Source organism: Mesorhizobium sp. M0306, from assembly GCF_040321655.1.
Lineage (GTDB): Bacteria > Pseudomonadota > Alphaproteobacteria > Rhizobiales > Rhizobiaceae > Mesorhizobium.
On record NZ_JAMYRY010000001.1, the window covers coordinates 577,501 to 688,357 of the forward strand.

The following is a 110,857-nucleotide window of genomic DNA, read 5'->3' on the forward strand; positions in this document are numbered from 1 at the left end:
CCATAGAGACAGACGTGTGATTGGGGATTTCGGCCGGGGCCAGGCGCTTCGTTGACTTCACCCGCCGTGACAGGCAAATGTCATGGCCACAACAAGAACGACAAGCCGTTCCGCCCCGGGGAAGAAGCAGCCTTTCTGGATGCCAGACACGGAAGATGTCATAGCCGACCTCGGCAACGAGCCGCCGCTGATCGCGGACGGCCGCAGCGGCCCTCCCGATCGGCGCGAGGTTTCGGCGCGCTGGCTGTCGGGCACCTTCCTTACCGGCGTGACCTCGAGCGTGCTGATGGGCGTGGCGCTGTTTGCAGCGCTTGACGGCCGCCAGCAGTTGGCGACCCCGCCAGAGATCGCCGAGCTTATCAGCCTTGCCAGTGGCGACGATTCCGGTGAGGTCGCCAAGACGACCAGGCTGGTCGCGCTGCGCCAGATCGCCAAGGCCAAGGATCGCCGGCGCATGGAAGTGTCGATGGTGACCAAGGTCGGCGACCGCGACGTCATCCACACCATGCCTTTCGTGCAGATCAAGATGGCGCTTGCCGCCGGTCACACGACCAGCCGGGCCTATCCGCCTTTCGACCCGATGCAGGTGTTTGGCAATGGCGACGACAATGCCGCCCAGCCGGCAGCCGCCACCGCCAGCCAGATCTATGGCGCCAAGGTCGAAAGCGAGATGAGCCTGAAGACCGTCGATTTCCCGATCGAGACAGCTGCCTTCGACGAAAAGAGCGACCTTTCTGCCGACGAGGTGGAAAAGGTGGTGCGCGAGGCCGGCACCGATCTGAGCGACGGCGCTGTCCAGGTCGCTTCGCTGCACTATGTCGACCCACAGCGATTCGGTGACGGCTTCGCCGAAAGCATGGCTGGCTCCTATGACGTCAAGATCGTCCCGGAAAACGTCTCGGTGTCGCCGCGTGCCGCCATCGACGACCAGGCGCCAGCCTTCGCCGAGGAAATCATCCCCTTCACCAAGGATCTCGACATCGCCGAGGCCTTCGCTGATTCGGGCTATACCGGCGAGGATGCCACCGGAATGGCCGAGGCGATCGCCAAATTGCTGAATGCCACGGCCCTCAAGGCAGGAACAGTGCTGCGCGTTGGGCTCGAGGTCCATGGCGACGCCGCCAAGATCGTTCGCACCAGCGTTTACGACAGGACCCAGCACATCGTCACGATCGCGCTCGACGACCACGATCAGTACGTGCCGGCGCAGGAGCCGGAGCCAAATCCCGAATTGCTGACGGCGTTCGACGATTCGCCTGCGCCCATAGTGCGCGGCAATCTGCCGAACATCTATGACGGCATCTACCGCACCGCCTATTCCTACGGCATGTCCAAGGCGATGACGCAACGGCTGATCAAGTTGCTGGCATCCAGTGTCGACTTTCAGTCGCGCCTCAATCCCACGGACCGTATCGAGGTGCTGTTCTCGCAGCCCGATGGCGACGACCAGGCGTCCGACGAATCCGAGCTGCTTTACGTCTCCGCGACTTTCGGCGGCACGACGCGAAATTTCTATCGTTTCCAGATGCAGGACGGCAGCACCGACTATTTCGACGAAAACGGCAGCAGCGCCGAGCAGTTTCTGCTGCGCAATCCCTTGCCCAATGGCCGGTTTACGTCCGGGTTCGGTGCCAGGCGTCACCCCATTTTGGGGTATGTGAAAATGCACACCGGCACCGATTGGGCAGCTCCCGTGGGATCGCCGATCATTGCCGCGGGCAACGGCGTCGTCGAAAAGGCCGGCTGGGCCGGCGGCTATGGCAAACAGATCATCTTGCGTCACGCCAATGGCTACGAGACGTCCTACAATCACCAGAGCGCCTTTGCTAAAGGCATCGAGCCGGGTGTTCGCGTTCGCCAGGGTCAGGTTATCGGCTATCTCGGCTCAACCGGCCTCTCCACCGGTCCGCACCTTCATTACGAACTGATCGTCAACGGCACCAAGGTCGATTCGATGCGCGTCCGCCTGCCGGTCGGCAAGACGCTGAATGGCGACGACCTCGTCGCCTTCAAGCGCGAGCGCGAACGCATCGACGACCTGCTCAAGCAGGAAGACAGCAATCAGTTGAAGGTAGCGAGCGCCAAGATCGAAGGCTGAGCCGACGTTTTCGTCGTCAGCTCTGCTGATTCGCCGTGTCGCGTGCCCATGGCAGCCGCTCGCCGGAAACCGTCGTCCACGCGGTGATTGCCGAAAGCAGGCAAAGCAGCGCGGTCACCGCGGCAACGGCCGCGAATGCCGCGTCGCTGGCGGCAAGTCGTGCCGCATCGAGGCCGGGCGCCAGGCCGGCGGGCGGCGGTTCGCCGAAGCCCGGAATCCCGGAGCCGGCACCGGTGCCGAGCACGCCGGCATAAACCCAGGCCGCCAGCGATCCCATCGCCGCCACGGCGATCAGGCCGCCGATGCGCGAGACGGCGTTGTTGATGCCCGAGGCCGCACCCGTATCCTTGTCCTCGACCGCCGTCATGATGGCGGTCGACAGCGGCGATACCACCAGCGCCATGCCGAACCCCATCAGAGCCATCAGCGGGAATACCCCGATCCAGAAATTGTGGATGCCCCAATACGCCAGCAAGGCAAGTCCGGCAAAGGCAAGAGCCACAACCAGACTGCCGCTGGCGATCGGAAAGCGAGGCCCGATGCGGTCGGACCACTGGCCGACCGGTCCGGACAACAATGCGATCAATGCCGACAGCGGCAGGAAGATGAAACCGACCTCGGCCGCGCTCAGCCCCCATCCGGCGATCATGAGCATCGGCAGATAGAACAGATTGGCCGACAGCGCGAAATAAAGGAAGAAGGTCGCCACATTGGCGCCCGCGAACGCGCCGATCCGAAACAGCGACAGGTCGATCATCGGCTCGCGCCGCCGGCGCTCGAAAAGGATGAACACGACGAGCAAAACCGCACCGGCGGCAATACTCGGGCCGGACATCAGCCCCTCCCCCTCGCCGCTCATCGAGGTCAGGCCGTAAGCGAGAGCTCCGAACGCCAATATGGCGAGTGCAGCGCCGCCGAGATCGAGGCTGCGCTTTTCCGCCGGCGCGTCGGCAGGGACCTTGGCCAGCAGAAGATAGATCGAGATAAGGCCGAGCGGCAGGTTGATGGCGAAAATCGCCCGCCAGATGCCGTCGCCGAACGCCGACAGCACGAAGCCGCCCAGCACCGGGCCGAGCGCCGTCGTCAGTGCCGATGCCGCGGCCCAGATGCCGATCGCCCGCCCGCGTTCCTTTTTTGGATAGGCTTTGGCGATAATGGCCAGGCTGCCCGGCACCATGATGGCCGCTCCGACACCCTGGATAGCCCGAAACGCAATAAGCACCGCCGGGTTAGGCGCCAACGCGCAGGCGAGCGAGGCGGCGATGAACAGGACGATGCCGGCGACAAAGGAGTGGCGCAGGCCGAAGCGATCGCCGGCGGCGCCGCCGACGAGAATGAGGGCTGAAAGCGTCAATGCATAGGCATTGGAAATCCATTGTGCCTCGGCAAGGCTGGCGCCGAGGTCGAGGCGGATCGCCGGCGTCGCGATGGCCAGGACCGATCCGTCGATGAAGCCGAGCGCGGAAGCCAGGATCGCGGCGATCAGCACGAACCGCCGCTGCGCCTGCGGACAGAACGTATCGGCCGGAAGTGAGCCGGTCAGGGGAACGGCGCCGGTACCGACTTTGGTTGGCGTGTGCATGCCGCCTTACCTAGACCGCCCCCACGCCGGCGACAACCGGCCAGCAGGTTGTTCTCGTTGAAACCAGCCCGAACCTGGCCACACAGGCAGGGTCACGCCGATCCGGGTGCAAACGGCAGATGCCGTGCTAAGCTTCTCGCAGCGCTACAGACAAGGGGGAAATACCGCATGAAACGACCGCTCGAACCCTCGGCGGAAGGACGCGGGCGCGTCGTCGGCATCACCGACGGCGTGTTCGCCATCGCGCTCACCCTGATCGTTCTCGAGATCAGGGTGCCGTCGCATGAAACGGTACATTCCGAAAGCGAGTTGATCACCGCGATCACAGCACTGGCACCGCGCTTCCTGACCTATGCGCTCAGCTTCCTGACGCTGACCATCTTCTGGTTCGGCCAGCAGGCGCAGCCCGGGCTGATCGCAAAATCCGACAGACGGCTTGCCACGCTGAACCTCTGCTTCCTCGGCTTCATCGCCTTGCTGCCGTTCTCGACCGACCTTCTCGCCGACTTCCTTGAATTCAGGACCGCGGTGCTCGTCTACTGGCTCAATCTTTTGATGCTCGGCCTGACGCTGCTCGCCAGTTGGCGCTATGCGGACAAGAATGGATTTCTGGCCGAAGGTGTCGACGCGGAGACCACCCGAACGGTCTATCTGCGCATCGTCAAGGCACAGGTCCTGTGGGCGATCGGCGCCGCACTGTGCCTCGTCAGCCCGTTGCTCAGCGTCGGCTTTATCCTGGTGGTGCAGCTGATCTATGCGGCAGCGCTGCGCGCGCCACTGCTGCGCAAGGCCATCGGGAGAATGGAGCGACGCCTGTCCGCTTTAGGGTGTGTTGAGATTCAGGTCAGGCCGAGCCGAAAATGGTGGCTTCCGAGAACCGGAGCGGAGCGAACTTTTGGGTACGTGAGCACCGGAAGCGCAGGAAGCCGCCGTTTGCAGGCCGGCATCACCTGAATATCAGCATACCCTACTCGACGAACTCCACCGTCACGCCGGGCGTCACGATCTTGGCGAGCTCGCGCGCATCCCAATTCGTCAGTCGCACGCAGCCATGGCTTTCGGTCTTGCCGATCTTGGACGGATCCGGCGTACCGTGAATGCCGTAGGTCGGCTTGTCCAGCGCAATCCAGACCGAGCCGACCGGGCCGTTCGGCCCTGGCGGGATGGTCAGGATCCTGTCGTTTTCGCCCTGCTTGAAATTGATGTTCGGGTTGTAGGTGTAGTTCGGGTCCAATGCGACACGCGACACCGTATGCGTGCCGGACGGCGACGGTGTGTCCGACGAGCCGATAGTCGCCGGATAGGCTGCGACCAGCTTGCCCGCCGCATCATAGGCGCGGACCTGCTTGTTGGCCTTGTCGGCGATGATGCGCGCAACCGGCGTCGCCACCAGCCTGCCGAAATTGGCAACCTTGATGATGGTGCCCGGACGATTGAAATTGGCCTCCGGATTGAGCGATTTCAGATAGGTTTCATCCATATGGAAGCGCTCGGCCAGCGCTTCGGGTACCGACGTGTAGCCCATGCGATCGAGTTGGGCCTTTTGGCTGTAGTCCTCCGGTATCGAGGCGACATAGGGACCGGCCGCATCCTCGGGCGTGATCGTATAGGAGGCGAAGGCATCGCCGCCGGATTGCGCCAGGGCGGCCTGGATGCCGATCGCGTCGGTCGATTTCAGATTGCTGCCGGTGATCTCGTTATAGGCGGCGAGCGCCTTGTCGACATTCGAGCCGAAGCGTCCGTCGATGACACCGGGCGACGCACCGGCACGGTCGAGCAGCACCTGCAGCGCCGCCACGTCCTGGCGGGCGCCGAGCGAAAGCGACGGGTCGACCGCCGTCTTGCCGCCAGTGCTTGGCGGCGGGGCTGTGTCTGGCGGCAAGGCCGCCTGCTCGTTCGGCACTGTCGGCTCGACCGGCTCGATCGAGGCCTCGTTGAGCGGCTGGCGCTCGATGGTGCGTGGCCTCACCGGCAGCGCTGCCTCCGGATAATCGTTGCCGTAGCCGTCATCCCGTGGCGCTTCGGGGAAGGCTTCCACCGAATCGTCGCCATTAAAGTCGTAGTCGTCGGCCGGCGGCACGATGATCCTGCCCTCGTCTTCCAACTGCCTGCGGCGGTAGCGCGCCATGTCCTGCGGGTCGTCGAGATAATAGCGGTCGTCCTCGACCGGTCCGAGATTGCGCAAGCGCTCGCGGCGCAAGGCACGGCGGTCGAGCCTGGTCTGCGGCGGCTGGATAGCGATAACCTTGCCGGTCTCCGCATCGACGATTACGCGGTTTCCCCTGGCGTCGTAATAGATGTCGAGATTGCCGTTCTGGGCAATCAGAATGCCGCCCGGATCGGCAGCGCGAACAACCCCTGGCGCGGTGTCCGCCAGGGGTGAGGCCATCGCATTAGACGCCAGCAGCCCGGCAGCAAGCGCTGAAAGGGTGAAGATGGTGCGCAACATGGTGGCCAAGATTCTCCGGTCCGTAAATGCCGCCGTCGGCGTTGTCCTCGTAGGGCGCCGTGCGTCCTTTCGGACGCGCAAAGGTCGCTCCAACGCCTAAATCTCCGCATCGTGCTTTCCGAACATCGAATTCGATCTTCGGGCCGATGCGGCAGGCGAACCCCTTCGACGGCAAATCAGTTGTCAACCATAAGGTTCCAATATGAACCGGGCATGAAGATGGCGGATTTCTGGCCGATCATCCGACAGTGAGCCGCAATTCCTTGCGTGCCTGCTTCGTCAGCTTCAGCGCGACAAGACGGTGGCTTTCGCGCAAATAATCCTTCAGCGCCTCATCATCCATGCTTTCGCTTGTCCGGCGCTGGATCCATTTCATGCCGCGCGAGGCGAGATACGGCGCCGGCCGAAGGCCCGGCTGTTCCCTCAGCACATCATAGGCGATATCGGAGCATTTGAAGGTGACGAACGGCTCCTTGCCTTCACTCCAGCCGCCGATTGCAAACACCTTGCTGCCGACTTTCCAGACATGGGCGCCGCCCCACTGCACGACGTGGGTCGTCGAAGGCAGCGAGGCGCAGAAACTGTTGTAGTCGTCCAACGTCATCTGCGCCCCGCCAGTGGTGTTAGACCATGAACCGAAGGTCGGCCGATTTTTCGGAAAAGATCATGGTCAAAATTGAAGATAGGAGTTCCATCCCGATTCGATCGGGATGGAACAGGCACTTGGCTTGAAGTCAGGCGGCCGCCTCGGTTGCCACGACTGCCGGCTTCGAGCGGAAGTTCAAGCGGTCGGAGCCGGCGGTGACCTTGACGGTCGAGCCGTCGAGGATCTCGCCGAGCAGGATCTTTTCCGCCAGCGGATCCTGCAATTCCTTCTGCATCACACGCTTCAGCGGCCGCGCGCCATAGGCCGGGTCGTAACCCTTGGCCGCCAGCCAGTTGATCGCCTCCTGATCGAGCGAAAGCGATATCTTGCGGTCGACAAGCAGGTTTTCCAGCCGCTTGAGCTGGATTTGGACGATCTGGCCCATATCCTGGCGGCGCAGCCGGTGGAACAGAATCACCTCGTCGATGCGGTTGAGGAATTCCGGCCGGAACGAAGCCCTGACGACATTCATCACCTCGTCGCGCACGACGTCGACATCCTGGTCCTCGCCAAGATTGACCAGATATTCGGCGCCGAGATTGGAGGTCATGATGATCAGCGTATTGCGGAAGTCGACGGTGCGGCCCTGCCCGTCGGTCAGCCGGCCGTCGTCGAGCACCTGCAGCAGCACGTTGAAAACGTCCGGATGCGCCTTTTCGATCTCGTCGAACAGCACGACCTGATAGGGCCGGCGCCGTACCGCTTCGGTCAGCGCGCCGCCTTCCTCATAGCCGACATAGCCGGGAGGCGCGCCGATCAGCCGGGCGACCGAGTGCTTCTCCATGAACTCCGACATGTCGATACGCACCATGGCGCTCTCGTCGTCGAACAGGAAGCTGGCCAGCGCCTTGGTCAATTCGGTCTTGCCGACGCCCGTCGGCCCGAGGAACATGAACGAGCCGAGCGGCCGGTTCGGGTCCTGCAGGCCGGCGCGCGCACGGCGAACCGCTTTAGACACCGCCTGTACCGCCTCACCTTGGCCGACGACGCGCTTGCCGACCTCGTCTTCCATGCGCAACAGCTTGTCGCGCTCGCCTTCCAGCATCTTGTCGACCGGGATCCCTGTCCAGCGCGAGACGATATGGGCGACGTGGTCGGGGCCGACCACTTCCTCGACCATGCCGGCCTTGCCATCCCTGGCTTCGGCCTGCTTCAGCTGCTTTTCGAGTTCCGGGATTTTGCCATAGGCAAGTTCGCCGGCGCGCTGGAATTCACCCTTGCGCTGGGCAATGGCAAGTTCGTTGCGCGCCTCGTCGAGCTGCTTCTTGAGGTCGGCGGCAAGCCCGAGCTTCTGCTTCTCGGCCTGCCATTTCGAGGTCAGCTCGGTCGATTCTTCCTCGAGGTTCGAGAGTTCCTTCTCGAGCCGGGCGAGCCGGTCCTTCGAGGCATCGTCCTTCTCGACCTTCAGCGCCTCGCGCTCGATCTTGAGCTGCATGATGCGGCGGTCGATCTCGTCCAGCGCCTCGGGCTTCGAATCGACCTGCATGCGGAGCCGCGACGCGGCCTCGTCGACCAGGTCGATCGCCTTGTCCGGCAGGAAGCGGTCAGCGATGTAGCGGTTGGACAGGGTTGCGGCCGCGACCAGCGCCGAATCCGAGATGCGCACCTTGTGGTGCTGCTCGTATTTCTCTTTCAGGCCGCGCAGGATCGAGACGGTGTCTTCGACCGTCGGCTCATTGACGAAGACCGGCTGGAAGCGGCGGGCAAGGGCCGCATCCTTCTCGACATGCTTGCGGTATTCATCGAGCGTGGTGGCGCCGACGCAGTGCAGTTCACCGCGGGCCAGTGCCGGCTTCAGCAGGTTCGACGCATCCATGGCGCCATCCGCCTTGCCGGCGCCGACCAGGGTGTGCATCTCGTCGATGAACAGGATGATGCCGCCGGCGGCAGACGTGACTTCGGAAAGCACCGCCTTCAGCCGCTCCTCGAACTCGCCGCGGTATTTGGCGCCGGCGATCAGCGAGCCCATGTCGAGCGCCATCAGCTGCTTGTCCTTGAGCGATTCCGGCACATCGCCATTGACGATGCGCAGCGCCAGCCCTTCGGCGATCGCCGTCTTGCCGACGCCGGGCTCGCCGATCAGCACCGGATTGTTCTTGGTGCGCCGCGACAGCACCTGGATGGTGCGGCGGATTTCGTCGTCGCGGCCAATGACGGGATCGAGCTTGCCCGCACGGGCGTCCGCCGTCAGATCGCGCGCGTATTTCTTCAGCGCGTCGTAGCCCTGCTCGGCGCTCGCCGAATCGGCGGTGCGACCTTTACGCACGTCGTTGATGACCTGGTTCAACGCCTGCGGCGTGACACCGGCCTTGGCCAGGATGTCGGCGGTCTTGGCCGACTTTTCCATGGCCAGCGCCTGCAATAGCCGTTCGACGGTGACGAAGCTGTCACCGGCCTTCTTGGCCAGTTCCTCGGCGGTCGAAAACACCTTTGCCAGCGGCTGCGCCAGATAGAGCTGGCCATTACCGCCTTCGACCTTGGGCATTGCCTCCAGTGCCGTTTCGACGCCGAGCTTGACGTCACGGACATTGCCGCCGGCGCGCTCGATCAGCGACGCAGCCAGGCCCTCGTCGTCATCGACAAGGACCTTGAGGATATGCTCGGGGGTGAATTGCTGGTGATTGCGGGAAAGCGCCATGGTTTGCGCGGACTGGATAAAGCCGCGCACGCGCTCGGAATATTTTTCAAGATTCATGCCTGTCTCCTTCCGTCACCGGCCCGCTTCGCGGCACCGGATCAGATTGCGGTGACGGACCCGCCCGTTCGAGCCGGATCCTGTTCACGCAAGATATGGGACGCAAACCACGGACCCTCAAGACGCCTCGACACTGGCGGACGCATAATATCCCGAGCGCGCAAAACAAAAACGGCGGAGATTTCTCTCCGCCGTCTATGCATGTCGCGCAAAAGTGTGCAGCGGTTTTGCGATAACGACATGCATCAAAACAAGAACCTAAAGCGCGTCGCATGAGGCCGGTCGACGCGACGCGCTTTAGAAGGATGCGCTAAGATCGGCTGAACGTTTTTTCGATCAATTCTCGACGTCTGCGATCACAGCTTGACCGCCGGGGCCTTCAGCCGGCGCTGCATCGACATTGCCAGCGTCGGTGTTGCCAGTTTCGGCATTGCTTGTCTCGGCACTGTCAGGGCCGGCGTTGTCGTTGCCGCCATTTGCCTGTTCGACATCGAGGCGCGGGCGACGCGGACGCCTGGGGCGGCGGGCCGGGCTGTTTTCGGCAGCGGCTTCGTTGAGCTCGGCCTGGGCGGCGAGACCCGCCGGCGAAAGGTTGTCGAATTGCGGTGCGGGCTCACCCACAAAGACCGGCTCAGCGGCCGGCACGGGCTCCGCCTGCGCCGGAACCTCGTCGCGCCGTGGCTGTTCGACGCGCTGGCCACCCTGCTCGCCGCGCGAGGCATATTCGCCGCGCTGGCCGTTCTGGCCGTAACCGCCATTGGGGCGACGGTCGCGGTGGCGTCCGCTATTGTTGTCGCGGCCGTCACGGTTATCGCGGCCGCCGCGATTGTCGCGGCTGTTTTCCTGGTTCAGCGCCAGCTCGGCCGGCGTGCCATCGATGACCGGCTGCGGGCCGGCACCGTGATTGGCCGAAGCCGAAGCCTCGTTGGCATTGTTGTTGCCGGCATTGTCGAACTCGTCGCGATCCTCGTCGCCGTCATCGTCGAAATCGTCGCGATTCTGCTGCGCGTTCTGGATCGGCATCTGCGCCTGAGCGGCTGCGATGATGCGGTTATAGTGCTCTGCATGCTGGAGATAGTTTTCCGCCATCACCCGGTCGCCGGAGCTTTGCGCGTCACGGGCAAGGGTTGCGTACTTCTCGGCAATCTGCTGAGCCGATCCGCGGATCTTCACGTCCGGGCCGTTGCTCTCATAGTTGCGCGTCAGGGGATTCGGCCCCTTACGGTTGTTGTTGTTATTGTTGTTGCCGCCGCCGCCATTGTTGTTGCGACCGCGCATGCGCCTGTTTTGCTGTTGTGGCCTCATTAGACTCTCTTCACTTTGAAATTTTCGAAAAACTCTTCACGAACGGAGGCGCTCATGCGGCCAGCCGTTTCGTTCCTTCACCGGCGTTCGCCCGCATCAATTGCGTTGGCGCCACGTGCCATCCTGTTCCGGTTACTTCACTTGCCGGACGATTCCCGCACGAAGCTTGGGCGTCGTTTGCGCAAGAAGGCAGCTATTTCCAAGGAAAACCGAATCGCTAAGAGCACTGCCTGCTTCGTCTCATCCGGTTAAGGCGACCCTAGCCGCATTCCCCGGTATTGCCAAGCGCTTTTTTCGCACTGCATCACGGCTTCCACCGTTCGAACGCAAGAACTCTGTCGTTTCCGCCGAGATCACGAAACGCCCCGACCGAACGGAACCCGGCCGCGGAGAATATCTCCGTAACCTGTTGGTGCTGCGTATGGCCGATCTCGACCGCAATCCTGCCTTGGAGTTCCAAATACGCTGCCGCTCCTGCGGCGATCTTCCTGTAGGGGCTCAGACCGTCCACGCCGCCATCGAGGGCCTGGCGTGCATCGAAACCGCGGACCTCGTCCTGCAGATTTCCAATGTCGTCTGAGGGTATATAGGGAGGGTTTGCGACAATTACATGGTACCGGCCAGAAACTTTTTCAAACCAGTCGGATTTGAGCGGCGTGAACCGGCCGGCGAGCCCCAATTCCCCGGCATTACGCATGGCTGTGGCCAGCGCCTCCTGCGAAATGTCGACGCCGGTGGCGGTCGCGGCCGGAACGGCGCTGAGCAGCGCCAGCGCGATGGCACCGGTTCCGGTCCCTAGATCGAGGATGCGGCAGCCGCCCTCGCGTGCCGCCATTGCCTTGACGAAGGGCAGTATAGCCTCGACCAGCGTTTCGGTATCCGGCCGCGGCTCCAGCGTTTGCGGCGAAAGCGAAAGGCGCAAGCCGTAGAATTCGCGGTAGCCAAGGATCCGGTGTACCGGCTCGCCGGCGATGCGCCGCCGCAAGGCGGCTTCGATTGCCGCGGTCACGTCCGCATCGACCGCGCGCCCGGGATCGGCGATGGCCTGCGTGCGACTGGTGCCGGAAAAATGCTCGACGATCAGCCTCGCATCGAGCGCCGGATCCGCAACCCCGGCTGCGGCAAGCCGGTTTCGCGCCTCCCGCAGCAGCGGCGCAAGCGTGGCGGGCAGGCTGTCAGCCATCGATGCCGATATCGGCGAGCAGCTTCGACTGGTGATCGGCGATCAGCGCGTCGATGATCTCGTCGAGCTCGCCCATCATCACCCGGTCGAGCTTGTAGAGCGTCAGGTTGATGCGATGGTCGGTGACGCGCCCCTGCGGAAAATTATAGGTACGGATGCGCTCCGAGCGGTCGCCCGAGCCGACCTGCGACTTGCGCGATTCGGAGCGTTCCTCGTCCGCCTTGCTGCGCTCGAGATCATAGAGCCTGGCGCGCAGGATCTGCATGGCCTTCGCCCGGTTCTGGTGCTGCGACTTTTCCGCCTGCACCACCATGATGCCGGTCGGCAGATGTGTGATGCGCACGGCCGAATCGGTGGTGTTGACGTGCTGGCCGCCGGAACCCGAGGCGCGCATCGTGTCGATGCGAATGTCTTCTGCCCTGATCTCGATATCGACCTCTTCGGCTTCCGGTAGCACCGCGACCGTCGCCGCCGAGGTATGAATGCGTCCGCCCGCCTCGGTCGTCGGCACGCGCTGCACCCGGTGCACGCCGGATTCGAATTTCAAATGGGCAAAGACGCCCTTGCCCGAAACGGTGGCGATGATTTCCTTGTAGCCGCCGACCTCACCCTCGCTGGCCGACACCGTCTCGAAACGCCAGCCATGCGCCGCGGCATAGCGCTCGTACATGCGAAACAGGTCGCCGGCGAAAAGCGCCGCCTCGTCACCGCCGGTGCCGGCGCGGATTTCGAGGATGGCGTTCTTGTCGTCGGCGGCATCCCTTGGCAACAGCAGGATTTGGATGTCCTTCTGCAGCGCCTCGATGCGATCTTTGACCTCCGGCAGGTCGGCCTCGGCCAAGGCGCGCATCTCGGCGTCGGTGCCCTTGTCGGCGAGCATCGCCTCCAGATCGGCCTGTTCGCGCTCCGCGGCACGCAGTGCCCTGATCTTTGCCGCCATCTCCTGGATGTCGGCATATTCGGAGGCCATCCTGACATAGGCGTCCGGCGCCGGCCCGGCCGACATCTGCGCTTCGAGCATGTCGAGACGCTTGACGACTTGATCCATACGGTCGCGGGGCAGGTTGATCATGGCGAAGTCTATAGCGGTATAGAGCGGTCGTCGGCAAAGGCTTGCAGCAGCGCCCGCATCGGCAGGCCATGCGCCGGCGCCATCAGATTGTCGTCGAAGAACGCTTCCAGCTCGCTGAGCGGCAGTTCCGTCAGCATCGCCTTGACCGGGCCGATCGATGCCGGCGACATCGAGATCGAGTGGTAGCCAAGGCCGATCAGCGCCATCGCCGAAATCGGCTTGCCGGCAAGTTCGCCGCACAGAGTCACCGGCGTATGGTTGCGCGCCCCGGCGTCGGCAATCTGCTTCAGGACGCGCAGGAACGGCGTCGAGAGCGGGTCGAAGCGGTCGGACAATTGGGTGTTGCCGCGATCCACCGCCATGACGAACTGGAACAGGTCGTTCGAGCCGACCGAGACGAAATCGACCGCCTTCATCAGCTCGTCGAGCTGGAACAGCAGCGACGGTACCTCCAGCATCGCCCCGAGCTTCAGGCTGGTCGGCAAATGATGGGCAAAGCGCGACAGATGCCGCACCTCGCGATCGATGATCTCGCGCGCCTGCGCGATCTCGCCGAGTTCCGTCACCATTGGCAGCATCAGCTTCAGTTCGCGTCCACCGCACGCCTTGAGCAGCGCGCGGATCTGGGTGCGCAGCAATCCGGGCCGGTCGAGCGTCAGGCGGATGGCGCGCCAGCCGAGCGCCGGGTTCTCTTCCTGAATCGAGCCCTTGAAATAGGGCAGCACCTTGTCGCCGCCGATATCGATGGTGCGGAACGTCACCGGCTTGCCGCGCGCCGCCTCGAGCACGTCGCGATAGAGCCGCTCCTGGGCTTCGGCGCGCGGAAAGGTCGAAGCGACCATGAATTGCAGCTCGGTGCGGAACAGGCCGATGCCGGCCGCGCCCGCTTCGGCCAGTTGCGGCAGATCGACCGCCAGCCCGGCATTCATCAGAAGATCGACCTGGACACCGTCCTTGGTCACCGACGGCTTCTTGCGCAGCTCGCGGTAGACCTCCTGCCGCCGCGCCCTGAAGCGCACTTTCTCGGCATAGGCCGCCTCGAGGTCGGGCTGCGGGCGCAGATGGATCGCGCCTTCCTCGCCGTCGACGATGATGGCATCGCCGTTTTCCGCCATGGAAACGGCGCCCTTCATCTGGCCGGCGACCGGTATGCCCATGGCCCGCGCCACGATGACGACATGGCTTGTCGCGGCGCCGTCCTCCAGCACCAGCCCGCGCAGCTTGTCCCTGGGATAATCGAGCAGCTCGGCAGCACCCATGGAGCGGGCGACGATGATGGCGTCCTTGGGCAGCGAGGCCGCGACGTCCTCCGGCCCGCGCCCCATCAGCTGCCGCAGCAGCCGATTGGCGAGATCGTCGAAATCGCTCATCCGTTCGCGCAGGTATGGATCGGTCATGTGCAGCATGCGGGCACGCATGTCGCTCTGCACCTTTTCGACCGCCGCTTCGGCCGTCAGGCCGTTGCGGATCGCCTCCTCGAGCCGGCGTACCCAGCCACGGTCGTTGGCGAACATGCGATAGGCTTCGAGCACCTGGCGATGCTCGCCCTCGAAGGCGACGTCGCGGCGCTCCAGCATGTCGTCGATGGACAGCCTGAGCGAGCCGAGGGACGCGTCGAGCCGCCTGACCTCTTCCTCGCTGTCCTCGTTGAAAAGATTGGTGACGACGATGCGCGGCTCGTGCAGCACCACATGGCCGAGACCGACGCCTTCGTTGAAGGACAGGCCGGTAAAGCTTACCGGGCGGCGCAGATCGAGCTCGAGGCCGGGCCTTGTCAGCCGCTCCAGATCGCCGGTGGCGATCATCTCGGCGATCACCATCGCCGTTGTTTCCAGCGCCTCGACCTCGTCGTCGCGATAATGGCGCATGGTCTTGTTCTGCACGACCAGAACGCCGAGCGTCCGCCCTGCCCGCAGCACCGGCACGCCGAGGAAGGAATTGTATATTTCTTCCCCAGTCTCCGGCAGGTAGGCGAAGGCAGGATGCTCCTGCGCATTGGAGAGGTTGAGCGGCCGTGCCGAGGCCGCAATCGTGCCGACCAGGCCTTGGCCCAGCCTGAGCTGCGCCAGGTGGACGGCGTTCGGGTTCAGGCCTTCGGTGGCGTAGAGTTCGAGCACCGAATCGGCGCGCAGCACATAGAGCGAGCAGACCTCGGCAACCATGTTGGAGGCGATGTCGCGCACGATTCGGTCAAGCCGCTCCTGCGGCTCCAGCGGCTCTTGCATGAGCTCGCGGAGCCGTTTCAGCAAAACGCGCGGGCCACTGGCCGAATCACGCATCGCGGCTTCTTCTCCAATAGCGTTTCAACCGGTGCAGGTTGCCCTGCACAGCGGCACAAACGCAACAACTCAATTAGAGCGCCATCGTCCAATTGGACGCATAAAGGCCGCTCCAAGACTTTCGATCCGCTGCATCCTGCCTTCCGAAAATCGACTCCCGATTTCGGGCCGATGCAGTCTGCTACTGCTTATCCAGACCGTACACGGAATGCAAAGTGCGAACTGCAAGTTCCGTATAGGGACCGTCGATCAGGATCGAAATCTTGATTTCGGACGTTGTGATGGCGCGGATGTTGATCGCGCGGTCGGCCAGCGCCTTGAAGGCGGTGGCGGCGACGCCGGCATGGCTGCGCATGCCGATGCCGATGACCGAGACCTTCGACATGCCGGCTTCCGACTGCACCACATCGTAGCCGATCGTCGCCTTCAGCCGCTCGAGCACGGCAAGCGCCTTGTCGACGTCGCCGGATGGCACGGTGAAGGTCATGTCAGTGAACTTGCCGTCCTCGGAAATGTTCTGGACGATCATGTCGACATTGATGTTGGCCTCGGCCAGCGGCCCGAAAATGCCGGCGGCGACGCCCGGCCGGTCGCCGACGCGGCGCAGCGAAATCTGCGCTTCGTCCTTGGCATAGGCAATTCCGGTGACGACCTGCTGTTCCACGATCTCTTCCTCGTCGCAAATAAGCGTTCCCGGCGGATTGAGCAAATCCCCCATTCCGGGTGCATCGGGATCGTCGAAGGACGACCGCACAAAGGTACGCACCCTGTGCACCATGGCAAGCTCGACCGAGCGCACCTGCAGGACCTTGGCCCCGAGCGAGGCCATTTCTAGCATTTCCTCGAAGGAAATCTTGGCCAGCCGCCGCGCCTTCGGCTCGATGCGCGGATCCGTCGTGTAGACCCCGTCGACGTCGGTGTAGATGTCGCAGCGGTCGGCCTTGACCGCCGCCGCGATGGCGACTGCGCTGGTATCGGAACCGCCGCGGCCGAGCGTTGCGATCCGATTGTCCGGCCCGATGCCCTGGAAACCGGCGACCACCGCCACCTGGCCTTCGCCGAAGCGCTTGATCAGGAACGCACCGTCGATATCGAGAATGCGCGCCGCGCCATGCGCGTTGTCGGTCTTGATCGGGATCTGCCAACCTTGCCAGGAGCGGGCATGCACGCCGATATTCTGCAGCGCGATCGCCAGCAAGCCGGCGGTGACCTGCTCGCCGGACGCGACGACGGCGTCATATTCGCGCGCATCGTGCATCGGCGAGGCCTCGCGCGTCCATTGCACGAGCTCGTTGGTCTTGCCAGCCATCGCCGAGACCACGACGGCGACCTCATGGCCGGCGTCGACCTCGCGTTTGACGTGACGCGCCACATTGCGGATGCGGGCGATGTCGGCGACGGAGGTCCCGCCGAATTTCATCACAATGCGCGCCATGGAAGCGAAATGCCTTTGACTGGATGCCGGACCGAAGGCCGAAAAGAAATGCGCCAAGCTGTGGCCGGGCGCTCAATGCGCGGCCTCCTTAGCCAAATGACAGTCGTTTCGCAAGGCGTGCCGCCGCTGCCGGCCGGGCGACACACCAGCGCAGCATCACGCCTGCACTGCTTCTTGCCAAAATGGTGCGCGCTTCAGCCCAGCTGTGCCGTGGCTCTCCACAGGCGCGGATAGTCGAGGATGAAACCGAGCGGCGAGACCTCCAGCATCTCGCTGTAGCCGAACATCGGGGCGGCATAGGCGTAATGTGCCGCATCGACGCGCTGATAGGTCTGTTCGAGGCGAACGAGCCTGAGTTCGGGAAATGTCAGATAGGCTGCCGGTGCGGGCGTCGCCGTGCCGACATTGAGGACAAAACGGCGAAGCGCCAGCAGGTTCGTGGCGGGCGTGAAGCCGAGATCGACATCGATGAGACCGTCGACTTCCGCTTGATGCTCGCCGTTCAGCGTCCATTGGCGATCGGTAAGCCGGTCGATGCCATAATGCAGCTCTTGCGTGCCGAGAAAACCGTCGGCGCGCGCCGAGCGCGTATGCCAGCCGGTATCGCAGTCCACCTCGTAGGCGATGCTGCACGGCTTGCCGTCATGGACGAAAAGCGCGTGTCCCCTGAGGTTCCACCCGGAACCCGCTTCCGACAGCAGGCAAGCGTCGTGGCCTTCCTGGTCAAGCCGGTGCCAAAGAATGGAAGCTTCCGTCCGCATCGTTTTGCACTCCTTCGAACACGATGTCTCTGCTTCGTCCGCCAGAGCCTAGGTGTTTCCTTCCGGCACACCATCAACTGACACGTGCTGACACAAATGCAGTCGGCAAAAGGCGGCGCCGACAGGCATCGCGCGCATCGCGCCGCCGGCGGTGAATTTCGCGCCTTGACATTCGCAGCCTCGCGCCCGACTTCCTAGCGTCCGAGGAGACCACACCATGCCAGAGCCCCGACGATCGACGATCGATGCCGGAGAGGTGGAACGCTTTTCCGCCCTTGCCGCCGAATGGTGGAACCCGAACGGCAAGTTCCGCCCGTTGCACAAGTTCAACCCGATCCGGCTTGCCTATATCCGCGACCAGGTGGCGGCCCGCTTCGGCCGCGATCCGCGTGCGGCACGGCCGTTCGAAGGCCTGCGCTTCCTCGACATAGGCTGCGGCGGCGGGCTTTTGTGCGAGCCGATGGCGCGGCTTGGCGCCGACGTGGTAGGCGCCGATGCCTCCGCCACCAACATCGAAGTGGCCAAGCTGCATGCGGCGGAAGTCGGCGTGAGCGTTGATTACCGCGCCACCACCGCGGAGGACCTGGCCGACGCCGGCGAAAAATTCGACGTCATCCTCAACATGGAAGTGGTCGAGCATGTCGCCGATGTCGATCTGTTCCTGGCCAAATGCGGCGAGATGGTCAAGCCCGGCGGCATCATGTTCGTCGCCACCATCAACCGCACGCTGAAGGCCTTGGGCCTGGCCATCATCGGCGCCGAATATGTGCTGCGCTGGCTGCCCCGCGGTACCCACCAGTTCGGCAAGCTGGTGCGCCCCGAGGAACTGGAAAAGGCGCTTGCCGGCGCCGGCCTGACCGTCATCGACCGCACCGGGGTCACCTACAGCCCGCTCGCCGACCGCTGGCAGCGCTCGAAGGACATGGACGTCAACTACATGGTGCTGGCGGAGAAGGCATCCGTCTGAAACTTACGCCTTCTGGCCCCTATGTCTTCTGGCTTTGCGCCTTGGTGGTGATGAACACGCCGGCGGTGATGATGATGGCACCGGCCCAGGTCAGTAGTTGATAGCGCTCGCCGAGGAAGAGCGTCCCGGCAAACAGCCCGACCGCCGCCGCGACATAGCCGATCTGGCTGAGATAGACCGGGCCGCCGACGGCTTGCAGCCGGAAGAAGAAGGCGAACATCGCCGAGGCTGATGCCACCTGTGCCGCAGCGACCAGCGGCACGCCGCCGAGCGAGCCGAATGCATCGCCGCCCAGCAGGACCAGAATGCCGGCAAGCAGCATCAAGGCTGCTGCCAGATGGCTGCCGACGGCAAGCTCGATCGGGCCGGTGCCTTCGGGCCAGTCGACGGTGCGGTAGATGTTACCGGCGGCGAGGCTGACCGGGATGAGCAGGCCCATCGCCACCCAGAAAAATTCGGCCGGCTGGCCCGCTTCGCCGCGCGTCACCGCCACCATGACTGCGCCGACGAAACCGACGACTATGCCGACGATGCCCAGCATGGTCGGGCGCCTGACGCGGAGCAGCATCGAGAACACCAGCGTGACGACCGGCGACAGCGTGAACATGATGCCGCTGTAGCCGGCGCCCAGATGCGGAATGGCTGAAAACATCAGCAGATTGGGGATAGCGTAGGAGACGGCCGCGGTGACGAAAAAATAGCGCAGCCTGTGCGGCGTAAGCCGCATGCGCTTCCCGTTGAGCAGCAATGCGCACAAAAGCACGCCGCCGGCACCAAGCGAGATGACGAAGGCCCAGACCATGGCGGGCACGCCGGCCGCCGTCGCGATCTTGCCGAACGGCAGCGTCAGGCCGAGCAGTCCGCCGGTGACAACCAGAAGGCCAAGCGCCGAGTCCCAGAGAAATTTCATCGCCGTCCCATCGCCTGTTCGCGGCACTTGGCCAAATATCGCAAGCTGAGGTAAGATAAGGTAAAGATTCTTCACGTCAAGATACATAACGGTGAGAGACATGGATCGCGCAGCAAAAGCGATCGAGCAATGGAAAAAGGAACGGCCGGATCTCGATGTCTCGCCGATGGCCGTGCTCGGACGGTTGAACGAGGCCGCCTCGCTGATCTCACGAGAGCGGCTGGCGCCGCTGTTTGCAAGTTACGGGCTGCAATCCGGAGAATTCGATGTGCTGGCGACGCTGCGTCGTTCCGGGCCGCCATACGCGCTGACGCCGACGGCTCTGTACGAGGCGACGATGGTGACGTCGGGCGCGATGACCAACCGCCTCGATCGGCTCGAGAAATCCGGCCTGATCAAGCGCGGGCCGCATCCCGACGATCGCCGCGGCATTGTCGTGCAGCTGACCGGGAAGGGCCTCGCTCTGATCGACGAGGCGGTGGCCGCCCACGTCGCCAACGAGCACCAGATACTTTCTGGGTTAGCACGCCCGGAGCAGACCATGCTGGCACGCCTGCTCGAAAAACTGATCGCGAGCCTGAGCTAACCGAACCGGCCAAGCGGCGGGCCGAGGGGATGGAAAAGCTCAAATCTTGGCCGCAGAGCCTCGTTTGGGCCGGCGAACAGCCCTGATCTTGCCGCTGTTTCCGCCGCCACAGAAAAACTGGTCATCGCCATCGGATTCGAGCCCCGACACGCCTGTTCCCGGCGGCATATCGAGCTTCTCCAGGACCTTTCCCGTTTCAGGATCGATCCGCCGGACATCGCTCTCCTCACCCTCCCAGGTGCCATGCCACAGCTCGCCGTCGACCCAGCTGACCCCGGTGACGACGCGGTTGGAAACGATGGTGCGAAGGATTGCCCCTGTCTCGGGATCGACCTGATGAATCTTTCGGCCCCGATGCTGCCCGACCCAGAGCGTTCCTTCGGCCCAGGCGAGCCCGGAATCACCGCCGTTGCCAGGCGCCGGGATCGTCGCCAGCACCTGGCCATTCTTCGGATCGATCTTCTGGATGCGATCCTCGGCGATCTGATAGAGGTGCTGGCCGTCGAAGGCCGTTCCGGCGTGTGCCGCAACATCGATCGAGCGCACCACTTTGCCGCTCGCTGGGTCGAAGGCGTTCAATCTGTCGCCTGACGCAAACCAGACATGCTCACCGTCGAAGGTAACGCCGTCCACGTGGTCGACACCCGGAAAGGGTCCATATTCACGGAGGATTTCGGCAGAGGATCGTTTCATAATTCCATCCTAGTAGCCCGGCAGTGGGCCGGGGAGTAACAAGATTGTCGGGAAACCCGGCAGCGGCGGGGTCATCCAGCGACGCGCCCGCCCGCGGCCGAACGACTGCACCTTGCGGGCCTGGGCGAGCTGCTCGAGCGCCCGCTGCACGGTACGCGAACTGGCTCCAAGCGCAATCGCCAGGGCCGAACTCGACCAAGACTCGCCGTCGGCGAGGAAGGCGAGTACGGCGGCATGCTCTTCTTCGACGGGCGGCGCTAACACGACGACCTCACCTGCGCGGCGCGGCGCCAGCGCAAAGCCCCGCTTCGTCGCGCTCACATCGGCCAACGTCCGAAGCTCCGCGCGAAGCCGCCCGGCTTCGACCCGTAACCGTGCGCGATGTGATTCGTCCGCGTCCTTTCCGCGGAAAGCGCGCGCAATAAGCGTCGATCTTGCCACGTCCCCCGGCCAGGCTTCGGCCAGCGCACGGGCCAGCGCGAACAGCACCGGGCGGGTCGCCAGCGAGACGACGGTGTCTGCGACTCGAACGACATTGCGACACGCATCCACCACGAGCGCCCCCGACGCCAGGAGGGCTTCGACTTCGTCGAGCAGGAGGGGCCGTTCCTCGCCACGCACGACAAGGCGTGCGGCCGGCGTGTCCAGCACCAGCGATGCGCTCTCCACCTCCGCCATCAGCGCGGGGATGCCGGACGCTCGCGCCGCCCGCGCCGCCAGGCCAAGTGCAGCGCGCGCAGGGCCGGTCCGCAAGCGGCGGATGGCGATGCCGGCGACAGCCAGCTCGTGGGCGGCACGCGATGCCGGCGGCAGCGGCGAGGGATCGAAGCCGTCCAGCCTGCGCTCGGCTTCGTCGAGATGGCCGATCAGCAGCAAGCGCCGAACCTCGAGGTTGCGCGCATGCGCGGCGTTGACTCGGTCGCCATGCTTTTCAAGCGTCGCCCGCGCGGCGTCGAGTGCCTTGGCCGGCCAGGCGAGGTCGCGCGAGACGAGCGCGATCTCGGCCTCGGCGACTATACACCTCGCGCGGGCCACGGCCTCCCTAGGGCTGAATGCGTGCGCCGCCCTCTTGAGGAGAACCTTCGCCCTATTCAGGTCGCCAAGCTGCGCCATCGCGATACCGCGCAACGCCAGTGCCGGCGCATCGTCGCGCAGCGCAACCCGCTTCAAGGCACCGAGCGGATCGCCCGCCGCAAGCGCATGGGCCGCGGCTGTGATCAGCGAGTCCATCGGAATCCCGTCACACTTGTCACTCCCATGGCTTCGACATCCGGCGCTAAGTCCATCTCACCAACCAGTCGTATCGACAACGGCGACTGTAGCCAACCTGAGTTGCGGCGCGATTATGCACTGAGTTCGAACGCAACGATAAGCACTAGGAGAGACGCAATGAAGATCGAAGGTTCAACCATCCTGGTGACTGGAGCCAATCGGGGCATCGGTCGGGCACTGGTCGAGGAAGCCCTGAGCAGAGGCGTAAAGCGCGTCTATGCCGCAACCCGCCAAGCCATGGCCCACCCGGACCGGCGTGTGACGTCCCTGACCATGGATGTGACCAACGCTGCGCAGATCCGGGAGGCCGTCGAGAAGATCGATGCTCTCGATATCCTCATCAACAACGCCGGCGTATCGCCCTTCGATGACCTCAGCGACCGTCGTGTGCTCGAACAACAGCTCGCCGTAAACCTCTTCGGCTCGTATGACGTTACCCAGGCTCTGCTGCCGTTGCTGGCCCGGTCGCGGGGAGCCATCGTCAACATTCTGTCGCTGGCTTCGATTGCCGCCGTGCCGTTCAGTCCGGCTTACTCGGTCTCGAAGGCGGCCTCATTCTCCCTGTCACAGTCGTTGCGCACCCTCCTGGCCGGACGGGGTGTCAGCGTCCACAGGGTCCTTCCCGGCCCGGTGGACACGGACATGACCCGGGGGCTGGACATCGCGAAGGCCTCTCCGGAGTCTGTTGCGCGGGCGATCCTGGACGGCGTGGAGAACGGCGAGGAGGAAATCTTCCCCGATCCCATGTCGGAATCCCTGGCAGAGGGCTGGCGCAGCAGTGCGGTCAAGGCGCTTGAACGCCAGTTTGCAGCCTATGCGGAAGCAAGCCCGTCAAGTGAAGCAAGCCCGTCAAGCAGTGGGCATGAAGGAAAGAGCGAAACGATTACCCGCGAGCCCCATCCTTGCTGCTCGGCCTGAAACTGCGAACGCTTGTGAAAGGGGGCGGCAGCATCGCCGCCCTCGACGCAGCCGGTCGGCTCTCGCAGGCGACGGCGCCGACCTTCACGATCACCGCGCTGCCTGGCGAAGAGATGCCTCGCTATGGCTGGAGCAGGTTGACGGATCAGTTGCGGTCGTCGGGGAAGCTTGGAATAGGCAAGAACTCGACGCCGTCGTCGGCGAGGCTCTTGGCCTCCTCCAGCGTCGCCTTGCCATAGATGCCGCGCGGATCGCTCTCGCCAAAATGGATCTTGCGCGCTTCCTCGGCAAATTTGTCGCCGACATAGTCGGCGTTCTCGCGCACCTTCTCCGCCATGGCCTTGAGCTGGGCCAGCGCCTGCTTTTGCGCCTCGCCCATGGCCAGCGCGATCTTTTCCTGGTTGCGCCCGGTCGAGACGGCAGGCGCCATCAGCGCCTTCTCGACCTTGTGCGAGCCGCAGGCCGGGCAATCGACGAAACCGCGCTTCTTCTGTGTGTCGAAATCGTCGTTGCTGCGGAACCAGGCCTCGAATTCGTGCTCGTGCTCGCAGATCAGGGAAAAGCGGATCAAGAGGCGGCACCCCTGAGCGGCATTGCCTCCGCCGAACCGGCGTTTACGGCAAAATCGCGTGCGTTTTTGAGATTCGGTATCTTCTTGCGTGCGGCGACTGACTGCGCCGCGTCGATCTCGGTGACGATCACAGCCGGCTCGTCATGGGCAGCCTCGGCGACGATGCGGCCCCAGGGATCGACGATCAGCGAATGGCCATAGGTTTCGCGGCCGTCCTCGTGCACTCCGCCTTGCGCGGCGGCAACCACATAGGCGCCGTTCTCGATGGCGCGCGCCCTGAGCAGCACATGCCAATGCGCTTCGCCGGTCTGGCGGGTGAAGGCGGCGGGCACCGAAAGCAGATCGGCGCCGGCCAGCGCCTCGGCACGGAACAGCTGCGGAAAGCGCAGATCGTAGCAGACGGCAAAGCCGAGCTTCGCGCCATCGATTTCGGCGACGACGGCCTCGGTGCCTGGCTCATAGGCGGCGGATTCGCGCCAGCTCTCGCCATTGTCGAGATCGACGTCGAACATGTGAATCTTATCGTAGGTGGCAATCGTGGCGCCGTCCGGCCCGAACAGAAGGGCGCGGTTGGCAAGCTTGCCGTCGGCACGCAGAATGGCGGTCGAGCCGATATGCAGGAAGATACCGAGCTCCTTGGCCAGCCTCCGCGACGTCGAGACGACGATGTCCTTGTCTTCGGAGGTGAAGGAAGCGGCCCGCGCTTGGCTGTCGCGGATCAGCGCGCCGGTCATTTCCGGGGTCTGGACATAGGTCGCGCCAAGGGCTGCTGCCTCGCGCACCAGCCGTTCCAAATCGACCGCATTGCGCTCCGGGCTGGTTCCCGAACGCATCTGGATCGCCGCCGCCTTGAAAGCACCCCCCGACTTGATGGCACCCATGGTCATGTCCTTATCTGGTCGAGCCGTTGGCGAGCAATCTGTCCAGCCGTCCTTCCGCCTCCAATTCGTGGAGATCGTCGGAGCCGCCGACATGCGTGTCGCCGATGAATATCTGCGGAAAGGTGGAACGGCCATGGGCCCGGGAGATCATTTCCTGGCGCAGTTCCGGCGAGAAGGAGGCGTCGTGCTCGGTATAGGCGACACCCTTCCCGTCGAGCAGCCGCTTGGCCGCGGTGCAATAGCCGCACATCATCCGCGTGTAGATCGTCACATCGACCATCGGTCAGCAATCCTGCCTCGTTCCGCTGTCATCTAGGCTATATAGGCGCCGATTCGTCGGCCCGAAAGTCCCCCGGCAGCACACGCGCGAAGGTCAATACGTCGACTGAGCCGGCACCGCCCTTCTTCAATGCTCTGGCGACCGCGCGGACGGTCGCGCCGGTGGTGTAGACATCGTCGATCAACAGCACCCGACGGCCGGCGATTTCGATCTCCGCCTCGTCAGGCACTTTGAATGCGGCGCGAACATTTTCCTCGCGTTCCCGCCGCTCCAGCCCGACCTGCTGGCGCGTGAGTTTGACGCGCTTGATGGCTGATGGCGCGAAAGACCGCTCCCCGAGCTGCGCCACCGCCCGCGCCAGTTCCGCCGACTGGTTGAACTGCCGCCTGAAGAAACGCCGCCAGTGCAGCGGTACCGGCACGACCACGTCGGCCTCGGCGATGAGCTCGGCACCGGCGCGAAGCATCCAGCGCGCCATCCACGGCGCCAGATCGGTGCGGTCCTGGTATTTCAGCCCTTGCACCATCTGGCGGGCAACGCCGGAATAGGCGACCGCCGCCCGCGCGCGCTCGAACGGCGGCGGGTCGGCTATCGCCTCCGCCGACAGGAAACCCTCACCCATACTGTGGGTGAACGGCGTGCCCATCACCGGGCACCATGGCCGTTCCAGCAGCCTGAGTTTCGGCCAGCAGGCGCCGCACAACACCCCGGGCTGCGAGACATGGCGGCGGCAGCCGGCGCAGACCGGCGGGAACAAGAGGCGCGCCGGCCAGCCCAGTGCCTTTCGGGCAATGCTCTTGATCGCAATACGCTTGATCTCTGGCATCGGATCGGCCACGTGGTTGGTCCTCCGCATCACTATATCAGAGAGCGAAGCACAAGGACCTGCCCATTGCAGCCTGTAATCGACACCTCGCTCTGGCTGGCGCGCAAGCGCCGGGCACTGGCCCGTCCCATCGCCGGCGCGGATTTCCTCATGCGGCGAGCAGCCGAGGATCTTGCCGACCGGCTCGGCGCCGTCGAACGCAGGTTCGGCAAGGCGGCCTCCTTGTTTTGCCAGACGCCGGCAGCAGCAGAGGTGCTCGCCGAAAGCGGCAAGGTGACGGAAAACGTGCGCGTCGAGGCCGACGCCGCTTTCCTGGGCGGCCAGCCAGGAGTGGTGGCGCCGTTGGAAACCGTGCCATTCGAACCGGAGAGCCTCGACCTCGCAGTCTCGCTGCTGTCGCTGCAGGCGATGAACGACATTCCCGGCATGCTGGTGCAGATCCGCCGGGCTCTGAAGCCGGACGGGCTTTTCCTCGGCGCCTTCGCCGGCACAGGCACGCTTTCCGAGCTGCGCGAAAGCCTGCTTGCCGCCGAGACCGAGCTCTATGGCGGCGCCAGCCCGCGTGTGATCCCGTTCACCGACGTCCGCGACGCCGGCGCGCTGCTGCAGCGCGCCGGCCTGGCGTTGCCGGTTGCCGACGTCGAGACGATCACGGTGCGCTACGATTCCCTGTTTGGTCTGATCGCCGATCTGCGCGCCATGGGCGAGACCAGCGCGCTTGTCGACCGCACTAGGCGGCCGGGCACGCGAGCGCTGTTCGCGCGCGCCGCCGAAATCTATGCGGAGCGGTTTTCGGATGCCGATGGCCGCGTCAGGGCGAGTTTCTCGGTGGTCTGGATGTCAGGCTGGGCGCCCGATGCCTCTCAGCAAAAACCGCTGAAGCCGGGCTCCGCAAAAATATCGCTGAAGACGATCCTGGAAAATCCCGGCGGCCCCTGACCGGATCCTTGCGCAAAAAGCTAAGCGTATCCCACGCAAAAACTAAGCGGGTCACTGCGCAAAAGCGTTGGCAAGCTTGCTGCTGTTGTCGCTGAATAGCCACTGAATCGCACCGGCAGCCCGGCCGACGCCAGCGACAATGGCAAGCGACAGCACGGCAACGATCAAACCATATTCGATAGCCGTCGCACCCCTCTCGTCTTCTAAAAATCGTTGCAGCAAGACTTTCATGGGCGCCCATCCCTCTTGCCCGAACCTAGCGCCGACCCGTTAAGAAAGGTTAACGCGACAGGCTTAACGGGCAGTGAAACAGCTGCATTGTAGAGATCTGTTGAGGACGTCAGCAGTCGCCGCTGCTTCTGCCATCGGCCCGTATAACGCAGACCGAACTGGGCAGCGGCTGCAGCACGCTCTTGCGTACCGTATAGCTATCGCGCTGGCCGATCGAGCCGGTGCTCATCGTATCAAGGCCGTCGCGGGCAAACTGCGACCGGGTCCGGCTGTCGAGGTAGGGCGTCGCGATCAACGCCAGCGCCACCGCGGCCGAGCCGAACAAAAGGGTGATGCGCAGTATTCCCATGCCGGCATTGGCGGCGCCAGGAAGGCGGTCGGGCCAAGGCGAGTCCCAGTCCTTGTCGAAGCTCATGCAAATCGCTCCCCAGCGGTGGAATCGGCGTAACCGCCTTGCGTCAATTTTTCACGGCCAGATAAATCTTTCATTAACGCTGCCGATATCGCGTTGCGGAGCTGCCCGGTTTACGGAGGTCGGCCGTTACAGCAGATCGATGAGGAACTGGATCAGCGGGGCATCGGCCGGCGGCATTGGAAAATCGCGCATCTGGCGCGGCCGCACCCATTTCAGCACCTGGCCTTCCTTCGGCTGCGCAATGCCACGGAAGCGACGGCAGACGAACAGCGGCATCAGCAGGTGAAAATCATCGTAGGAATGGCTGGCAAAGGTGAGTGGCGCCAGGCAAGGGATGTCGGTCTCGATGCCGACCTCCTCGTACAATTCGCGGATCAGGCATTGTTCCGGCGTCTCGCCAGGCTCGACCTTGCCGCCCGGAAACTCCCACAGGCCGGCGAGCTGCTTGCCTTCGGGCCGCTGCGCCAAAAGCACGCGCCCGTCGGCATCGACCAGCGCGCAGGCCGCGACCAGGAGCAGGCGCTTGCCGGCCGTGTTTGAGCCGCTCATGCGCCTTGTGGCCGGCGATAGTGATAGCGATAGACTTCGTCGAATCCGAGCGAACGGTAAAGCGCCAGCGCCGGCGCGTTGTCCGCCTCGACCTGCAGCCAGGCTTCCCGAGCCCCGCGCAGCCGCGCCCATTTCAGCGCCGACCGGATGAGATGGCGGCCATGGCCCTGGTTGCGCACCGATCTGTCGGTGGCGATCTCGAACAGGCCTGCAAGGTCGCCGTCATGCACGCAGATCAACGTTGCCAGCGGCTCGCTGCCGGCCTCCAGCGCAAACAGCCCCGCCTCCGGCTGGATGGCGCCGATGATCTCCGACAGGCCGGGCCGCAGCGACACATGCGAACCGCTCACCTTGAGCGCCGCGCCGATGAAACGGCTGATGTCCTTCAGCGGAATCTGGTCCATGGCATCTTCGAGCGCGGCGTCCGCCAACGGCAGCCGCATGACCAGCGATTCAGCGAATGTGCTCCAGCCCTCGCTGTCGAGGTACTTTGAAAGATCAGGCCCTGACAGCGGCGAGATGCGAAAGGTCACCGGCCTGCCATAGGCGTCGAAGCGGCGGCTGGCGCGGCCGATGCGCTCGGCAATGTGCTGGATGTCGCCCGGATCGAGCGGATTGACCGAATTCAGCCGCTTGGCCGGGTGGCCGGCCGTCAGCCGCACCACCCAGGTACCATCATAATGGACGGCGGCCGCCGGCCAGGCACGAAAGCCGGCCGCCTCGTAGCGGCGCACGATCGCCAACACGCTTGCCGGATGTCTGGAAGCCAACGCCATCAGCTCCGATAGTCGCCATTGATGGCGACATATTCCTTGGTGAGGTCACAGGTCCACACCGTCGCCTTGCCCCGGCCGATGCCGATATCGGCGCGGATGCGGATCTCGTCGCGCTTCATATACGCCGAAGTCGCCGCTTCGGAATAGGCGGCGTCGCGCTCGCCCTGATACGCCAGGCGGTTGTCGCCGAACCAGATCGACAGAAGGTCGCGGTCGGCCGGTTCGCCGGCCTTGCCGACGGCCATGACGACGCGGCCCCAATTGGCGTCCTCGCCGGCGACTGCCGTCTTGACCAGCGGCGAATTGGCGATCGACAGCGCGATGCGCTTGGCCGAGCGGGCCGATTTGGCCCCGGTGACGGTGACCTCGACCTGCTTGCGGGCGCCCTCGCCGTCGCGTACCACCTGCAGCGCCAGCGATTTCAGCACCTTGCCGAGGGCACGGCGGAAGGCGCCGAGGCGCGCATCCTTGGGGTCGGAAATTGCCGGCGCGCCGCGCCTGGCGGCAGCACCCGTGGCGAACATCAGCAGCGTGTCGCTGGTCGAGGTGTCGCTGTCGACGGTAACCGCGTTGAAGGTCTTGGACGTGCCGCGCGACAAGAGATCCTGCAGCACGGGTGCTGCGATCGGCGCATCGGTGGCGATGAAGGAAAGCATCGTCGCCATGTCGGGCGCGATCATCCCGGCGCCCTTGGCGATACCGTTGATGGTGACGTCGGCATCGCCGAGCTTGACCGTCGCGGTCGCCAGTTTGGGATAGGTGTCGGTGGTCATGATCGCCTTGGCGGCTTCGGTCCACAATTCCGGCTTGCCGTCCTTGACCAGCCCGGCCAGCAGATGGCTGAACTTGCCGGTGTCGAGCGGTTCGCCGATGACGCCGGTCGAGGCCAGGAACACCTCGCCTGCTGTGCAGCCGGCTGCTTTCGCTGCCACCTCGCCCGTGAGTGCCGTCGAGGCCCGGCCCTTCTGGCCGGTAAAGGCATTGGCATTGCCGGAATTGACGACCAGCACACGTGCCTTGCCGGCCACGAGGTTCTGCCGGCAGAAATCGACGGGCGCCGACGGGCACTTTGATTTGGTGAAGACGCCGGCGACGGTGGTGCCGGCGTCGAACACCATGGCCAGCAAGTCGGTGCGGTTCTTGTATTTTATGCCGGCCTCGGCGGTGGCGATGCGCACGCCCTCGATCACCGGCATCTTGGGATATTTCTTCGGCGCGAGCGGCGAAACCTGTGTGGACATGGAAGACCCCGGGCGGGAAAAATCGCGAAAGGAACGCCGGTTTGCCCGATAGCGCGCGCCGGCGCAAGGCGTTTTCACAGCCGTTGTGGGTGCCGGAAGCCTGACACCTGCCCCGGCCGCAAGCAAGACTGTTGCAAATTTGTTGGCGTCGCTGCGGCCGATAGCGCTATGATCCTGCCCGATGGGCAGGCTTGTGGTCTTGGCACTGGCGTTTCTGGGCTTTCTGCTGCTGCGCGCGGATGCGCAGACGGCGCGGCGCGTAGCGCTTGTGGTAGGCAACGGCAGCTACGCCGAAGCCGGCACGCTGGCCAATCCCGTCAACGATGCGCTCGACATCGCCGACAAGCTGCGCGCCATCGGTTTCGATGGTGATCGAAGGCAACGATCTCGGCAAGCGCGAACTCGAACGCAAGATCGGCGAATTCTCCGATGCGCTGCAAGGTGCCGGTGCCGGGCTGTTCTACTATGCCGGCCACGGCCTGCAGGTCGACGGGCGCAACTTCATCGTGCCGGTCGACGCCCGGCTGGACATGCCGGTCAAGCTGCAGCTCGAGGCGGTGCCGATCGACGAGGTTCTCGACATCATGGAGCAGCAGACCAAGGTCAGCCTGGTCTTCCTCGATGCCTGCCGCAACAACCCGTTTGCCCGAAGTCTCAGCCGCAGCGCCACGACGCGCTCGGCGACGGCCCTCGCCGGCCTTGCCCAGTTCGAGTCGACACGCGGCTCGTTCATCGCCTTCTCGACGGCACCCGGCGCCGTCGCAATGGACGGGACGGGGCGCAACTCGCCCTTTGCCGCGGCACTTTTGCGGCATATGGCCGAGCCCGGACAGAGCATCAACGACATGATGATCGCGGTGCGCCGCGACGTCGTTTCCGCAACGCGCGAGGCGCAGCGTCCGTGGGACCAGGGATCGCTGCTCGAGCGTTTCGAATTCGTTCCGGGCGGAGACACTGCCCAGCAACCGAAACCGGCCGTCAGCCCGGCTCCCGCGTCGCAGGTGGCGGCGCTTGAGCGCTCCGTCGGCGACAAGGGTGCCATCGAAAAATTCCTGCGCGAAAACTATCTGGCGCCTGATGCCAGGAGAATGCGCGAAACGGTCAAGCGGCTTTACGGTTCGTCGGCCACCATCTACGGCACGCGTTACGACAGCGAGGCCATCGTCAAGGTCAAGACCGACTGGTTCGCGCAATGGGCGTCGTGGTCGTTCGGTCTTGAGCCCGGCAGCCTTGAGGTGACGCCGCATGGCAAGGACCGCGCCGACGTGGTTTTCGCCATGAGCTACGACTATGTGCCGAAAGGCAAATCGGCGCAGCGCCTGACCGGCAAGGCGCGCGTGACGCTGGAACTCGTGCTGGCCGGTGGCGCGTGGCGCGTTGCGTCGGAAACGTCGCAAGCGCTGGAATGAACATCACCGGACCGCTGGGTTGATGAACCCGCGAAACACCCGCTGCACGCCCGGAATCAGCCCCCAGATCATGATCGAGACCATCAGCGGCGCGATGACCAGCGTACGTTGCCAGATTTGCCATTCCTGCGTCAGCGGAAAAACCACGTACAGAATGGCAGTGATCAGCGGATAGACGCCGAGCAGCACCAGCAGGGCGAAGCGCAGGCGCGAAAAGCGGGTGGCGGCGGTCGAAGTCATTGTTGTTCTCTCTGTCGTTACGGAACGTTTCGTTCCATATAAAACGGATCGTTCCGTTTCGTCAAGAGGTCGTGTATTGTGGCTGCTGAAATCGCGGGTAAGGAAGCGGGTAAGGAAGAAGAGATGGGCGAAACCACCGATCCCGGGCGCAAGTCAGCCGGCGCACGGCGCAGCCCCGAAAGCGCCGATGCCATTCTCGATGCCGCCGAAGCGGTACTGGTCGAAGCCGGTTATTCCGGCTTCTCGATCGAGGCGGTGGCGCGGCGGGCGCGCGCTGGAAAACCGACGATCTATCGCTGGTGGCCAAGCAAGGCCGCCTTGCTGCTCGACGTCTACCAGCGGCAAAAGCGCGTCGACAATCCCGATACCGGGAACCTTGAGCAGGATCTCGTCGGCTTCCTGAAGAGCTTGTTCGCGCACTGGCGCGACACATCGTCGGGCAGCGTGTTCAGATCGCTGATTGCCGAGGCGCAGTCGGACGAAAAAGCCGCCGCCGCCCTCGCCGAATACGCAAGCGGGCGTCGCGTCCACACCGGCCAGATGGTCGAACGCGCCAAGGCAAGGGGAGAGGTGGCAGCCGATGTCGATGCCGCTGTCGTCGCCGACCTGATCGCCTCGTTTGCCTGGACGCACCTTCTGACAGACCGCCTGGACGAGGACGAAGCGATCTTACGCAGGGCAGTCGGCTATATCTTGAAAGGCATAGTCGCTGGCGACGCCGGCGACGCCACGGCGGTCCGGCGGCGGCGTCGACGCATCATCGCTCGCCCTACCAAATAGAAGCGACAGGGCGGCAGCGCGCCCTGTCGTAGCTCAATCTCGCCTACTTCGCGCTTTCCAGCGCGTCGACCGTCTTCTTCAGGTTCGCATCGGGGATGTCGACCTTGGCATTGGCGCGCAGCGATTTGACCAGCGCGAAATACTTGTCGCGGATAACCGCCTGACGGGCCTGGTCCTTGACCTGGTCGAACGCCGGCGGCTGCTTGGTGCGCTTGTCCTCGACCTTGATGACGTGCCAGCCGAACTGCGACTGCACCGGCTGCTCGGTGTATTTGCCGACCGCCAGCGCAAACACCGCCTTGTCGAATTCCGGCACCATCTGGCCAGGTCCGAACCAGCCGAGATCGCCGCCGCTGGTCTTGCCGCTCGGATCGCTGGTGTGCTCGTTGGCGAGTTTCTGGAAGTCGGCGCCGCCGTCGAGCTGCTTGATGATGGCGTCGGCCTCTTCCTTCGTCTTCACGAGGATGTGACGGGCGTGCACCTCGTTGGTGGGCGGCGTGTTGGCGATTTCCTGGTCGTAACGGGCGCGGACCTCGGCATCGGTGACCTTGTCGACGACGCCCTTCTCGACCATTTCGCCATGCAGCGCGCGCTGCTGCAGGAAGGCCATGCGGCGCTGGAAGTCGGGATCCTTGTCAAGGCCGGTGGTCACCGCCTGAGCCGCCATGACGCGGATTTCGATCGCCGCCGAAAGCGCCGCGGCGCGGCGCTGCTCGGGCGGAAGCTGCGCGAACTGCTGCGACAGCTCGCCCTCGGCAAGCCCAAGGTCTGCCTCGGTCAGCGTCTGGCCATTGATGGTGGCGACCACGGCGTTCGGATCGACCGGCTTGGCCGCCGGGGCGGGTGCTGCCGGCTGGGCAGGGGCGGCTTCCTGCGCCATCAGCGGCGACAGCGAGAGGGCCGACAGCCCGAATGCCAGACCAAGGCTGGCGAGCGACGCGCGGCGGAACAACAAGGACATTACGATTATCTCCAAAGCGGGGTAGCTAGAGCGGAATGGCTTCCAGACCAGCAGGATTGTGGCGGAATTTGGCGCGGTCGACAGGGCGAGCGCGGCGTTGACATCGAATGAGCCCCCTCTTATCTGTCCAACGACTTTGCGTCCAGAACCGTTTTCCGGGCGCTTTTTGCGCTTGTCCGCGTTCACGCGGATTTGATGGGGCCGGCCGGCGCCCGTCGCAATGACTTGGAATGCTATCGAAAGGGCCATTGGATGGTCAGTCTCGGCGGTCTCGCCCGTAAGGTTTTCGGCTCCTCCAACGATCGTCGGGTCAAATCGACCCGGCCGCGCGTCGAGGCGATCAATGCCATGGAAAACGAGATGCGGGCGCTCTCCGACGCCGAGCTTCAGGCCCGCACTGACAAATTCCGCCAGGACATCGCCAACGGCGCCAGCCTGGACGACCTCCTGGTGCCGGCCTTCGCCACTGTGCGCGAGGCCGCCCGCCGCGTGCTCGGCATGCGCCCGTTCGACGTGCAGCTGATCGGCGGCATGGTGCTGCACAATGGCGGCATTGCCGAGATGCGCACCGGCGAAGGCAAGACGCTGGTGGCGACGCTGCCGGTCTACCTCAACGCGCTCGCCGGCAATGGCGTCCATGTCGTCACCGTCAACGATTACCTGGCCACGCGCGACTCCGAATGGATGGGCCGCGTCTACAAATTCCTCGGCCTTAAGGTCGGCGTCATCGTCCATGGCCTGTCCGACGAGGAGCGCCGCGTCGCCTACGCCGCCGACGTCACCTACGCCACAAACAACGAGCTCGGCTTCGACTATCTGCGCGACAACATGAAATACGAGCGCGCCCAGATGGTGCAGCGTGGTCACAGCTACGCCATCGTCGACGAGGTCGATTCCATCCTGGTCGACGAAGCCCGCACGCCGCTGATCATTTCCGGTCCGCTCGAGGACCGTTCGGAAATGTACAACACCATCGACACCTTCATCATCCAGCTGCAGCCGCAGGACTACGAGATCGACGAGAAGCAGAAGACCTCGATCTTCACCGAGGAAGGCACCGAGAAGCTGGAGAACATGCTGCGCGATGCCGGCCTGCTCAAGGGCGAGTCGCTCTACGATGTCGAGAACGTCGCCATCGTCCACCACGTCAACAACGCGCTGAAGGCGCACCGGCTGTTCCAGCGAGACAAGGACTACATCGTCCGCAACGGCGAGATCGTCATCATCGACGAGTTCACCGGCCGCATGATGCCCGGCCGGCGCTATTCGGAGGGCCTGCACCAGGCGCTCGAAGCCAAGGAGCATGTGGCGATCCAGCCGGAGAACCAGACGCTCGCCTCGGTCACCTTCCAGAACTATTTCCGCCTCTACAAGAAGCTCGCCGGCATGACCGGCACGGCGCTGACCGAGGCCGAGGAATTCGCCAACATCTACAATCTCGACGTCACCGAGATCCCGACCAACCTGCCGGTCATCCGCATTGACGAGGACGACGAGGTCTACCGGACGGTCGAGGAGAAATACAAGGCGATCGTCAAGGAGATCAAGGAAGCCCGCGCCAAGGGCCAGCCGACGCTGGTCGGCACGACTTCCATCGAGAAGTCCGAGCAACTGGCCGAACGCCTGCGCAAGGAAGGTTTCAAGGATTTCGAGGTGCTGAACGCCCGCCACCACGAGCGCGAGGCGGCGATCGTCGCCCAGGCGGGCAAGCCCGGCGCCATCACCATCGCCACCAACATGGCCGGCCGCGGTACCGACATTCAGCTCGGCGGCAATGCCGACATGCGCATCGCCGAGGAGCTTGGCGACATGCCGGCCGGCCCCGAGCGGGAGGCCCGGGAAAAGGAAATCCGCGACGACATCGCCCGGCTGAAGGAAAAGGCGCTCGCCGCCGGCGGCCTCTACGTGCTGGCCACCGAGCGCCATGAATCGCGCCGCATCGACAATCAGTTGCGCGGCCGCTCGGGCCGCCAGGGCGACCCCGGCCGCTCGAAATTCTTCCTGTCGCTGCAGGACGATCTGATGCGCATCTTCGGTTCCGAGCGCATGGACGGCATGCTGCAGAAGCTCGGCCTCAAGGAAGACGAGGCGATCATCCATCCCTGGATCAACAAGGCGCTGGAAAAGGCGCAGAAGAAGGTCGAGGCGCGCAACTTCGATATCCGCAAGAACCTGTTGAAATATGACGACGTCTCCAACGACCAGCGCAAGGTGGTGTTCGAGCAGCGCATCGAGCTGATGGACGGCGAGGGCCTGTCCGAGACCATCACCGAGATGCGCGAAGGCGTCATCGAGGAGATCGTCGCCAAGAACATTCCCGAAAACGCCTATGCCGAGCAGTGGAACGTAGCCGGCCTCAAGGCCGAAATCGCCGAATTCCTCAATCTCGATCTGCCGGTCGAGGACTGGGTCAAGGAAGAAGGCATTGCCGAGGACGACATCCGCGAGCGCATCAGCCAGGCCGCCGAGGCCGCCGCCAAGGAGCGCGCCGAGCGTTTCGGCCCCGACGTGATGTCCTATGTCGAGCGCTCCGTGGTGCTGCAGACGCTCGACCATCTATGGCGCGAGCACATCGTCAATCTCGACCATCTGCGCTCGGTCGTCGGCTTCCGCGGCTATGCCCAGCGCGATCCGCTGCAGGAGTACAAGGGCGAAGCGTTCGAGCTGTTCCAGGCCATGCTGGGCAATCTGCGCCAGGCCGTCACCGCGCAATTGATGCGCGTCGAACTGGTCCGCCAGGCGGCCGACGCGCCGCCGCCCGAAGCCCCTGACATGTTCGGCAGCCACATCGACGGCAGCACCGGCGAAGACGATTTCGACGGCGGCGAGACGGCCGTGCTGGTCCGCCAGGAAAGCAACGCCATCGTCGCCCCCGAAGACCGCGACCCGAAGAACCCGGCGACCTGGGGCAAGGTCGGCCGCAACGAGGCCTGCCCGTGCGGGTCGGGCAAGAAGTACAAGCATTGTCATGGGGCGTTTGCGTAAGCACCCACCTCCCTTCTCCGTCATACGGGGAGAAGGTGCCCATAGGGCGGATAAGGGGCGGCAGAGGCGTTGGCGACTAGTCGATCTCCCCACTTGAGGGGGAGATGGCCGGCAGGCCACAGGGGGCGCTGTCCCGCCGATACCAAAATACGCATTTCGAATTTTCTGTATCTCGACCGTCGGTGGTGTTTCAGTTTGAAATCTAATAGCCGGGTGACGCACGCGCTGATGTCCGCGCTTCATGAAGATCGGAACCTGCTAAAGTGGGTAAAGACACTACTTCGATTCAATAACCCCGTTCGAGGTCGATCTTGTTGGACAGAGGCTCTCCTCTTGCGACTTGACCGCAGAGATCGGCGGCCTGATCGATTCCAGAATCCACCCAGAAGCTCGCGACATGAGGTGTGACGGTCACCTTGGGATGAGTCCACAACGGCGATGAAGCCTCCAGCGGTTCACGCTCAAACACGTCAAGACAAGCACCAGAAAGCTGACCTTCGTCGAGAGCGCGGATCAGGTCGGCTTCGTTGACATGCGCGCCCCTGCCGACATTCACAAGGTAGGCACCTCGCTTCATTTTTCCAAAGGCACTCGAGTTCAGTATCCCACGAGTGTCACCAGTCAGGGGAAGTGAACAGATAACGTAGTCGCGATTTGTGAGTGCGTCCGCAAGCTGGGCACGGCCAAAGTAGCTGTGTATACCAGGAAGCGTCTTTTGATGACGAGACCAGACTGCTGTGTCGTAGCCAAAGTCCGCAAACAGCTTTGCGGCCCAGCCACCGATCCGGCCCGCACCCAGCACAACAATTCTTGTCTCGGAGATCTTCCGCGGCGCGATCGGATTCCACAACTTGCGGGCTTGTAGACTCATGTAATCCGCAACATGCCGTTGCTGGCAGAGAACGCGAAGGACGATGTACTGCACCACTTCCGAAGCCTGCTCACGCGTTGCGAGCCTGATGAGCGGAACACTCTTGGGAAAGCTCTGAAGATCAATACCCTCGACACCGGCTCCCAAATAGACGACGGCGCTTAGCCCCGTCATGGCATCAAAAAAGCCAGGACTGGCGCCCTTGTCGATCAGCACAATATCTATGTCACTTTTGTTCCCGGCGTCTGGCCAAAGCCTGAATTCCAGCTGCGGCACACGGGTTTTCAGCTCAGCAGCCCATACTTGTGCATCAATGTAGTCAGGATACTCATTGACCATCAGAACGGTAATGGGCTCGCCTAACACTTCGCCCCTCCCAGATTCAGGTAATCAGGCATCCACCGGATTACCAGTCTGTTGAGACTGAGGTTTGCGAAACTGGCACCAGTAGCAAGACCAGACCCCGGCAAAAATGGCGTTGGTGATCCGCCAAAGCCGTGATGTCTGCCCGCTGCTGGCCGAGGATATCGATTTCGCTTTCTTCAAGGCATAGTTCTCCCCTGGTTTTGCTGGAACGCATGACAACCGGGCCGGTCACGCCGGTGATGGATGGGGCGATGGCCGGAGTTCCGCGATCAGCCGCAGGATGTCGGTGAAGAGTTGCCTCGGGATAGCGACCTCCGCATCTGGAAGGCGACATAACGCCCATGGCTGATAACCTCGGCACCGATCTTGATGAGCTTCTTTGTGAGCTGGTAAGTGGTGCCAGAACATCCTTCCTGCTGTCGGCACTGTGGACGTTGCCGGGACGCAGGGCACAGCGTTCGAGGTCACCTAGCTGGTTGAATTCCACGCATCCCTCTTCTGGGATAGAGATTCTTGCAAAAGCCTATTTCGGCAGATGCTGCGATCAGGTTTTCACTGGCGGCTATGTTTGGCGATCTCAGCCCGACGCTCTGGCCTCATAATCTCGGCCCGCTTCTTGCCGCCTTTCGCGCCCAGCGCTTTCGCGGCAGGTCTTTGCCGTCGTCAATCACGTCGTCGGCTTCCTCGCCAGTGGCAATGCGCATGACGCGAACGGCATTGCCGATAATGTCGGCGGGGCGCTTCTGGCCTTTAGGTCCGGTTGGGATTCCTAGTTCTCCGCATGGCTAAAGACGACAGCGCCGTTGTCCTTACGAACTTCAACGGACACGATTCCATCGTCACCCTTTCGGGTTTGGAACATGGAGGTTGCATGATCTTTCGCGGTCTTCTCCTCGTCGAAGATCACCTTGTCGACGATGCCATGCCTTCCATACCAGATGACAGTGTAGACCATTGTTGCTGCCATGCATTCCGCTAAGCATATAGGCGTTTTCGCATATGGGGCAAACTAGATAGGCGTTTCCGCGTATTTCAAACTGAGACACTACCGAGCAGGGTGAAGGGCTGCGCGAATGATGAATATGAAGCCGCGCACCCGCCCCTCATCCGCCTGCCGGCACCTTCTCCCCGTATAGAGACGGGGCGAAGGAGGCCCACCCAACCGTTTCTTAATGTGTTTTCGCTACACGCATAGCCAGAAAAGAGGCGGAAAACGGAGTGTGATCGGGGTGCGCTTTTCCGCGGCGACGACAGCCGGGCGGTTCTTGCCGCAGCGCCTTGCGCTGCGCATCAGGCCGCTGCTTGGCCTGATCGATGCCGTGCTGTTCACCGCCGGCGCGCGCGGCGAGGCCGGCCGCATGTCGCTGATCGCCTTTTCGGTCCGCATCGTCAGCGCCGTCATCGCCTTCGTCAGCCAGGTCCTGATGGCGCGCTGGATGGGCTCGTTCGAATACGGCATTTTCGTCCTCGTCTGGGTGACGATGGTCATCGTCGGCAATCTCGCCTGCCTCGGTTTCCACACCTCGATCATCCGCTTCATCCCCGAATATCGCGAGCGCGGCATGATGGCAGAATTGCGCGGCATCGTGCAGGCCAGCCGGCTGTTCGTGCTGATTGCCTCCACCGTGATCGCCGGCCTCGGCGCGCTCGGCGTCTGGCTGCTGTCGGCCTTCATCGAAAACTATTATGTCGTGCCGTTCATCCTCGGCATCATCTGCCTGCCGATGATCGCCATGTCCGACCTTCTGCAAGGGCTGGCGCGGGCCAATTCCTGGGCGCTGTTCGCGCTGTCGCCGACCTTTCTGGTGCGGCCGCTGCTGATCCTGGCGTTCATGGCGCTGATGCTGCTGGCGGGCTACGCGCCCGACGCCAAAACGGCGATCTTCGCCGCCATCGCCGCCACCTATGCCACCACGCTCGGCCAGCTCATCGGCGTCACCTCGCGGATGGACAAAAGGATCCCGGCCGGGCCGATGAAGCTGCATTTCGGCCAATGGTTCATCGTCTCGCTGCCGATCTTCCTGGTCGAGAGCTTCTTCTTCCTGCTCACCAATGCCGACGTGCTGATGGTCGGCGCCTATCTCGATCCCAACGACGTCGCTGTCTATTTCGCCACCGTCAAGACGCTGGCGCTGGTGCATTTCGTCTATTTCGCCGTCAAGGCCGGCGTTGCCCAGCGCTATGCCCAGTTCACCCATGGCGAGCCGCACAAGCTCGCCGCCTTCGCCCGCGAAACCGTGTCGTGGACGTTCTGGCCGTCGCTGGCGATGGCGCTGCTGGTGCTGGCGCTGGGCGAGCCGATGCTGACCCTGTTCGGCCCGGAATTTTCCGCCGGCTATCCGCTGCTGTTCCTGCTGGTGTTCGGCGTCGTCGCGCGGGCCGCCGTCGGCCCTTGCGAAAGCCTGCTCACCATGAGCGGCAACCAGAACATCTGCGCCGCCGTCTATGCCATGACGTTGGCCTTCAACATCGCGCTCAGCGTCGTGCTGATCCCGCTCTTCGGCCTGTGGGGCGCGGCGATGGCCACCGTCTTCGCCATGATCTTCGAGGCCGGCGCGCTGTCCTTCACGGTCTGGCGCAAGCTCGGCATCGCCATGGCCATTTTCGTGCCCGCCAAAGGAGCCGCCTGATGGCTGCCGTCCCCTTGCTCGAGGAAACCAGCGGCGGCCCGGCCGGCGCCATGGTGTCCGGCCTTGCCGGGCTTGCCCGCGAAGCCGACCCCGCCCATGTCGAGATCCTCGCCAACAACCGGCCCGAGCGCAAGCTTGCCATCTATCCGGCCTCCGCCGGCTTCGACCTGGTCGAGGAGCTCGACTATCTCTGCACCCGCACGATCGATCCCAACGTCTTCTTCAATCCGCGCTTCCTGGCGCCGGCCATGCCGAGGCTCGAGGACCGCGAGGTGCGGCTGGCGGTCATCCGCGACGGCGACCAGTATCGCAACCGGCTGCGCCTGCTGGTGCCGTTCTCGGTCGAGCGGCCGATGGTGCCGCTCGGGGTTCCCGTGATGCGCACCTGGTCGAGCCCGTTCGGCCCGATCGGCACGCCGCTGATCGACCGCGACGATCCGATCGGCGTGATCGAGGATTTCTTCTCGATGCTGTCGAGGCCGCATCTCAAACTGCCGAAGGTCTTCGTGCTGCCCGACATAAGGCTGGACGGCCCGGTTGCGAGCCTGCTCGCCAGCGTCGCCGAAACGCGCGGCCTGACGCTGGTCACCACCGGCAAGGCCGAGCGCCCGGTGCTCGAAAGCGAGCTCGACGGCGAGGAGTATCTGAAAGCTTCGCTGCGCGCACACCATTATCGCGAGTTCCGCCGCCTGAAGCGCCGCCTCGCCGACCTCGGCCGGCTGGAGCATGTCGTGGCGCGCGGGCCGGACGAGATCCGCCACGCCATCGAAAATTTCCTGACGCTGGAGGCTGCCGGCTGGAAAGGCCGCGAGCGCACCGCCATGGCGATCGACCGCTACCGCGCCGCCTTCGCCCGCGAAGCGGTGCACCGGCTGGCCGAGCAGGATCTCTGCCGCATCCATTCGCTGACGCTCGACGGCCGCACCATCGCCTGCCTGGTCGTCTTCGTCGAGGCCGGCGTCGCCTACACCTGGAAGACCGCCTATGACGAGACGCTCGCTGCCTATTCGCCGGGCACGCTGCTGATGATCGAGGTGACCAGGCAGCATCTCGACGACCCCAACATCATGATGACCGATTCCTGCGCGGTGCCCGACCATCCGGTGATGAGCCGGCTGTGGTCTGAACGCAAGCCGATGGGCACGCTGGTGATCGGGCTGACGCCGGACGCCGACCGCCCCGCCCGCCAGGCGGCGTCGCAGCTTCACCTTTACCGCGAAACCCGCAACATGGCGCGCCTGCTGCGCAACCGGATGAGGAGCCTGCTGCGGCGGCGCTAGTGCATCGGGTCCAAAGTGGGACCCGGCCGTCCGTCTCCGCACCATCGGCCCGCTTGGGCCTAGGTCGTCAGGGTTAATTCTCCCGATCGGCGGAAAGGATTAGCATCGACGCAGTCCCAACCGGGATGAGGCGATCAATTTCGGCCGCGCGTCCAGCATCACTGCCGCCTCGGTCCTGCACGGCCAGAACAAAAAAATCTGGGAGGAATGCATGACGAAAACAACTCACCTCAGGCGTCTCGGTATCCTCGCCTTGGCAGGTCTCGTTGGCGCGTGTCTGAACGCCGCCACTCCTCGGGCCGCCGAACCCGACAAGGCCGAGATCGATGCCCTGCGTAAATCGCTGTCCAGGTATGAAGACTACAAGGTTGCCATTCGCGAGCTTTATCTATCGACGGTTGGATGCGTCTTCTACAGCGGCGAAAAGGTAGAGGGAGCGATGGACTACCCGAAGGGCGCGATGGGCATCCATTTCGTCAACGTCACGACTGTCGGCCCGACTGCGGATCCGACGCGCCCCAATGTGCTGATCTATGAGCCGGTCGGTAACGAATTGCGCCTGGTCGGCGCGGAATGGCTCGTGCCCTTGACGCCCGACACCAAGGAGCCGCCGAAGCTTTTCGGACAGACATTCCAGGGGCCGATGGAGGGGCATTATCCGCTCATCCCGAAGGAGTTCCACCACTACGACCTTCACGCCTGGCTGTTCAAGGACAACCCGCTCGGAATGTTCAGCCCGACGAACCCGGACGTGAAATGCGACAATTATGCGTTCCCGATGCCGGAGCAGCCGACCAAGATGGTGCCGGGGCCGATGTGATAGCGACCTCCGTTACAGTCTGGGTTGTCGAAAGCGCTCGGGGCCTCAGTTATCCCAGGAGGCTCCTGGGATAACGACCAAACCGAGCTCTCTCGACGGATGGGAAATGGTGCCCCTAGCCGGGATCGAACCAGCACTCCTTGCGGAACTCGATTTTGAGTCGAGCGCGTCTACCAATTCCGCCATAGGGGCTCAGGCCGGGCGGCCTGGATGGGCGCGGACTATACGGTTGGAGGCCTGTTCGTCAACGGCCAATTCCCGAGATCCGGTCTCGCTCAAGCCTCAGCCTTTCGATTTCGTGAAGCAGCTGCCATTGTGCAGCGCGGAAAATCTTTCTAGACAGGCGGCGCATGTCATTGAAGCACCTTGTCCGACGAGGTTGATGCGGGGGCGCTTCCAAGTCTTGTTTGTACATGTCGTGATCCCAAGACCGCTACTGGTTTGGGCGTGCATTAGGAGTGCCGATGCTTCGCGGACTTTACGACTGGACCTTGTCGCTGGCGGCGAGCAAATCCGCCGAATGGTGGCTGGCCTTCATCGCCTTCGTCGAGAGCTCGGTGTTCCTGGTGCCGGCCGACGTCCTCTATCTGCCGATGGCGCTGTCGCGACCGGATCGCGCTTACCGTTATGCGCTGGTTGCCACCGTCGCCTCGGTGCTGGGAGGCATCGCCGGCTGGTTCATCGGCCATTATGCCTATGATGCGGTGGCGCGGCCGATCCTCGAATTTTATGGCAAATATGACGAGTTCGAGGCGATGCGGGTCTCGTCGGGTGTCGGCTTCATCATCCTGATGCTGGTCACCTCCGGCCTCGCCCATCTGCCGCCGATCAAGGTCGTGACGATCCTGTCCGGCGTCATCGGCGTTCCTTTGCTGCTTTTCATCGTGCTGGCAATTGTTGCCCGCGGAGCCCGCTTCCTGTTTCTCGCGTGGCTCTTGCGCCGCTATGGCGAGCCGATCCGCCACTTCATCGAAAAGCGCCTTGGCCAAATTGCGGGCGCCGCCGCCGCTGCCCTGATTTTGCTCTATATCGTCGTCAAATACGCCGTCTGAACGGCATCGAACCGAATGGACTGAGTCCGATGACAGCGACCGTGAATCCCGATACCGGACGCCAGCGGCTGCGCACCGCCCTGTTTCTCGCTGTCGCCATGGCCGCCACGGTCGGCTCGGCGCTGGCCTTCCAGTATCTCGGCGGCTACATCCCCTGCAAGCTCTGCCTCGAGCAGCGCACCCCTTACTACGTCGGCGTGCCCTTGATGCTGCTGGCGGTGCTTGCGTCGGCTCTTCAGGCGCCAGCCTGGATAAGCCGTGGCCTGCTGGCCATTGGCGGCCTGCTGATGCTCTACGGCGTCTATCTCGGCGTTTATCACTCCGGCGTCGAATGGGCGTGGTGGCCGGGCCCGACCGATTGCACCGCAGCCGCCGGGCCGGTGGACACCGGCGGCAAGGGCGTGCTCGACGCGCTCGACAAATTCGTCCCGCCCTCCTGCGACAAGGCGGCGCTCCGCATCCTCGGCCTGTCCTTGGCTGGCTGGAACGCCATCGCCAGCTTCGTCCTCGCCGCAGTCGCCTTCCGCGGAGCATTTGCCCGAGATTAGTCTAGCGCGGCGCGAGATCATCCAAGAATTCGGCAGGCTGAGTCGTATGAAGTGATTTTCGAGAACCGCAGCGGAGCGTACTAAAGTACGTGAGCACCGGAAGCGCAGAAAATCGCTTCAGACGGCCTGCCTCCCGAATTATCGGATGATCTCAAGGTTCGAGTTCGACATCCCAGTACAGATAATCCATCCAGCTTTCGTGCAGATGGTTGGGCGGGAACAGCCGGCCGTTATTATGCAAATCATGCACCGTCGGCTGGTAGGGCTTCTGCAGCGGCCACATCTTGGCGTGGGCCGGCATCATGCCGCCCTTCCTCAGATTGCAGGGCGAGCAGGCAGCGACGACATTCTCCCAGGTCGTGGCGCCGCCGCGATGGCGAGGAATGACATGGTCGAACGTCAGATCGTCCGGCGTGCCGCAATATTGGCACTGGAAACGGTCGCGCAGGAAGACGTTGAAACGGGTAAACGCCGGATGCCTCGACGGCTTCACATAAGCCTTCAGGCTGACGACGCTCGGCAGCTTCATCGAAAAGGTCGGTGACGAGACGGCGTGTTCGTATTCGGCGACGATGTTCACCCTCTCGAGGAACACCGCTTTGATGGCATCCTGCCAGGACCAGAGCGACAGGGGGTAATAGCTGAGCGGACGGTAATCCGCATTCAGCACCAGCGCTGGAAGCCCATCCGGAGATACGGCAACCGTCACGTCGTTGACCTCCTTCACCCTAGAACCGGTCGACGCGGATACTGTAAGCCCGACATGACAGGGATGTGAAGCGGATTGTCGATCATGCCGGGTCTCAAAAACGCATGATTTCAATGCTTTTTTGCGGATTCAGGCCGGAGGCGCGGCATCCCTGCCCTTCAATTCGCGATAATAAGCCCAGAAAAGCCGCGATGCGACACCGCGCCACGGGCTCCATGATTCGGCAAGCCGGATCAGCATTTTCTCCGGCGGACGCGGGTCGATGCCGAGCGCATGGCCGACCGCGCTCTGCAACGCAACGTCGCGCGCCGGAAAGATATCTGGGTGTCCGGCGGCAAACAAAAGGTAGACTTCAGCCGTCCACGGGCCGATGCCCGGCACCCTGGTCATGGCGGCGATAGCCTCGCTTGCATCGAGCCGGCAGAGGTGATCGAGGTCGAGCCCGTCGGCCACCGCCTGGGCGACGGCAATCAGGCCGCGCTGCTTGGGCCGCGACAGTCCAGCGTTGCGAAAGATCGCCTCATCGGCGGCAAGAATCGCCTGCGGCGTCAGCGGGTCGAGCAGTTTCGTCAGCCGGCCGAAGATGGCGTCAGCGCTCGCGCGGGACACTTGTTGTGAAACGACGATCGAAGCAAGGCTTCTGAACCCCGACTCCGACAACCTGAGCGGCACTTCGCCGGCCATGCCGCGCACCTTGTCCAGGCGCGGATCAAGCAGGCACAGCGCGTCCAGGCCTTCTACAATGTCGTCAAGGTTGGCGATGCGTTGCATGTCTGCTTGTTCCAAAATCAAAAGTGCCGCACGCTTCGTCACGCGTCCCTCTGGACGCGCGACGCTGCCGGCGCAAAGTAGCAATTGGCGAAAGCGCCGCACAACCCGATTGCCGCCGGACAATGACACTGCTGACATTCCGCTTCGCGCCGAGCCCGAACGGCGAACTGCATCTCGGCCATGCCTATTCGGGCCTGCTCAACCAGAAAATGGTAAAGGCCACGGGCGGACGCCTGCTGCTGCGCATCGAGGATATCGACACGACGCGCTGCACGCCGGAATTCGAGGCAGGCATTTTTCGCGACCTGAAATGGCTGGGGCTTGGCTGGGAGGAACCGGTGCGCCGCCAGTCCGAGCATTTTGCCGAATATCGGGCGATGCTCGAGCGGCTGATCAAGGAAGAGCTTGTCTATCCGGCCTTCATGAGCAGGAGTGAGATCCGCGCCTTTATCGCCGACAGCGAGAAGCGCGGCCGCGACTGGCCCCGCGACCCGGACGGCGTGCCGCTCTATCCCGCCGCCGACAAGGCGTTGACGGCGAGCGAACGCAAGCGGCGCATCGCCGAAAATGTGCCATTTGCCTGGCGGCTGGACGTCGATGCTGCAATAGCGCGCGCCGGCAAGGACCTGTCATGGGCCGAATACACGGACGAGACGCTCTCCGCGACGCGTCGTGTCGAAGCCCATCCGCAGGATTGGGGCGACGTGGTCGTGGCGCGCCGCGAAATCCCGACCAGCTATCATCTCGCCGTCACCATGGACGACGCGCTGCAGGGCGTCAGCCATGTCGTGCGCGGCCAGGACCTTTATTCCGCGACCAGCGTGCAGCGGCTGCTTCAGCAACTGCTTGGGCTGCCGCAGCCGGCCTATTTTCACCATCGCCTGATCCTCGGCCCAGACGGACGAAAGCTGTCGAAGAGTCTTGGTGATACCGGCCTTGCCGTCCAGCGTAAGGCGGGCGCATCGCCCGCCGATGTCAAGCGGCTGGTCGGTCTCTGGACTAGACCGGTGAGCTGACGGCCATCAACGGCGCTCCTTCAATTCAAATGACTCTATGGATCAACCGTTTGGTTTTGCTTGCCGGCCCGAACGGCATTAAGCAGTCGCCGCAGTCGATCCCTCACCCGAATTCATCGCGGCCTCCGGAAAATGCACAGCCTCAAGCGGTTCATCCCCGCCTCTTTCGTCGTCCTGTGGGCGACCGGCTTCATCGGCGCGCGCTATGCCATGCCGTGGGCGGAGCCCTTTACGTTCCTGGCCGCGCGCTTTGTCCTGGCCGCAATCCTGCTTGTCGCTTTGATGGCCGCACTTGGTTCGAGCCGCGCCACCCGCGATGAGGCGCTGCACGCGACCGGTGCCGGCATCCTGATGCATGGCATCTATCTCGGCGGCGTGTTCTGGGCCATCCACCGGGGCATGCCCGCCGGGCTTTCAGCCCTGATCGTCGGCCTGCAGCCGCTGATCACGGCGGTGCTCGCCGGCCGGCTTCTGGGCGAGGCCATCCTGCCGCGCCACTGGGCCGGTCTCGGCCTCGGGTTGATCGGCGTGGTGATCGTGCTTTGGCCGAAGCTCGGCGCGCTCGGCGGCGGCGTGACGGCCGAGACGCTGGTCGCCTCATTTGTCTCCGTACTCGGCATGAGCGCCGGCACCATCTGGCAGAAGCGCTTTGCTTCCGGCGGCGATCTGGTGGCTGCCACGTTCTGGCAATATGTCGGCGGCGCATCGGTGATGGCTCTGGCCTCGCTCGCCTTCGAGACCCGAACGGTCATCGTCAATGGCGAACTGATCTTTGCTATGGCCTGGCTCGTGCTGGTGCTATCGATCGGCGCCATCTTCCTGTTGATGGTGATGATCCGCGACGGCGAGATGTCGAAGGTCGCCTCGCTGTTTTACCTCGTGCCGGCCGTCACCGCGGTCATCGCCTGGGCATTGTTCGGTGAGCAATTGAGTCCGCTCCAGATCGGCGGCATGGCGATCGCGACGCTCGGCGTCGGGCTGGCGACGGCTCAGCCGCCGACGCGGGCACGCGCCTCTAAATAGCGGCTGATCGCGGCGTTGAGCTCGCCACCGAGGATGAAGATCGCTGAGACGATATAGAGGAACACGACGGCGATCATGATCGAGGCGAGGCCGGCATAGGTCGTCACATAGGACGAGAAATGATCGAGATAGGCGGCGAAGATGGTCGACCCGATGAGCCAGCCGACCAGCGTGAAGATGATGCCAGGCACGATCGAAACGAAGCGGCGCTTGCCGGCCGGCAACCAGAAATGCACGGCGAACAGGCCGCCGATGATGACGACCGAGGCGATGACGTAACGCCACAGCGTGATCGTGCCCATATAGGGTTTTATCCATTCGAAATGCGACTCGGCCAGCCGTGCCAGCAATGGCGCGAAGACCAGCAGCACGCTGATGGCCAAAAACCCGGCCGTCGCGATCAGCACGAAGATGATGCTCTGCACTCGCCGGTAGATGATGCCGCGCGTTTCCGAGACACGATAGGCCCGGTTGAGCGAAATGCGCAGCGCCTCGATGCCGTTCGAGGCGAAGTATCCTGCAAGCACGATACCGTAGGTCAACAGGTCACTGCGCCGGACAGTAAGCACGTTGAGCACCTCGCGCGCGATCGGTTTGGCGATCTGCTCGGGCCATGTGTCGAACACAAGGTGCACGGCGGTGTCGGCGAAAGCCTGCGCGCCGAAAAAACTCGCCAGCGTCGTGGCGAAGATCAGGAAAGGAAAAAGCGCCATCAGCGCGGTGATCGCCAGATGGCTGGCCATTGCCCAGCCGTCGTCGGTGTTGAAATGGCCGAGCGCGTCGTAGAGGACGCGTTTGAGGGCTACGATCTTCCGCAACAAGAACCGCGTTCCCTTCGATTGTCCCGACGCCGCGAATATGGGAAGGGTTTGCGGTAAATGACAACCCTAGGTCAAACCACCATTCCTCCCGGAGAAGAGTTGCGCACCATCATTGTCACAGGTGCCTCTTCCGGTATAGGCGCCTATTGCGCCCGAGCGCTGAGGGCGGAAGGCTGGCGGGTGTTCGCAACGGCCCGAAGGCCCGAGGATATCGCCGCGCTCGAGGCCGACGGCATTGAGGCCTTTTATCTGGACTACACCGAGCCCGGATCGATCGAGGCGCTGGTGGCGTCGGTGCTGGAACGGACCGGCGGCCGGCTCGATGCGCTCTTCAACAACGGCGCCTACGGACAGCCCGGCGCCGTCGAGGACCTGCCGGTCGAGGCTTTACGGCAGCAGTTCGAGGCCAATGTCTTTGGCTGGCATGATCTAACTCGCCGCGTCGTACCGGTGATGCGCCGCCAGGGCCATGGCCGTCTCGTTCATTGCTCGTCGATCCTCGGCCTCGCGCCGCTGCCTTTCCGCGGCGCCTACTCGGCATCGAAGCACGCCGTCGAAGGATTGATGCTAAGCCTGCATCAGGAACTCCTCGGCAGCGGCATCCATGTTTCGCTGATCGAGCCGGGAGCGGTGAAATCGAAGATCGCCACCAACAGCCTCCCCTGGTTCCTGGCAAATATCGATCACGAGAATTCCGTTCATCGCCTCGCCTATGCGGCGCAACTTAAACGGCTGCGGGCCGGCGGCAGCACATCGCGGCTGAAGCCCGGGCCGGAGGTGGTTTATGCCGCCTTGCACCATGCGCTTCTGTCGCGGCGCCCGCGCCCGCATTATGTGGTAACAGTGCCGGCCAGGATCGGCGCGATCCTTAAACGCATCCTGCCGTCATCGATACTCTACCGCCTGCTCGCCAAACGCGCCTGAACGCAATCCAACTGGAACACACCATGGCAACCGTCTTCAACATCCTCGCCGTTCTCGTCATGGTCGCCGTGGTGATCGTGCTGATCCGCGGCCTCATCAACATGATGCGCGGCGGCTCCAGCATGACCTCCAACAAGCTGATGCAGACGCGCGTGCTGTTGCAGTTCGTGGCCTTGGTGCTGATCATGCTGGCGGTGTATTTCACCCGTAAGTGACGCAGCAGCCACCAGCCGGGAGGTAACCCGTGGTCAAGCTCAACAAGATCTACACCCGCACTGGCGACGATGGCACGACCGGCCTCGGCTCTGGTGAGCGGCGGCTGAAATCCGACCTTCGCATCGACGCCTACGGCACCGTCGACGAGGCCAATGCCTGCATCGGCATGGCCCGCATTCATACAGCGGCAATGAATCCGGCGATCGATGCGATGCTCGGCCGCATCCAGAACGACCTTTTCGATCTCGGCGCCGATCTGGCAGTCCCCGATAATGGCAAGCCGCTCGACTACGAGCCGTTGCGCATCATCGCCTCGCAGACCGACCGCATCGAACAGGATATCGATCTCCTCAACAAGGACCTTGAGCCGCTCAAATCCTTCGTGCTCAACGGCGGCACGCCGGCAGCGGCTGCCCTTCACCTCGCCCGTACGGTGGCCCGACGCGCCGAGCGCATCATGGTGGCGCTGTCGCAAGCTCCAGACGAGCACGTCAACCGCGAGGCGATAAGATACATCAACCGTGTCTCGGACTTTCTGTTCGTCGCCGCACGCGCGGTCAATGACAATGGAAATGCCGACGTGCTATGGGTTCCCGGCAAGAACCGCTGAATCCGCCGGAAGCGGGAGAGGCCCGATGTTCATCCCGCTTTACGACACCAACCGGCTGCGGCACATCAAGCTGCAATATGTAACGATCAGCCTGATCGCGCTAAACGTGCTGGTCTACTTTGTCACGACGCTTGGCGGGGAGGATTTCGCCAACGCCGCGGTGCTGGGCCTCGGCTTCATCCCGTCGGTTGTGCATGACAGCGTCGAGCTCGCTCCGCAATTTGTCGTCATTCCGGAAAGCCTGAGCTATCTGACCTATTCCTTCCTGCACGCGGATACCTTCCATCTCGGCGGCAACATGCTGTTCCTGTGGGTGTTCGGTGACAATGTCGAGGATGCACTCGGCCATGTCCGCTACCTCGTCTTCTACCTGCTTTGCGCCATCGCCGGCGCTTTCTTCCAGGGTCTGGTGGCCTGGGATTCGCCGGTGCCGCTGATCGGCGCGTCGGGCGCCATCGCCGGTGTCGTCGCTGCCTACCTGATCCTTTATCCGCGGGTGAAGGTATGGGTGCTGGTCTTCGCACGCATCCCGTTGCGCATCCCGGCCTTCATCCCGCTCATCCTGTGGATCCTGTTCCAGATCTTCATGTTCGCGCAGGGAGGCGAGGATCAGGTTTCCTGGGCCTGCCATATTGGCGGCATCATCGCTGGAGCCGTGCTGGTGCTTGTCTTGCGCAGCCGCGGCGTGCCGCTGCTCGCCGCTGCGGATGAAGAGACTGTGGTGGTCGCCGGCCAGGTGCCCGTAGCCGTGGAGCCGGCGCCAAGCGAACCACAACCTGCGCAGCAGGCGCCGCGCTGGGGCCGGGGGACCGTTTCCGGTCCGGACTGAACCGATTTGAGTGCTTCGCCGAGGATCCGAGTGCGCCCCGGATATTGACGCGCGAGGTCGCCGCAACTACGGAAGCGCCACCCTACTGGCGTGGCGAAGACCAGAATTCCGTCCGGAATGTCGGCTTTCGACAACTCTGAAGAGGTGCACGCTGCTATAGCGCGCCCGACGAGCGTGAAGAGACTATCGTGAAAGAGGTGACAGGCAAATGAAGATCCTTGTGCCCGTGAAGCGGGTTGTGGATGCGAACGTCAAGGTCCGGGTGAAGGCGGACGGTTCGGCGGTGGAACTCGCCAACGTCAAGATGGCGATGAACCCGTTCGACGAGATCGCGGTGGAAGAGGCGATCCGGCTGAAGGAGGCTGGCAAGGCCGAAGAGATCATCGTCGTGTCGATCGGGCCGCAGCAGGCACAGGAGACCTTGCGCACCGCGCTCGCCATGGGCGCCGACCGCGCCATCCTGGTCAAGACCGACGAGCAGACCGAGCCGCTGGGCGTCGCCAAGGTGCTGAAGGGCGTCGTAGAGGCAGAACAGCCCGGCCTGGTCATTCTCGGCAAGCAGGCGATCGACGATGATTCCAACCAGACCGGCCAGATGCTGGCCGCACTTCTCGGCTGGGCGCAGGGCACCTTCGCCTCCAAGATCGTGCTCGACGGTGACAAGGCCACGGTGACGCGCGAGGTCGATGGCGGCCTGCAGACGCTGGAACTGAAGATGCCGGCAATCGTCACGGCCGATTTGCGGCTGAACCAGCCACGCTACGCGTCGCTGCCCAACATTATGAAGGCCAAGAAGAAGCCGCTCGACGAGAAGAGCCCTGCCGACTACGGCGCCGACGTCAAGCCGCGGCTGAAAGTGATCAAGACCGAGGAGCCGGGCGGCCGCAAAGCGGGCGTCAAGGTCAAGAGCGTCGCCGAACTGGTGGACAAGCTGAAAAACGAAGCCGGCGTGCTGTGAGGCCAGGAAGGGATAAAAAATGACAATTCTGCTGATTGCCGAACACGACAACGCGGCGCTTTCCGACCAGACTGCCAAGGCGCTTTCGGCGGCGCTGCAGATCGGTTCGGACGTGCATGTGCTGGTTGCCGGCAAAGGTGCCAAGCCGGCAGCGGACGCCGCCGCCAAGCTCAAGGGCGTGAGCAAGGTGTTGCTCGCCGAAGCCGACGAACTGACCGAGCGTCTCGCCGAACCGCTGGCGGCACTCGTCGTTTCGCTAGCCGAGCCATACGAGACGATCATCGCGCCGGCGACCTCGTCGGGCAAGAACGTCGCGCCCCGCGTGGCGGCGCTGCTCGATGTCGCCCAGATATCGGAAATCATCGAAGTCGTGTCGCCCGACACCTTCAAGCGGCCGATCTATGCCGGCAACGCCATACAGACGGTGCAGTCGAGTGACGCCAAGAAGGTCATCACAGTGCGCACCGCTTCCTTCCAGGCAGCACCCGAGGGCGGTTCCGCGCCGGTCGAGACGGTCCAGGCGGCGGCCAATCCCGGCCTGTCGAGCTTTGTCGAGAACAAGCTCTCCGAGACCGACCGTCCAGAGCTGACCTCGGCCAGGATCATCATCTCGGGCGGCCGTGCGCTGGGCTCCTCGGAGAAGTTCCAGGAGGTCATTCTGCCGATCGCCGACAAGCTCGGTGCGGCGGTTGGCGCATCTCGCGCCGCCGTCGATGCCGGCTATGCGCCGAACGACTGGCAGGTCGGCCAGACCGGCAAGGTGGTAGCGCCCGACCTTTATATTGCCGTCGGCATCTCCGGTGCCATCCAGCACCTTGCCGGCATGAAGGATTCGAAGGTGATCGTTGCCATCAACAAGGACGAGGAAGCGCCGATCTTCCAGGTCGCCGACTACGGCCTTGTCGGTGACCTCTTCGTCATTCTGCCGGAACTGCAAAAGGCGCTTTGACGCCTTCTGCCAAAGCGTATTAAATTCTGAGGGGTGGGGTAGACGAAGTCGCCCCGCCCTTTTAGTTTGCACTGCACAAAAAACGGGCCGCAAAGGCCTCGATGGGATCGGGTAATGAGTAAGATCGAGACGATCGGCATCATCGGCGCGGGCCAGATGGGTGGCGGCATCGCCCACGTGTCGGCGTTGGCGGGCTATAAGGTGCTGGTTTACGATATTTCGCCCGACCGCATCGAAAAGGGCATCGCTACCGTCAGCGGCAACATGGCCCGTCAGGTCGGCTCCGGCAAACTCGAGGAAAAGCTGCGCAATGAGGCGATGGCGCGCATTTCGGCGGCACCGGCCATGGCCGACCTTGCGGGCGCCGACCTGGTGATCGAAGCTGCGACAGAGGACGAGACGGTCAAGCGCAAGATCTATGCCCAGCTCTGCCCGCAGCTCAACCCCGAGGCTATCCTGGCGACGAACACGTCATCGATCTCAATCACGCGGCTGGCTTCGCAGACCGACCGCCCTGAACGCTTCATCGGCATACATTTCATGAATCCGGTTCCGGTGATGAAGCTGGTCGAACTGGTGCGCGGCATCGCCACCGAGGACCAGACTTTCGAGGCGGCAAAAACCTATGTGAAGCAGCTCGATAAGACGATCACCGTCTCGGAGGATTTCCCGGCGTTCATCGTCAACCGCATCCTGCTGCCGATGATCAACGAAGCGATCTACACGCTCTATGAAGGTGTCGGCTCGGTCGATGCCATTGATACCGCCATGAAGCTCGGCGCCAACCATCCGATGGGGCCGCTGCAGCTTGCCGATTTCATCGGGCTGGATACCTGCCTGTCGATCATGCAGGTGCTGCATGACGGCCTGTCGGATTCAAAATACCGCCCTTGCCCGCTGCTGGTCAAATATGTCGAGGCCGGTTGGCTCGGCCGCAAGACCGGGCGCGGCTTCTACGACTATCGCGGCGAGCATCCCGTTCCGACACGCTGATCGCTACCGCTACCAGCGCACGAAAAGCCGTCCGCCGAGCGCCCCCAACACGCCAAGGATGGCGATCGCGATCGTGTACCAGGTGCCGACGAAAAGCGGCGAATCGTCGAAGCAATGCGCCGCATAGAAGGTCGCCGACAGCCCGCCGGCAAGCAGGCCCGCCGCCGCACCGGCAAGCACCGGCCGTGTCGGCGCGCCATGACGCAGCACCGCGAGAAAGACGGCAAGCGGGCCGATGCCGATCAACGGAATGAAGGTCAGGCAGATGACCATGTTCGTCCCGACCAGGCGTGTGCCCCAGTCGGACGCAGGCACGACGAGGAGTTCGAGAATCACGGCCACAATCACCAGCAGCGGCGCGGCGATCATCCAGCTTGCCGCCCGGCCGGTCGATGCACCGGGCGTCGACAGCGCACGCACCAGGACAAAGGCGCTGGCGGCAAGAGCGATCGTGAAGACGAATTTGGACAGGAACCGCATCGTGTGCATGGCGATCGCAATGTCGGGGCGCGGGCCGATCGTCAGCCAGAAAACCGCGGCCGCGATCACGATGGCCGCGCCGGCGGCAAGCCACCAGGCGGCGCCCAGCGGCAGCGCCTTGCTGCGGGCATCGGCGTCGAGCGCCTTGACGAGATCTTCGGTCCTCATGTTATTCCCGCCCCGCCCTGAACCGTTTGGCAATGGCGGCAAGCCCGCGGTGCAGTGACACCCGCACAGCCGTCTCGCTGATGCCGAATTTGGCCGCGGTCTCACCGATTGACCGGCCTTCGACCGATACGGCCGAGACGACGGAACGCTGTGCCGGCGACAGGCTGTCGAGCGCCCGGTTGACGTCGCGCTCGCTCACCGTCTCCGATTCCGGCTCGGCAAAGGTCTCGGCGATTTCGTCGATCTCGACCTCGATCCGCCGGCCGCGCCGCCGGAACGCATCGATCAGCTTGAAGCGGGCTATTGCATAGACCCAAGGCAGCACCGGCGCATCACGGCGCCAGGTGTGTCGTTTCACATGAATGGCCAGCAAGGTTTCCTGCACGACATCCTCGGGATCCACCCCGCCCTGCACAATCTTGCGCCGGGCAAAGCCACGAACGAGCGCGGCGATCCGGTGCAGAAAGTCGGCATAGGCCCTTTCGTCTCCGGCGATCGCGGCCCGCAGCAGCCGTGAAAGCTCGGCTTCGTCCTTGCCGCTCACAAGAGTTCACTCCCGATATTCGCGTCTCGGCGCTGATTTGTTACGGGGCCGGCGAAATAATGTCCAAGGCAAATTAGCTGAGCATCACGAAAGTTTGCTCCTTTTGAGCGATTGAGCGGGCCAGCAATGTTGACTGCGCTAGTCATGTATTGATAGGTGCAGCGTGCCAAGCCAAAGACAATCGAAATCGAGGACGATGCCATGAAATATGCTCTTTCCGCCCTTGCCGGTGCGACAGCACTTGCAATCAGCCTGATCGCCGGCCCGGCAATAGCAGAGGACGAGGGCATCGTCGTCTACAACGCCCAGCACGAAAACCTGACCAAGGCCTGGGCCGAGGGATTCACCAAGGAAACCGGCATCAAGGTTACCGTCCGCAATGGCGGCGACAGCGATTTCTCCAATCAGATCGTTGCGGAAGGCACCGCTTCGCCCGCCGATGTATTCCTGACAGAGAATTCGCCGGCCATGGCATTAGTCGAGGCGGCCGGCCTGTTCGCACCGGTCGACGCCGAGACGCTGGCCCAGGTTCCGCAGGAGTACCAGCCGGCGAGCGGCAAATGGGTCGGCGTCGCCGCGCGCAGCACCGTCTTTGCCTACAACAAGACCAAGCTGACCGCCGACCAGCTGCCCAAATCGCTGCTCGATCTCGCCGATCCGAGCTGGAAGGGCCGTTGGGCCGCTTCGCCCTCCGGCGCCGATTTCCAGGCGATCGTCAGCGCGCTTTTGCAGCTCAAGGGTGAGGCAGCGACGGCCGAATGGCTGAAGGCGATGAAGGAGAATTTTACCGCCTATAAGGGCAACAGCACGGTGATGAAGGCGGTCAATGCCGGCGAGGTCGAAGGCGGCGTGATCTATCACTACTACTACTACGGCGATCAGGCCAAGACCGGCGAGAACAGCACGAATGTCGAGTTGCACTATTTCAAGCACCAGGACCCCGGCGCTTTCGTCTCGGTTTCCGGGGGTGGCGTGCTGGCCTCGAGCAAGCACCCGAAGGAAGCGCAGGCTTTCCTGAAATGGGTCACCGGCAAGGGCGGCCAGGACGTGCTGAAAACAGGCGATTCGTTCGAATACGCAGTCGGCAAGGGCGCCGAGTCCAATCCGAAGCTGGTGCCGCTGGCCGATCTGCAGGCGCCGAAAGTCGACGCGACGGCGCTGAACTCGAAAAAGGTGACCGACCTGATGACGGCGGCCGGCTTGCTTTAGCCGGCGTTCGTCCTAAAAGGGCAACCGACTGCGCTCCTGTGGGAATTCGCTTTCCGCGGGAGCGCTCTGCTTTCAAGATGGCATCTGTCCATGACCGCAAGCTGCTCGCCGCATTGGCCGACGATCGTTTCCGCCTCCGGGCGGAAACGGCACAACGTCTGATCTGATGCAGTCGGCGATCGATCTCGAACCTTCAGGCTTGCCGGCCGACACCACAGCCGTGCGGGCACGTCGTTGGTCGGTCTCATGGATTGCGTTGGCTGCCGTCTTTGTCTCGCTGTTTGCGCTGCTGCCGCTTGCCTTCATCGTCTGGGTGGCGATACAGACCGGCTGGGGAGCCGTGGCGGCGCTAGTGTTCAGGCCGCGCGTCGGCGAGCTTCTAGTCAACACCAGCCTGCTGGTGGTGCTGGCGGTACCGATCTCGATCGTGCTGTCGGTGGCGCTGGCCTGGCTGACCGAGCGCAGCGATCTGCCGGGTGCCCGCTTATGGGCCTGGCTGTCGGTGGCGCCGCTCGCCATTCCCGCCTTCGTCCACAGTTACGCCTGGATCACCATGGTGCCCAGACTGCACGGCCTGTGGGCCGGCGTGCTTGTGTCCGTCATCGCCTATTTCCCCTTCCTCTATCTGCCGGTGGCGGCAGCCTTGCGCCGACTCGATCCGGCTCTCGAGGATGCAGCGGCAGCGCTCGGGCTTGGCCCCTGGCGCGTGTTCAGGCGTGTCGTGCTGCCGCAGCTCCGGCTCGCCATTTGCGGCGGCTCCCTGCTGGTCGGCCTGCATCTCCTGGCCGAATACGGGCTCTATGTCTTCATCCGCTTCGACACCTTCACCACCGCGATCGTCGACCAGTTTCAGTCGACCTTCAACGGTCCCGCCGCCAACATGCTGGCCGGCGTGCTGGTGACCTGCTGCTTCGTGCTGCTCGGGCTGGAGGTGCTGGTGCGCGGCGAGGAGCGCTATGCCCGCGTCGGCTCGGGTGCTGCGCGCCACCAGCAGCGCACGAGCCTTGGGCGCGCCACCATTCCTTGCCTGCTGCTGCCCGCTGTTACCACGCTGCTGGCGCTCGGGGTGCCGTTCGTCACTATCGGTCGCTGGCTCATGGCCGGCGGCGCCGATGTCTGGCGGCTCGACGAGATCGGCCTGGCGCTTGGTCAGACACTGTTCCTGGCGATTGCCGGCGCGCTGCTCGCCACCGTCGCGGCAATACCGATGGCGTGGATTTCGATCCGCGCGCCGGGGCGGCTGCAACGCGTCCTGGAGGGCTGCAACTATATCGTCGGCGCGTTGCCCGGCGTTGTCATCGCCCTGGCGCTGGTCACCATCGCCGTGCGTATCGCCATGCCGCTCTACCAGACCCTGTTCACCATCCTGGTCGCCTATGCGCTGATGTTCCTGCCGCGCGCCCTGATTAGCCTCAGGGCGTCAATTGCACAGGCGCCGGTCGAGCTCGAACGCGCCGCCTCCAGCCTCGGCCGGTCGCCGCTCAAGGCGCTGTGGTCGACGACCATCCGCCTGTCGGCGCCGGGTGCCGCGGCCGGCATGGCATTGGTCGCGCTGGGCATCATGAACGAGTTGACCGCAACCCAGATGCTGGCGCCCAACGGCACCCGCACGCTGGCCATGGCGTTCTGGTCCTATAGCGGCGAGATCGACTATGCGTCGGCGGCGCCTTATGCCCTGATCATGGTGGCGATGTCGCTGCCTTTGACCTGGCTGCTCTACGTCCAGTCGAAGCGGATGGCCGGGCGATGAGCTTTCTCGAGCTGAGCGGCATCCACAAGCACTACGGGCCCGTCGCAGCACTTGCCGGCGTCGACCTCAGCGTGGCCAGCGGCAGCCGTACGGCAATCGTCGGGCCGTCCGGCTGCGGCAAGACCACCTTGCTGCGGCTGATCGCCGGCTTCGAGGCGCCGGACCAGGGCCGCATCGTGCTCGATGGCGAGGTGCTGGCCGATGGCGAAACGGCCGTGCCGGCGCATCGCCGCGGCATCGGGCTGGTGGCGCAGGACGGCGCTCTATTCCCGCATCTGAGCATCGCCGCCAATATCGGCTTCGGCATGGGACGTCACGAGGAAAAGCGCAGTGAGCGCATCGCCGAGCTCGCCTATGTCGTCGGGCTGGACAAAGGGATCCTGAAGCGCCGCCCGCACGAACTCTCCGGTGGCCAGCAGCAGCGCGTCGCGCTCGCCCGCGCCATGGCCATGAAGCCGCGGCTGATGCTGCTCGACGAGCCGTTCTCGGCGCTCGACACCGGCCTGCGCGCCTCGATGCGCAAGGCCGTGGCCGAGCTCCTTGAAACCGCCGGCATCACCACCATCCTGGTCACCCACGACCAGGCCGAGGCGCTGTCATTCGCCAGCCAGGTCGCGGTGATGCGCGACGGCAACTTCTCGCAGGTCGGCACGCCGCGCGAGCTCTATTTCAAGCCTAAGGACAGGATGGTCGCCGAGTTCCTTGGCGACGCCATCGTCCTGCCAGCAAGAATCGCCGATGGCTTCGCCATCTCGCCGCTCGGCCGCATCGCCGTCGACAGCTCGGAGCGGCGCGACGTTGCCCGCATCATGCTGCGGCCGGAGCAGGTGTTGCTGAAACGCACATCGCGTGAAGGCATGTCCGGCACGCCGGACATGCTGTTCGGCGAGGTGACGGAATCGGAGTTCGCCGGCTCGATGTGCACCATCGCGGTGCGTCTGTTGAACAGCCCCGATCCGCCCGACGCAGCCGCCATCGGCAACACGCCGTTGATCCTGCGCAAGCCGGGCATGGACGCGCCGGCGATCGGCGAGATCGTCCGGCTGACCGTGTCGGGCAAGGCGCATGTGTTTGCCTGAACGATTTTGCGCACGCATAGCACCACTCGGCACATGAAAGACCAGTCTCAATCGACTCGTTTGCCGGCCTGATCGAACCAATGCAGCTTTTCGGACCTGGCCACGACGCGCAATTGGTCGCCTGGCTTGGCGCTGGCGCGGCCTGAGACGCGCACCACAATGCGGCTGCCGGCTGCCACGCAATGGAGAAAGCTTTCGGCACCGACCGGTTCGACCGCTTCCACTGTCGCCGGCAGCGCGAGCGCGCCGGCCGGCGCCTCTGCCGCGAAGGTGATATCGGCGTCCTCCGGACGAAAGCCGAGTGTCACCGCCTTGCCCAGTCGAGGCGCCAAGCCAATCACCGTACCGTCCGCCAATACCGAGCTTGGGGAGGCCCCTGTGAGCGCCAGCAGATTCATCGGCGGTGCGCCTATGAACGAAGCGACGAAGGTCGAGGCCGGTTTCTCGTACACATCAAGCGGCGCGCCGGTCTGCTCGACCAGTCCAGCGTTCATGACGACGAGAATGTCGGCCAGCGTCATCGCCTCAAGCTGGTCGTGCGTGACATAAACCGAGGTGACGCCAAGCGAGCGCTGCAGATTCTTGATCTCGATGCGCATCTGCCCGCGCAATTTCGCATCGAGGTTGGACAGTGGTTCGTCGAACAGGAAGACCTTCGGGTTGCGCACGATGGCGCGACCCATGGCGACACGCTGGCGTTGACCGCCGGAAAGCTCGCGCGGGCGCCGGTCAAGCAGCGCCGAAAGCTCCAGTACCTTGGCAGTCGAGCGTACCCTGCTGTCGATCTCGTCCTTCGGCGTGCCGCGGTTGCGCAGTCCATAGGCCATGTTGTCATAGACCTTCATGTGCGGGTAGAGCGCGTAGTTCTGGAATACCATGGCGATGTCGCGTTCGGTCGGGCCAATGGCGTTGACCACCTTGCCGTCGATGGCGACTGTACCGGCCGAAATCGTCTCGAGCCCGGCGATCATCCTCAGCAGCGTAGACTTGCCGCAGCCGGAGGGGCCGACCAGCACGCAAAGCTCCTTGTCGGGAATGGCGATGGAAACGCCCTTCACGGCCTCGACGCCGCTGGGATAGATTTTCCTAACATCCTTCAGATCGACGGTCGCCATCGGCTTCTCACTTTTCGGATTCGACCAGACCGCGCACGAACCAGCGTTGCATCAGCACGACAACCAGGATCGGCGGCACGATGGCCAGCATTGCCGTGACCATCACCAGGTGCCATTGGGTGTCGGCATCGGCGAAGGAAACCATCTTTCTCAGCGCGATGACGATGGTGTTCATGTCGTTGCTGTTGGTGACGAGCAGCGGCCAAAGATACTGCGTCCAGCCATAGATGAAGAGGATCACGAACAGCGCGGCGATGTTTGTCCGCGACAGCGGCACCAGAATATCGAAAAAGAAGCGCCATGGCCCGGCACCGTCGACAAGCGCCGCCTCGACCAATTCGCCCGGTATGGTCATGAAGAACTGGCGAAACAGCAGCGTTGCGGTGGCCGAGGCGATCAGCGGAACGATCAGGCCGGCATAGGTGTCGATCATGCCGAGATCGACCATCACCTTGTAGGTCGGCAGGATGCGCACCTCGACTGGAAGCATCAAGGTGATGAAGATCAGCCAGAAGAAGGTCATGCGCAGCGGAAAGCGGAAGAACACGATCGCGTAGGCCGACAGGATCGAGATGAAGATCTTTCCGACCGCGACGCCGAGCGCCATGATCGTGGTGTTGAGGAGCAGCCTGCCGACGCTGACCCCGCCGATACGACCAATGCCGCCGAACAACGCCTCGCTGTAATTGTTCAATAGCTGGCCGCCGGGCAAGAGCGGCAGGGGCGGCCTGAGGATCGTTTGCAGCGTGTGTGTCGAGGCCACGAAGGTGTAGTAGATCGGAAAAGCCACGATCAATATGCCAAGGATGAGCACGGCATGGGCGATGAAGGTGCGGAGCGGGGACTGGCCGATCATCGCTGCCCTCAGCCGTAATGGACTTTGCGTTCCACATAGCGGAACTGGATCGCTGTGAGCGCGATGACGATGGCCATCAGGATGACCGACTGCGCCGCCGAGTCGCCCAGGATCAGATTGACGAAGCCGTCATTGTAGACCTTGTAGACCAGCGTCTCGGTCGTCTTGCCCGGCCCGCCGCCGGTGACGGCATGAACGATGCCGAACGTGTCGAACAGGGCATAGACGGTGTTGACGACCAGCAGGAAAAAGGTTGTCGGCGCAAGCAGCGGGAAGACGATGGTCCAGAAGCGCTTGGTTTCGCCGGCGCCGTCCATGGCCGCCGCTTCGATCAGCGTTTTCGGCACCGCCTGCAGGCCGGCGACGAAGAACAGGAAGTTGTAGCTGATCTGCTTCCAGGCAGCAGCCGACACCAGCAGGATCATGGCGTGGTTGCCGTTGAGCAGTGGGTCCCATGCGATGCCGAGGCTTCTCAGCAAATAGGCCAACGAGCCGATCGAGGGATTGAACAGGAAAAGCCAAAGCATGCCGGCAATCGCCGGCGCCACGGCGTAAGGCCATATCAACAGTGTGCGGTAGAGACCTTTGCCACGCACGGCCTTCTCGGCCATGACCGCGAGCAGCAGGGCCACAACCATGGCAACGATCGCGGTCGCAAGCGAGAACACCACCGTGACCTTGATCGAGTTGAGATAGGCCGGATCGGCTAGCACCTTCCGGAAATTGGCAAACCAGACGAACCTGCTCTTCAGCCCGAACGGGTCTTGCCTGAGCATCGACTGGTAAAGCGCCTGACCGGCCGGCCAGTAGAAGAAAACCAGGGTGATGGCGAGTTGTGGCGCCACCAGCAGGTAGGGCAGGATCTTGTTGGGAAAGACGATGCGTGGAGACAGGCTGATTTCCCTCGCTATCCAGGCATCGCCCACGCGCGCGCGCGTGGGCGATATTCCAACCGACTAACCGAGATGATCTCGTTAGTTGTCCAGGGCTTCCTTGATCGCGGCGTTGCCGCGCACCACCGCATTGTCGAGTGCTTGCTGGGCGGTTTGCTGGCCGGCCAGCATCTTCTCCAGCTCCTCGTTCTGGATATCGCGCACCTGCGGCAGATTCGGCAGGCGCACGCCCTTCGAGTTGTCGGTCGGCGACTTTCCGGTCATCTGCAGGATGGGTGTCTCGCGGCCGGGGTTCTTGTCATAGAAGCCTGATTTCTTGGTCGCCTCGTATGCGGCGAGCGTCACAGGCAGGTATCCCGACTTCTGGTGCAGATATTCCTGCACATCGGTCTTGGACAGATAGGCAAAGAAGGCGGCAACGCCCTTGTATTCCTCGTCCGACTTGTTGCCGAACACCCACAGGCTGGCACCGCCCGGCGTCGTGTTCTGCGGGGCACCCTTGGCGTCGCTGTCGTAGGGAAGCTGGCCGATGCCATAGTTCATGCCGGACTTGACGATATCGCCGAGGCCGCCCGACGATTCGGTGAAGATGCCGCATTCGCCGGCGAGGAATATCTGCTTGGCTTCGGAGGTGCGCCCGCCATATTTGAACGTGCCGTCCTTGGCCAGGTCAGCGAGCGCCTTGAAGTGGTTGACGAAAATCGGCGCATTGATCTTGAGTTCGACATCACCGCCAGCCAGGCCATTCTGCTGAGTGGCCCAAGGCACGTCGTTCCACGCCGCGAAATTCTCCAGATGGATCCAGGTCAGCCAGGTCGAGGTATAGCCGCAAGATGCGGCGCCGCTCGTCTTGATCTTCTTGGCAGCTTCCCACACCTCGTTCCAAGTCTTGGGCGGATTGTTCGCGTCGAGGCCTGCCTTCTGGAAGATGTCCTTGTTGTAGTAGAGGATCGGTGAGGAAGAGTTGTAGGGGAACGACAGCATGGTGCCGTCCGGCTTCGAATAATAGCCGACGATGCCGGGCAGATACTGGCTCTTGTCGAAGGTCATCCCGGCGCCGGTCATCACATCGGCCACCGGCTTGATCGCACCCTCGGCCGCCATCATCACGCCGGTGCCGACATCGAACACCTGGAGGATATCGGGCGCCTGGCCGGCGCGGAAAGCGGCGATGCCGGCATTCAGCGTCTCCGGATAGGTGCCCTTGAACACCGGAACGAGCTCATAGTCGCTCTGGCTGGCGTTGAAATCCTTGGAGATCTTGGCGACGACCTCGGCATTGGCGCCGGTCATGGCGTGCCACCAGCTGATCTGCGTGACGGCGAAGGCGGAGGTGGTGGAAAGCAGGGTCAAGGTGGCGGCGATACCGGCCGCGAAGCCGAAGAACTTCATGTTTCATCTCCCGTTTATCATTGGCGAAAGGGGCACTTCCGCAAAGCCAATATGTGGCGCTGATGACAATCGGACAACGGTTTTGTTGCGGATCAATGAACATCATTTCTTCCTAAAGTGCACTCGCTACCGAAAGCGGGGCACCAGAAACCACATCACCGCTTTTTCGGCGCAGCGGCGCCGTTTTTCCCCCGAAAAGGTCGGCCTCACCGCCCACGGGTTAACCATTCGTTAAAATCTCCAACTGCTAATCAGTCACACCTCCCCTGTTAGTTTTGGCAGACCGAGTGAACCAGGATGCTGACGGTCTATAATTGTATCGTAAATCAGCACGACCTGAGACTGGTTGCGCTCGCCGCACTCGTCTGTGGAATTTCTTGCTTCTCAGCGGTTAATCTCCTTAAACATGTCGGCCGATCGACCGAACGAAACCGGCTTGCCTGGCTGATGATCGCCGCGGCCTCGACCGGGTTCGGCATATGGGCGACGCATTTCATCGCCATGACCGCGTTTACGCCGGGAATACCGAACGCATACAATCCGGGATTATCCGCCTTTTCGCTTGCCGCCGCCGTCATCCTGACCGCGCTTGGGATGTGGGTCGCCACTTTGCGCCGCGGCGTCGACCATTTCCTCGTCGGCGGCGCCATTCTCGGTGGCGCCATCGCGACGATGCACTACATCGGCATGGCGGCTTTCGAGGTCGAAGGCCGGGTCGTATGGAACCTACTCCTTGTCGCGATATCGCTTCTGGCCGGCGTGACCCTTGCGGCACTGGCGCTCCTTGTCGTCTTGCGCCGCCCGTCAGCGCTCGCCACTCTCGGCGGCGCCGCGCTTTTGACGCTGGCGATTTGCAGCTTGCATTTCATCGCGATGGCCGCTGTGTCGATCATTCCGGATTCCTCGATTGAAATATCCGAACATTCCATCGAGCCCATTTCCCAGGCCTTTGCCGCGGCGGTCGCCAGCCTGGTAATCCTTGTGCTATCGGGTGCCGCGCTGTGGATCGACCTGCGCTTTCGCCGCCAGAAGCTCGAGGCCGATCGCATGCACGATCTCGCCAATGCCGCGGTGGAAGGTCTGATCGTTTGCGATGGCACCCGCATCGTCAGCGCCAATGACAGTATGGCGAAGCTGACCGGAACAGCGACAGCCACCCTCAACACGATGCAACTCGGTGAGCTTTTCGACGGACAGAGCGCAGCCGATATGTCCGGCTTCGGCGAACAGGCGCAGGAAGCGAAATTAAGGGGCAGCGACGGCGCGAGAATTCCTGTCGAGCTGATCACCAGGAAGATCACCTACTGCGGCAGGCCTCATACGGTGCTTGCCGTTCGCGACATCCGTGAGCGCAAGAAGGCGGAAGAAGAGATCCTCCGCCTCGCGTATTTCGATCCACTTACCGGGCTTGCCAACCGGCGGAGCTTCTCTTCCCGGCTGGAAGCAGAATTCGCCTCGATGGATCGTGGCGGCAAGGATGGATATCTGGCGCTCCTGCTGCTCGACCTCGACCGGTTCAAGCAGGTCAACGACCTCTACGGCCACGGTGCCGGCGACGCCATGCTGCAGAAGCTGGCGCACTGCATTGCCGGCATCCCGCGCCAAGGCCAGTTGCTCGCGCGTCTCGGCGGCGACGAATTTGCCATCATAGCTCCGAACCTCCCCGACCCCCTGGCCGCAGGTCGGATAGCCGAGGACTTGCTGGCGGTGATCCGGGAGGAAAACAGGGTTTCGGTCGGCTCCGGCCTCGTCTCGGCCAGCATCGGCATCGCCTTCTTTCCCCTGGATGCCGAAGACCAGGCCGGCCTGATCAGCCATGCCGACACGGCACTCCATCGCGCCAAAACCGAAGGCAGGGACACCTACCGGTTTTTCGAGATAGCCATGGGCACCGCGGCCCGCGACAAGCGCGTGATGGAGCATGAATTGCGCCAGGCGATCGCCCGCAAGGAGTTCCACCTCGTCTATCAGCCGCAGAAGGAGATCCGCGGCGGCAGGATGATCGGCTTCGAAGCCCTGGTCCGTTGGCAGCACCCTGAGAGGGGTGACATTTCTCCGGCCGTTTTCATCCCCGTGGCCGAGGACAGTGGCGCAATCGCGCAGATCGGCGACTGGGTGCTGACGACGGCTTGTAACGATGCTGTTCGCTGGACAAACCCGCTGATGGTCGCCGTCAACGTCTCCGCCGTGCAGCTTCACAATCCGAACTTCAGCCGCAAGGTGCACGACGCACTGTCGAGATCCGGCCTGGCACCCGGCAGGCTCGAACTGGAGATCACCGAAACGGCCCTGGTGAAGGACATGCCGCGCGCGCTGGCAACCTTGAGGCAGGTCAAGGCGCTTGGCGTGCATGTGGCGATGGACGATTTTGGCACTGGCTATTCTTCGCTGTCCAACCTCAGCGCCTTTCCCTTCGACAAGATCAAGATCGACGGGTCGTTCATCAAATCGGTCGACAGGAACGCCCAGTTCGCGGCGATCGTTCGCGCCGTGCTGGGGCTTGGACGCGGTCTCGGCCTACCGGTCCTTGCGGAGGGCATCGAGACGCCGGGTGAATTGCAGTTCCTGGACGCCGAGGCTTGCGAGATCGGGCAAGGCTATTACCTCGGCAAACCGGCTCCGATCGAGCCATTCGGCGAACTGACGGGCGTGGCCGCTCCGGCAATCCGCACCGCCAGCCGACGCGGCGCAAGCATTGCCGTGCTCAAGCCGCGCCTGCGCACGGTCTGATCCTATCCTGGCTGGAGCGCCGCCTCGACCAGACGCTTGGCATCCGGCCCCGACCATTCGGCTGGGCCGTTCATATGGGCGATCAGGCAGCCTTGCCCGTCGATCAGCATGGTGACGGGCAGACCGAGCGCCAGGCCGCGCGTCTTGACGTCGTTGAACAGCGCCATGGTGGCATCGCGATAGTAGCCGAGCGACTTGACGCCGGTGTCCTCCAGGAACTTCTTCGGCTTGGCATCGTCACCGGCATCGACGTTGACGGCAACAACCTGAAACGCATCGCTGCCCATCTCCTTCTGCAGCGCATCGAGCGCCGGCATTTCGGCGCGGCAAGGTGCGCACCATGTCGCCCACAGATTGAGCAGCACCGTCTTGCCGGCATGATCGGCGATCGTCGTCGGCTTGCCGTAGGGGCCGTTGAAGGCAAGGCTTTTCAGCGATTGCGGCGGATCCGCCGGCAAAAGCGCGGCAACCTGGCCGGTAGCAGCGGCGGCGATCTTCTTGGCACGGTCGGTCTTGGCGGCGCAGGCTACGTCGTCCTTGCCGCCGCCGGCGGCCACTTGCGCGGGCGCCTTGTTGCCAGAACTGCTTTCCCTGACATATACCGCGACCGCGCCGGCCAGCACGCCCGCAACCAAAGCGGCGAGGATGAGACGCAAAGCCGGGAAAAATCTATTGCCGTCTGCCATTTTTGAAAAACTGCTCCGGAGCACGGGTTATAGCGATGAACGACAAGAAGGCCAGCAACCAGATGTGGGGCGGACGTTTTGCCTCGGGTCCGGCGGCAATCATGGAAGCGATCAACGCGTCGATCTCGTTCGACCGCAAACTCTATGCGCAAGATATTCGCGGCTCGATCGCCCATAGCCAGATGCTGGCGCAAACGGGCATTGTTTCGGCGGCCGATCAAGAGAAAATCGCTCACGGGCTGAACACGATCCTGGCAGAGATCGAGGCCGGCACATTCGAGTTCTCGACCAGGCTGGAAGACATCCACATGAATGTCGAGGCCCGCCTCGCCGATTTGATCGGCCCCGCCGCCGGCCGCCTGCACACCGCCCGCTCGCGCAACGACCAGGTGGCGGTCGACCTCAGGCTGTGGGTCAAGGACGAGTGCTTTCGCGTCGCCGAGGCGCTGAAGGGCCTGATTACGGCGTTCCTGGACCGGGCCGAGGAGCATGCGGCAACGGTCATGCCTGGCTTCACCCACATGCAGGCGGCGCAGCCGGTGACCTTCGGCCATCACTGCATGGCCTATGTCGAGATGTTTGCGCGCGACTTGTCTCGCGTCCGCGACGCGATCGAGCGGATGGATGAAAGCCCGCTCGGCGCTGCCGCCCTTGCCGGCACCAGCTTTCCCATCGACAGGCACCAGACGGCGAAGGCGCTTGGCTTCCGCGAGCCGATGCGCAATTCGCTCGACAGTGTTTCGGACCGCGATTTCGCGCTCGAGTTCCTGGGCGTAGCAGCGATCTGCGCGACGCATCTGTCGCGGCTGGCCGAAGAGATCATCATCTGGTCGACGCCGCAATTCGGCTTCGTCAGGCTGTCGGATAGTTTCTCGACGGGTTCGTCGATCATGCCGCAGAAGAAGAACCCCGACGCTGCCGAACTGGTGCGCGGCAAGACCGGCCGCGTCACCGGCCATCTGGTCGGGTTGCTGACGGTAATGAAGGGCATGCCGCTGACCTATGGCAAGGACATGCAGGAAGATAAGGAATCCGTCTTCGACGCGGCAGAGACGCTCGACTTGATGCTGGCGGCAATGACCGGCATGGTGCGCGACATGACGGTGAACACTGCCGCGATGAAGAAGGCGGCCGGCGCCGGCTATTCGACTGCGACCGACCTCGCCGACTGGCTGGTGCGCACGCTCGGCCTGCCGTTCCGCGAGGCGCACCATATCACTGGTCGGGCGGTGGCGCTGGCCGAGGACAGGAAGATCGGGCTCGACAGGCTTTCGCTGGAGGATCTGCAGTCCATTCACCCCGGTATCAGCGCCGACGTGTTTTCGGTTCTCGCCGTGCAGAATTCTGTAAAGAGCCGCACGAGCTTCGGCGGCACCGCGCCGGCCGAGGTGCGCAAGCAGATCCGCTACTGGAAAAAGGGGCTCGCCAAGGCGTAAGACGCGGGGTGCAATGGCCGCAAAACTCGGCTAGAAGCGGCTGCGGGCAACAGTTTCGGACGGATGGCACGATGACCGGAAGCAGGATTTTGGTGACGCTGACGCTGCTGGCGGCAATGGCGACCGTTGCGGCTTGCGGCAGGAAGGCTGCGCTCGATACGCCGTACGCGGCAGCCGTGCAGGCCCGCAAGGACGCTGAGAAGGCCAAGCAACCTCTGCCGCCGGAGCCGGAAAAACCTGTCGAGGACAAGAAATTCATCCTCGACCCGCTGCTCTGATTTTCGGACCAATCTCGTGAACCATTTCGACTACCGCGACGGCGCGCTGCATGCCGAGGACGTGGCGATATCAGACATCGCCGCCAGCGTCGGCACGCCGTTCTACTGTTATTCGACGGCGACGCTGACCAGGCATTTTCGCGTCTTCACAGAGGCCTTTGCCGGGCTCGACGCTCTCGTCTGCTATGCCATGAAAGCGAATTCCAACCAAGCCGTGCTGAAGGTGCTGGCAAGGCTCGGCGCCGGCGCCGACGTGGTCTCGGAGGGCGAATTGCGCCGCGCTTTGGCGGCCGGCATCCCGGCAAGCAAGATCCTGTTTTCGGGCGTCGGCAAGACCGCGCGCGAAATGGATTTTGCGCTCTCGGCCGGCATTCTCTGTTTCAACGTCGAATCCGAACCGGAGCTGGAGCTGCTGTCGGCCCGCGCCACCGCGCTGGGCAAGATCGCGCCGATCTCGCTGCGCATCAATCCGGATGTCGACGCCAGGACGCACAAGAAGATTTCGACTGGGAAGGCCGAGAACAAGTTCGGCATTCCCTGGCAGCAGGCACGAAAGGTTTATGCCCGCGCGGCTGAGCTGCCGGGCATCAAGGTCACCGGCATAGACACCCATATCGGCAGCCAGATCACCGAATTGCAGCCCTTTGACGACGCCTTCGCGCTGCTGGTGGAGCTGGTCGGCGCCTTGCGCTCCGACGGTCATGCCATCGAGCATATCGATGTCGGCGGCGGCCTTGGCATTCCCTACCGCGTCGACAACAACCCGCCGCCTTTGCCCGATGCCTATGCCCGGATCGTCAGAAAGCATGTCGCCGAGCTCGGGCTGAAAGTGATGTTCGAGCCAGGCCGGCTGATCGTCGGCAATGCCGGCATCCTGGTCGCGGAGGTGATCTTCGTGAAGAAGGGCGACGCCAAGAACTTCCTCGTCGTCGACGCGGCGATGAACGATCTGATCCGGCCGACGCTTTACGACGCTTTCCACGACATCAGGCCGGTGGCGCAGCAGCCGGCCGCATCACCACGCATGAAGGTCGACGTCGTCGGCCCGGTTTGCGAGACTGGCGACTATCTCGGGCTAGACCGTGACCTGCCCCGGCTGAAATCCGGCGACCTGATCGCTGTCGCCACCGCCGGTGCCTATGGCGCCGTCCAGGCCGGCACCTACAACACCAGGCCGCTGGTCCCGGAAGTGCTGGTCGATGGCGACCGCTTCCACGTTGTACGCCCGCGCCAGACCTATGACGAATTGATCGGGCTGGATTCGGTGCCGGACTGGTTGAAGTAGAACTCTGCAGCTACAGCCGGTGCTGAATGAGCGCCCTGGTTTCGGCGATCCTGTCTTCGTTCCGGCGATAGAATATCCACTGCTTGATGCGCTTGCTACGCAAAAGCCCTGCCTGGGTGAGCACGCGCATATGCTCGCTGAGCGTCGCCTGGGTGATCCCCAGCTTTTCCGCGATCAGCAGCGCGCAGACCCCGTCCTCGATCAGATCGCCGTCCGCCTGCGGCGGAAAATGCGCGCGCGGGTCCTTGAGCCAATCGAGGATCTGCAGCCTGCGCTCGTTGGCGATCGCTTTGAAGACATCGACCTCTTGCATTTAGGTACTTTGCCAAGTTACTAAGTAATGTCAACTCTGAACGTCAACTTTGGGGAGTGAAGCATGCTGCACGGCCACACGATCACCCGCGAGCGCATCGCTGCAATGGAGCCGCGCATCCGGCCCTTCGTGCGCCACACGCCGGTGCTGCGCGTCGACATGGCCGATTTCGGCCGCCCGCCTCTGCCTGTCGACCTGAAGCTTGAGTGCTTGCAGCATTCCGGCTCGTTCAAGGCGCGTGGTGCGTTCACCAATCTCCTCGAACGGCCGGTTCCTGCGGCCGGCGTCGTCGCCGCATCGGGCGGCAACCACGGTGCCGCTGTCGCCTATGCCGCCATGCGGCTCGGCCACAAGGCGACCATCTTTGTTCCCGAAGTGAGCCCGCCTGCCAAGCTGGACCGCATCCGCGGTTACGGCGCCGAGCTGATCGTCGGCGGCGCCCGTTATGCGGAGGCACTGGCCGCCAGCGAGAGCTTCGCCGAAAAATCCGGCGCGCTGCAGATCCACGCCTTCAACCAGGAGGAGACGCTGGTCGGGCAAGGCACGCTCGGCCTCGAAATCGAGGCCGACCTGCCGAAGCTCGACACCCTGCTGGTCGCTGTCGGCGGCGGCGGACTGATCGGCGGCATCGCCGCCTGGTTTTCCGGCCGCATCAGGATCATCGCGGTCGAGCCTGAGGGTGCGCCGACGCTTCATCGCGCCTTCGCGGCGGGCCGACCCGTCGACGCGCCGGCTGAGGGCATCGCCGCCGATTCGCTCGCGCCAAAGCGTGTCGGCGAAATGATGTTTCCTATCGCCGAGGCGTTCGTCGAGCGCTCGATCCTGGTCGGCGACGACGACATTATCGCCGCCCAGGCGGCGCTGTGGGACCGCGTGCGAATCATCTCCGAGCCGGGCGGTGCGGCCGCCTTCGCGGCGCTCCTGTCCGGCCGCTACGCACCGGCTGCAGGCGAGCGCGTTGCCGTACTGGTCTGCGGCGCAAACGCCAATCCGGCGAAATTCTGACAATATCCGGGGCATTATTGTTCACGTTTTGGGGAACCGCCTCGCCTTCGCCGTGTTTGTTGGTATCCTTAGACCGATGTGCATCCGCTTGGACGCACGAAGTACGCGCTAAGATTTTAGGTCTTCGCATCGTGCTTCCCGAAAATCGACTTTTCGGGCCCATGCGATAGACTCGTGAGGCCCGGGCTATCCCGCCCGGCCCAGGAAGGGCCGATGACGCAACGACCCATCTTCACCAGCGATCGCAGTCTGGCCAGGCGCCTTGCCTTGAGCCGGCTGGGGACGCAGGTCTCGATAATCGTCGAACGCGGCTGGCCATTGCTGCTGCCACTGATCATCGTCGCCAGCCTGTTCCTCAGCATCTCGTGGCTCGGCCTGTTCCCATTCTTGCCCGATCTGGCTCGGATCGGTCTCATCACCGCATTCGGTGTCGCAGCGCTTGCCGCACTCTACCCGCTGCGTTTCTTCCGCACGCCATCCAGTGCCGAGGTCGACCGCCGCATCGAGGCGGCCAACCGATTGCTGCACAGCCCGGTGCAGGTCCAGACCGATCGCCCGAGCGGCAAGGAAAGCATTTTTTCGCAAGCCCTGTGGCGCGAGCATCAGAGGCGCATGGCGGACCGGCTGGGCGAGCTTGGCGGCGACGTGCCGCGCACACGCGTGCCGGAACGCGACCCGTGGGCGCTGCGCGCCGTTGCCGCGCTTTTGTTGGTCACTGCTTTTGCCTTCTCCTTCGGGCCGTCGGGCGGCAGGCTGAGCGACGGTTTTGTTGCCCGTGCCGCGCGTGACGTCGTGCCGCCGCGCATTGATGCCTGGGTGACGCCGCCGGCCTATACCGGCAGGCCGCCGGTATTCCTCAACGCCCCGGTCCTTGCCAACAACGCCAATCAAGCGGCGCCGACCTTCACCGTTCCGGAGGGCAGCGATGTGTCACTGCGCGTCACCGGCGGTTCGGGCGAGGAAACGCTGAGCTACGCCGACACCGGCGGCAACAGCCGCGCCATCGATCCGACAGGGCCGCAATCCAGCAAGCCGGAGGCAAATACGGCAACGCCTTCAACCGTGCGCCAGTTCAGCGGCAAGTTGACGGCCGACGGCATGCTGACGCTGCAGTCCGGCGACGGCGAGCTCGGCCGCTGGGCCTTCGCCATAATTCCCGACAAGCCGCCGCAGATCCGCTTTGTCGGCGAGCCGAAGCGCGCCGTCAACGGCGCCTTCGAACTCAACTACCAGATCGACGACGACTATGGCGCGGCCTCCGCCAAGGCGGTTTTCGCATTGGCCGATCCGCAGGCGCCCAACGCGCATCCGCTCTATGGCCCGCCGGAAATGCCGCTGACGTTGCCGCGCCGCGGCGGCAAGGCCAATGCAGCCAAGACGACGAAGGACCTGACCGACCATGCCTGGGCCGGTGGCAACGTCAAGCTGTCGCTTGTCGCCACCGACGGTGCCGGACACACGGCGACCAGCGAAACCAAGACGCTGGTGATGCCGGAGCGGCCATTCTCCAATCCATTGGCGCGGGCTGTGGTCGAGCAGCGCCGCATACTGGCGCTCGACGCCTATGCCAAGGACCGCGTGCTCGACCTGATGGATGCGATCACGCTTAGGCCCGAAGACACGTTCGACAACATGGCGCACTACCTCGCCATCATGAGCGCCCGCACCCGGCTGAAGATGGCCGACAGCGACGACCAGTTGCGCGACGAGGTCGCGTACCTTTGGGAGATCGCGCTCGGCATCGAGGAAGGCAATCTGTCGGCGGCCGAGAAGCGGCTGCGCCAGGCGCAGCAGGCGCTGCAGGATGCGATCAAGAACGGCGCCAGCGACCAAGAGATCGAGAAGGCGATGAAGGAACTGCGCGAGGCGATGAACCAGTTCCTGCAGGAATTCGCGGCGCGGGCGCAGCAGAATCCGAATGCGCCACAGATGCAGCAGAACGGCCAGGAACTGCGCCAGAGCGATATCGACCGCATGATGGACCAGATCGAGAACCTGGCGAAATCCGGCAATCGCGACCAGGCGCAGCAATTGCTGTCGGAGCTGCAGGACATGATGAACAATCTGCAGGCAGGCCGCCAGCAGCAAGGCGGCCAGCAGGACAGCGAGATGCGCCAGCAGATGGACAAGCTGGGCGAAATCATGCGGCGCCAGCAGGAGATGATGAACGACACTTTCCGCATGGACCAGATGCAGCGCGGCCAGCAACAGCGCGGACAGAACCGCGACGAGCAGCTCGGCGAGAACGGTGAGCCAGGCCCGATGGACGAAGAGGGCAAGCCAGGCCCGGGTGACGACCGCGATCCGCTCGGCCGGCCGAAGCCGATGACGCCGCAGGAATTTGCTGATGCGCTGAAGCAATTGCAGGAAGGCCAGGGCAAGCTGCAGAGCGAGCTCGATCAATTGAGGAAGAGCCTCGAAGGCATGGGCCTCGACCCCAACGAAGGGTTTGGCGAGGCCGGCAAATCCATGGGCAATGCCGAACAGGCGCTCGGCGAGGGCGAAGGCGACCAGGCCGTCGGTCACCAGGGCCGCGCGTTGGAAGCCTTGCGCAGGGGCGCCAAAGACATGATGAAGCAATTGCAGGCGATGCAAGGCGACCAGGGCGGCAACGGGCAGGGCGGGCGCCAGCAGAATGCCGACCGTGACCCGCTCGGGCGGCCCCGCACCAGCGAGGGTCCCGATGACGGAAGTTCGGTGAGAGTGCCTGACGAGATCGACGTGCAGCGTGCCCGCCAGATCCTCGAAGCGATCCGCAAGCGGCTCGGCAACGCGCTCAGCCCCGATATCGAGCGCAGCTATCTGGAGCGGTTGCTGGAGCTGAAGTAAGGCTGCCCCCAATATTCGGAAGATCGCCGTGCGGTCCGTGGTGGCCGCCACCGCCGGACTGAGCGGCACGTTTTAGCGGTTGGTGAACGCCTCGCGGATCGCCTCTTCCATACCGTCGATGGCCTCGCCGGAAGCGTTCGGATTGCGCCGCAGCACTACGTTCGAGGAATCGATGTCGCCGAACCCGTCGGCGGCTGTAAGCTCGCGGCAGCCGGCCGGGATGTTGCTGCGCGAGATCGGCGCAATCGCCAGTCCGGAGGTAACGGCGAGCCGCAGGCCGCCATTGGTATCGCTGGTGTAGGCGACACGATAGGTGAGACCGCGCTGTTCCAACGACTTTATAGCGAAATCCTTGCACCAGCCGGCACGGTTGTAGAGCGCGATCGGCACCGGCCGCTCCTCATGCATGTGATGCAGTTCCGACGTCACCCATACGGTCGGATCATGCATCAGCACCTCACCGCCTGACAGATCCTGCCATTCGAACACCACCGCCAGATCGAGCTCGCCGGCGGCGAGCGACGCGATCTGCGCACCGGAATGCGCGTAGCGGACAGTGATGTCGACCTGAGGATGGCGCTTGGCAAAGGCGCCGAGCGCGCGCGACAGGATCGCGTGGCCATATTCCTCCGGGATACCGATGCGCACCGGCCCGCCAAGCGGCGCCACGACCATCGATGCCGCCGTCTCGTCGAGCAGCGAAACGATGCGCCTGGCGTTGGCGATGAGTTCGCCGCCGCGCCGCGTCAGCGCCACACCGCGCGAGCCGCGCTCGAACAGGCTGTCGCCGACCATGCCTTCGAGCCTCTTCATCTGCATCGAGACCGCCGACTGGGTGCGGCCGGCCCGCTCCGCCGCCTTGGTGAAATTGCCGGTGTCGGCGACCGCCACGAAGGTGCGCAACAGGTCGCTGTCGAGATTGGGTTTCATGTGCCCGCCATAAGAAAATCTGATAGCTGGCATCATTCCAATTCGTTTGCAACATGTCAAACGGCGGACGATAGTTGCCTCACCCATTGGATATGCGGCCGCGAAATCGGCCGCGGACCAAGCAAAAGTCCTCACTCGTACCCGCTGCCCGAAACGGTGGCGGGTTCTTTTTACCCGGATGCAGGCCTGCTTTCGGCCGCGCAAGCGGGAGACAGGAGCGCCTATGCAGAATCGGCTTGTGCTCGGCATCCTCAGCCTCTGTCTCGGCGTGCTGGTCTTTTCGCTGCAGGATCCGCTGGTCAAGGCGGTGTCGAGCCACTATCCCGTCACCGAGGTGATGGCGATCCGCTCGATAGTCGCCCTGCCGATCCTGGTTTTCCTCGTCCACGCCGATGTCGGATTGCAGGCGATCCTGTCGAAGCGGTTCGGCATGCTTACGATGCGCGCCTTCATCCAGTTCACCTCCTATACGGCCTACTATCTGGCAATCGCCGCCCTGCCGCTGGCTGACGCGGTGGCGCTCTATTTCATGGCGCCGCTGTTCATCATGGCGCTGGCCGGCCCCTATCTCGGCGAACGCGTGTCCTGGCAGGCGCTCGCCACCGTCCTGGTCGGCATGCTCGGCGTGCTGGTGATGGTGCGCCCGGGCGCCGGCTTGTTCGACTGGGCGGCGCTGCTGTCGCTAGGCTCGGCTCTGCTCTACGGTTTCTCGCAGCTGATGGCACGCAAGATCGGCGACACCGAATCCTCGACCGTCATGGCGTTTTATCAGAACGGCGCCTATCTGGCCGGTGCTGCCTTGGTGGCGGCATTGTTTTGGCTGGCAGGCATTGACCATGCTGTGCATCCGAGCCTCGAATTCCTCGTCCGGCCATGGGTCTGGCCGACGACGCCGGATCTGCTCAAGATGGGAGCATGCGGCTTCGTTGCCTCGGCCGGCATGATCCTGTTGTCGCAGGCCTACCGGCTGGCGCCTGCCAACAGCGTCGCCACCTTCGAATACACCGGTATCATCTGGTCGCCGCTATGGGGTTTTCTGTTCTTTGCCGAAGTGCCGCGACCAGCGACGGCGACCGGCGCAGCCCTCATCATCGGCGCCGGCCTGTTTGCGCTCAATGCCAGCCGGCGCCGGAGCGGCGCGCCAGCCATTGCGGCGACCTGCGACCTTGCCTGAAGGCGGTCGGCCTTGGGCTTTAGGCGAAGCAGGCGAGCGCCTGTTCGACGCGGGCGCGGATTTCAGCCAGCGTGAACGGCTTTTGCACGACGTCCAGAATGATGCCGTTCAATTCCTCGGCGCGCTCGCGCTGGTCGGCATAGCCGGTCATCAGCATGATCTTCATCGCCGGGAACAGCGCCGCTGCCGCCTTGGCCATCTCGATGCCGTCCATTTCCGGCATGCGGATGTCGGACAGCACAAGGTCGTAGCTCCCTTGCGCCGCCCGGATCAGAGAAAGGCCATGTGCGCCGTCGGCGGCAACAGTGACATTATGCCCGGCGCGTTCGAGCGCACGAGCGGCGAGAGTGCGGACGGATTCATCGTCCTCGACGATCAGGAGCTTTGCCATGGGCAGAATATTTGGCGGGGAAAAGTTGATGTTTCCTGAAGGCGCTGAGGCTCGATGAGGCCTTTCAGAATTCGCTCCGGCGAGTCAGATGGCGTGGTTTTCGAGAACCGGAGCGGAGCGGCCGTTCGAGTCCGAGAGCTTCGCGCACGATCCCGAATTCGGTTTCGATTTCGGAAAGGATCATGCGCAAAATCAAAAGTGCTACAGCGTCCTTTGCGCGTCCAAAGGACGCGCGGCGCTGTAGGAAGCGCAGAAAACTGCGTCAGGTGGCGGCCGGAGTAGAATTATCAAAAGGCCTCAAGCGTCGCCCTTGACGATGCCGACGAAGGGCAATTCGCGAAACGCGTGGGCGACGTCCATGCCATAACCGACGACGAAATAATCGGGGCAGTCGAAGCCGACATAGTCGGCGTTGAGCGTGGTCTGGCGGCGCATGCGCTTGTCGAGCAGCACGGCGATGGCACAGCTCCTCGCGCCGCGCGACAGCATGAGGTCGCGAGTGAAGCTCAGCGTCTTGCCGGATTCCAGAATGTCGTCGATGAGAAGCACGTCGCGACCGGCGACCTCGTTGTCGATGTCGCGCAGCACCCTCACCTCACCGCTGGTCGTGCCGGCGCCATAGCTGGAGATGAAGATGAACTCGACCTCGGGCGACAGGCCGACATCGTGCATGGCACGGATAAGATCGGCGGCGAAGATGAACGATCCCTTCAGCACCGAGATTACCAGAAGGTCGTGGTAGTCGTGCCCGGCGATCTCCTTGGCAAGTTCCAGGTTCCGCCGCGCGATGGCGGACGCCGAAAACAGGACTTCGATGTCCTTGCCGCGCACAACTGGCATTGGCTGCCTTTCCAGAAATGATCGCCTTTGTAGGCGAAGCCGACCGAAACGGTCTTCAACCCGTTTCTAGGCCTGTCGTGCCATCTGGCAAGGCCAATCTTTCGCAGGGCGCCCGCGAACGGTCGGATGTCCCAGCGCGTCGCGAATCGCTTATCTGGTGACCTGTTGATTTTCTGGCGCCGCTCTAACGAACCAGTGCATGGCCGCCCGAAATCCAGAAGGCGGCAAAGGCGGCACCGACGCCGAAAATCCAGAAGATCGGCCCACCATGCACCCACAACGGCCGTTCGACGGCGGTTTCGGCCTTGCGCAACATGTCCATGCCTTCGATCGAAGGCGTAGAAATCATGCGCGCAGGCGGTGGCGCAAAGTCTGGACGTGTAAAATGGCGGGGCAGCACCTCATAGTCGGCATCGATGACGTCGACGGTCACATCATGCATGATGCGTTCCGGCTCGGCGGCCGGATCGGTCATGATTTCGCCGGAAACCGGGCGCGCGGTTCGATCCTCAGCCATCATGGCCCAACACTACGGCACCTGTCCGCTGTTCGTTTCTTTTGGGTAAACGGAAATGGTTAACGCTTCCCCACCGGAACCCCTGTGACTCGCTCGAAAAGCCCCCAAATTAACTGTCGGTTAACCATGCCGGCCGATGGTCTTTCCACAGAAAGGGCTGGCATCTTGCCGCCGAGAATTTCAGGTCGTCGAAAGTGATCCGCTTCGAAAATGTCGGCCTCCGTTATGGCATGGGTCCGGAGATTCTCCGCGACATCTCCTTGCATATTCCGGAGCGCTCCTTTCAGTTCCTGAGCGGGCCTTCAGGCGCCGGCAAGACGACGTTGCTGCGGCTTTTGTTCATGTCGCTGAAGCCGACGCGCGGCCTGATCACCATTTTCGGCAAGGACCGCTCGCGCATCTCGCGTACCGAATTGCCGCATCTGAGACGACGCATCGGCGTGGTGTTCCAGGACTTTCGCTTGCTCGACCATATGACCACCTACGAGAACGTGGCCTTGCCGCTGCGCGTGCGCGGCCGCGAGGAGGCGACCTACCGCACCGACGTCACCGAGCTGCTGAAATGGGTTGGCCTCGGCGAGCGCATGCATGTGCTGCCGCCGGTGCTGTCTGGCGGCGAGAAGCAGCGCGCCGCGATCGCCCGAGCGTTGATCGAGCAGCCCGAGATCCTGCTCGCCGACGAGCCGACCGGCAATGTCGACCCGCCGCTAGCGCGACGCTTGCTGCGGTTGTTCATCGAGCTCAACCGGCTGGGAACCGCCGTGGTGATCGCCACACACGACCTTGGCCTGATGGAACAGGTCGACGCACGGCGAATGATTCTGGCCGGCGGAAGGCTGGACATCTATGACTGAGCTCTCCGTCGAACATTTCGAGGGTCAGGACGCCGCGGCGGCAAAGCCCCGCGTCCAGCGCAAAATGGCGCCGATCGTGCCGGCGCAGAACATCGCCGGCCGGGCGCTGGTGCTGGTCATCGCCATCATGACGTTTCTGTCCTGCCTGACGTTTGGCGCCGTAACGCTGGTACGTGACACCGCCTCCGTCTGGGAGAACCAGATCTCGCGCGAAGCGACCATCCAGATCAAGCCGGTCGACGGCCTCGACATGGAGGCCGCACTTGCGCTGGCCTCGCAGATCGCGGGCGAATTCCCTGGCGTGAAAAGCGCCAGGATCGTCGACCGCGAAGCAACGGCCCGGCTGCTCGAGCCTTGGTTGGGCTCGGGCCTGAACATCGATGAGCTACCGGTGCCGCGCTTGATCATCATCACCATCGACGAGAACAGTCCGCCCGATTTCGCCGCACTTCGCGCGGCGATCACGCCGAAGCTGCCGAGTGCCTCGCTCGACGATCATCGCACCTGGGTCGACCGGCTGGTTGCCATGGCGCGCACCACGGTAACGATCGGTATTGCAGTGCTGGCGCTGATGCTGTCGGCGACGGTGCTGACCGTGGTGTTCGCGACGCGCGGCGCCATGGCCGGCAACGGCCACATCATCGAGGTGCTGCATTTTGTCGGCGCCGAGGCGCGCTTCATCGCGCGCGAATTCCGCCGGCATTTTCTGGTCACCGGCATGAAGGGCGCCGCGGCAGGCGGCGCCGCGGCGATCCTCGTCTTCATCGTCTTCTCCTGGTGGTCGTCACGCAACATGGCAACGCCGCAGGCCGACCAGGCGACCGCCCTGTTCGGCAATTTCGCCATCGGCTCCGCGGGCTATCTCGGGGTCGCTGTCATGGTGCTGGTGATCGGCGCGCTGACGGCGGCAACCTCCCATTTCACCGTGGTTACCTATCTCAGCGACATCGACATTCGCCAGCCGGACGCCGGCTAAAGGAAAGATCGATCACGGATGAAAACGTATCGTCACGAAAATTGCATTTTTTTCCTACCAAAGGCCGTATTTCGGGATTAACCATTTCATGATGGACGTTCGGGACTCGACCGATACCGGTGGGTGCATGCCAGTGCTGGTTGCGCGTCCGCATGAATTCGCCGGGCCCGATGAATTTGCCAAGGCGGATCAATTCGCCAAACATGGGCGGCTGCTGGCAGCCCGCTCCTTGCGCATCTCGGCTCTCCTTCTGCTCGCCTCTATGGCGCTGTTTGTCGCCGGCTTCGGCTGGTTCGCCAATACCGTCAGCCGCCTGACTACGCCCGCCAATCCGGCAAGGGCCGACGCTATCATCGTGCTGACCGGCGGCCAATCGCGCCTCGACGCTGCGATGGGCCTGCTTGCTTCAGGCAAGGGCGAGCGGCTGCTGATCAGCGGCGTCCATCCTTCCGCCAGCCGCCGCCAGCTTCAGGCCGCAACCGGCGGCGACAAGAGGCTGTTTTCCTGCTGCGTCGACATCGACCGCGCCGCGCTCGACACGATCGGCAATGCCGAGGAAAGCGCCAAATGGGTCGAGGACCATGCCTACGGCACCGTCATCCTCGTCACCAACAATTATCACATGCCGCGCAGCCTGCTGGAAATGGGCCGGCTGCTGCACGGCGCCAGGCTCGAGCCCTATCCGGTGGTCAACACCAACCTCGAGAATGGCGGCTGGCTGACCAAGCCGGAAGCGCTGCGCGTGCTGTTCACCGAATACAACAAATACCTGCTGGCGCTGGCGCGCGGCATCATGCCGGTGAAGCAACCGCCCAACGGCGTCACGCTGGCCGACGCCGCAGGCGGAAACTGAACGGCACCGACACTTTTTATTCTCTGGCTGCTGCACCCGAGCGCAAGCGCGCGATCTCCTGCTCGAGCCGTTCTATGCGCCTGTCGCGTTCGGCCAGTGCTGCCGCCACGTCGGCCGCTTCGAAACGCTGCGGGATGTGCTGCGAGCAATTTGAATCCCAAGCCGCAACCGCAAACAGGATGACCTGCTCGGGTCGCGCCTGATAGTCTTGCGGCATAAGCTTTGCTGTCAGCTCGCCATCGCCCTCGACGACGCGCGCTTTGCCCCAGATCTTGATGCGCTGCCGGTGTGCATAATCGATCAGGAACAGGAAAGCCTGTGGGTTGTCGCTGAGATTGCCCTGGGTGATGAACTGCCTGTTGCCGGCAAAATCGGCAAAGCCGATCGTCCGCTGGTCGAGCACCTTGAGGAAACCGGCAGGCCCGCCGCGATGCTGGATGTAAGGCTGCCCGTCCGCATTGGCGGTCGACAGAAAGACGCTGGTCTGCGCCTCGATGAAGGCGGCGAGATCGGGCGTGATTTCCGCCTGCCAGCCGCCACGCTCCTCGACACGGGCATAGGCCTCGCGCGAGCCCTTGCGGGCCTGGATCGCCTTCACCGTCGGGGTGAAGGCGACATCGCTGGTGTGAGCGTTCATGAAAACCCTCCTTACGCGCCGAGTTGCGCTGCATTGTTCACTCACGAAATAGGGCCTTCCATCTTCGAGATGCAGATGCCATACCTGCAACCTATCCTTCCATTTTTCGGAAGGGCAAATTTTCGGGAGAGCTATGGATCGCCTCCAGTCCATGTCGCTTTTCGTTGCCGCAGCGGAGACAGGCAGCCTCTCGGCTGCCGGGCGCCGCTTCGGCATTCCGCTGACGACGGTCAGCCGCAAGGTTTCGGACCTGGAAAAGCACCTGAAGACACGGCTGTTGAACCGCTCGGCGCGGCAGCTGTCGCTGACCGATGCAGGCCACGCCTATCTCGCCGCCTGTCGTCGCATTCTCGATGAGGTCGGCGAGGCCGAGCGAATTGCCGCCGGCGAATACAGCGCCCCGACCGGCGAACTGATCGTCACTGCGCCGATCGTCTTCGGCCGCCTGCATGTGCTGCCGGTCGTCACCGGCTTCCTCTCCGTCTATCCTGAGGTAAGTGTGCGGCTGACACTCGCCGACCGGATAACCCAGTTGGTCGAAGAGCACATCGATCTCGCCATCCGCATCGGCGAGCTTGCCGATTCGAGCCTGATCGCCACCCGCCTGGGTTCAATCCGCCGCGTCGTTTGCGCGAGCCCGGCCTATCTCACCGAGCACGGCACACCGAAAACGCCGCAAGAGCTTGCAGCACACAGTGCAATCACCTTCGAAGGGCTCACCGCCGCAGCCTGGAGCTTCGCCACCGGCAAGGCTGAATTCAGCGTGCCGGTCCGCTCCAGGTTACGGGTCAACACGGCTGAGGCAGCAATCGATGCGGCGATTGCCGGTGTCGGCGTGACGAGGCTGCTTTCCTACCAGATCGCCGCCGCAGTCCGGTCGGGTACGCTGCGCCCGGTGCTGCAGGAGTTTGAGCCCGACCCATGGCCGGTGAGCCTCGTCCATGCCGGCCAAGGGCTGCTGCCGGTGAAACTGCGCGCATTCCTCGACTTCGCCGCCCCGCGCCTGAGACAGCGCCTGCTGCAGGCGGCGTGGCAAACGTGACGAAGACGGCCCATCGCAAGGCCGGGCCGATCGCCCGCCTCGCGGCGTTTCCTTTTTGCCGGCGCTTGGTGTAACCAACGCACACCTCCTCACCGGGCACTTGCTGTATGCTCTATCTCCGCTCGCTGGCGTTCAATCTCGCCTTCTACCTCAATTTGATCGTCCAGATGATCCTCTGGACCCCGTATTATTTCCTGTCGCCGCGCCATCGCGCCTGGTTCGTGCCGAAATTCTGGTCGCGCACCAGCATGTGGCTCTACGACAAGATCGCCGGCACCAGAAGTGAGATCACCGGCCGGGAAAACCTGCCTGAAGGCTCCTTCATCCTGGCGCCGAAGCACCAGTCCTTCTGGGACACGATCGCTTTCCTGCCGTATCTCGACGATCCCGTTTACATATTGAAGCGGGAGCTGACCTGGATCCCGTTCTTCGGTTGGTACATCTTGAAGATGCGGATGATTCCGGTCGATCGCGGCAGCCGCTCGAAGGCATTGAAGATGGTGATCGCCGCGACCAAACAGGAATTGGCGCGCAATCCGCGCCAGCTCATCATCTATCCCGAGGGCACGCGCCGGGCGCCGGGCGACGAACCGGTCTACAAATACGGCATCGTCGAACTCTATGCGCAACTTGGCATTCCAGTCGTGCCAGTCGCTCACGTCGCCGGCCTCTATTGGCCGCGCCGCAAATTCCTGCGCTATCCCGGTACGATCAAGGCGCGCTTCCTGCCGCCGATCCCGCCCGGCCTCGGCAAGGAAGAATTCATGCAGCGGCTGATCGGCGAGACGGAGGCCGCCTGCGACCAGCTCCTCGTCGAGGCGTCGCAGACGCCAAACCCGCCGCCGTTGCCGCCGACGGCGGTGAAACGGCTTGGTGAGCTGGACGGGAAACCCGAATTGAAAGGCTGAGGCAACGGCCGCGGATGCCAGAATGGCTCACGGCAGGGCAGCCAGGGCGGCTGTTGCAATCAGCGTCACCGCAAACACCAGATTGATGATCCGCGACGCCAGCGGTTTGTGCAGCAAACGTGCAAAGGCCGCGCCGGCGAGAAGCCACAAGAGATGAATGGCAACGATCATCAAGACGAGAACCGCCAGCTTGGCTGAAATAGCAAGACCGGCGGCGGCGCCGGAAGACGCGCCGGCGAACACGGCGGCAATCGCCACATAGGCTTTCGGGTTGGCAACGGCCAGAAGGAACCCGCCAAGGAAGGTGGGAAGGGCCGCGCCACCGACGCGTGCCGCCAGTGGCGGCGCCGTCGCTATCTTGAACGCCAGGTAGAGGATGTAGGCTGCCGAGACGACCGCCAGCAGCGCTGCGAGCTTCGGCAGCGCGGTGAGAACGGCCATGATGCCGGTCGCCACCACCAAAAGCACGAGGACCGTGCCGACAACGATCCCCGAGGCATAGCGGAGCGAATCGCGCAGGCCGAACGCGGCGCCGACCGCGGTGACACTTATCGTCGCCGGCCCCGGGCTGCCCATGACGATGGCCGATGCCAGCACAAGCGCCAGCAATTGCTGCCATAGCTGCTGATCGAGAAGAACCTGTCCGGCCATGCGGCGTCCTGCATCCTGTGACGATGCAGGGACGGTAGGACAAGACAGCGGTGCCGGTCTTGAACGATCGTGCGCGGCTATGCGCTGGCCTTGTCGAGCTCGGCGATATCGTCCGGGCTGAGCTGCAACGACGCGGCACGCACCAGGCTGTGGAGCTGGTCGAGCGTCGTCGCGCTGGCGATCGGAGCGGTGACGCCGGGCCGCGCCATCACCCAGGCAAGCGCCACTTCCGCTGGCTTGGCCGAATGTCTGGCTGAAACGGCATCGAGCGCTGAGAGAATGAGCATGCCGCGGGTGTTGAGATAGCCCTTCACGCCGCCACCGCGCGGGCTTTTGCCGAGGTCGGCCTCGCTGCGGTACTTGCCGCTCAGAAACCCCTTGGCGAGGCTGAAATAGGTGATGACGCCGATGCCCTCGGCCACGCACAGATCGCGCAGCGGACCATCGAAGGACGAGCGGTCGTAGAGATTGTATTCCGGCTGCAGCACCTCGTAACGCGGCAGGCCGCGCAGGCTTGCCACGTCGAGTGCGGCGCGCAACTGGGCGGCGTCGAGGTTGGAAGCGCCAGTATAGCGGATTTTGCCCTTATCGAGCAGTCTCTGGTAGGCGCCGAGCGTTTCCTCATAGGGAGTGGCCGGATCAGGCCAGTGCGACAGATAGAGATCGACAGTATCGACCTGCAGCCTCTTCAGCGAGGCGTCGATGGCCTTTTCGATATAGGCGGCGGACAGGTCCCTCTTGCCCTGTCCCATGTCCGAGCCGACCTTGGTGACGACGACAACCTTTTCGCGGTTGCCGCGGCTCTTCATCCATTTGCCGATGATGGTTTCGGATTCGCCGCCCCGGTGGCCGGCAATCCAGCGCGAATAGGAATCGGCCGTGTCGATGGCGTTGAGGCCGGCGTCGACGAAGCGATCGAGCAGGTCGAAGGAGGTTTTCTCATCGGCGGTCCAGCCGAAGACATTGCCGCCCAGAACCAATGGCGCGATGGATAGGTCGGTGCGACCGAGACGACGTTTCTGCAAGGCTGATCTCCATGGTGATTCATGCTGGGGCGGGTGGGAGCCGCCGACCGGGCTAACTATGTCGCGCCGCGGCGACGTCAAACGCATAGCCTCCTTTCCAGCCCGCCGGCGCTTCACAAAACCGCGACCCGCCGCGCCGCGTCCGGGATATCCAAACCAGCAGCCTCTGAAGAAACGATCTGGCAAGTTTAGCACATAGATTGTCAAATCTGCCAATTCTGACTTTTGCCGGCCGACCGTAGGTTCCACGGCACCGACGCAAGTCTCGGCACGGTCTGGCCGGGCCCAGACTGTTTGCCCCCGATCGTTTGTTATGGAGACCGGCATGAAAGCAATTGTATTTGACGCCATCGGCTCGCCGCGCGACGTGCTCTATGTGGATGACCTGCCGATGCCGCGGATCGGCGACGACGATGTGCTGCTCAGGATGGTCTCGGCCTCGATCAATCCGGGCGACTTCCTGTTTATCCAGAACCTCTATCCCGAACCGAAGAAGCCGCATTTTCCCCAGCAGATCGCCGGAAACCATGGTGCCGGCATCGTCGAAGCCGTTGGCGCAAACGTCCGGTTTGAACCGGGCACGCTTGTCGCGTTCAGCTATTATGGCAGCTGGGCCGAGTACGCGGCCATTCCCGCCGACTGGCTGATCCCGTTGCCTGCCGGCTATCCTGTCGAACGCGCCGGGCAGATGGTGAACCCCATTACCGCGTGGGATCTGCTGGTGGATTCCCGTGTGCGGCCTGGCCAGTGGCTGGCTGTCACGGCCGGCTATTCGTCGATTTCGACAATGGTGATGCAGTTCGCCCAACGACGCGGCATCAACGTCATCGCGGTTGTGCGGCGCTCGCACCAAAGCTTCGACCTGAAAACGCTTGGCGCCGCTGCCATTCTTGACCTTTCGGACTTGAAGGCAAGTATCCGGGAAGCGGTGATGGATATCACCGGCGGCGCCGGATTGAACGGGATTATCGACAATGTCGGCGGACCTGTCAGCGGCGAATTGATCCGCACCCTGGCGCTCGGCGGGCAGATGGTGATCAATGGCGGCATGAGTGCCGAGCGCTTCGAACTGCACAATTTCGATGTGTTGCTGAGCGGCGTCGAGATCAGGGCGAATATCTATCGCTATTTCTTTTCGCCGCCGGTCGAAGCCGACCGACCTGTCCTACGCGAGATCATCGACACCTTCGGCCAGCCCGACTTCCACGTTCCTGTCGGCGGTCTCCACGCGCTGACCGAGTTCAAGCTTGCCGTGGCAAACAGCCTGGATCGCGCCGATCTTGGAAAACAGATTTTCAGGACATAGCCCAGGCCACGACACCGAGGCTACGTCGCGATCCGTCTCGTCACGTCTTCCAGCCAGTGATCGCTTATACCCAGTGCTTCGAGGTGCTCCAGCGTGCTGAGCACGTAATCCTCATTCCTCCCCGACTGGCCGACGGCGCCGCGAACGACGGTCGCCGCCTCGGCCGGGTCGAGCGCACCGGCATATTGCTCATGACTGCGGTCCACGACATAGGCGACGGCTTCGACCATCTCGCCCCCATCCGTTTCACTCTTGTCGAGGCGAACGCTGAGTACACGTTCGAGATAGACGTTGGTGACCAGTTCGCGCTCGCGCAGATAGGTGATGACCTCGTTGCGCAGCTCGCCTGGAACCCGGAACGCCAGCCCGATGCAGGAGCCGCCGCGGTCGAGGCCGAGCACCAGGCCCGGCCGTTCGCGCGTGCCGCGATGCACGAAAGAATAGACGCAGAGCGAACGGCGATAGCCATGCAGGCGGGCGCGCCGCGTCTCGACATGGGCGAATCCCGGCCGCCAGATCAGTGAGCCGTAGCCAAAAACCCAAAAATCGCCCATATCGCCAAGCCTGATTGTGACGAACCACCCCACCGGTGGTGTTTCAGTCCGTCTACCCGTTGTTGCCGCAAGCGACAGCCCGCCCGTGCCACCCGCGTTAACGAAAGCCGCAGCATGACGTCAAGTGACGAGCGCCCGCCGCCCAGCCAACGTCGCCGCCTGTTGTGGCTTGCCGCATTCATTCTCGTGCTGTTCGGCATCTACAGCGCGGGCTGGTTCTACCTGGCGGACCTGGTCGAGAGCGCGACCGACAAGGCGGTCGCCGATCTCGACGTCAACGGTATCAAGGCCGAGTGCGCCAATCTCGCGGTTAGGGGCTATCCCTTCAGCTTCACCCTTTCCTGCGACAGTCTGGCTTACGAGGACGACCGCCGCAACGTCGCGGCATCGACAGGCAAAATCAACGCAGCCACGCAGATCACCCGGCTTTTGTCGCCTGCCGCCGAGCTCAGGGGGCCGCTCAGGACCTCTGTTCCCGGCATGACCCCGCTGTGGATCGACTGGGATGATCTGCGGGCCGACATGAAGCTGTCCTGGCCGCTGCCGAGGCGCCTCTCGCTGCAGGCAGAAGGCCTGTCCGGCCAGACCGATCCGGCAGACGACACCGATCCCGTCTCGCTGTTCAGCGCCGGAACCGCCACCGGACAATTGCGCCCAAACGGCCCGGACATCGACTATGCCGGCAATTTCACCGATCTTGAAATCGACGCGGCGGCCATCGACGGGCGCGTCTTGCCGCCGCTTGACGGCAGCGGCGACGTGACGCTGAAGAACGGCGTGACGCTGATCAAGGCAAATCCGAAGAGCCTGCGCGGCCAGGCGGCCGAAATCCACGAGCTCGATCTGTCGTCCGGAACTGCGCGCATCACCGTTTCCGGACCGCTGTCGGTCGATGACGACGGTCTCATAAATGCCGACCTGACGATCAAGCTCACTGATCCGAAGGCCGTGGCGGCAATCCTCGCCACCGCCATCCCCGAGCAGAAGAGAGAGATCCAAACCGGCTTTGCCGGACTGGCGCTGCTCGGCAACCAGCCGTCGATGCCGCTTAAGATCGTCAGGGGCAAGGCCTCGCTCGGCTTCATCCCGCTCGGCAAGATCAAGCCGCTCGACTAGAGCAATTCCAGGAAAAGTGTGAAACGGTTTTCCGTCCGGAATTGCGCAAAAACAAAGAGATAGAGCGGTTCGGCGTTTCTGTGAAACGATGAACCGCTCCAAGCCGGTACGGCCTGCGATCGGCTTGCCGCGGCTTATCCCTTCGGCGGGTGTTCGACTGCCTGGCGGCCGAAATCCGGTACGTCGATGTCCTGGCCGGCCTCGATGATCGAGCGGCGGACGGCGCGAGTGCGGGTGAACAGGTCGAACAGTTTTTCGCCGTCGCCCCAGCGGATCGCCCGCTGCAGCGAGGAGAGATCTTCGGAAAACCGCGCCAGCATTTCGAGAATGGCGTCCTTGTTGTGCAGGCAGACGTCGCGCCACATGGTCGGGTCGGACGCCGCGAGACGGGTGAAGTCGCGAAAGCCGGAAGCCGAGTATTTGATGACCTCGGACTTGGTCACCGACTCCAGATCGTCGGCGGTACCGACGATGTTGTAGGCGATGATGTGCGGCAGGTGCGAAACGATGGCCAGCGTCATGTCGTGATGCTGCGGGTCCATCGTGTCGATGTTGGAGCCGCAGCGGCGCCAGAATTCCGAGAGCTTTTCCAGTGCCGCGGGATCGGTGCCGGGCAGCGGCGTGAAGATGCACCAGCGGTTCTCGAACAGTTCGGCAAAACCGGCATCCGGTCCCGATTTTTCGGTGCCGGCCAAAGGATGGCCGGGGATGAAGTGCACGCCATCAGGGACATGCGGCTGCATCTGCGCGATGACCGACGCCTTGGTCGAGCCGACATCGGTGAGGATGGCGCCCTTCTTCAGCGCCGGTGCGATCTCCGCGGCGACGGTACCCGAAGAGCCGACCGGCACCGAAACGATGACCAGATCGGCGTCGCGAACCGCCTCTTTCGCGTCCGTCGTGTAGGTGTCGCCAAGGCCAAGTTCGCGCGCCCGCGCCAGCGTCTCCTCGCTGCGCGTCGAAATCGCGACTTGGCCGGCCATTCCCTCGCGGCGGATGACGCGGGCAAGCGACGAGCCGATCAGGCCGATGCCGACCAGCGCGATCTTTTCGAACATCGGTGAGGTCATGGTGTTCTAGCTTTTCAGGAATGTCGCGAGTGCTGCGACAACGCCGCGGTTGGCCTCTTCGGTGCCGATGCTCATGCGCAGCGCGTTGGGAAAACCGTAGCCGGAAACGCGCCGCAATATGTAGCCGCGCTGGCTGAGGTAGTCGTCGGCCGCCTCCGCCGAATGCTTTTTGTCCTCGGGAAAGTGGATGAGGATGAAATTGCCGACGCTCGGCGTCACCCGCAGCCCAAGCCCCTCCAATTGCTCGCTCAGCCAAGCCAGCCAGGTCTCGTTATGCGCGACGCTGCGTTCGATGTGGGCGCGGTCGCGGATCGCCGCGATGCCGGCCTCGATTGCCGTCGCATTGACATTGAAAGGTCCCCGCACGCGGTTGATCGCGTCGATGACGTGCATTGGCGCATACATCCAGCCGATCCGCGCGCCGCCCAGGCCCAATTTGGAGAAAGTGCGGGTCATGACCACGTTTTCCGCGCTGCCCACCAACTCGACGCCGGCTTCATAGTCGTTGCGCCGGACATATTCGGCGTAAGCGGCATCCAGCACCAGAAGCACGTTTCGCGGCAGGCCGGCATGCAGGCGGCGCACCTCCTGGAACGGCACGTAAGTGCCGGTTGGATTGTTTGGATTGGCAAGGAAGATGATCCTGGTGCGCGGCGTCACCGCGGCAAGGATCGCGTCGATGTCGGCGCGTTCGTGGGTCTCCTTGACCGTTACCGGGACCGCACCGGCCGACTGTATATAGATCTTGTAGACCATGAAGCCGTGTTCGGTGATGATGGCTTCATCGCCGGGTGCGAGGTAGGTCTGCGCCAGCAGGCCCAGAATCTCGTCGGAGCCGTTGGAGCAGACGATGTTCGCCGGGTTGAGCCCGTGCACCTCGGCGATCGCTTCCCTCAGGCGCCTGGCGCTGCCGTCGGGATAGACCGCGAGCTTGTCGGCGACCGCGCGCGCGGCCTCTATCGCCTTTGGCGAAGGACCGAGCGGGTTCTCGTTCGCCGACAATTTATGGACCTTGGCGACACCTTCAGACGCCGCGCTCTTGCCGGGCACATAGGCTTCGATGTCCATGATGCCGGCGCGGGGCGTTGGACGTATCTGATCCGGTGTCTGGCTCATTCCATGAAATCCGTCGAGGATGCCTCCATCCGGAGGCCGCAGCGGAAATACAAGCCGTGGCCCGGAATGTCGAGGGGCGGCAATTCGGGATCAAGAACTTGCCGTTGACGAAGCCATGCGCGAGTCATAGAAGAACGGCTACAGTTCCGTGGTGATTTGGCCGGTCGGCTTGCAGCCACGTTAAACAACTTGCTAAAGGGCCGTTTGCATCCTGTAACCGGCTTTGCGAAGGCATGGCCGGTTTTTTGTTGCCCTGACTGGTTGTTGCTCCAGACTGGCGGCAGCTGAAGCCCGGGCAAGGAGATGTGATGGTCGCTTTGCGCGCTCGAAAAACCAACAACGAGGCCGACCAGCCGTCGAGCCCGGTGTTGCGTTTCGGCGCCGACAAGCCGCTCAAGCTCGACGCCGGCACGCTGCTGTCGCCGTTCCAGATCGCCTACCAGACCTATGGCACGCTCAACGACGCGCGCTCCAACGCCATCCTCGTCTGCCATGCGCTGACCGGCGACCAGCATGTCGCCAACACCAATCCGGTGACCGGCAAGCCGGGCTGGTGGGAAGTGCTGATCGGCCCCGGCAAGATCATCGACACCGACCGTTTCTTCGTAATCTCGTCAAACGTCATCGGCGGCTGTCTCGGCTCCACCGGCCCCGCCTCGACAAATCCCGCCACCGCCAAGCCCTACGGGCTCGACCTGCCGATCATCACCATCCGCGACATGGTGCGGGCGCAGCTGAAGCTGGTCGAGCATTTCGGCATCGAACAGCTGTTCAGCGTGCTTGGCGGCTCGATGGGCGGCATGCAGGTGCTGCAATGGGCCTCCAGCTATCCGGAGCGCGTCTTCTCGGCGCTGCCGATCGCCACCGGCGCCCGCCACTCTTCGCAGAACATCGCTTTCCACGAGGTCGGCAGGCAGGCAGTGATGGCCGACCCGGACTGGCACGGCGGCAAATATTTCGAGCATGGCAAGCGGCCGGAAAAGGGGCTGGCGGTGGCGCGCATGGCCGCCCACATCACCTATCTGTCGGAAGCAGCGCTGCACCGCAAGTTCGGCCGCAACCTGCAGGACCGCGAAGCGCTGACCTTCGGCTTCGATGCCGACTTCCAGATCGAGAGCTATCTGCGCCATCAGGGCATGACCTTCGTCGATCGCTTCGATGCCAACTCCTATCTCTATATGACCCGGGCGATGGACTATTTCGATCTCGCCGCCGACCATGGCGGCCGGCTGGCCGATGCCTTCGCCGGCACCAAGACGCGCTTCTGCCTGGTTTCGTTCACCAGCGACTGGCTGTTCCCGACCGAGGAGAGCCGCTCGGTCGTGCACGCGCTGAACGCGGCCGGCGCCTCGGTCTCGTTCGTCGAGATTGAGACCGACCGCGGCCACGACGCCTTCCTGCTCGACGAACCGGAACTGTTCGCCGCCATCAAAGGCTTCATCGCCTCGGCCGCGCGGGCGAGAGGGCTCGGCGCATGACCCCGAAAAGTTGCAGGCTGTTCGGATCAGGACCATGCGCCAGGCATCAGCGCATGACCCCGAAAAGTTGCAGGCTTTTCGGATCAGGATCATGCGTCAGGCAAGAGCCGAACGCATGAGCGTCAACCGCGCTCAGCGCGTCGACCTCGAAGTCGTCGCCGATCTTATCCCGCCGCAGTCGCGGGTGCTGGACGTCGGTTCCGGCGACGGGCTGCTGCTCGAATTGCTGCAGGCTACCAAGAAGGTCGATGGCCGCGGGCTGGAACTGTCGCAGCGCGGCGTCAACGAATGCGTGGCGCGCGGCCTGTCGGTCATCCAGGGCGATGCCGACAAGGATCTCCAATTCTATCCCGACAAGGGTTTTGATTTCGTCGTCTTGTCGCAGACCCTGCAGGCGACCCGCAATCCGAAGCTGGTGCTCGACGAACTGCTCCGGATCGGCAACCGCGCCATCGTCTCATTCCCGAATTTCGGCCACTGGCGGGTGCGCTTTTCGTTGCTCTTCAACGGCCGCATGCCGGTGACCAAGGACCTCCCCTATTTCTGGTACGACACACCCAACATCCATTTTTGCACCATTCGCGACTTCGTCAATCTGTGCGACGAGCTTGGCGCGACGGTGGAAAAGGCAACCGCGCTCGACGCCAACGGCCAGCGAATCGGCTTCTCGATGCCGTGGTGGTTCTGGAACTTTTTCGGCCAGCAAGCGGTGTTTCTGCTGAAGCGATAGGTTTGACAGGCAGAAGCAACGATCCCCGATCTGCGCAAGAAACCATATTTTCAATTTTCCAGCCAATGAAGTTGCCGGCAGTTTTTGTTGCTTTAACAGGGTCTATCGGTTGGTTTGGGGGAAGCAATGAAGACAATAATATTAGCGACAGCTTTGATATCGGTCGCTTTGATCTCCGGATGCACGACATCGAAGACCGATTTCCAGAATGGACAAGTCGCGTTGAGCGGCAGCCCGGCGCTGAAACGACAGGCGATCCAGCGGTGCATGACCAAGTTCAAGATGCGGTTCGGCAAGGTTGAAAGGGCAAACCTCGCTGCGCTCATGAACGTCCCGGACGCCGGACTGGACCACACGTTCTGCACGCGATTGATGAACGGCTTCGCGAACGGCAGGATCAACTACTCGGATTACCTCGCTGCATTGTCGCACGGCGACATGTCCAACGCGATCAAGGTGCTGCAGGGGCGGTGAAGCTGCCGATGATGCGGACGCGATCCAAATTCGGTGCCGCCGGCCAAACGGCGACACCATAGAAATAGAAGCTGCCCTTAGCCGCTCCTCTTCTATTCAAGCAAGACGACGCGCAGCCTTCGCGGCTTTGCGGGAGGCCTGCCTGTCACCTGAGAGACTTTTCCGACCAGCACCGATGATTTCCCCTCGCCTGCGCTGTCCTTATCGATGAGCGCGCCTGGATGGTCCGGCGGCCGGGATAGAGAGGTGATCCATGGGATCGTTGCAAGGTCAGAATGTCGTCGTCGTCGGAGGCAGCCGTGGTGTTGGCCGCTCCATCGCGGAGGCCGCCCTCAAGGAGAAAGCGACGGTGCTGGCCGTCGCCCGCGGAAAACAGGCTCTGGCGCAATTTGCCTGGGAGGTCTCGGGTGTGAAGACGCTCGCGGTCGATGCGACGGTGGACTCCGCCCCCGATAAGGTCTTCGCCGCGCTGGAGCCGGACGTGCTGGTGATCTGTGCAGGTGCGCTGGCGCCTTCCGCGCCGGTGCATGAACAGAACTGGAAGGCGTTCTCCGCAAACTGGGACACGGACGTCAAGGCCTCGTTCCTGTTTTGCCGGGCCGCTCTGCGGCGTCCGCTCAAGCCGGGAACCCGGATCGTTCTGATCTCCAGCGGCGCGGCCTTGACCGGCGGGCCACCGAACGCCGGCGGCTATGCCGGCGCAAAACGCATGCAGATGTTCCTGGCCGGTCATAGCCAGAAGGAGGCCGACCGGCTCGGCTTCCGCCTGCGCTTCATGGCGCTCGCGCCGATGCGCATCATGCCGGAGACCGGCGTCGGCAAGGCCGGCGTCGACAGCATCGCGGCCTATATGGGCATCCAGCCGGCGGACTTCATCGCCGCCATGACCGACATGCAAACGCCGGCCGATGTCGGACGGGCGGTGGTCGCGCTCGCCACCGGCCAACCGCAAGGCAGTTCCTTCATGGTGAGCGGGAGCGGCCTTGCACCGGCCGCCTGAGGCGCGCGTAATGCGAACCTAACCCGGAAGTCCCATGACAGACGCTCAGCCACCTCTGGACCCAGCACGCCAGCCGATTCTCGATCGGCTGGCCTTCGAGAAGGTCACGGCCGCGCATCGCCGCGAGCTCAAGCTGCATTGCTATCGCATGATGGGTTCGCTGCACGAGGCCGACGACCTCGTCCAGGACACGTTGCTTCGCGCCTGGCGCGCAAGATCGGAGTTCGACGGGCGGGGTTCGGTTCGCGGTTGGCTCTACATGATCGCGACCAACGCTTGCCTCAACGCCATCAAGGCGAGGTCGAGGGCGCGTCGCATTCTCCGGGAACCCGGACGGCCGCCCTCCCACGGGGCGGCCATGGGCGGGCCTGTAGCCGACATCGCCTGGCTGGAGCCCTACCCCGACGCGGAGCTTCCAGACATTGCCGGCAGCGAGCCAGGTCCGGAAGCTCGTTACGAGAGCCGCGAGGCCGTCCAGATCGCCTTCGTCGCCGCGATCCAGGATCTGCCGCCCAGACAGCGCGCCGCGCTGCTGCTTGCCGACGTCCTCGGATGGTCGGCTGTCGAGGCGGCGCGTTTGCTGGGCGGATCGACGGCTTCGATCAACAGCGCGTTGCAGCGGGCCCGCGCAACGCTGGCGGCGCGCTATCCTCAGGGACGGCCGGCCAGCCGATCACGGCCCAGCCCCGAAGAAGGCATGCTGCTCGAACGCTACATGCAGGCCTGGCAGGCCGCCAATCTCGACAGCTTGATCGAGCTCCTGCGTGAGGACGCCATCTATACCATGCCGCCCTGGCGCGAATGGTATCAAGGCCGCGAAGCGATCCGCGGTTTCTTCGAGACCGTTTGGCCGAGGTTTGGCGGCTTCCGCACGCTGGCCACCCGCGCCAATGCCCAGCCGGCGGTCGGGGTTTATTCCCGCAGCCACGATGGCCCTGAATGGCGGGCCCATTCCCTGCATGTGTTCGACGCGGCCGAGGGCGGGATCGCTTCCTTGACGATCTTCATAGGGCCGCTCGGGCCATCTCTGTTCCCGGCCTTCGGCCTGCCACCAGCCTAGCTTACCCCTGGCAAGCCTTACCGGTCGAGTTCCGGGAAATACGGGTCGGAGAAAAACCGCCGGTCGCGCTCGCCTTGCAGGCAGTCGATCGGTGCGTCGACGCGGATCGTCCTCGGATCTTCCCTGGGATACTCGATGCCGCTGACCTCGAGGATCAGTTTGCGGCGAGTGGCGGTGGCGAATTCGGAAGCAGCATAGATCGGCAGCACGAACGAGCCCGGCCCGCCGGTAACGCATTCGGCATAATACCGGTCGAGATGACTGAAGGTAGGTGACGGGCTGATCAGGATCGGCAGGCCGTTGATGACGATGCCCTTCGCCAGCGCCGCATCGCGTGCCGTTGTGACCGGCAAGCCGGTGTTGTTTGGGCCGTCGCCCGAGACGTCGATGACGCGGCGTTTGCCGGCGAAGGCCGTGCCGTTGAAAAGCTCGGCGCCGAAGGCCACTGCACCGGAAATCGAGGTGCCGCGAAAGCTCCTGAACGGGCGGGCCGCGATCTTGTCGGCGAAAGCGTTGGCGCTCTCCTTGCTGTCGACGACCTGCCAGGCAATGACCGCATCGTCGCGGATCGTGCCGGCCCATTCGAAATAGGCGATGGCGATGCGGCCGGAGGTGCCGGCACGCACGGCGTTGATGAAGTCGGGGTGGCGCAGCGCCGCGACATAGCCGGCGCGCTGCAGGGCAAACTCCCTTTCATCCATCGACTGCGAGATGTCGACGGCCAGCACCAGTTCGACATCGACGGCAATTGCATTGGCGGGCGCGGCCGCAGGTGCCGCCGGGGTGCAGGCAAGGCAGGCGAGCAGGGCGAGAGCGTCAAGCATGGCCGATCGGAACGTCCCCATCTGAAACGATCGCGACAGTTTTTCGCCGCGATCGCGGCGAAATAAAGCTTGCCTTCTATTTCTTTCGGCCAGCCGAGGCGATAGCCGGGGGCGGTTCGATGGCACCTGCCCTGATACGGGCGGGCTTGAGTGGCGGTTGGCCGGCATCCTTGACGATGGTCAACGCCCGCCGGAAAAAGCGGGCATTGTGCTGGCCGCGGCCGATATTGAGGATCGCGGCGTCGGGAAGGCGCTTCTCCAGCATCGACAGCACTTGCCTCAGCGTCGGGCCGTCGAACGCGTCCAGCGCCTCGTCGATGATCACCCATTTCGGCCGTCGCAAGGCGAGCCTGGCAAAGGCCAACAGACGCTGCTCGTCGTCGCTGAGTTCACGCTCCCAGCGCGCCGAGCGATCGAGCGAGGACGACAGGCGCTGCAGCCCGACATCCGCCAGCACCTCCGAAATCTCGGCATCGCTCGCCTCCGCCGCGCCGTCTGAATGGTTGAGCACCTCGCGCAGCTTGCCGAGCGGGAAATAGGGCGTACGCGGAACAAAGATCGGCGCTTCTCCGGCCGGCATGCCGATGCGGCCGCTGCCCCATGGCCACAAACCGGCAATGGCGCGGAAGAACAGCGTCTTGCCGGCGCCCGGATCTCCGGTGATCATGACGCGGTCGCCGGCGCGGATTTCAACATGCGGCTCGGCAAGCTTGGTGCATCCCTCCGGCGAGGCAATCTCAAGTTTCTCGAAGGTGAGGCTGCCGTCCGGATTTTCGCCGAAGGCGATACGCCTTTCCGTATTGTGCAGCGCGTCGGTGTCGCCGAGCGCGATGCGGAAGTCGGCGACCCGCATCAGCGTGGCGCGCCAATCGGCGATGCCGCCGATATTGTTGATGAACCAACGCAGCGAGGAATGGACCTGGTTGAAAGCGCCGACTGCCATCATCAAGCCGCCAAAGCTGATATCGCCGGCGAAATAGACCGGTGAAGCGACAAGGATCGGCGCGACGACAGTGATCCAGCCATAGGTGTCGGTAACCCAGGAAAGATTGATCTGGGCGCTGTAGATGCGCCGCATGGCGCCCAGCACCATGCCAAGATCGAATTCGAGGCGGCGCCTGGCATCGGCCTCGCCATGCGCGAGCGCGATGGCATCGACATTCTCGTTCACGCGAACCACCGAGGAGCGCAGCTCCGCTTCGCGCGTATAGCGATCGTTGTTGAAGCGGATCAGCGGCCGCCCGACCAGCCAGCTCAACCACGAAGCGGTGCCAGCATAAAGGATCGCCGCCCAGACCATGTAGCCGGGTATGGCCAGCGAATGGCCGCCTATGTGGAAGACGAAGCCGGAAGACAGCGACCACAGAACCCCAACAAAGGAGGCAAGCAGGATGCAGGACTGCAGCAGGCCGATGCCGAGGCCGGTGGAAAGATCGGAGAGATGCCCGGCATCCTGCTGCAGGCGCTGGTCGGGATTGACGCCGATGGCGCCGGCATGGGTCAGCCGGAAGGCACGCGCCGGCCGCATCCATTCGTCGATCAGGTCGAGCGTCAGCGCCTCGCGCAGCTTCAGGCGGAGCATCTGGTCGAGCCAGGTCTGGCCGACATTGAGCACCACAAGCCCGCCGGCGATGCCGGCAAAGACCAGAAGCTGATGCAGGAAAGCCGGCATGTCGCGCCGCGCCAGCGCGTCGTAGAAAGGCTGGTTCCAGCGATTGAGCAGAATCTGCCCGATCGAGCTCGCCACGATGACTGCGACGATGCCGATCGCGGCCCAAAACAATTGCCTTCGCACTGGCGAGGTGGTCAGCGCCAATTTGATTGTTGCCAGCTGCTCACGCAGGCTGCTGGCTTCAATCGACGTGGCAAGCTTCTGGGCACTGGCCTCGACATCCGGAAGATCAGCCATGAGTGGATCCTTGCATTCGGAAGCGGTGCTGAAACCCGGTCATAGAATCGACCGCGTATGCCTTCAATCGGGCAGCCAACCTGTCCGCGACAGATAGGTGAGAAAAAGCCTGCGTCGGATCACGAACGCGTCATCTTGGCGGCGCCAGACGTTCGGTCCGCGACAGCCGGCCAAGCGTCGGCGCGCCATGCGGCGAGAGAACCGGCACGAAGACACGGCGGGACGCGCGCTGGGCAACCGGCACGCCTTGATAGAGCCGCTTCTGCGCCTCGACGACGATAACGCCCGAAAAGATCGGCCAGAAGCGCCGGCCGGCGCGTTCCAGCACATTGTGGAACTGCATCATGAAGCGTCGCGGCGACGGCGGGAAGAACAGCGCATCGGACCACGCCGCCGGCGTGAAATTCGCTTCGCGCAGCAATTCGGTCAGCTGGCCGCGCGAGAACGGCCGGCCATTGCCGAAAGGCGTGTGCTCGAAGCGCGCCCAGACGCCGCGCCGGTTGGGCACGACGATGACGACACGGCCGGCCGGCGACAGCACCCGCCAGATCTCGTTCAGCGTCTCGCGCGGGTTCTCGACATGTTCGAGCGAATGGACGAGCAGCATGCGGTCGATGCAGGAATCGACCAGCGGCAGTTCCTCATCGAAGACCAGGGCGGTCGCTGTCGGCCCGGTCGCCGGCCAGACCACTGCGCCCTGCGTCGCCGGCATGAAGGCAAAGACACGCTCGGCATCGCTGCCGAAGCGCTCCAGCCACGGCAAGGTGTAGCCGAGGCCGACCAGCCGCTCGTTGGGCACGACGGCCCATATCGAGGACAGCGCCATGGTGATCGAGCGTTCGGCCAGGCGGCCGAGCGTGGTCGAATAAAACGAACGGAGGTCGACAATGTCTGAATGCATGGGCGGAACGGTAGCTTCGAAGCAGTCCAAGTTCAACAAAGGCAGATGACATCGGCTGGCAGGCGCCCTATGTCTGCGCCAATAAAGGGAGAGATACGATGCCGGTCGAGATCGAACAATTCATGTGCCGCAGCGACAATTTCGGCGTGCTGGTGCATGACCCGAAAAGCGGTCAGACGGCGCTCATCGATGCGCCCGAGGAGGCGCCGATCCTGGCGGCGATCAAGCGCACCGGCTGGACCCCGACGATGATCCTGACCACTCACCACCATCTCGACCATGTCGAGGCCAATCTGGCGCTGAAGGAGCGTTTCAAGCTGCGCATTGTCGGGCCGGAAGCCGAAAAGGCAAAGATTCCCGGCATCGACGAAACTGTCGAGCAAGGCTCGGTCGTCCACCTCGGCGACGAGCGGATCGAGGTCATCGCCACACCCGGCCACACGGCAGGCCACGTCACCTATCATCTACCGGCGTCGAAAGTGGCATTCGCCGCCGACACGCTGTTTGCGCTCGGCTGTGGGCGGCTGCTCGAATGCAAGCCGCCGGTGATGTACGAATCCTTGAAGAAGCTCGCGGCGCTGCCGGCCGAGACGGTCGTCTATTGCGGCCATGAGTATACGCTGGCCAATGCCCGTTTCGCGCTGACCGTCGACCCGACCAATTCGGCGCTGAAAGAGCGCGCCGCGAAAGTCGAGGCGCTGCGCGCCGACGGCAAGCCGACGCTGCCGACGACGATCGGCGAGGAACTGTCGACCAATCCGTTCCTGCGCTGGCACGATCCGGCGATCCGCAGGCATCTCGGCCTGGAGAAGGCCTCCGACGCCGAAGTGTTCGCCGAGATCCGCAAGCGCAAGGACAATTTCTGAGCGGCGCCAGGAGCTAGGGTCATGACCAGTTCCGCCGAAATCATCGCCCTGCTCGGCCTGAAGCCGCATCCGGAAGGCGGCTGGTATGCCGAGACCTTTCGCGACGGCGCGGCAGGCACGCGCGGCCATTCGACGGCGATCTATTTCCTCCTCGAGAAGGACCAATTGTCCGCCTGGCACCGGGTCAAGGACGCGGCCGAGGTCTGGCATTTCTATAACGGTGCGCCGCTGGCGCTGTCGATACACCGAGAAGGCGGTCCCGTCATCGAGGAGATCCTCGGTACGGCGCTTGCCGCGGGCGAGCGGCCGCAGATCGTCGTGCCGGCAGGCTGGTGGCAGTCGGCACGCAGCCTCGGCGAATGGACCCTGGTCGGCTGCACCGTGGCGCCGGGTTTCGATTTCGCCGCCTTCGAACTTGCCGAACCAGGCTGGCTGCCGGGCACGCCCTAGGCACCTAGCCCAGCAGGAAACCCAGCGTGATCGCGAGCTGGCCGGCGTAATACAGCGCCCAGACCGCATGGCGCACCCAAATGCGATGCGGCGAGATGGCGGGCAGCAGGAACCTTTCCGAAGCGAGCAGCCCGTCGGACAGGATGAGCAGGACGATGCCGCCAATGACCCAGACGCTGTTCAGGGTGAGCGCCGCAATGCCCATGGCAAGCAGTGCCGCGGCATGCACACCGATCGGCAAACGCAAGGCGGGGCCGACGCGGCGCCGGAGCGCGAAAAGCATGGCCAGCACCGACACGACCATCGCCAGCACGATCGCTGCCCGCCATGGCTCGGCCGAAAGCAGTCCGAGGCCGCCGCCGGCACGCAGGAACAGCACGACGTAAAGCACATGCGCGGCAAGAAAGCTGGCCGTGCCACCAAGAAATGCCTTCTCGCCGTCGCGCGACAGGAAGGCGTCGCCGATGGCACTGGCGCCCAGCGCGGCGACGAGCAGCCATGGGCCGCCCTGCTGCACGACCAGCACCGCCAGCATTGCAACCGCCAATGTCCTTGCCGCCGACCGCGAAAGACGCGGCCGCATGCCGAGGCTGAACGCGTAAATCACCGTCGCCGCCAACGAAAACACCAGCGTCGCATTGGCATTGGCATCGATGCCGCCGGGAAACGGCATCATGCGTTTGCCTCGCTCGTAGCCCTCTTGCGCAGGAACAGCGATTTCGCCGCCAGCGCCGCGCCGCCGGTGATCAGCACGCAGGCGGCGAGGATGCGCCATGACGGCTCGGCGAAGCCGGCGGCGATCAGCACCAGTGTCGACAGCAGCGGCGCGGCATAGCTCGCCGCCCCCAGCACCTGGATGTTGCCGCGCTTGACGCCTATGTCCCAGGCATAGAACGCCGCCCCCACCGGCATCAGACCGAGGCCGAGCACGGCCAGCCACTGGCCGGCGCCGTCGGGCAGCACCGTCTGTTCAAGCAACAGATGGCAGACGAGCGAAAGGGCCGCGGTGGCGGCGCAGAACCAGGTGACGGTGCTGGTCGGTACCGACGGGAAGCGCCGCGACAACAGCGAATAGGACGACCACAGCACCGCACAGACGCCGGCCATGGCGTAGCCGAAGGCATAACGCGCATCGAAGGCAAGCCCGCCGCCCTTGGTGACGATCAGGACCGTGCCGGCAAGGCCGAGCAGCGCGCCGACGATATGGTTCCAGGCCAGCCGCTCGCCAGGCATCAGCGCCGATCCCAGCACGATCAGCAGCGGCCACAGATAGGCGATCAGACTGGCCTCGACGGCCGGCGCATTGCGCAGCGCGGTGAAGTAGAAAAAGTGGTAGCCGAACAGGCCGGCAATGCCAATCACCCAGACTTTGCGTGGTATTTTGACCTGGCGCGGTGTCTTCGCGGCGCCGTCGGCTGCCGGCATGAACAGCCGGGCAACCAGCCCGACGCAGGTGCCGATCGTAAAGGTGATTGCCGAAAGCAGGAACGGCGGCACGGCGCCCGAAGCATCCGTAAGCAGCGCCAGCAGCGCCCACATGGCGACCGCGGAGAAGCCGATCAGTGTTGCGCGCGCCATATCCGTCGCCCCCGTGCCCATCGTTGGCGGCGCACCATCACGCCTATTCGTTTGCTTCGAACCGCTCCGCGCTGATCGTCAACGGGCCGATTTGCGTGCTGACCGTGGCGCGGATCGGCGCATATACGCCGCTTTGGCCGACCGGTGCAAACGTCACCATGATGCGGCTGCGTTTCTTCAGGTAGTTCAGCGCCTTGCGGTTCTTGCGGTAGCCGGCCACCGGCTCGAAGCCTAGCCTGCAGGTGACCGTATCGCCCTTGTAGCCGGTCACCGAGATCGACCCTTTCGACTCGTAGGTCAGTTTCAGATCGGCACGCATTTCGCCGTCATAGAGCTTCACCGTGCGCCCGCAGACCTGGTCGAGGCTGTCGGCATGGATGACGGTCGCGGCCATCGGATCGAGGACGGATACGAGATCGCTGCCGACCAGCGGTATCCAGTTGTTGGGATTGCGCTTCTTCGGCTCAGGCACGACCTTGGTCGAGGTGACGACGCCGTTGGCAAACTGGATGTCGATCATCGATGCCTTCTTGCCGGACGTGTAGTCGGCGTGGAACGCTTGCGGCTGCAACTGCTTGCCCGAAATCTTGCCCTTCGACGAGATCGTGCCTCGCGTATCGTCGAACAAAGTGGCGAGCCCGGCGGCGGAGACGCTGCCCTCGATCGAATAGGTGTCGCCCTCGTAATCGCTGGAGAATTTCGCCTTGGCCACGGAGAGGCCGAGGAACGACACCGAATACTCGCCCGTGAAGGATTGCGGCTCTGCGGTCGAAGCCGTCGTCGACAGCACGACGGCCACCAACACGATCAGGGCATGGAGGAAAGAACGAGGCATGGCGGGTCCTTGATTGTCGACCGGACGGGCGGCTCCGGTCTGGCATGTCCCTGTGCGACCGTTTATAGGCTGAATTCCGGCCTTAATGTGAAAGGCGGCTTCGGCAGGAAACGCTGGGGCTGGTCGGTGGGAGCTGACGGAAGCCGGAAATGAAAAACCCGCCTCGGTGGGCGGGTCGGCGGTGCGAACCAGCACCATACCGAAATTAATAGCATAGCTGCCGGCACAAAGCAAGAACAAAATGTGGCGCCCTCGACGAATTTGCCGATCTCTCCCTTGCGGAGGAGATGGCCGGCAGGGCAGAGGGGGTGTTACGGATCGCCAAGGTTCAGTTTATCCTCCCAGTGCCGAGAGTTTTGGCTGCAACGGTGCTAAGTCGGAGGGACAGCCCCTCTGGCCTGCCGGCCATCTCCTCCGCAAGGGGGAGATCGGCAGCTTCGCTGGTAGCGCCTTCTCCGAAAGTGCGATTCCCCTCTTCCGAGCAACCCCAAGCTTGACGCATCGGCGAAATGCAACTATGGAACGCCAACTTTTTCCATAAGGCCGCCTGACCGAAACCGCGCGCCACCCGGCGCGGGTCGAATGTTTGGCCAGGACCGAGAACCGAAGGTTAGTATCATGTCCCGCACCTGCGAACTCACTGCCAAGGCAGTCATGTCCGGCAACAATGTGAGCCACGCCAACAACAAGACCAAGCGTCGCTTCCTGCCCAATCTCGTCAATGTGACGTTGATCTCGGAAGCGCTGAACCAGAATGTGCGCCTGCGCATTTCGGCCAACGCGCTGCGTTCGGTCGAGCATCGCGGCGGCCTCGATGCCTTCCTGGTCAAGGCTGACGCCAAGGAATTGTCGCAGCGCGCCCGCCTGTTGAAGAAGCAGATCGCCAAGAAGCTCGCCGAACGGCCGGCCGCCTGAGTTTTTCGGCGGCAGCCGCCTTCCAGGGCGTGACCGGGGTTCCGGATCGGGTTCCGCTGGTTCCATCACCCAGGATAAAAAAATGATTTTCCTCTCGCGGTACCTGCCCTTCGTGGCGGCCATGGCACTCGTCGTCGTGGCTTCGAACATCCTTGTGCAGTTCCCGATGCAGGGTGCAATCGGCGGGCTGTCGCTGGCCGACATCCTGACCTGGGGCGCCTTCACCTATCCGTTCTCCTTCCTAGTCACCGATCTCGCCAACCGCCGCTACGGCCCGGCGGTGGCGCGCAGGATCGTCTTTGTCGGCTTCATGACAGCGGTGGTCTGCTCGATCGTCATTCCACCGCTGCTGTTTCGCCACGGCCTGATCGAATTCGAGACCGCCGCCGACCGGCTGGTGCGCATTGCCGCGGCGTCGGGCGCGGCCTTCCTCACCGCGCAGTTGCTCGACGTCACCGTGTTCAACCGGCTGCGCCGGCAGAGCTGGTGGCGCGCACCGATCGTCGGCACGCTGGTCGGCTCCGTCTTCGATACGGTGGTGTTTTTCACCGTCGCCTTTGCGGCGGCTTTCGCCTTCGCCGGGCCGAACGACGGCTTTGCGCTGGAGACCGCGCCGCTGATGGGCGTGCTGCCGGTCGAGACGATGCGCTGGATATCCTGGGCGCTCGGCGATCTCAGCGTCAAGCTGGTCATAGCGGTGGTGGCGCTGATCCCTTACAGGCTGCTTGCCGCCCGCTGGAGCCAGCCGGCACTGGCGGCATAGAGCATGATCCCGAAAAGTGGGAACCGGTTTTCGGACAAGATCATGCTCAAAGACTATCGAGCATGATCCCCTGGCTTCAACTGGACTCGGCAAAAACGCCTGACGGCGGACAGGAACTCCGCCTGAAGCGGCGCGGCGGCGAATTCTCGATCATGCTTGGCGCGAACGAGCTGATGAACAGCCGGCTCAGCGGTTCCGAAGAGGCGCTGGCCAAACTGTCTTGTCAAAGGATTGCCGGCCGCCTGAACCCAAGCATCCTGATCGGCGGCCTCGGCATGGGCTTTACCTTGCGCGCGGCGCTGGCCGAGCTTGGCGCCGATGCGAAGGTCACCGTTGCCGAACTGGTACCGGCGGTCGTGACGTGGGCGCGCGGCCCGATGGCCGAGGTTTTCGACGGCTGCCTTGACGACCGGCGCGTAGGCATTCGCGAGACCGATGTCGGTCAGCTCATCCGATCGCAAGCATCGGCCTGGGACGCGATCCTGCTCGACGTCGACAACGGCCCCGAGGGCATCGTCTACAAGGCCAACGATGCGCTCTACAGCGGCACCGGCCTGATCAGCGCGAGAGCAGCTCTCAAGCCCGGCGGTGTGCTGGCGGTCTGGTCGCAGGGCCCTGACGCAGGTTTCACCCTCAGGCTCAAGCAGGCGGGCTTCACGGTCGACGAGGTTAAGGTGCGAGCTCACGGCAAGCGCGGCGCCCGTCACATCGTCTGGCTCGCGAGCAAGGGGCAATAGGCCCCTTGTTGGACGCCGCCCGATACCCCGACGAACCTCTACTGCGCGTTCTGAAGCTCGGCAGCGAGCGCCTGCAGCAGCCCGCGCGTGCCCTCCTCGCGCCCTTGCGCTGAATCGACGCCATCGAAGAACGCACCCTGTTCGGTATAGGTCAGGCGGGTGCCGTCGCCGGAAGGTGCAAGCTCGACGGTGGTGAGAGACGCCGACAGCGGCTGCGGCCCGACCGCCATCCGGTAGGAAAATACGATGCGCCGGTCAGGGACGATGTCTTGGAACTGCGCATCGAGCCTGATTTCCGGGCCGCCCTGATAGCTGAACCGCGAAACCTCGCCGCCGCCGACACGGAAATCGAAGGTGAATTCGGCGATGGTGAAGCCGTCACCTTCGACGCGCCAACGCCGCACCGTCGCCTTGTCGGCAAAGGCAAAGAAGACGCGCTCGGGCGATTGTGGATAGGTCCGCTCGATCGTGAAGGTCGAATGGATGACGGAGTGCTCGTCGTTCACGGGCGCAATCTGGTTCATTTCTTGTCGTCCTTTTCCTGGTCGTGGAGTGTTGCGTTCGGTTGGGAAGTCTCCGCCAGGATCTGGCCGAGACGGTCGAGGTGGCGTTCGGCCGGCGTACGGCGCGCGGCGATCCAGTCGGCGAGCGGGGCGAGCCCGCCGGGCTCGATCCGGCAGGTGCGCACGCGTCCGACCTTCTCGCTTCGGATCAGCCCGCACGCTTCCAGCGCCTGAAGATGCTGGAGCACGGCGGCGAACGTCATGCCGAACGGCTCCGCCAACTGGCTGACGGTGGCCGGCCCGCGGCTCAGCCTTTCCAGGATTGCCCGGCGCGTCGGCTCGGCAAGAGCTCGCAGGATGCTGTCGATCTCGGAATACTTAAGCATAGACTTGAGTGTCCCTTCGATGGCACAAATTGTCAAGTCTTGACTAAAGTGTTTTTTGCAGGCGGCGAATCTGGCTGGAACCCGCAGGTTATTGCCAGGGGGCATTGCCAAGGGAAATTACACGAGCTGCGAAACGGCGCGGAAACGCCAGCATCGCCGTCAGCCGGTCAATGGCCGATCGCGCGTCAATCCTCGTGCAGGACGAATTCCAGATAGAGGTTGCGCTGCAGGATCGAGTGGTTGTCGTCGGACATCAGCGACACGATCAGCGCGCCGTCGTCGCGGGTCCAGACGTCGAGGGCTTCCATATTGTCGATCTGGTAACCCATGTCGGCTTCAAGCAGCACCGGCCCGTCGGCAACGGCGCCCTTCTCGACGCTTTCGCCATAGATGCGCCGCAGACGCATCTTGACGCCGCCGGCCATCGAAAAACTGCGCTCCAGAAGCAACAGGTCGCCATCCGGCAGGAACGCGCCGTCGGTGATATCAAAATCGCCATTGCGCTTGACGGTGAAGACGCCCTTGCGAGGCCCTTCGATGATCGCGGCAAAGATGTTGCCGGCTTTGTCGAGGCTCTTTTCCGACACCACGACCAGCCCGCCCGCGTGCTGTCCGTAAGGATGGGCGCGGGTGACGGTCTCAAAGCCCCGATTGCGGCGGAGTTCCCCGGCCGGGATCAGGAAGTCCAATTGCCTGAACGGCGCCTTCATGTCGTCCGGGTCGATCTTGAACTCTGCGATACGGTGATCGCGCTCGAAGCCGACCGTGGCGATGCCGTCCTGGACCGCGAGGCCTTCGGCATCGACCGCCCATTTCTCGCCGATCGGCTGGCCGGCCGCATCGACCATCTGCTGCATGCGAAAATTCTCGATGCCGGAAGGCCGCTTGTCGGCATCGTGGACGAGAGTGCCGAAGAACCAGAAACCAGTGTCGGCGACGCCGATGAAATCGCTGCCGGGCTTGAGGAACCGAAGCGCCGACAGCGCGCCGAAATCGCGCGTCGGCGAGGTCATTTCGAGCCCGCCGACGAATTCGAGCGGCCCGAACTGTTTGTCCGGCCGGCCGATGTGGAATTCGCTGATCGGCCGTGCCGAGATTTCGGCCGGCTCGACCGAGGCCGGGCCGGCAGCGATAGCCGGCGCCAAACTGATGCCTAACAACGCAGTGGCGGCCAAAAGCTTCTGCCAAAAGCCGCCGCGGGAAAAAATCATCCGGCGCGCCGCATGCTGCCGCGCCGCGTATCGCGCACAGTTTCCTCGGCGAACAGCGAGGCCAGCTGTTCGGTCATGGCGCCGGCCAGCTCTTCCGCATCGACGATGGTGACGGCGCGGCGATAGTAGCGGGTGACGTCGTGGCCGATGCCGATGGCCAAAAGCTCGACCGGCGAGCGCGTCTCGATGAGTTCGATGATGGCGCGCAGATGCCGCTCGAGATAATTGCCCGGATTGACCGACAGCGTCGAATCGTCGACCGGCGCGCCGTCCGAGATCATCATCAGGATCTTGCGCTGCTCCGGCCGCGCGATCAGCCGGTTATGCGCCCACAGCAGCGCCTCGCCGTCGATGTTTTCCTTGAGCAGGCCCTCGCGCATCATCAGCCCGAGATTGCGGCGCGCCCGCCGCCACGGATGGTCGGCGGATTTGTAGATGATGTGGCGCAGATCGTTGAGCCGGCCGGGGTTCGGCGGCTTGCCTTCCTTCAGCCATTTCTCGCGCGCCTGCCCGCCCTTCCAGGCGCGGGTGGTGAAGCCGAGGATTTCGACCGAGACGCCGCAGCGTTCCAGCGTGCGCGCCAGGATGTCGGCGCAGGTCGCCGCGACGGTGATCGGGCGGCCGCGCATCGAACCCGAATTGTCGAGCACCAGCGACACCACCGTGTCGCGGAATTTGGTGTCGCGCTCCTGCTTGAAGGACAGGGGCTGCATCGGGTCGATGACGACGCGCACCAGCCGCGCCGGATCGAGATAGCCCTCTTCGAGGTCGAAATCCCAGGAGCGGTTCTGCTGCGCCATCAGGCGACGCTGCAGCCGGTTGGCCAGCCGCCCGACGACGCCGGAAAGGTTGGCGAGCTGCTTGTCGAGGAAGGCGCGCAGCCGGTCGAGCTCCTCCTCTTCGCACAATTCCTCCGCGCCTACGGTCTCGTCGAAGGCCGTGGTGAAGACCCTGTAGTCGATCTCTTTCGGCAGATTGGTGAAGGGGTTGTCGTTGCGGCGCGCCTCGCCGGGCGTCTCCGCATCGGCGTCGTCATCGTCGGAGAGATCCTCGGCGGTGGCGTCGGAGGCTTCCGTCTCGGCCGATTGCTCGTCGTCGGACGATGCCTCGGTATCCTCGGACTGCGACTGCTCGGAGCCGGAATCGTCCTCGCCGCCCTCTTCGCTCTGCTCCTCGCCTTGCGGCTGGTTTTCGTCGTTGTCCTCGGAGTCTTCCGTCTCCTGGTCGTCGCCGAGCTCCTCGGCCATCTCCATGGAGGCGAGCATGTCGCGCACGACGCGGGCGAAAGCCTGCTGGTCGTCGAGCTTTGCCGACAGCCCGTCTAGGTCGGCGCTGGCCTTTTCCTCGACCCAGGGGCGCCAGAGATCGACCAGCCGTTCGCCGCTCTTCGGCGCAGTGCGCCCGGTCAGCTTTTCGCGCACCATCAGCGCCAGCGCTTCCTCGATCGGCGCGTCGGCCTTGTCCTTGACGTCGACGAGGTTGGCCCTGGCGTATTTGTCCTCGAGCATCGAGCCGATATTGTCGGCGACACCCTGCATGGCGCGAGAGCCGATCGCCTCGACGCGGGCCTGCTCGACCGCGTCATAGATGGCGCGGGCCTGCTTGCCTTCCGGCGCCAGCCTGGTGTGGATGCGCACATCGTGGCAGGCGCGCTTCAGCGCCATGGAATCGCCGAGCCCGCGGGTAATGGCGATGTCCGCCTTCGAGGCCTTCTTCGGCAGTTCGGGCAGCCGGGCGCGGCTGCCGGCCAGCGCCGGCCGGTCCTTGGCGAAACCGACTTCGAGATCCTTGTCGCCGGCGATCGCGCGCATGCAGACGGTGACGGCACGCTTGAAGCTGTCGTTCTCAGCGCCGGTCTTGGATTTGTTTCGCGTGTTGTCGCCCGGACCCGCCATCGAGACTCTGCTTAGCCCAACACGACGTTGGCGGCGCTCTCCGGCAGATCTTCGCCGAAAGCGCGCTGGTAGAACTCGGCGACCAGCGAGCGTTCCAGCTCGTCGCATTTGTTGAGGAAGGTCAGCCGGAACGCCATGCCGATATTGCCGAAGATCTCGGCATTCTCGGCCCAGGTTATGACCGTGCGCGGGCTCATCACCGTCGACAGGTCGCCGTTGATGAAGGCCGAGCGCGTCATGTCGGCGACACGCACCATCTTGTTGACGATCTCCTTGCCCTTGCCATCGCGATAATGCTTGGCCTTGGCCAGCACGATGTTCACCTCATTGTCGTGCGGCAGATAGTTCAGCGTGGTGACGATCGACCAGCGGTCCATCTGCGCCTGGTTGATCTGCTGGGTACCGTGGTAGAGGCCTGTGGTGTCGCCCAGCCCAACCGTGTTGGCGGTCGAAAACAGCCTGAAGGCCGGATGCGGGCGGATGACCCGGCTCTGGTCGAGCAGCGTCAGCCGGCCCGACGATTCCAGCACCCGCTGGATGACGAACATCACGTCCGGGCGGCCGGCATCGTACTCATCGAAGCACAGCGCAACATTGTGCTGGTAGGCCCAGGGCAGGATGCCGTCGCGGAATTCGGTGATCTGCAGCCCGTCCTTGACGACGATCGCGTCCTTGCCGACGAGGTCGATACGGCTGACATGGCTGTCGAGATTGACACGCACGCAGGGCCAGTTGAGGCGGGCGGCGACCTGCTCGATATGCGTCGACTTGCCGGTGCCGTGATAGCCCGACACCATGACCCGGCGGTTATAGGCAAAGCCGGCGAGGATCGCCATGGTCGTGTTCTTGTCGAACAGGTAGTCCGGATCGATGTCGGGGACATGCTCGCTCGTCACCGAATAGGCCGGCACCACCATCCTGGAGTCGAAGCCGAATGTCTCCTTCACCGACACCGTGGTGTCGGGCAGGTTGGCGATGTCGCGATCGACCTTGTTCATCTCTATCAACGTCTCCACAAGCGAAACGCCGCGTTTCGCCGGCAATCGATTTTGTTCGGGGGCGGTCTTAGAGCCTTTTCCAACCTTATGAAAGTTGGAAAGCGACACGAACCGTAAGGTCGCTCAGCACAAACCTGCCTGCTTGAGCACGCGATACGCCTGAAGCACATCGCGGAACCGGTCTTCCGAACCTCTGTCGCCGCCATTCGCATCCGGATGGTGGCGTTTCACAAGTTCCTTATAGCGCGCCTTGATATCCTTGCCACTTGCCTTTGTATCAAGGCCAAGCGTTTCCAGTGCCTTGGCCTCAAGCGGCTTGGCCTTGCGCTCGCGTGCTTCGCGCGGGTCCTTCGGGCCTTTGAACAGGTCGAAGGGATCGCGCATGCGATTGTAGTAGCCGGCGCGGCCGGAGCGCGCCTGGGCGAAGTCGGGCGAGGAGCGTGTCGAGGCACCGTTGACGCCCATTTTCCAGGTCGGCCGGTGGCCGGTCATGGCTTCCTTCTGGAAGCGGGCGATCTCGGTATCGGGAACGCCCGAGAAATAATTGAAGCCCTTGTTGTACTCGCGCACATGGTCGAAGCAGAACTGGAAATACTCGCCTTCCTTCATCCGTCCGACCGGGGCGCGGTGGGTACCGGCCTCCTTGCAGCCATCCCACTGGCAGATCGGCGAACGCGACTTCAGCTCCGCGTCCTTCTCCGGGCGGATGCGAATCTTTTCGAAATATTTTGGGTACGGCTTCATCTCACCCATTTATGGGCTGTTCGCGGATGCGAAACAAGAATTGACATTTTCGCGATGATCGCCCTAACCGCTGAATCGCGGCATAAAACCGGCGAATGGCGAATTTTGTGCGATGACGTAGATGTGGTGAAGGGAAGCGGCGATGTCCATACAGGCAACGATGGAAGATAAGCTGAAAAAGGCGTTTTCGCCGGAACGGCTGGACGTCATCAACGAAAGCCATCTCCATGCCGGGCATCATCATGTGGATTCCGGCCATCACGCCACCTTCGATGGCGCCGGTGAGACGCATTTCCGCGTCCGCATCGTCGCGCCCGCCTTTGCCGGCATGAGCCGCGTCGAGCGTCACCGCGCCGTCAACGATCTGCTGGCCGAGGAGTTGAAATCCGGCGTCCACGCCCTGGCAATCGAGCCGGCAGCGCCCGGCGAAACGACCCGCTGGTAATTCAGCCGAGGCTCGCCCTCAGGAAAGCCATCACCGCGGCGGTCAATGCATCGCCCTCGGTGCCGAAGTCGCGATTGATCGACATGTGCGAATAGGCGCTACCGTCGAACAGCGTGACTCTGGTTCCGGTGGCGCGCAGACGCCCGGCAAAGGCCTGCGCGTCCGCTGCACGGGTCTTCGCCCGCGAATGGGCGATGAAGGTTGCCGGGTGCTTGCGGCCTTCGACATAGGTGACAGGCGACAGCGCGCGCCACTGCGCCGGATCGGGAAAGGCGCGGGCATAGACCCCTTCCATGCCGCCGCTCCTGGCCAGTGCCTCTAGGTCGTAGGCCCTGGTGTCGTCGAGGACCAGCGCCGCGACGCCGGGCAGGCCGCCGCGCAGGCCGGTCAATGCGACGAGATGGCAGCCGGCCGAATGGCCCATGGCGACGATTCGGCCCGGATCGCCGCCATGCCTGGCGATGTTGGCACGGACGTAACGATAGGCCAGTTCGACATCCGCCGCCTGGGTGGCGACATCGGCTTCAGGCAGCATCCGGTAGTCGATCGAGACGAAGCAGAAGCCATTGTCGAGCAGGAAACCAGGCTTGGAGTTGACATTGTTGCGGTTGCCGACCCGCCAGGCGCCGCCATGGACGAAGAAAACGACCGGCAGGCTGTTTGCGCCGTCGCGGGAATAGATGTCGAGCTTGGCCGGCCCATAGTCGAAGGTTTCGGGCGACGGCGAACGCAGCCGCAATGCCGCCGCCTGTCCCGGCAGCAGCGCCGCCATCGACGCCAGAAGCAGGCTTCGCCGATCGATCGTCATCAACTCCTGACTACCCAC

Annotated in this window: 111 protein-coding genes, 1 tRNA gene, 2 pseudogenes and 1 riboswitch; of the genes and pseudogenes, 52 read left to right on the top strand and 62 right to left on the bottom strand. The window is 63.6% G+C overall.

The window, feature by feature from the left end; all coding sequences use genetic code 11:
- Nucleotides 1-139: 139 nt before the first annotated feature.
- Nucleotides 140-2,098, top strand: coding sequence for a M23 family metallopeptidase (locus NKI95_RS02915; RefSeq protein ID WP_352714082.1), 1,959 nt, complete (start codon nt 140-142; stop codon nt 2,096-2,098).
- Nucleotides 2,099-2,114: 16 nt separating this feature from the next.
- On the opposite strand, the gene NKI95_RS02920 is transcribed toward NKI95_RS02915, so the two are convergent.
- Nucleotides 2,115-3,680: an MFS transporter gene (locus NKI95_RS02920; RefSeq protein WP_352714084.1), complete on the bottom strand. Its 1,566-nt coding sequence runs from the start codon at nt 3,678-3,680 to the stop codon at nt 2,115-2,117.
- Nucleotides 3,681-3,848: 168 nt separating this feature from the next.
- On the opposite strand from NKI95_RS02920, the gene NKI95_RS02925 reads away from it, so the two are divergent.
- Nucleotides 3,849-4,634 (top strand): TMEM175 family protein, encoded by a 786-nt coding sequence (locus NKI95_RS02925; RefSeq protein ID WP_352714086.1) that lies wholly within the window; start codon nt 3,849-3,851, stop codon nt 4,632-4,634.
- A gap of 13 nt (nt 4,635-4,647) precedes the next feature.
- Here the strand turns inward: NKI95_RS02925 and NKI95_RS02930 are convergent, their stop codons facing one another.
- From NKI95_RS02930 to NKI95_RS02970, 9 genes are all read right to left on the bottom strand, one after another.
- The gene (locus NKI95_RS02930; protein ID WP_352714088.1) at nt 4,648-6,129 is read right to left on the bottom strand and encodes a L,D-transpeptidase family protein; all 1,482 of its coding nucleotides are present in this window, start codon (nt 6,127-6,129) and stop codon (nt 4,648-4,650) included.
- Between the two features lie 238 nt (nt 6,130-6,367).
- Nucleotides 6,368-6,733 carry an MmcQ/YjbR family DNA-binding protein gene (locus NKI95_RS02935; RefSeq protein WP_352714090.1) on the bottom strand — a complete coding sequence of 122 codons (366 nt, stop codon included), beginning with the start codon at nt 6,731-6,733 and terminating at the stop codon, nt 6,368-6,370.
- A 130-nt stretch (nt 6,734-6,863) separates the two neighbouring features.
- Nucleotides 6,864-9,470, bottom strand: a complete 2,607-nt coding sequence (gene clpB, locus NKI95_RS02940) for an ATP-dependent chaperone ClpB (RefSeq protein ID WP_352714092.1) — start codon at nt 9,468-9,470, stop codon at nt 6,864-6,866.
- A 336-nt stretch (nt 9,471-9,806) separates the two neighbouring features.
- A complete protein-coding gene (locus tag NKI95_RS02945; protein WP_502908346.1) occupies nt 9,807-10,748 on the bottom strand; it encodes a DUF4167 domain-containing protein in 942 nt (313 codons plus the stop codon).
- A 331-nt stretch (nt 10,749-11,079) separates the two neighbouring features.
- A complete protein-coding gene (gene prmC / locus NKI95_RS02950; RefSeq protein ID WP_352714096.1) occupies nt 11,080-11,958 on the bottom strand; it encodes a peptide chain release factor N(5)-glutamine methyltransferase in 879 nt (292 codons plus the stop codon).
- Entirely contained in the window at nt 11,951-13,030 is a 1,080-nt protein-coding gene (gene prfA / locus NKI95_RS02955; RefSeq protein ID WP_352714097.1) for a peptide chain release factor 1, read from the bottom strand. The genes prmC and prfA overlap by 8 nt, the downstream gene beginning before the upstream one ends.
- An 8-nt stretch (nt 13,031-13,038) precedes the next feature.
- Nucleotides 13,039-15,309 carry a phosphoenolpyruvate--protein phosphotransferase gene (gene ptsP / locus NKI95_RS02960; protein WP_352714098.1) on the bottom strand — a complete coding sequence of 757 codons (2,271 nt, stop codon included), beginning with the start codon at nt 15,307-15,309 and terminating at the stop codon, nt 13,039-13,041.
- Nucleotides 15,310-15,490: 181 nt separating this feature from the next.
- On the bottom strand, nt 15,491-16,744 hold the full coding sequence (locus NKI95_RS02965; RefSeq protein ID WP_254816709.1) for an aspartate kinase: 1,254 nt from the start codon (nt 16,742-16,744) through the stop codon (nt 15,491-15,493).
- Between the two features lie 194 nt (nt 16,745-16,938).
- Nucleotides 16,939-17,505: a putative glycolipid-binding domain-containing protein gene (locus tag NKI95_RS02970; RefSeq protein ID WP_352714099.1), complete on the bottom strand. Its 567-nt coding sequence runs from the start codon at nt 17,503-17,505 to the stop codon at nt 16,939-16,941.
- A gap of 217 nt (nt 17,506-17,722) precedes the next feature.
- Here NKI95_RS02970 and ubiG point away from each other — a divergent pair, with 217 nt between their 5' ends.
- Nucleotides 17,723-18,472, top strand: coding sequence for a bifunctional 2-polyprenyl-6-hydroxyphenol methylase/3-demethylubiquinol 3-O-methyltransferase UbiG (gene ubiG / locus NKI95_RS02975; RefSeq protein ID WP_352714101.1), 750 nt, complete (start codon nt 17,723-17,725; stop codon nt 18,470-18,472).
- 19 nt (nt 18,473-18,491) lie between these two features.
- Here ubiG and NKI95_RS02980 read toward each other — a convergent pair whose 3' ends face one another.
- A complete protein-coding gene (locus tag NKI95_RS02980; protein ID WP_352714103.1) occupies nt 18,492-19,382 on the bottom strand; it encodes a DMT family transporter in 891 nt (296 codons plus the stop codon).
- Nucleotides 19,383-19,482: 100 nt separating this feature from the next.
- Between NKI95_RS02980 and NKI95_RS02985 the strand changes: the two genes are divergently transcribed.
- On the top strand, nt 19,483-19,968 hold the full coding sequence (locus tag NKI95_RS02985; protein WP_352714104.1) for a MarR family winged helix-turn-helix transcriptional regulator: 486 nt from the start codon (nt 19,483-19,485) through the stop codon (nt 19,966-19,968).
- 39 nt (nt 19,969-20,007) lie between these two features.
- Here NKI95_RS02985 and NKI95_RS02990 read toward each other — a convergent pair whose 3' ends face one another.
- A complete protein-coding gene (locus tag NKI95_RS02990) occupies nt 20,008-20,661 on the bottom strand; it encodes a Vgb family protein (RefSeq protein WP_352714106.1) in 654 nt (217 codons plus the stop codon).
- A gap of 9 nt (nt 20,662-20,670) precedes the next feature.
- Entirely contained in the window at nt 20,671-21,891 is a 1,221-nt protein-coding gene (locus NKI95_RS02995; RefSeq protein ID WP_352714107.1) for a helix-turn-helix domain-containing protein, read from the bottom strand.
- Nucleotides 21,892-22,050: 159 nt separating this feature from the next.
- Between NKI95_RS02995 and NKI95_RS03000 the strand changes: the two genes are divergently transcribed.
- Entirely contained in the window at nt 22,051-22,851 is an 801-nt protein-coding gene (locus tag NKI95_RS03000) for an SDR family NAD(P)-dependent oxidoreductase (RefSeq protein ID WP_352714108.1), read from the top strand.
- 145 nt (nt 22,852-22,996) lie between these two features.
- Here the strand turns inward: NKI95_RS03000 and NKI95_RS03005 are convergent, their stop codons facing one another.
- Genes NKI95_RS03005 through NKI95_RS03020 form a run of 4 tightly spaced genes read right to left on the bottom strand, consistent with a single transcriptional unit; the run spans nt 22,997 to nt 25,421 of the window.
- Entirely contained in the window at nt 22,997-23,422 is a 426-nt protein-coding gene (locus NKI95_RS03005) for a DUF1178 family protein (protein WP_352714109.1), read from the bottom strand.
- The gene (locus tag NKI95_RS03010; RefSeq protein ID WP_352714111.1) at nt 23,419-24,303 is read right to left on the bottom strand and encodes a carbon-nitrogen hydrolase family protein; all 885 of its coding nucleotides are present in this window, start codon (nt 24,301-24,303) and stop codon (nt 23,419-23,421) included. The genes NKI95_RS03005 and NKI95_RS03010 overlap by 4 nt, the downstream gene beginning before the upstream one ends.
- Nucleotides 24,304-24,313: 10 nt before the next feature.
- The gene (gene grxC / locus NKI95_RS03015) at nt 24,314-24,583 is read right to left on the bottom strand and encodes a glutaredoxin 3 (protein ID WP_352714113.1); all 270 of its coding nucleotides are present in this window, start codon (nt 24,581-24,583) and stop codon (nt 24,314-24,316) included.
- 37 nt (nt 24,584-24,620) lie between these two features.
- A complete protein-coding gene (locus NKI95_RS03020) occupies nt 24,621-25,421 on the bottom strand; it encodes a ComF family protein (protein ID WP_352714115.1) in 801 nt (266 codons plus the stop codon).
- A gap of 54 nt (nt 25,422-25,475) precedes the next feature.
- On the opposite strand from NKI95_RS03020, the gene NKI95_RS03025 reads away from it, so the two are divergent.
- Complete coding sequence (locus NKI95_RS03025) at nt 25,476-26,348, top strand: methyltransferase domain-containing protein (protein WP_352714117.1); 873 nt, start codon at nt 25,476-25,478, stop codon at nt 26,346-26,348.
- 51 nt (nt 26,349-26,399) lie between these two features.
- Here NKI95_RS03025 and NKI95_RS03030 read toward each other — a convergent pair whose 3' ends face one another.
- The 5 genes from NKI95_RS03030 to argJ all read right to left on the bottom strand — a co-directional run bounded on the left by NKI95_RS03030 (nt 26,400) and on the right by argJ (nt 29,560).
- Nucleotides 26,400-26,579 (bottom strand): Flp family type IVb pilin, encoded by a 180-nt coding sequence (locus NKI95_RS03030; protein ID WP_352467599.1) that lies wholly within the window; start codon nt 26,577-26,579, stop codon nt 26,400-26,402.
- Between the two features lie 109 nt (nt 26,580-26,688).
- Nucleotides 26,689-26,994 (bottom strand): hypothetical protein, encoded by a 306-nt coding sequence (locus NKI95_RS03035; protein ID WP_352714119.1) that lies wholly within the window; start codon nt 26,992-26,994, stop codon nt 26,689-26,691.
- Nucleotides 26,995-27,120: 126 nt separating this feature from the next.
- The gene (locus tag NKI95_RS03040) at nt 27,121-27,543 is read right to left on the bottom strand and encodes a (deoxy)nucleoside triphosphate pyrophosphohydrolase (RefSeq protein ID WP_352714121.1); all 423 of its coding nucleotides are present in this window, start codon (nt 27,541-27,543) and stop codon (nt 27,121-27,123) included.
- Nucleotides 27,540-28,319, bottom strand: a complete 780-nt coding sequence (locus NKI95_RS03045) for a GNAT family N-acetyltransferase (protein WP_352714123.1) — start codon at nt 28,317-28,319, stop codon at nt 27,540-27,542. The genes NKI95_RS03040 and NKI95_RS03045 overlap by 4 nt, the downstream gene beginning before the upstream one ends.
- Nucleotides 28,319-29,560 carry a bifunctional glutamate N-acetyltransferase/amino-acid acetyltransferase ArgJ gene (gene argJ / locus NKI95_RS03050; protein WP_352714125.1) on the bottom strand — a complete coding sequence of 414 codons (1,242 nt, stop codon included), beginning with the start codon at nt 29,558-29,560 and terminating at the stop codon, nt 28,319-28,321. The genes NKI95_RS03045 and argJ overlap by 1 nt, the downstream gene beginning before the upstream one ends.
- A 181-nt stretch (nt 29,561-29,741) precedes the next feature.
- Here argJ and NKI95_RS03055 point away from each other — a divergent pair.
- Both NKI95_RS03055 and NKI95_RS03060 read left to right on the top strand, forming a co-directional pair.
- A pseudogene (locus tag NKI95_RS03055) lies at nt 29,742-29,873 on the top strand (caspase family protein); the annotation flags it as partial.
- Between the two features lie 55 nt (nt 29,874-29,928).
- Nucleotides 29,929-30,969 carry a caspase family protein gene (locus tag NKI95_RS03060; protein WP_352714127.1) on the top strand — a complete coding sequence of 347 codons (1,041 nt, stop codon included), beginning with the start codon at nt 29,929-29,931 and terminating at the stop codon, nt 30,967-30,969.
- A gap of 3 nt (nt 30,970-30,972) precedes the next feature.
- Here the strand turns inward: NKI95_RS03060 and NKI95_RS03065 are convergent, their stop codons facing one another.
- On the bottom strand, nt 30,973-31,209 hold the full coding sequence (locus NKI95_RS03065; RefSeq protein WP_352593928.1) for a putative antibiotic biosynthesis monooxygenase: 237 nt from the start codon (nt 31,207-31,209) through the stop codon (nt 30,973-30,975).
- Between the two features lie 123 nt (nt 31,210-31,332).
- Here NKI95_RS03065 and NKI95_RS03070 point away from each other — a divergent pair, with 123 nt between their 5' ends.
- The gene (locus NKI95_RS03070; RefSeq protein ID WP_352714574.1) at nt 31,333-31,989 is read left to right on the top strand and encodes a TetR/AcrR family transcriptional regulator; all 657 of its coding nucleotides are present in this window, start codon (nt 31,333-31,335) and stop codon (nt 31,987-31,989) included.
- A gap of 43 nt (nt 31,990-32,032) precedes the next feature.
- On the opposite strand, the gene NKI95_RS03075 is transcribed toward NKI95_RS03070, so the two are convergent.
- A complete protein-coding gene (locus NKI95_RS03075) occupies nt 32,033-32,950 on the bottom strand; it encodes a peptidylprolyl isomerase (RefSeq protein ID WP_352714129.1) in 918 nt (305 codons plus the stop codon).
- A 252-nt stretch (nt 32,951-33,202) separates the two neighbouring features.
- On the opposite strand from NKI95_RS03075, the gene secA reads away from it, so the two are divergent.
- Entirely contained in the window at nt 33,203-35,935 is a 2,733-nt protein-coding gene (gene secA, locus NKI95_RS03080; protein WP_352714131.1) for a preprotein translocase subunit SecA, read from the top strand.
- 286 nt (nt 35,936-36,221) lie between these two features.
- Here the strand turns inward: secA and NKI95_RS03085 are convergent, their stop codons facing one another.
- From NKI95_RS03085 to NKI95_RS03095, 3 genes and pseudogenes are all read right to left on the bottom strand, one after another.
- Nucleotides 36,222-37,172, bottom strand: coding sequence for a 2-hydroxyacid dehydrogenase (locus NKI95_RS03085; RefSeq protein WP_352714133.1), 951 nt, complete (start codon nt 37,170-37,172; stop codon nt 36,222-36,224).
- A gap of 228 nt (nt 37,173-37,400) precedes the next feature.
- Nucleotides 37,401-37,558: pseudogene (locus NKI95_RS03090) on the bottom strand (IS1380-like element ISCARN79 family transposase); the annotation flags it as partial.
- Nucleotides 37,559-37,941: 383 nt separating this feature from the next.
- Entirely contained in the window at nt 37,942-38,139 is a 198-nt protein-coding gene (locus tag NKI95_RS03095) for a hypothetical protein (RefSeq protein WP_352714136.1), read from the bottom strand.
- Between the two features lie 262 nt (nt 38,140-38,401).
- Between NKI95_RS03095 and NKI95_RS03100 the strand changes: the two genes are divergently transcribed.
- From NKI95_RS03100 to NKI95_RS03110, 3 genes are all read left to right on the top strand, one after another.
- Entirely contained in the window at nt 38,402-39,802 is a 1,401-nt protein-coding gene (locus NKI95_RS03100; protein ID WP_352714576.1) for a lipopolysaccharide biosynthesis protein, read from the top strand.
- A complete protein-coding gene (locus NKI95_RS03105) occupies nt 39,802-41,082 on the top strand; it encodes a GNAT family N-acetyltransferase (protein WP_352714137.1) in 1,281 nt (426 codons plus the stop codon). Before NKI95_RS03100 ends, NKI95_RS03105 begins: the two co-directional genes overlap by 1 nt.
- 211 nt (nt 41,083-41,293) lie before the next feature.
- Complete coding sequence (locus tag NKI95_RS03110; protein ID WP_352714139.1) at nt 41,294-41,902, top strand: hypothetical protein; 609 nt, start codon at nt 41,294-41,296, stop codon at nt 41,900-41,902.
- 107 nt (nt 41,903-42,009) lie between these two features.
- Here NKI95_RS03110 and NKI95_RS03115 read toward each other — a convergent pair.
- A tRNA-Leu gene (locus NKI95_RS03115) sits at nt 42,010-42,094 on the bottom strand.
- 272 nt (nt 42,095-42,366) lie between these two features.
- Here NKI95_RS03115 and NKI95_RS03120 point away from each other — a divergent pair.
- Together NKI95_RS03120 and NKI95_RS03125 are read left to right on the top strand one after the other, a co-directional pair.
- On the top strand, nt 42,367-42,954 hold the full coding sequence (locus NKI95_RS03120) for a YqaA family protein (protein ID WP_023677958.1): 588 nt from the start codon (nt 42,367-42,369) through the stop codon (nt 42,952-42,954).
- Nucleotides 42,955-42,983: 29 nt separating this feature from the next.
- Nucleotides 42,984-43,502: a disulfide bond formation protein B gene (locus NKI95_RS03125; RefSeq protein WP_352714140.1), complete on the top strand. Its 519-nt coding sequence runs from the start codon at nt 42,984-42,986 to the stop codon at nt 43,500-43,502.
- Nucleotides 43,503-43,653: 151 nt separating this feature from the next.
- Here the strand turns inward: NKI95_RS03125 and NKI95_RS03130 are convergent, their stop codons facing one another.
- Nucleotides 43,654-44,211, bottom strand: coding sequence for an HNH endonuclease (locus NKI95_RS03130; RefSeq protein ID WP_023677956.1), 558 nt, complete (start codon nt 44,209-44,211; stop codon nt 43,654-43,656).
- 129 nt (nt 44,212-44,340) lie between these two features.
- Entirely contained in the window at nt 44,341-44,982 is a 642-nt protein-coding gene (locus tag NKI95_RS03135) for a DNA-3-methyladenine glycosylase family protein (RefSeq protein ID WP_352714142.1), read from the bottom strand.
- A gap of 122 nt (nt 44,983-45,104) precedes the next feature.
- Here NKI95_RS03135 and gluQRS point away from each other — a divergent pair, with 122 nt between their 5' ends.
- Nucleotides 45,105-45,998 carry a tRNA glutamyl-Q(34) synthetase GluQRS gene (gene gluQRS / locus NKI95_RS03140; protein WP_352714144.1) on the top strand — a complete coding sequence of 298 codons (894 nt, stop codon included), beginning with the start codon at nt 45,105-45,107 and terminating at the stop codon, nt 45,996-45,998.
- A gap of 132 nt (nt 45,999-46,130) precedes the next feature.
- Nucleotides 46,131-47,021, top strand: coding sequence for a DMT family transporter (locus NKI95_RS03145; RefSeq protein WP_352714146.1), 891 nt, complete (start codon nt 46,131-46,133; stop codon nt 47,019-47,021).
- Here the strand turns inward: NKI95_RS03145 and NKI95_RS03150 are convergent.
- Nucleotides 46,988-47,842 (bottom strand): YihY/virulence factor BrkB family protein, encoded by an 855-nt coding sequence (locus NKI95_RS03150; protein WP_352714148.1) that lies wholly within the window; start codon nt 47,840-47,842, stop codon nt 46,988-46,990. The two genes, NKI95_RS03145 and NKI95_RS03150, sit on opposite strands and share 34 nt — an antisense overlap.
- 57 nt (nt 47,843-47,899) lie before the next feature.
- Between NKI95_RS03150 and NKI95_RS03155 the strand changes: the two genes are divergently transcribed.
- The 7 genes from NKI95_RS03155 to NKI95_RS03185 all read left to right on the top strand — a co-directional run bounded on the left by NKI95_RS03155 (nt 47,900) and on the right by NKI95_RS03185 (nt 53,321).
- Nucleotides 47,900-48,766 (top strand): SDR family oxidoreductase, encoded by an 867-nt coding sequence (locus NKI95_RS03155; RefSeq protein WP_352714150.1) that lies wholly within the window; start codon nt 47,900-47,902, stop codon nt 48,764-48,766.
- A gap of 23 nt (nt 48,767-48,789) precedes the next feature.
- Nucleotides 48,790-48,981, top strand: coding sequence for a twin transmembrane helix small protein (locus NKI95_RS03160; RefSeq protein WP_023677950.1), 192 nt, complete (start codon nt 48,790-48,792; stop codon nt 48,979-48,981).
- 29 nt (nt 48,982-49,010) lie between these two features.
- Nucleotides 49,011-49,592 carry a cob(I)yrinic acid a,c-diamide adenosyltransferase gene (locus tag NKI95_RS03165; RefSeq protein WP_352714152.1) on the top strand — a complete coding sequence of 194 codons (582 nt, stop codon included), beginning with the start codon at nt 49,011-49,013 and terminating at the stop codon, nt 49,590-49,592.
- A 25-nt stretch (nt 49,593-49,617) separates the two neighbouring features.
- On the top strand, nt 49,618-50,421 hold the full coding sequence (locus tag NKI95_RS03170) for a rhomboid family intramembrane serine protease (RefSeq protein WP_352714154.1): 804 nt from the start codon (nt 49,618-49,620) through the stop codon (nt 50,419-50,421).
- 208 nt (nt 50,422-50,629) lie between these two features.
- Nucleotides 50,630-51,379, top strand: a complete 750-nt coding sequence (locus NKI95_RS03175) for an electron transfer flavoprotein subunit beta/FixA family protein (RefSeq protein ID WP_023677947.1) — start codon at nt 50,630-50,632, stop codon at nt 51,377-51,379.
- Between the two features lie 19 nt (nt 51,380-51,398).
- A complete protein-coding gene (locus NKI95_RS03180; protein WP_352714155.1) occupies nt 51,399-52,328 on the top strand; it encodes an electron transfer flavoprotein subunit alpha/FixB family protein in 930 nt (309 codons plus the stop codon).
- Nucleotides 52,329-52,442: 114 nt separating this feature from the next.
- A complete protein-coding gene (locus tag NKI95_RS03185) occupies nt 52,443-53,321 on the top strand; it encodes a 3-hydroxybutyryl-CoA dehydrogenase (protein WP_023721073.1) in 879 nt (292 codons plus the stop codon).
- Between the two features lie 9 nt (nt 53,322-53,330).
- Here the strand turns inward: NKI95_RS03185 and NKI95_RS03190 are convergent, their stop codons facing one another.
- Both NKI95_RS03190 and NKI95_RS03195 read right to left on the bottom strand, forming a co-directional pair.
- Nucleotides 53,331-53,969: an NrsF family protein gene (locus NKI95_RS03190; RefSeq protein ID WP_352714157.1), complete on the bottom strand. Its 639-nt coding sequence runs from the start codon at nt 53,967-53,969 to the stop codon at nt 53,331-53,333.
- A gap of 1 nt (nt 53,970) precedes the next feature.
- Nucleotides 53,971-54,513, bottom strand: a complete 543-nt coding sequence (locus NKI95_RS03195) for a sigma-70 family RNA polymerase sigma factor (protein WP_352467572.1) — start codon at nt 54,511-54,513, stop codon at nt 53,971-53,973.
- A 201-nt stretch (nt 54,514-54,714) separates the two neighbouring features.
- Here NKI95_RS03195 and NKI95_RS03200 point away from each other — a divergent pair, with 201 nt between their 5' ends.
- The 3 genes from NKI95_RS03200 (at nt 54,715) to NKI95_RS03210 (ending at nt 58,551) form a co-directional block, all read left to right on the top strand.
- The gene (locus NKI95_RS03200) at nt 54,715-55,722 is read left to right on the top strand and encodes an iron ABC transporter substrate-binding protein (RefSeq protein ID WP_352714159.1); all 1,008 of its coding nucleotides are present in this window, start codon (nt 54,715-54,717) and stop codon (nt 55,720-55,722) included.
- Between the two features lie 166 nt (nt 55,723-55,888).
- A complete protein-coding gene (locus NKI95_RS03205) occupies nt 55,889-57,472 on the top strand; it encodes an ABC transporter permease (protein ID WP_352714161.1) in 1,584 nt (527 codons plus the stop codon).
- The gene (locus NKI95_RS03210; RefSeq protein WP_352714163.1) at nt 57,469-58,551 is read left to right on the top strand and encodes an ABC transporter ATP-binding protein; all 1,083 of its coding nucleotides are present in this window, start codon (nt 57,469-57,471) and stop codon (nt 58,549-58,551) included. Before NKI95_RS03205 ends, NKI95_RS03210 begins: the two co-directional genes overlap by 4 nt.
- Before the next feature lie 47 nt (nt 58,552-58,598).
- Here the strand turns inward: NKI95_RS03210 and ugpC are convergent, their stop codons facing one another.
- The 4 genes from ugpC to ugpB all read right to left on the bottom strand — a co-directional run bounded on the left by ugpC (nt 58,599) and on the right by ugpB (nt 62,807).
- The gene (gene ugpC / locus NKI95_RS03215; protein ID WP_352714165.1) at nt 58,599-59,666 is read right to left on the bottom strand and encodes a sn-glycerol-3-phosphate ABC transporter ATP-binding protein UgpC; all 1,068 of its coding nucleotides are present in this window, start codon (nt 59,664-59,666) and stop codon (nt 58,599-58,601) included.
- 7 nt (nt 59,667-59,673) lie between these two features.
- The gene (gene ugpE / locus NKI95_RS03220) at nt 59,674-60,522 is read right to left on the bottom strand and encodes a sn-glycerol-3-phosphate ABC transporter permease UgpE (protein WP_352714166.1); all 849 of its coding nucleotides are present in this window, start codon (nt 60,520-60,522) and stop codon (nt 59,674-59,676) included.
- An 8-nt stretch (nt 60,523-60,530) separates the two neighbouring features.
- Complete coding sequence (gene ugpA / locus NKI95_RS03225) at nt 60,531-61,415, bottom strand: sn-glycerol-3-phosphate ABC transporter permease UgpA (RefSeq protein WP_352714578.1); 885 nt, start codon at nt 61,413-61,415, stop codon at nt 60,531-60,533.
- 81 nt (nt 61,416-61,496) lie between these two features.
- Nucleotides 61,497-62,807, bottom strand: coding sequence for a sn-glycerol-3-phosphate ABC transporter substrate-binding protein UgpB (gene ugpB, locus NKI95_RS03230; protein ID WP_352467566.1), 1,311 nt, complete (start codon nt 62,805-62,807; stop codon nt 61,497-61,499).
- A gap of 297 nt (nt 62,808-63,104) precedes the next feature.
- Between ugpB and NKI95_RS03235 the strand changes: the two genes are divergently transcribed.
- Complete coding sequence (locus NKI95_RS03235; protein ID WP_352714168.1) at nt 63,105-65,537, top strand: EAL domain-containing protein; 2,433 nt, start codon at nt 63,105-63,107, stop codon at nt 65,535-65,537.
- 2 nt (nt 65,538-65,539) lie between these two features.
- Here the strand turns inward: NKI95_RS03235 and tlpA are convergent, their stop codons facing one another.
- The gene (gene tlpA, locus NKI95_RS03240; protein WP_352714170.1) at nt 65,540-66,223 is read right to left on the bottom strand and encodes a thiol:disulfide interchange protein TlpA; all 684 of its coding nucleotides are present in this window, start codon (nt 66,221-66,223) and stop codon (nt 65,540-65,542) included.
- Nucleotides 66,224-66,258: 35 nt separating this feature from the next.
- Here tlpA and argH point away from each other — a divergent pair, with 35 nt between their 5' ends.
- The 3 genes from argH (at nt 66,259) to lysA (ending at nt 69,222) form a co-directional block, all read left to right on the top strand.
- A complete protein-coding gene (gene argH / locus NKI95_RS03245; protein ID WP_352714172.1) occupies nt 66,259-67,659 on the top strand; it encodes an argininosuccinate lyase in 1,401 nt (466 codons plus the stop codon).
- A gap of 71 nt (nt 67,660-67,730) precedes the next feature.
- Complete coding sequence (locus NKI95_RS03250) at nt 67,731-67,937, top strand: hypothetical protein (RefSeq protein ID WP_023677931.1); 207 nt, start codon at nt 67,731-67,733, stop codon at nt 67,935-67,937.
- A gap of 16 nt (nt 67,938-67,953) precedes the next feature.
- Nucleotides 67,954-69,222, top strand: a complete 1,269-nt coding sequence (lysA, locus tag NKI95_RS03255; protein ID WP_352714174.1) for a diaminopimelate decarboxylase — start codon at nt 67,954-67,956, stop codon at nt 69,220-69,222.
- 10 nt (nt 69,223-69,232) lie between these two features.
- On the opposite strand, the gene NKI95_RS03260 is transcribed toward lysA, so the two are convergent.
- A complete protein-coding gene (locus NKI95_RS03260) occupies nt 69,233-69,535 on the bottom strand; it encodes an ArsR/SmtB family transcription factor (RefSeq protein ID WP_352714176.1) in 303 nt (100 codons plus the stop codon).
- Nucleotides 69,536-69,598: 63 nt separating this feature from the next.
- Between NKI95_RS03260 and NKI95_RS03265 the strand changes: the two genes are divergently transcribed.
- Complete coding sequence (locus tag NKI95_RS03265) at nt 69,599-70,540, top strand: threonine/serine dehydratase (protein WP_352714177.1); 942 nt, start codon at nt 69,599-69,601, stop codon at nt 70,538-70,540.
- 213 nt (nt 70,541-70,753) lie between these two features.
- Nucleotides 70,754-73,369, top strand: coding sequence for a TIGR02302 family protein (locus NKI95_RS03270; protein WP_352714178.1), 2,616 nt, complete (start codon nt 70,754-70,756; stop codon nt 73,367-73,369).
- 72 nt (nt 73,370-73,441) lie between these two features.
- Here the strand turns inward: NKI95_RS03270 and NKI95_RS03275 are convergent, their stop codons facing one another.
- Nucleotides 73,442-74,299 carry a LysR substrate-binding domain-containing protein gene (locus NKI95_RS03275; protein WP_352714180.1) on the bottom strand — a complete coding sequence of 286 codons (858 nt, stop codon included), beginning with the start codon at nt 74,297-74,299 and terminating at the stop codon, nt 73,442-73,444.
- 223 nt (nt 74,300-74,522) lie between these two features.
- On the opposite strand from NKI95_RS03275, the gene NKI95_RS03280 reads away from it, so the two are divergent.
- Entirely contained in the window at nt 74,523-75,473 is a 951-nt protein-coding gene (locus tag NKI95_RS03280) for a DMT family transporter (RefSeq protein WP_352714182.1), read from the top strand.
- Between the two features lie 19 nt (nt 75,474-75,492).
- Here the strand turns inward: NKI95_RS03280 and NKI95_RS03285 are convergent, their stop codons facing one another.
- The 3 genes from NKI95_RS03285 to NKI95_RS03295 all read right to left on the bottom strand — a co-directional run bounded on the left by NKI95_RS03285 (nt 75,493) and on the right by NKI95_RS03295 (nt 77,179).
- On the bottom strand, nt 75,493-75,864 hold the full coding sequence (locus tag NKI95_RS03285; RefSeq protein WP_352467556.1) for a response regulator: 372 nt from the start codon (nt 75,862-75,864) through the stop codon (nt 75,493-75,495).
- Between the two features lie 297 nt (nt 75,865-76,161).
- Nucleotides 76,162-76,704 (bottom strand): hypoxanthine phosphoribosyltransferase, encoded by a 543-nt coding sequence (gene hpt, locus NKI95_RS03290; protein ID WP_254816654.1) that lies wholly within the window; start codon nt 76,702-76,704, stop codon nt 76,162-76,164.
- Between the two features lie 184 nt (nt 76,705-76,888).
- Nucleotides 76,889-77,179, bottom strand: coding sequence for a hypothetical protein (locus NKI95_RS03295; protein WP_352714184.1), 291 nt, complete (start codon nt 77,177-77,179; stop codon nt 76,889-76,891).
- A gap of 236 nt (nt 77,180-77,415) precedes the next feature.
- Between NKI95_RS03295 and ftsE the strand changes: the two genes are divergently transcribed.
- The 3 genes from ftsE (at nt 77,416) to NKI95_RS03310 (ending at nt 79,904) form a co-directional block, all read left to right on the top strand.
- A complete protein-coding gene (gene ftsE, locus NKI95_RS03300; protein ID WP_023677923.1) occupies nt 77,416-78,075 on the top strand; it encodes a cell division ATP-binding protein FtsE in 660 nt (219 codons plus the stop codon).
- Nucleotides 78,068-79,051, top strand: coding sequence for a cell division protein FtsX (locus NKI95_RS03305; RefSeq protein ID WP_352505094.1), 984 nt, complete (start codon nt 78,068-78,070; stop codon nt 79,049-79,051). Before ftsE ends, NKI95_RS03305 begins: the two co-directional genes overlap by 8 nt.
- Before the next feature lie 88 nt (nt 79,052-79,139).
- A complete protein-coding gene (locus NKI95_RS03310; RefSeq protein WP_352714186.1) occupies nt 79,140-79,904 on the top strand; it encodes a YdcF family protein in 765 nt (254 codons plus the stop codon).
- A gap of 16 nt (nt 79,905-79,920) precedes the next feature.
- Here the strand turns inward: NKI95_RS03310 and NKI95_RS03315 are convergent, their stop codons facing one another.
- Nucleotides 79,921-80,541: a pyridoxamine 5'-phosphate oxidase family protein gene (locus NKI95_RS03315; RefSeq protein WP_352714187.1), complete on the bottom strand. Its 621-nt coding sequence runs from the start codon at nt 80,539-80,541 to the stop codon at nt 79,921-79,923.
- 133 nt (nt 80,542-80,674) lie between these two features.
- On the opposite strand from NKI95_RS03315, the gene NKI95_RS03320 reads away from it, so the two are divergent.
- A complete protein-coding gene (locus NKI95_RS03320) occupies nt 80,675-81,583 on the top strand; it encodes a LysR family transcriptional regulator (RefSeq protein WP_352714189.1) in 909 nt (302 codons plus the stop codon).
- Nucleotides 81,584-81,690: 107 nt separating this feature from the next.
- Nucleotides 81,691-82,491 (top strand): lysophospholipid acyltransferase family protein, encoded by an 801-nt coding sequence (locus tag NKI95_RS03325; RefSeq protein WP_352714191.1) that lies wholly within the window; start codon nt 81,691-81,693, stop codon nt 82,489-82,491.
- A gap of 27 nt (nt 82,492-82,518) precedes the next feature.
- On the opposite strand, the gene NKI95_RS03330 is transcribed toward NKI95_RS03325, so the two are convergent.
- Together NKI95_RS03330 and NKI95_RS03335 are read right to left on the bottom strand one after the other, a co-directional pair.
- A complete protein-coding gene (locus NKI95_RS03330) occupies nt 82,519-83,142 on the bottom strand; it encodes a LysE family transporter (RefSeq protein WP_352714193.1) in 624 nt (207 codons plus the stop codon).
- Nucleotides 83,143-83,219: 77 nt separating this feature from the next.
- A complete protein-coding gene (locus NKI95_RS03335; RefSeq protein WP_352714195.1) occupies nt 83,220-84,167 on the bottom strand; it encodes an aldo/keto reductase in 948 nt (315 codons plus the stop codon).
- A gap of 325 nt (nt 84,168-84,492) precedes the next feature.
- On the opposite strand from NKI95_RS03335, the gene NKI95_RS03340 reads away from it, so the two are divergent.
- Nucleotides 84,493-85,473: a quinone oxidoreductase family protein gene (locus NKI95_RS03340; RefSeq protein WP_352714197.1), complete on the top strand. Its 981-nt coding sequence runs from the start codon at nt 84,493-84,495 to the stop codon at nt 85,471-85,473.
- Between the two features lie 20 nt (nt 85,474-85,493).
- Here NKI95_RS03340 and NKI95_RS03345 read toward each other — a convergent pair whose 3' ends face one another.
- A complete protein-coding gene (locus NKI95_RS03345; RefSeq protein WP_352714198.1) occupies nt 85,494-86,027 on the bottom strand; it encodes a gamma-glutamylcyclotransferase in 534 nt (177 codons plus the stop codon).
- 114 nt (nt 86,028-86,141) lie between these two features.
- Here NKI95_RS03345 and NKI95_RS03350 point away from each other — a divergent pair, with 114 nt between their 5' ends.
- The gene (locus NKI95_RS03350) at nt 86,142-87,143 is read left to right on the top strand and encodes a DUF2125 domain-containing protein (protein WP_352714199.1); all 1,002 of its coding nucleotides are present in this window, start codon (nt 86,142-86,144) and stop codon (nt 87,141-87,143) included.
- Between the two features lie 134 nt (nt 87,144-87,277).
- On the opposite strand, the gene NKI95_RS03355 is transcribed toward NKI95_RS03350, so the two are convergent.
- Nucleotides 87,278-88,213, bottom strand: coding sequence for a prephenate/arogenate dehydrogenase family protein (locus tag NKI95_RS03355; protein WP_352714200.1), 936 nt, complete (start codon nt 88,211-88,213; stop codon nt 87,278-87,280).
- Between the two features lie 6 nt (nt 88,214-88,219).
- The gene (gene hisC / locus NKI95_RS03360; protein ID WP_352714201.1) at nt 88,220-89,329 is read right to left on the bottom strand and encodes a histidinol-phosphate transaminase; all 1,110 of its coding nucleotides are present in this window, start codon (nt 89,327-89,329) and stop codon (nt 88,220-88,222) included.
- A 138-nt stretch (nt 89,330-89,467) separates the two neighbouring features.
- Nucleotides 89,468-89,545: riboswitch (SAM riboswitch) on the top strand.
- A 92-nt stretch (nt 89,546-89,637) separates the two neighbouring features.
- Between hisC and metX the strand changes: the two genes are divergently transcribed.
- The 5 genes from metX to NKI95_RS03385 all read left to right on the top strand — a co-directional run bounded on the left by metX (nt 89,638) and on the right by NKI95_RS03385 (nt 94,071).
- Entirely contained in the window at nt 89,638-90,807 is a 1,170-nt protein-coding gene (metX, locus tag NKI95_RS03365) for a homoserine O-acetyltransferase MetX (protein ID WP_352714202.1), read from the top strand.
- Between the two features lie 115 nt (nt 90,808-90,922).
- A complete protein-coding gene (gene metW / locus NKI95_RS03370; protein WP_352714580.1) occupies nt 90,923-91,537 on the top strand; it encodes a methionine biosynthesis protein MetW in 615 nt (204 codons plus the stop codon).
- A 222-nt stretch (nt 91,538-91,759) separates the two neighbouring features.
- Entirely contained in the window at nt 91,760-92,011 is a 252-nt protein-coding gene (locus NKI95_RS03375) for a hypothetical protein (RefSeq protein WP_352714204.1), read from the top strand.
- A gap of 253 nt (nt 92,012-92,264) precedes the next feature.
- Nucleotides 92,265-93,011: an SDR family NAD(P)-dependent oxidoreductase gene (locus tag NKI95_RS03380; RefSeq protein WP_352714206.1), complete on the top strand. Its 747-nt coding sequence runs from the start codon at nt 92,265-92,267 to the stop codon at nt 93,009-93,011.
- Nucleotides 93,012-93,045: 34 nt separating this feature from the next.
- Nucleotides 93,046-94,071: an RNA polymerase subunit sigma-70 gene (locus tag NKI95_RS03385; RefSeq protein ID WP_352714207.1), complete on the top strand. Its 1,026-nt coding sequence runs from the start codon at nt 93,046-93,048 to the stop codon at nt 94,069-94,071.
- A gap of 17 nt (nt 94,072-94,088) precedes the next feature.
- Here NKI95_RS03385 and NKI95_RS03390 read toward each other — a convergent pair whose 3' ends face one another.
- The 3 genes from NKI95_RS03390 to NKI95_RS03400 form a co-directional block, all read right to left on the bottom strand.
- Nucleotides 94,089-94,895: a DUF1194 domain-containing protein gene (locus NKI95_RS03390; RefSeq protein WP_352714209.1), complete on the bottom strand. Its 807-nt coding sequence runs from the start codon at nt 94,893-94,895 to the stop codon at nt 94,089-94,091.
- 76 nt (nt 94,896-94,971) lie between these two features.
- The gene (locus NKI95_RS03395; protein WP_352714210.1) at nt 94,972-96,804 is read right to left on the bottom strand and encodes an ABC transporter ATP-binding protein/permease; all 1,833 of its coding nucleotides are present in this window, start codon (nt 96,802-96,804) and stop codon (nt 94,972-94,974) included.
- Nucleotides 96,805-96,934: 130 nt separating this feature from the next.
- Nucleotides 96,935-97,705 (bottom strand): class I SAM-dependent methyltransferase, encoded by a 771-nt coding sequence (locus NKI95_RS03400; protein WP_352489400.1) that lies wholly within the window; start codon nt 97,703-97,705, stop codon nt 96,935-96,937.
- Nucleotides 97,706-97,803: 98 nt separating this feature from the next.
- On the opposite strand from NKI95_RS03400, the gene gloB reads away from it, so the two are divergent.
- Nucleotides 97,804-98,571 carry a hydroxyacylglutathione hydrolase gene (gene gloB, locus NKI95_RS03405; RefSeq protein ID WP_352471442.1) on the top strand — a complete coding sequence of 256 codons (768 nt, stop codon included), beginning with the start codon at nt 97,804-97,806 and terminating at the stop codon, nt 98,569-98,571.
- A gap of 21 nt (nt 98,572-98,592) precedes the next feature.
- Complete coding sequence (locus NKI95_RS03410) at nt 98,593-99,021, top strand: cupin domain-containing protein (RefSeq protein WP_352714212.1); 429 nt, start codon at nt 98,593-98,595, stop codon at nt 99,019-99,021.
- A gap of 4 nt (nt 99,022-99,025) precedes the next feature.
- Here NKI95_RS03410 and NKI95_RS03415 read toward each other — a convergent pair whose 3' ends face one another.
- From NKI95_RS03415 to NKI95_RS03425, 3 genes are read right to left on the bottom strand one after another with little or no spacing between them, the layout of a single operon-like run.
- Nucleotides 99,026-99,697: a lysoplasmalogenase family protein gene (locus NKI95_RS03415; RefSeq protein ID WP_352714214.1), complete on the bottom strand. Its 672-nt coding sequence runs from the start codon at nt 99,695-99,697 to the stop codon at nt 99,026-99,028.
- Nucleotides 99,694-100,599 (bottom strand): aromatic amino acid exporter YddG, encoded by a 906-nt coding sequence (yddG, locus tag NKI95_RS03420; protein WP_352714216.1) that lies wholly within the window; start codon nt 100,597-100,599, stop codon nt 99,694-99,696. The genes NKI95_RS03415 and yddG overlap by 4 nt, the downstream gene beginning before the upstream one ends.
- A 43-nt stretch (nt 100,600-100,642) precedes the next feature.
- Nucleotides 100,643-101,434 (bottom strand): DUF3108 domain-containing protein, encoded by a 792-nt coding sequence (locus NKI95_RS03425; RefSeq protein WP_352714218.1) that lies wholly within the window; start codon nt 101,432-101,434, stop codon nt 100,643-100,645.
- A gap of 618 nt (nt 101,435-102,052) precedes the next feature.
- Here NKI95_RS03425 and rpmB point away from each other — a divergent pair.
- The 3 genes from rpmB to NKI95_RS03440 all read left to right on the top strand — a co-directional run bounded on the left by rpmB (nt 102,053) and on the right by NKI95_RS03440 (nt 103,849).
- Nucleotides 102,053-102,349 (top strand): 50S ribosomal protein L28, encoded by a 297-nt coding sequence (rpmB, locus tag NKI95_RS03430; RefSeq protein ID WP_352714220.1) that lies wholly within the window; start codon nt 102,053-102,055, stop codon nt 102,347-102,349.
- An 82-nt stretch (nt 102,350-102,431) separates the two neighbouring features.
- Complete coding sequence (locus NKI95_RS03435) at nt 102,432-103,112, top strand: queuosine precursor transporter (RefSeq protein ID WP_352714222.1); 681 nt, start codon at nt 102,432-102,434, stop codon at nt 103,110-103,112.
- Between the two features lie 62 nt (nt 103,113-103,174).
- Nucleotides 103,175-103,849: a polyamine aminopropyltransferase gene (locus NKI95_RS03440; RefSeq protein ID WP_352714224.1), complete on the top strand. Its 675-nt coding sequence runs from the start codon at nt 103,175-103,177 to the stop codon at nt 103,847-103,849.
- A 38-nt stretch (nt 103,850-103,887) separates the two neighbouring features.
- Here the strand turns inward: NKI95_RS03440 and NKI95_RS03445 are convergent, their stop codons facing one another.
- The 6 genes from NKI95_RS03445 to NKI95_RS03470 all read right to left on the bottom strand — a co-directional run bounded on the left by NKI95_RS03445 (nt 103,888) and on the right by NKI95_RS03470 (nt 109,595).
- Nucleotides 103,888-104,373: an SRPBCC family protein gene (locus NKI95_RS03445; protein ID WP_352714226.1), complete on the bottom strand. Its 486-nt coding sequence runs from the start codon at nt 104,371-104,373 to the stop codon at nt 103,888-103,890.
- Complete coding sequence (locus NKI95_RS03450; RefSeq protein WP_292664933.1) at nt 104,370-104,738, bottom strand: ArsR/SmtB family transcription factor; 369 nt, start codon at nt 104,736-104,738, stop codon at nt 104,370-104,372. Before NKI95_RS03450 ends, NKI95_RS03445 begins: the two co-directional genes overlap by 4 nt.
- Nucleotides 104,739-104,923: 185 nt before the next feature.
- Nucleotides 104,924-105,949, bottom strand: coding sequence for an esterase-like activity of phytase family protein (locus NKI95_RS03455; protein WP_352714228.1), 1,026 nt, complete (start codon nt 105,947-105,949; stop codon nt 104,924-104,926).
- Nucleotides 105,946-107,844, bottom strand: a complete 1,899-nt coding sequence (gene cobT, locus NKI95_RS03460; protein WP_352714230.1) for a cobaltochelatase subunit CobT — start codon at nt 107,842-107,844, stop codon at nt 105,946-105,948. Before cobT ends, NKI95_RS03455 begins: the two co-directional genes overlap by 4 nt.
- A gap of 11 nt (nt 107,845-107,855) precedes the next feature.
- Complete coding sequence (gene cobS / locus NKI95_RS03465) at nt 107,856-108,842, bottom strand: cobaltochelatase subunit CobS (RefSeq protein ID WP_352489391.1); 987 nt, start codon at nt 108,840-108,842, stop codon at nt 107,856-107,858.
- 123 nt (nt 108,843-108,965) lie between these two features.
- Nucleotides 108,966-109,595 (bottom strand): J domain-containing protein, encoded by a 630-nt coding sequence (locus tag NKI95_RS03470; RefSeq protein WP_254816626.1) that lies wholly within the window; start codon nt 109,593-109,595, stop codon nt 108,966-108,968.
- 133 nt (nt 109,596-109,728) lie between these two features.
- On the opposite strand from NKI95_RS03470, the gene NKI95_RS03475 reads away from it, so the two are divergent.
- Entirely contained in the window at nt 109,729-110,031 is a 303-nt protein-coding gene (locus tag NKI95_RS03475) for a BolA family protein (protein ID WP_352489390.1), read from the top strand.
- A 1-nt stretch (nt 110,032) separates the two neighbouring features.
- Here NKI95_RS03475 and NKI95_RS03480 read toward each other — a convergent pair whose 3' ends face one another.
- Nucleotides 110,033-110,839, bottom strand: a complete 807-nt coding sequence (locus tag NKI95_RS03480) for an alpha/beta hydrolase (RefSeq protein WP_352714232.1) — start codon at nt 110,837-110,839, stop codon at nt 110,033-110,035.
- Nucleotides 110,840-110,857: the final 18 nt, after the last annotated feature.

Excerpts from the sequence above, each read along its gene's own strand:
- cobS (WP_352489391.1), bottom strand. The coding sequence starts at position 108,842 with ATGAACAAGGTCGATCGCGACATCGCCAACCTGCCCGACACCACGGTG.
- ptsP (WP_352714098.1), bottom strand. The coding sequence starts at position 15,309 with ATGCGTGATTCGGCCAGTGGCCCGCGCGTTTTGCTGAAACGGCTCCGC.
- NKI95_RS03160 (WP_023677950.1), top strand. The coding sequence starts at position 48,790 with ATGGCAACCGTCTTCAACATCCTCGCCGTTCTCGTCATGGTCGCCGTG.
- NKI95_RS03200 (WP_352714159.1), top strand. The coding sequence starts at position 54,715 with ATGAAATATGCTCTTTCCGCCCTTGCCGGTGCGACAGCACTTGCAATC.
- rpmB (WP_352714220.1), top strand. The coding sequence starts at position 102,053 with ATGTCCCGCACCTGCGAACTCACTGCCAAGGCAGTCATGTCCGGCAAC.
- NKI95_RS03385 (WP_352714207.1), top strand. The coding sequence starts at position 93,046 with ATGACAGACGCTCAGCCACCTCTGGACCCAGCACGCCAGCCGATTCTC.
- NKI95_RS03070 (WP_352714574.1), top strand. The coding sequence starts at position 31,333 with ATGGGCGAAACCACCGATCCCGGGCGCAAGTCAGCCGGCGCACGGCGC.
- NKI95_RS02915 (WP_352714082.1), top strand. The coding sequence starts at position 140 with ATGCCAGACACGGAAGATGTCATAGCCGACCTCGGCAACGAGCCGCCG.
- NKI95_RS03315 (WP_352714187.1), bottom strand. The coding sequence starts at position 80,541 with ATGAACGCTCACACCAGCGATGTCGCCTTCACCCCGACGGTGAAGGCG.
- NKI95_RS03395 (WP_352714210.1), bottom strand. The coding sequence starts at position 96,804 with ATGGCTGATCTTCCGGATGTCGAGGCCAGTGCCCAGAAGCTTGCCACG.
- NKI95_RS03030 (WP_352467599.1), bottom strand. The coding sequence starts at position 26,579 with ATGAAAGTCTTGCTGCAACGATTTTTAGAAGACGAGAGGGGTGCGACG.
- ubiG (WP_352714101.1), top strand. The coding sequence starts at position 17,723 with ATGCCAGAGCCCCGACGATCGACGATCGATGCCGGAGAGGTGGAACGC.
- NKI95_RS02945 (WP_502908346.1), bottom strand. The coding sequence starts at position 10,748 with ATGCGCGGTCGCAACAACAATGGCGGCGGCGGCAACAACAATAACAAC.
- NKI95_RS03235 (WP_352714168.1), top strand. The coding sequence starts at position 63,105 with ATGCTGACGGTCTATAATTGTATCGTAAATCAGCACGACCTGAGACTG.
- NKI95_RS03390 (WP_352714209.1), bottom strand. The coding sequence starts at position 94,895 with ATGCTTGACGCTCTCGCCCTGCTCGCCTGCCTTGCCTGCACCCCGGCG.
- ugpE (WP_352714166.1), bottom strand. The coding sequence starts at position 60,522 with ATGATCGGCCAGTCCCCGCTCCGCACCTTCATCGCCCATGCCGTGCTC.
- NKI95_RS03120 (WP_023677958.1), top strand. The coding sequence starts at position 42,367 with ATGCTTCGCGGACTTTACGACTGGACCTTGTCGCTGGCGGCGAGCAAA.
- secA (WP_352714131.1), top strand. The coding sequence starts at position 33,203 with ATGGTCAGTCTCGGCGGTCTCGCCCGTAAGGTTTTCGGCTCCTCCAAC.
- cobT (WP_352714230.1), bottom strand. The coding sequence starts at position 107,844 with ATGGCGGGTCCGGGCGACAACACGCGAAACAAATCCAAGACCGGCGCT.
- yddG (WP_352714216.1), bottom strand. The coding sequence starts at position 100,599 with ATGGCGCGCGCAACACTGATCGGCTTCTCCGCGGTCGCCATGTGGGCG.
- metW (WP_352714580.1), top strand. The coding sequence starts at position 90,923 with ATGAGCGTCAACCGCGCTCAGCGCGTCGACCTCGAAGTCGTCGCCGAT.
- NKI95_RS03045 (WP_352714123.1), bottom strand. The coding sequence starts at position 28,319 with ATGGCGTTGGCTTCCAGACATCCGGCAAGCGTGTTGGCGATCGTGCGC.
- NKI95_RS03345 (WP_352714198.1), bottom strand. The coding sequence starts at position 86,027 with ATGGGCGATTTTTGGGTTTTTGGCTACGGCTCACTGATCTGGCGGCCG.
- gloB (WP_352471442.1), top strand. The coding sequence starts at position 97,804 with ATGCCGGTCGAGATCGAACAATTCATGTGCCGCAGCGACAATTTCGGC.
- NKI95_RS03105 (WP_352714137.1), top strand. The coding sequence starts at position 39,802 with ATGGCTGCCGTCCCCTTGCTCGAGGAAACCAGCGGCGGCCCGGCCGGC.
- NKI95_RS03110 (WP_352714139.1), top strand. The coding sequence starts at position 41,294 with ATGACGAAAACAACTCACCTCAGGCGTCTCGGTATCCTCGCCTTGGCA.
- NKI95_RS03135 (WP_352714142.1), bottom strand. The coding sequence starts at position 44,982 with ATGCAACGCATCGCCAACCTTGACGACATTGTAGAAGGCCTGGACGCG.
- argJ (WP_352714125.1), bottom strand. The coding sequence starts at position 29,560 with ATGTCCACACAGGTTTCGCCGCTCGCGCCGAAGAAATATCCCAAGATG.
- NKI95_RS03425 (WP_352714218.1), bottom strand. The coding sequence starts at position 101,434 with ATGCCTCGTTCTTTCCTCCATGCCCTGATCGTGTTGGTGGCCGTCGTG.
- tlpA (WP_352714170.1), bottom strand. The coding sequence starts at position 66,223 with ATGGCAGACGGCAATAGATTTTTCCCGGCTTTGCGTCTCATCCTCGCC.
- prmC (WP_352714096.1), bottom strand. The coding sequence starts at position 11,958 with ATGGCTGACAGCCTGCCCGCCACGCTTGCGCCGCTGCTGCGGGAGGCG.
- NKI95_RS03035 (WP_352714119.1), bottom strand. The coding sequence starts at position 26,994 with ATGAGCTTCGACAAGGACTGGGACTCGCCTTGGCCCGACCGCCTTCCT.
- gluQRS (WP_352714144.1), top strand. The coding sequence starts at position 45,105 with ATGACACTGCTGACATTCCGCTTCGCGCCGAGCCCGAACGGCGAACTG.
- NKI95_RS03440 (WP_352714224.1), top strand. The coding sequence starts at position 103,175 with ATGATCCCCTGGCTTCAACTGGACTCGGCAAAAACGCCTGACGGCGGA.
- NKI95_RS03350 (WP_352714199.1), top strand. The coding sequence starts at position 86,142 with ATGACGTCAAGTGACGAGCGCCCGCCGCCCAGCCAACGTCGCCGCCTG.
- metX (WP_352714202.1), top strand. The coding sequence starts at position 89,638 with ATGGTCGCTTTGCGCGCTCGAAAAACCAACAACGAGGCCGACCAGCCG.
- NKI95_RS03250 (WP_023677931.1), top strand. The coding sequence starts at position 67,731 with ATGACCGGAAGCAGGATTTTGGTGACGCTGACGCTGCTGGCGGCAATG.
- NKI95_RS03095 (WP_352714136.1), bottom strand. The coding sequence starts at position 38,139 with ATGGCAGCAACAATGGTCTACACTGTCATCTGGTATGGAAGGCATGGC.
- argH (WP_352714172.1), top strand. The coding sequence starts at position 66,259 with ATGAACGACAAGAAGGCCAGCAACCAGATGTGGGGCGGACGTTTTGCC.
- NKI95_RS02925 (WP_352714086.1), top strand. The coding sequence starts at position 3,849 with ATGAAACGACCGCTCGAACCCTCGGCGGAAGGACGCGGGCGCGTCGTC.
- NKI95_RS03180 (WP_352714155.1), top strand. The coding sequence starts at position 51,399 with ATGACAATTCTGCTGATTGCCGAACACGACAACGCGGCGCTTTCCGAC.
- NKI95_RS03275 (WP_352714180.1), bottom strand. The coding sequence starts at position 74,299 with ATGAAACCCAATCTCGACAGCGACCTGTTGCGCACCTTCGTGGCGGTC.
- hisC (WP_352714201.1), bottom strand. The coding sequence starts at position 89,329 with ATGAGCCAGACACCGGATCAGATACGTCCAACGCCCCGCGCCGGCATC.
- NKI95_RS03175 (WP_023677947.1), top strand. The coding sequence starts at position 50,630 with ATGAAGATCCTTGTGCCCGTGAAGCGGGTTGTGGATGCGAACGTCAAG.
- ugpC (WP_352714165.1), bottom strand. The coding sequence starts at position 59,666 with ATGGCGACCGTCGATCTGAAGGATGTTAGGAAAATCTATCCCAGCGGC.
- NKI95_RS03450 (WP_292664933.1), bottom strand. The coding sequence starts at position 104,738 with ATGCTTAAGTATTCCGAGATCGACAGCATCCTGCGAGCTCTTGCCGAG.
- NKI95_RS03410 (WP_352714212.1), top strand. The coding sequence starts at position 98,593 with ATGACCAGTTCCGCCGAAATCATCGCCCTGCTCGGCCTGAAGCCGCAT.
- NKI95_RS03330 (WP_352714193.1), bottom strand. The coding sequence starts at position 83,142 with ATGGCCGGACAGGTTCTTCTCGATCAGCAGCTATGGCAGCAATTGCTG.
- NKI95_RS03040 (WP_352714121.1), bottom strand. The coding sequence starts at position 27,543 with ATGAGCGGCTCAAACACGGCCGGCAAGCGCCTGCTCCTGGTCGCGGCC.
- NKI95_RS03210 (WP_352714163.1), top strand. The coding sequence starts at position 57,469 with ATGAGCTTTCTCGAGCTGAGCGGCATCCACAAGCACTACGGGCCCGTC.
- NKI95_RS03340 (WP_352714197.1), top strand. The coding sequence starts at position 84,493 with ATGAAAGCAATTGTATTTGACGCCATCGGCTCGCCGCGCGACGTGCTC.
- NKI95_RS03305 (WP_352505094.1), top strand. The coding sequence starts at position 78,068 with ATGACTGAGCTCTCCGTCGAACATTTCGAGGGTCAGGACGCCGCGGCG.
- NKI95_RS02935 (WP_352714090.1), bottom strand. The coding sequence starts at position 6,733 with ATGACGTTGGACGACTACAACAGTTTCTGCGCCTCGCTGCCTTCGACG.
- NKI95_RS02995 (WP_352714107.1), bottom strand. The coding sequence starts at position 21,891 with ATGGACTCGCTGATCACAGCCGCGGCCCATGCGCTTGCGGCGGGCGAT.
- NKI95_RS03445 (WP_352714226.1), bottom strand. The coding sequence starts at position 104,373 with ATGAACCAGATTGCGCCCGTGAACGACGAGCACTCCGTCATCCATTCG.
- prfA (WP_352714097.1), bottom strand. The coding sequence starts at position 13,030 with ATGATCAACCTGCCCCGCGACCGTATGGATCAAGTCGTCAAGCGTCTC.
- NKI95_RS03380 (WP_352714206.1), top strand. The coding sequence starts at position 92,265 with ATGGGATCGTTGCAAGGTCAGAATGTCGTCGTCGTCGGAGGCAGCCGT.
- ugpB (WP_352467566.1), bottom strand. The coding sequence starts at position 62,807 with ATGAAGTTCTTCGGCTTCGCGGCCGGTATCGCCGCCACCTTGACCCTG.
- NKI95_RS02980 (WP_352714103.1), bottom strand. The coding sequence starts at position 19,382 with ATGAAATTTCTCTGGGACTCGGCGCTTGGCCTTCTGGTTGTCACCGGC.
- NKI95_RS03125 (WP_352714140.1), top strand. The coding sequence starts at position 42,984 with ATGACAGCGACCGTGAATCCCGATACCGGACGCCAGCGGCTGCGCACC.
- NKI95_RS02920 (WP_352714084.1), bottom strand. The coding sequence starts at position 3,680 with ATGCACACGCCAACCAAAGTCGGTACCGGCGCCGTTCCCCTGACCGGC.
- NKI95_RS03355 (WP_352714200.1), bottom strand. The coding sequence starts at position 88,213 with ATGACCTCACCGATGTTCGAAAAGATCGCGCTGGTCGGCATCGGCCTG.
- NKI95_RS03265 (WP_352714177.1), top strand. The coding sequence starts at position 69,599 with ATGCTGCACGGCCACACGATCACCCGCGAGCGCATCGCTGCAATGGAG.
- NKI95_RS03475 (WP_352489390.1), top strand. The coding sequence starts at position 109,729 with ATGTCCATACAGGCAACGATGGAAGATAAGCTGAAAAAGGCGTTTTCG.
- NKI95_RS03065 (WP_352593928.1), bottom strand. The coding sequence starts at position 31,209 with ATGACTTCGACCGCCGCCACCCGCTTTTCGCGCCTGCGCTTCGCCCTG.
- NKI95_RS03190 (WP_352714157.1), bottom strand. The coding sequence starts at position 53,969 with ATGAGGACCGAAGATCTCGTCAAGGCGCTCGACGCCGATGCCCGCAGC.
- NKI95_RS03260 (WP_352714176.1), bottom strand. The coding sequence starts at position 69,535 with ATGCAAGAGGTCGATGTCTTCAAAGCGATCGCCAACGAGCGCAGGCTG.
- NKI95_RS03000 (WP_352714108.1), top strand. The coding sequence starts at position 22,051 with ATGAAGATCGAAGGTTCAACCATCCTGGTGACTGGAGCCAATCGGGGC.
- NKI95_RS03455 (WP_352714228.1), bottom strand. The coding sequence starts at position 105,949 with ATGATTTTTTCCCGCGGCGGCTTTTGGCAGAAGCTTTTGGCCGCCACT.
- NKI95_RS02970 (WP_352714099.1), bottom strand. The coding sequence starts at position 17,505 with ATGCGGACGGAAGCTTCCATTCTTTGGCACCGGCTTGACCAGGAAGGC.
- NKI95_RS03325 (WP_352714191.1), top strand. The coding sequence starts at position 81,691 with ATGCTCTATCTCCGCTCGCTGGCGTTCAATCTCGCCTTCTACCTCAAT.
- NKI95_RS03415 (WP_352714214.1), bottom strand. The coding sequence starts at position 99,697 with ATGATGCCGTTTCCCGGCGGCATCGATGCCAATGCCAATGCGACGCTG.
- NKI95_RS03435 (WP_352714222.1), top strand. The coding sequence starts at position 102,432 with ATGATTTTCCTCTCGCGGTACCTGCCCTTCGTGGCGGCCATGGCACTC.
- NKI95_RS03470 (WP_254816626.1), bottom strand. The coding sequence starts at position 109,595 with ATGGGTGAGATGAAGCCGTACCCAAAATATTTCGAAAAGATTCGCATC.
- hpt (WP_254816654.1), bottom strand. The coding sequence starts at position 76,704 with ATGCCAGTTGTGCGCGGCAAGGACATCGAAGTCCTGTTTTCGGCGTCC.
- NKI95_RS02965 (WP_254816709.1), bottom strand. The coding sequence starts at position 16,744 with ATGGCGCGCATTGTGATGAAATTCGGCGGGACCTCCGTCGCCGACATC.
- clpB (WP_352714092.1), bottom strand. The coding sequence starts at position 9,470 with ATGAATCTTGAAAAATATTCCGAGCGCGTGCGCGGCTTTATCCAGTCC.
- NKI95_RS03185 (WP_023721073.1), top strand. The coding sequence starts at position 52,443 with ATGAGTAAGATCGAGACGATCGGCATCATCGGCGCGGGCCAGATGGGT.
- NKI95_RS02930 (WP_352714088.1), bottom strand. The coding sequence starts at position 6,129 with ATGTTGCGCACCATCTTCACCCTTTCAGCGCTTGCTGCCGGGCTGCTG.
- NKI95_RS02990 (WP_352714106.1), bottom strand. The coding sequence starts at position 20,661 with ATGAAACGATCCTCTGCCGAAATCCTCCGTGAATATGGACCCTTTCCG.
- NKI95_RS03480 (WP_352714232.1), bottom strand. The coding sequence starts at position 110,839 with ATGACGATCGATCGGCGAAGCCTGCTTCTGGCGTCGATGGCGGCGCTG.
- NKI95_RS03075 (WP_352714129.1), bottom strand. The coding sequence starts at position 32,950 with ATGTCCTTGTTGTTCCGCCGCGCGTCGCTCGCCAGCCTTGGTCTGGCA.
- NKI95_RS03170 (WP_352714154.1), top strand. The coding sequence starts at position 49,618 with ATGTTCATCCCGCTTTACGACACCAACCGGCTGCGGCACATCAAGCTG.
- NKI95_RS03400 (WP_352489400.1), bottom strand. The coding sequence starts at position 97,705 with ATGCATTCAGACATTGTCGACCTCCGTTCGTTTTATTCGACCACGCTC.
- NKI95_RS03295 (WP_352714184.1), bottom strand. The coding sequence starts at position 77,179 with ATGACCGATCCGGCCGCCGAGCCGGAACGCATCATGCATGATGTGACC.
- NKI95_RS03310 (WP_352714186.1), top strand. The coding sequence starts at position 79,140 with ATGATGGACGTTCGGGACTCGACCGATACCGGTGGGTGCATGCCAGTG.
- NKI95_RS03270 (WP_352714178.1), top strand. The coding sequence starts at position 70,754 with ATGACGCAACGACCCATCTTCACCAGCGATCGCAGTCTGGCCAGGCGC.
- NKI95_RS03010 (WP_352714111.1), bottom strand. The coding sequence starts at position 24,303 with ATGGGTGCCATCAAGTCGGGGGGTGCTTTCAAGGCGGCGGCGATCCAG.
- NKI95_RS02985 (WP_352714104.1), top strand. The coding sequence starts at position 19,483 with ATGGATCGCGCAGCAAAAGCGATCGAGCAATGGAAAAAGGAACGGCCG.
- NKI95_RS03285 (WP_352467556.1), bottom strand. The coding sequence starts at position 75,864 with ATGGCAAAGCTCCTGATCGTCGAGGACGATGAATCCGTCCGCACTCTC.
- NKI95_RS03145 (WP_352714146.1), top strand. The coding sequence starts at position 46,131 with ATGCACAGCCTCAAGCGGTTCATCCCCGCCTCTTTCGTCGTCCTGTGG.
- NKI95_RS03320 (WP_352714189.1), top strand. The coding sequence starts at position 80,675 with ATGGATCGCCTCCAGTCCATGTCGCTTTTCGTTGCCGCAGCGGAGACA.
- NKI95_RS03155 (WP_352714150.1), top strand. The coding sequence starts at position 47,900 with ATGACAACCCTAGGTCAAACCACCATTCCTCCCGGAGAAGAGTTGCGC.
- NKI95_RS03280 (WP_352714182.1), top strand. The coding sequence starts at position 74,523 with ATGCAGAATCGGCTTGTGCTCGGCATCCTCAGCCTCTGTCTCGGCGTG.
- grxC (WP_352714113.1), bottom strand. The coding sequence starts at position 24,583 with ATGGTCGATGTGACGATCTACACGCGGATGATGTGCGGCTATTGCACC.
- NKI95_RS03205 (WP_352714161.1), top strand. The coding sequence starts at position 55,889 with ATGCAGTCGGCGATCGATCTCGAACCTTCAGGCTTGCCGGCCGACACC.